Genomic DNA, 111,902 nt, shown 5'->3' with positions numbered 1-111,902 from the left:
GTCCGCGGCCATGAACCGGCCTTCGCGGCGGCGTTCGGCCCCGGTGAAGGCCCCTTTCTCGTGGCCGAAAAGCTCCGATTCGAGCAGGGTTTCGCTGAGCGCCGCGCAGTTGACGGCAACCAGCGGCCCGGACGATCGGGCGCTGCCGGAGTGGATGGCCCGGGCGACGAGCTCCTTGCCTGTGCCGGATTCGCCGGTGATGAGCACCGTGGCCTCGGTGGGGGCGACCATGCCGATGAGCGTGAAAAGCTCGCGCATGGCCCGGCTCGTGCCGATGATTTCCGGTCCGGGCGGCGCGTCGGCCAGCTTGCGCCGCAGCGTCTCGTTTTCGGCGGCAAGGCGCATGTGGTCGAGCGCCCGCTCCAGGGTCAGGCGCAGCACGTCGAGGTCGAGCGGCTTGGTCAGGTAGTCGTAGGCCCCGGTCTTGAGCGCCGCCACGGCCGTTTCCACCGAGGAATACGCCGTCATGATGATGACCGGCATGGCCGGGTTGAAGGCGCTCATGCGCGAAAGCGCCTCCATGCCGCCCATGCCGGCCATGCGCACGTCAAGCAGCACCGCGTCGTAGGCCTTGGCGCGCACCATCTCCACGGCGCTTTCGCCGTCGGTCGCGCCCTCCGGGGCATAGCCCCAGCCGGACAGCACGGTGCGCAGCATGGACAGGTGTCCGGCATCGTCGTCAACCACGAGTATTTTCGCCAGCATCCTCGTCTCCGTTTGCCGTGTCCCCGCCCGCGACGGGAAGCAGTATCGTGGCCAGGGTGCCGCCCTCGGGCCGCGCCGCCAGCACGATCTCCCCGCCGTGGGCCACGACGATCTTGTGGGCGATGGGCAGCCCGAGCCCGGTGCCGTGGGCCTTGGTGGTGTAATAGGGATCGAAGATCCGGTCCCGGTCGGCCGCGGCGATGCCGCCGCCTTCGTCGGCCACGGACACGTAGGCCCGGCCGTCCGGGGCCGTGCCCGTGGCCAGCCGCATGACGCCGCCCGTGCCCATGGCTTGGATGGCATTGAGGCACAAATTGAGCAAGGCCTGGGAAAGCCTGTCCGGGTCGGCCACGATTTCGGGGCCGTCGCCGACGCCGCCCAGGTCCACGGACACGCCGCGCGCCACGGCGTCGGGGCGCGTCAGGCGCGCGGCGTGGGCGGCGAGGTCGGACAGGCGCACGGGACGGCGCACGATGTCCGAAGGCCGCGCGAATTCGATCAGTTCCGAAATGACGCGGTTTAAGCGGTCCACCTCGCGCACCATGACCTCGGCGGCCTGCCTGTCCTCGCTGCCCGGAGCGAACTTGCCCCCGAAGTACGCCGCATAGCCACGGATGGAGCTCAGGGGATTGCGGATCTCGTGGGCCACGCCAGCGGCGAGGTGGCCCACGGCGGCGAGCTTTTCGCGCCGCCGCACCTCGGCTTCCAGACGCCTGACCTCGCGCAGGTCGCGCAGCACCACGAGCGCGCCGATGGTCGTGCCCTCTTCCGTGGCGACCGAGGAAACCGAGACGCCAAGGGGCGCGGTCGCGCCCTCGCCCAGGCGCATGTCCATCTCGCGTTCGCCGCCGTCGATGGCGGCGAGCACCCCGGGCGGCAACACGTCGTGGACGGGACGGCCGGTAAGCTCCCCGGGCGAGACGCCGGCCAGGGCCTCGGCCGCGCCGTTGGCCATGGCCACCTTGCCGTCCGGCGACACGAGCAGGAGCCCCGCCGGCATGGCCGCCACCACTTCCGAGGCCAGCGCCGTGGTGTGTCGCAACGCCCTGCGTTGTGCCCGGTAGCTCTGCGCCCAGAAAAGTGCCAGCACGCCGCCAAGCCCAAGCGCCAGCAGCACCGCCGCCGTGATGAGCGTATTCTGCAGGTCCGCCCGTCGTGCGGCCTCGATGGGGGCCACGTCGAGGCCGACGAAGATGTCGAGGGGCACGCCGCGCAGGTCGCGCCGGCCGCCCGGTTCATCGCAATCATCGGTGCAGAAAAAGGCTTTGCCGCGCTGCTGCCCGTGGGGAAACATCATGCCCATGCCGTGGGGACCGCGGCCGCCGGGCGAAGGCACGAAACGGCGGTAGACCAGGAAAGATTGCCGCTTGTCGTCCTCCTCCCGGGCCAGACGCCATTTTTCCGTGCTCCCGGGAGCAAGCTGCGCCATGACTTTGGGCGGGAAGAGCTCCTGCCCGATGCGCGCGGCGTCGTTGTGGGCCACGATCTTGCCATCGGCGTCGGTCACGGCGATGTAGAAGATGCCCGGCTGGTCGGCCATTTCCTCGAGCAGGTGCTGCAGGCGCACCTCCGCGCCGAAGCCGCCGCGCATGCCGGTGCGCGCGCCGGCCTCGAAGGACTTGATCAGCGCCGCGCCTTTTTCCAGCAAAAGCTGGGTCATGTACTGCTTTTCCCGGCCCAGGTCGATGACGGCCATGGCCACAACCACCGCCGCCAGGATCGCGGCCGCGCCGATGACCACGAGCGGCGACGACGCCCCGCCAAAGGGATTTTTCTTGCGAAAGGCCCACATGTCGTTTTCCGTTGGGATGCGACAGCCTGTATTTTTTCCATACAGTCCGTCTTATTTTCATACGGCCAAAGCACCGCACTGTCCAGAAACGCGACGCCCGCCGTGCCTGCGCCCTGTCCGGCAGGCGGTCGCAAGCGCCTTTGCATGGCCCATTCCATCCGTCTTCCGCCCAGCCGCGCAACGCGATCGCGGCAGGACGCCAAAGCGTCCCTTGACGTTGGCATGTGGGTTGCTATCTCCCTGCGACAAATTCATACTTTTAAAGTCACAATTAGTCGCCGCAGCCGCACGGTCCCCGAACTGACGGAAAGCAACCTTCAAACCGTAAAGGAATCCGCACCATGCCCCGATCTTCCAAACGTCCCTGGTCCGGCGTCGCCGCCCTGGCCCTTTTCCTCGCCCTGGCCGCGGTGTGCGGCCTGCCCGCCCCGGCATCCGCCCTGTTCGGGATGTTTTCCGACACCAAAACCCTTTCGCCCCAGGGCGACGCCGTGGCCATTCCCCTGGCCGACGTGTCCGACGGCAAGGCGCATTTCTACGTGGTCAGCGCCGGCGGCAAGGAGATCAAGTTCTTCGCGGTCAAAAGCCCCGACGGCAAGGTGCGCACGGCTTTCGACGCCTGCGACGTCTGCTTCCCCGAGAAAAAGGGCTACCGCCAGGACGGTGAATTCATGGTCTGCGTCAACTGCGGCCGCCGCTTCCACGTAAGCAAGATCGGCGAGGTCCACGGCGGCTGCAACCCGGCTCCGCTGGCGGCGGAGGCCACGGGCGACACGATTCGCGTGCCCATGGCGGCCCTGAACGCCGGCGCGCGCTTTTTCTAGGCCACTGCCCTCCGCAACCGCCCGAGCAAGGAGCCCTGCTTGAACATCCTGACCATTCCCCTGCGCAACCTGCGGCGCAAACTCCTGCGCACGCTGCTGATGGTCGCGGTCTTCTCCATCGGCGTGGCCTCGGTGACCGCCCTGCTCGAACTCTCCAAGGCCGTGGGCGAAAGCCTGGAGGAAAAGCTCGCCGCCTACGGGGCCAACATCCTGGTCGCGCCCCGCGCCGAAACCCTGTCCGTGAGCTACGGCGGCATGGCGCTCGGCGACGTGTCCGTGGACATCCGCTCCCTGGCCGAGGACACGACGCTTGCGGCCATAACCGGCATCCACCACCAGGACCGCTTAAGCGCCGTGGCCCCGAAATTCGCCCTGCTGACCAAGGTGCGCGACACCCCGGTCGGCGTGATCGGCGTGGATTTCGACCAGGAACTGCGCATCAAAAGCTACTGGCATGCCGCGAGCGGCGAGCTGACGCCGGGCGACGGGCAGGTGCTCGCCGGCGCGGAAGCGGCCGCGCGCCTGCGCCTTGTTCCCGGCGCGCAGGTGGACGTCTCGGGTACGCCTTTCACCGTGGCCGGCGTGCTCGGCCCCACGGGCTCGGGCGACGACGCCATGCTCTTTGCCGACCTGCACGCCCTGCAACGCGCGGCCGGCCAGGAAAACCGGGTGCATTTCGTGGAAGTGGCCGCGCTGTGCTCGGGCTGCCCCATCGATGAGATCACGGCACAGCTTGCCGCCGCCCTGCCCGGCACCGACGTCAAGGCCATGGGGCAGGTGGTCAAAAGCCGCATGATGACCGTGGATTTCGTCAAACGCCTGGCCCTGGCCGTCTCCGGCGTCATCCTGCTCACGGCCTGCGTCATGATCGGGCTGTCGGTCTTTTCCTCGGTCAACGAACGCAAAAACGAGATCGGCCTGCTGCGTGCCCTGGGCTACTCCAAGTCCGCCATCTTCACGCTCATGAGCCTCGAAGGTATCAGCCTCGGCCTGCTGGCGGCGGTGTTCGGCCAGGTCATAGGTTATTTCGGGAGCTTCAAACTCATGGCTCTGCTCGACCTCGGCGCGGCCGCGCCCGTGTTCCTCCCGGCCCAGTTCGCGGCCGTGTTCGCGGCCGTGGCCCTGCTCTCGGCCCTGGCCTCGCTGCCGCCGGCGCTTTCCGCCGCGCGCATCGAACCCTCCCAGGCCCTGGTCATGTTGTAGTGGGACGAGAGGTGGAGAGGTGGAGGGGTGGAGAGAGGGAGTGGGAGGGGGATGAAGAAATGCCTCCGGCGGCCAGAAGGGGCCGGGGGCCCCTCCTGGACCACCCCTTCTAGGGAGGAAAGGGTGTCTTTTTCCAATTGGACTGAACAAAACAAAATAGAGAGAGGAAGGATATTGTGATGCTGACCGCTGACGACGTCGTCAAAAGCTACGCCGCCAAGGATGCGGCCGCGCCCGTGCTGCGCGGCGTATCGCTGGCCATCGAACCCGGGCAGTTCGTGTGCGTCGTGGGCCGTTCGGGCTCGGGCAAGTCCACCCTGCTCAACATCCTCTCCAGCCTGCTCTCCCCGGACGCCGGCAGCGTGCGCTACCAGGGCCGCGACCTGGCCGCCATGAGCGAGGCCGAGCGCAACCGGCTGCGTGCCACGGATTTCTCCATGGTCTTTCAGATGCACCACCTGCTGCCCTACCTGACGGCCCGGGAAAACGTGCTGACGCCCTTCCTTTCCGGCCTGCGCCCGGTCTCCGCCGCACGGCGCAAACGCGCCATGGAATGCCTGGACAGGATGGGGCTTGCGGACATGGCCCAGCGCCTGCCCGGCGCACTCTCCGGCGGCGAGCGCCAGCGCGTGGCCATCGCCCGGGCGCTCGTCACCGAACCGCGCATCGTCTTCGCCGACGAACCCACGGGCAGCCTGGACGGCGACACCGGCAGGCAGATCATGGACATTCTCACGGGGCTCAACGCCGAGGGGCTAACCGTGGTCATGGTCACCCACGAACCCGCCTATGCGGCCATGGCTTCCCGGGTCATCACCATGCGCGACGGGCACATCCTGGCCGCCGCTTGACGGAAAACGCCGTTTTGGCGGAGAGGTCGCGGCATTGCCGCGGCAAATTGACAAAAGCCCTTGCGCCCCTTTAGAAACCCTCGATAACGGTATGGAAAACGTCTGGTGCATGACTTGAGGGGAGTGAGACATGGGCAATTTGAAGTTGGGAGTGAAACTGGTCGGCGGATTTCTCATCTGCGCCGCCATCACCCTGGCCGTCGGCCTCGTCGGCCTCATGGGGATATCGGGGCTCACGAAAAGCCTGAACACGGTTACAGACGTCAACCTGCCGTCCGTACGTGACCTGCAACTGATCAAGATCGCCGGTGAATCCGTTCGCGTGGCGCAACGGACCCTCAACGTGCCCGGCCTTTCCGCCAAGGATCGGCAACGGCAGTACGACAACATCGCCAACCTGCGCGACAGCTATCGCAAGGCCTGGGAAGAATACGAGGGCCTGCCCAAGTCCCAGGAAGCCGAACGCATCTGGCGGGACTTCGTGCCGGCCTGGCAGGAATGGGTCAAGGTCAACAATGGCACGTTCGACCTAGCCAGGGAATGGGACAAGTCCGACATCGACGATCCCGACGCCCTGGAAAAGATATTCGAAAAATTTCGCGGCGACCACTACAAGCTCCTGGCCGACGCCCAGGCCCTGGCCTTTTCCGGCACGCCCCTGACGGGTGGGGACGACGCGACCCAATGCAACTTCGGCAAATGGCTCGACAGCGAGGGGCGCGACAGCGCCAACCCGGTCTTCAAGAAGACGTTGGCGGAACTCCACGGCATCCACGACAAACTGCACCGCGCCGTGGGCAAGCTCAAGGAACTGGCTGCGAAAAACGCCCCACGCGAGGAACTGGCCGCCGTCGTGCGTACGGACATCACGCCGGCCGTGGAAACGACCATCGCCCACTTCAACACCCTGTTGCAGGAGATCGCCCGCGTTTCCGCCATCTGCGACAAGATGCGCAATGAGACCATGGTCAACGTGCGCCCCAAGCAGATCCGCTGCTTCGAACTGCTCGACCGGCTGATGGCCGATTCCCTGGCCTCTGCGCAGCAGGGCAAGACCGACGCCGACGCCGAGGCGCGGCGCGCTTCGGTCATGTCCATGTCAGGCATCGGCATCGGCGTGGTGCTGGCAGTGCTCCTTGGCATTTTCATCTCGCGCATGATCACGAGGCCCGTGCTTGTCGGCGTGCAGGCCGCGGAAGGACTGGCCGAGGGCGACCTCAACCAGCGCATCGACCTGGAGCAGGAAGACGAAATCGGCGCATTGGCCGCCGCGCTGCGCCATATGATCGCCAAGCTGCGCGAGGTGGTCGGGCAGGTCCAATCCGGCGCGGAAAACGTGGCCTCAGGCTCCGAGGAACTTTCGGCCACGACGCAAAGCCTGTCCCAGGGCGCGACCGAACAGGCGGCCAACGTCGAGGAAATTTCCTCCTCCATGGAAGAAATGGCCGCCAACATCCGCCAGAATGCGGACAACGCCAAGCAGACCGAGCAGATCGCCCTGGCCACAGCCAAGGACGCCCAAAGCGGCGGCGAGGCCGTGGCCAAGACCGTTTCGGCCATGAAACAGATCGCGGAAAAAATCGGCATCATCGAGGAAATCGCCCGCCAAACCAACCTGCTGGCCTTAAATGCCGCCATCGAGGCCGCCCGGGCCGGCGAGCACGGCAAGGGCTTCGCCGTGGTGGCCGCCGAGGTCAGAAAGCTCGCCGAACGCAGCGGCAACGCCGCCGGCGAGATCAGCGAGCTGTCCTCGACGAGCGTCGAGATCGCCGAAAAGGCCGGTGGCCTGCTGGCCAAGATCGTGCCCGACATCCAGCGCACGGCCGAATTGATCCAGAAAATCGCGGCCTCGAGCGTGGAGCAAAACGCCGGCGCCGAACAGGTCAACCGGGCCATCCAGCAGCTCGACCAGGTGGTGCAGCAAAACGCTTCGGCTTCCGAAGAGATGGCTTCCACGGCCGAGGAACTCTCGAGCCAGGCGTTGCAACTCCAGGAAACCGTGTCCTACTTCCGTCTGGACGCCATGACCATGCGCCACCGCGCCGCGCCGCAAAAAGCCCTGGCCGCAGCCAGGCCCGCGCGCAAGCCGGCAGCACAGAAGGCGGCAGCCCCCCGCAAGCCGGCCAAGGGCATTTCCCTGGATCTTGGCGCGGAAGCCTCGGACGACGATTTCGAACGATTCTAGGAACGCCGCTTCAGGACGCGGGCCCGGCCACGGGCCAGACCAGGAAATCGCGACCGGCCTTGAAGCCCACGCCCACCGCCCCCTTGTGGAGATAGAGGGCGTGGGCCCAGGCCGGATCGAAAGCGCTGGTGGTCGCGGACCAGTAGACCTCCCCCACCGCCGTAAAGGGATGCCCGGCAGGCAGCGCCGGCGCGGCCCGGCAGGCAGCGACCAGGGATTCCAGTTCATTGATGTTCGGCAGCCGCCAGCCGCCGCCCTGGTAGCGGGCGGCCACGGCGAGCGCCTCCTCCCAGGTCGCCGCGCCCGGACCTGTGTCGGCGCGGCCGGCCCAGACGAGCCCCGTCACCCGGTCAAGGACGCCCTCCCGGCCCTTTGGGGCCGGCACGAAACGCGGCGTCGGCCAGGGCGTTCCCGAACGAAGCTCCCCGTCCTGTCCCGTCCCGGCGCAGGGGGTTTCACGGCCCGCCGCATCGCGGCACCACGTCTGGCCGGTGCGCGGCAACAGGCAAGCCCCGGCCACGGGCCAACACAGGCAGTCCTGGTCCTTTTTCCCGTAGAACATCCTGCCGCCTTCGAAATGCACGTACCAGGCGTAGCCAGGGGCGGGCGCGGCCGTGGTGGACGTCCAATGCCAGCCGGCAAAGACGTTTTCAAAGGGGTGGCCGGCAGGCAGGGAGGGGCGGGACTGGCCGTAGGAGACAAGGCTGCGCAGTTCGCGCCGGTTGGGCAGCCGCCAGTCCGTGCGGCCGAGGACGGCGTCGGCGGCCATGCGCGCGGCGGCGGCAAGGGCGCTTTCCCAGGGCATGGGGAAGCCGGCGATGCCTGCGTCGACGGGCCAGACGAGGCCCGTGGCCGTATCCTGGACAAGGCCCGTGCCGACGGCCGCAAACCGGGGCGCATGCCGTCCCGCGGCGTGGGGAAAGGCGGCGTCCTGGCCGCTGCCCGGGCAGGGCGTCTCCCGGCCGGACCCGTCATGGCAGCGCGTCTGGTCGGTCGGCGACACCGGCGAAACGAAAGCGCGTGCAGCGTCCATGCGCCCGACATACGCCCGTTGCGGCCGCAAGACCAGACGCGCGACGTTCAGCCCGCGACGAAGCCCCGGCTTTCGATAATGTCCCAGGCGAGGCAGGCGGCGTCGCGCACCAGGGGCACGCAGACCGTGTGAAAGCGGCGCTCGCGGTTGGCCAACTCCAGCCCTTCCGGCGTCGAGGGGTCGAGGCCGATGAGGTCGCGGCAAATAATCGAGCCGTGACGTTCGAAAAAGCGGTCGTAAATGACCTTGGTCCGGGCATAGGTGGCCGTCTTGGCCGCCCTGCCGTCCGGGCCGCCGCCACCGCCGAAAAGCCCCAGCGCCATGACCGCGCCGGACACCGCGCCACACACGCCCCCCCGGGCCATGCCCACGCCGAATCCCGTGGCCAGCCGCACGGCCAGGGCCGCGTCGAGGCCGGCCGGCCCGCACAAGGACAGCAGCACGGACTGGCAACAGTTGTAGCCCCCGGCGAAATGGCCGACGGCCACGCTCCCCGCATCGGACATGACAGCCTCCTCTCCCAACCGGAAAACCTGTTTCCATCGGAATTACCCGACCTCCCGCACAGGGGCAAGAGGGCTGACGACAACAAAAAAGCCCCGGCTCCCTTTGCGGGGGCCGGGGCCATGTCTTGCGAAAGCCTTACAGCGGCGTGACGGCGATGTGGTCGGCTTCGTTGTTGCGAAGCGTCAAGGTAAAGTCGCGCAGGCGCAGGGCCACGGGGTCCTTAAGCGGCGCGCGCCCGATCACGGACACTTCGGTGCCCGGCACAAGGCCCATGTCGCGCAAGCGCCTGCCGAGCTCGCCCTGCGCCTCCACCCGGCAAATGCGGGCCCGCTGCCCGACCTGCATCTGCCGCAGGCCAATGCACGCGGCCGAAATTTCCTGGTCCATGCCGACTCCTTGAGGAAGAAAAAAAAGGAACTGCTCCCGCAGGCCGCGCCTGCGCGTCAGATCGCCCGGGCCGTGCGCTCAGGCCACCTGGGAAACGGGCTCCGCAACGGGCTGGGCGAGGCGTCCGAGCACCTTTTCCGCCAGGCCGTGCCCGATGGACATGCAGGCGCCCCGGGCGCGCAGACAGACCGGGCCGCCGCAGCCGGCCGTGATCTCGACCACGGTGCCGGGCGTGATGCCCATGGCGCAAAGCCGGCCCCGGGCCTTGGGACAATCACACAGGGATTCGACGCGTACGCGGCTGCCGGGGGGGAAGTGGGTGAGGCTTTCGAGGGGGGCCATGGGTCGCGCTCCTTGCATGGCCTTTGTTCTAGGCATGTTGAGAATGATTGTCAAGCTCCCTCTCGACGAGAAGCCCTACCCGTTCCCCGTGCGCTTGAGCGCGAACACGAGCACCAGGGACACCGCGGCCAGGAGCGCGGACAGGATGCCCGCGCGCAGGAAATCACCCGTAAAGACGGAGTTGTAGATCTCGAGCGACACCGTATTCGTGCGCCCGATGATATCGCCGCCCAGGAGCAGGCTGACGCCCACTTCGCCAAGCGCCCTTCCCGTGGCCAGGAACATGCCCGCGGCGATGCTCTTCTTGCAGTGGGGCAGCACCACGCGCACGAAGGTGGTCAGGGGCGACTTGCCGAGCACGGCCGAGAGTTCGACCAGGCGCATCAATTCGCCCCGCACCGCCGCCTGCACCGGCCGCACCATAAGCGGGATGCCGGCCACCACGGAGGCCAGGGCCAGTCCGGCGAAACCGAAAACGATGTCCAGGCCGAAGAGCCGCCGGGCCAGGATGCCGAAGGGGCCGTGTCGCCCGAGCAGCAACAGCAGGAAAAACCCCACGGCCATGGGCGGCAGGACCAGCGGCAGGGAAATCAGGAAATCCAGCACGGCGAGAAACCGGCCCCGCCCCCGTCCGAGCAGGTAGCCGAGCGGCGCGCCGAGCAGGAAAAAGACAGGCACCGCCACGGCCATGACTCGAAGCGTCAGCTTGATGGAAAAGACGACGCCCGGGTCCGTGGCCGCGGCGAGAATCGATGCTCCCGGCAAAGGCTACATCCCGTGCTTGGCGGCGATGTCCTTGGCCGGCTTGGTGTCGAGGAACGCGGCGAACTTCTTGGCCGTGGCGGCATTGGGAGCGCCGGCCAGGTTCTCGGCCACGATCTCGATGGGCGCGTACAGGGACGGGTCCACTTCCAGGTAGCCGCCGATCTTGTCGCCAAGGCCCATCACGTCGGTGCGGTTGACGAAACCGGCGTCGACCTCGCCGCTGACGATGTAGGTGGTGACCTGCGGCACGGTGGCGACGACCAGGAGCTTGTCCGCCACCTGCTTGGCCAGACCGGATTTCTCCAGGAACTGGCTGGCGGCCTTGCCGTAAATGGCTTTCTGCGGATCGGGCATGGCCAGGCGTTTGACCTCGGGCTTGGCCACGTCGGTTGCGGCGGCGAGCTTTTTGCCTTTGGGCCAGGCCACGACCAGGATGCCCTTGCCGATGGGGGAGACGCCGCTGCAGGACAGGCCCGCGCCTTCGAGGAAGCCCTTTTCGCCGACGATCACGTCGATGACCCCGCCGGCCTTGGCCTGGGTCGTCACTTGGCCCATGTTGCCGAAGGAGAGTTCGGGCTTGATGCCGCTTTCTTTTTCAAAGGCCGTCGCCAGGTCGGTGACGAGCTTTTTGTAGCCCGCGCCGGCGGCCACGACCAGGTTTTCGGCCAGGGCGCTACCGGTCAGGCACAGCACGAGAGTGAGCGTCAGGATGATGCGTCGCATGGGCGTTCCTCCTTGAGGGCGGGTTTCGGGGAGTGGAGCACCGGGCGACGGCCGTCGTCCGTCGCCGCGGCCAGGACGGCCGGCGGCGCATCATCGAAACGGGCGAGCAGGGCCGCGCGCTCCTCGCGATAGAGCGCAAGCTGGCGGCCGAACCAATCCCGGTCGATCCTCCCCCGGTTGATGGTCACGACCGCGTCGCCAAGAAGCGCTGCCTCGGCCAGGTCGTGGGTCACGTGCACGATGGGAATGGCGAAGCGCTCGCGCACGGCGAGGAGCTCGCCGCGAAGGGAGGCGCGCGTGGCGGCGTCCAGGGCGGAAAAGGGCTCGTCGAGCAAAAGCGCCTTGGGCCTTCGCGCCAGGGCCTGGCACAAGGCCCCGCGCTGCCTCTCGCCGCCGGACATGGCCCCGGGCCGGCTGCCGGCCAGGTGGGCGATGCCGAAGAGTTCGAGGAGATGCGCGCCAAAGGCCGCATCCGCCGTGGCGTAGGCCACGTTTTGCGCAAGGGTCATGTGCGGGAAAAGCGAATATTCCTGGAAGACGAGCCCTACCCCGCGCCGCCTGGCGCATACGCGCGCGCCGGACGCGGTGTCGCGCCAGACCTCGTCGCCCAGGGCGATGCGGCCGGTGTCGGGGTCGTCCAGGCCCGCCAGCATGCGCAGCACCGTGGTCTTGCCCGAGCCCGACGGCCCGGTCACGGCCAGGAGCTTGCCGGCCGGACAGGAAAACTCCACGTCCAGGGTGAAATGAGGGAGTTTTTTTTTCAGGCGAACCGCAAGGGTCATGCTGCGCCCGACCCGTTTTCGGCAATGGCGGCGAGCAACCGCGCCGCATCCACCGGGACGGTGATCTGCGGGCAGTGGCCGCTTTTGAGATCGTGCATCGCAAACCCGAGCCCCTTGGCGCGTTCGGCCATGGCCACGAGCATGGGGTTGGGGTTTTCCAGGCAGCGCACGTAGTGCTTCTTCGCCGGAAAAACCAGTTCGCCTTCCGGCACGGGATCGGTGAAGGCGGCCATGGGGAAGGGGGTCAGGCGCGACATGAACCAGTCCTCGTCGGGCGCGCCGGCCACGCCGAACATGGCGGCCTGCCAGGGGGAGACCAGCCCGCCGTCCAGGCGGCGCGACTCGAGCATGGCTTTAAACGGCTCGCCGCCAAGCCCGGCGAAGGACAGGCCGGGCCGCGGGATGATGCCCTCGAGGTAGACCGTGGCCGCCACGCGGGGCGCAAGTCGCGGCATGGCCGCCGCGCACACGATGCCCGAATAGCTGTGGGCCACGAGGATGACATCCCACAGGTCGAACAGGTCCAGATAGGCGGCCAGTTCGTCCACATACACGGAAAGTCCGAGTTCCTTGACGCGCACCGTGCAGTGGTGTCCGCAGCCCGAGAACGTGGGCGCATGGACCGTGTGCCCCAGGGTGGCAAGGGCTCCCGCCATGTTCCTGAACACCCAGCCGCCCTGGAATGCGCCGTGTACGCAAACGAATGTGGCCATACACCGTCCTCCCCGGCACGCGTCTCCCCCGGCAGGCCGAAGGGGCGCGTTGCGCTGCAAACCTTGCCGCGCCGGCATGAGAAACCCGGCGCAAGACAGACTTTTCGACGCTACTCACAATCACGCATATTCATATTTGCGTGACATTCAATATACCGCTCAAGACATACCGTAATTACGTCATGAAAGACAACAGTGTCACGCCAGAGATACTATTCGTGATATCCCATTTATATTCTTTACAACACAACAGCATTTCGCTACTGACTCGTATCATGAGTGCTTCCGAAGACAATCTCCTGGACAGGATAGCCCGTCTCGACGCTCCTTCGCTGGAGCGCCTGCTCGAACATGCCGAAGCGCTGCTGTCCCAGAAAGGCGACAGGCCGTTGCGGCGGCACCATCCGGGCATGGGCCCGTGCCAGGCGGCGATGTTCAAGGTACCCCACGAAATCCGCCACCTGGACACGGAACAGATCGAACGCCTCACCGCCGCTTTCGACGGCTGGCGCGATGCGGCGCGCACCTCGCCCATCCGGCGGGCCAGGGAGCGCATGCGCCTGGTCTACCTGATGTTGCGCCACAGCGGCGGCAAGCTCGGGGAGGTGCTCTCGCTCAACGAAAACACCGACATCGACATGGGGCAGTCCATGGTGACCCTCGGCGGAGGCAAGCCGGAAGAGACGGCCCGCAAGGTCATCGTGCCCAAGCCCTTTCTGGAGGAAGTGCGCCGATTCGCGGCCAGCCCCGCCAACAGGCACATGCGCGGCGAGCTGTTCCGGCTCGATCCCGGCTTCGTGCGCCGCAAGCTCTACGAACAGGCCGTCAAGGCCGGCCTGCCGCCCGGTCGCGTCAGCCCGACGTCGCTGCGCCACTCCCGGGCCGTGGAACTGCTGCGCGGCGGCGTGCCCCTGCCCGTGGTGCAGGTCATGCTCGGCCACTCGAGCCTGGTGCTCACTTCCATCTATTGCTCCTTTTCCGAGCAGGATTGCCAGCGCATCCTCAACCACTGCGTCATCAAGGAGAGTCGTGTGAAAACCAGCGCCCGCAACACCTTCTTCGGCACCGTCAGCAGCGTGCGCAAAAGTCCCCTGCTCACGGAAATTTCCCTTGCGGTCCAAAACGGCTTCGAGGTCGTGGCCGTCATCACCAACGAGAGCTTCGAGCGCCTGGGGCTCACCGAAGGCGGCCAGGTCACGGCCCTGGTCAAGGCGCCCTGGGTGCTGCTCGGCAAGGACGAGCACAAGGCCCGCACCAGCGCCCGCAACTGCTTTCCCGGCAGGGTCACGGGCATCCGCGGCGACGGCGTGGCCGTCGAGATCATGGGCATGCTCGACGGCGGCACGCCCATGTGCGCGCTGATCACCGCCGAATCCGTGGAATCGCTCGACATCAAGGAAGGCGACATCGTCTGGTTTTTCTTCAAGGCCTTCAGCGTGATCATCAGCACCGACTAACGGCCCACTTCGCGAGGCCCGCGCGGTCGGTGCGGGCCCCCTCCCCTGCGACTGCCATGTCCGCTCGCCTGGGCGGCAAAACGCCGCGGGCCCGGCCAGGAATTCCTGGCCGGGCCCGCGGTTTTTACGATGCCTGCTTTGCGACGATCCCTCGCAAGGCTCTGCCGTCCCCCCTTTCGGGAGGTCCGGGAGGGGCAGTTGCCCCTCCTGGCCGCCGGAGGCATCTTCTCATTCTTCATTCAACATTCGGGCAATCCTTGAGGGCCTCGGTGATGCTGGCTTCGGGGTAGGCGAAGTCCGTGAGCTTGCCCTGGAAGAAGGCATCGTAGGAGGCGAGGTCGAGCAGGCCGTGGCCGGAATACAAAAAGACCACGTTCTCGCCGGGCTTGGCCTGCTTGGCCGTTTCGATGGCCCCCTTGATGGCGTGGGAGGTTTCCGGCGCGGGCAGGAAGCCCTCGGTACGCAGGAACAGCCGCGCCGCGTCGAAGCACTCGGTCTGGAAGTAGGCCGTGGCGTCGATGATGCCCTCGTTGGCCAAGTTGCACACGATGGGCGCGCCGCCGTGGTAGCGCAGGCCGCCGGCGTGGATGGGCGCGGGCATGAAGGCGTGACCCAGGGTGTGCATCTTGAGCAGCGGCGTGAGCTTGGCCACGTCGCCGTAGTCGTAGCGAAACTGGCCGCGCGTGAGCGTGGGGCAGGCCTTGGGCTCCACGGCGATGAAGCGGATGTTTTCCCCGGCGAGCTTTCGCGGCAGAAACGGCAGCACGAGCCCGGCGAAGTTGCTGCCCCCGCCGACGCAGCCGACGAGGTAGTCGGGCTTTTCGCCTATCATGGCCAGCTGCTTTTCCACTTCGAGGCCGATGATGGTCTGGTGGTGCAACACGTGGTTGAGCACGCTGCCGAGCGCGTACTTGGTGTCGTCGTGGGTGGCGGCGTCCTCCACGGCCTCGGAGATGGCGAGCCCCAGGGAGCCGGCGCAGTCGGGATCGGAAGCGAGCATGGCCCGGCCGGTCTGCGTGTTCTCCGAGGGCGAGGGGAAGATCTCGCCGCCGTAGGCGTTGATGAGGATGCGGCGGTAGGGCTTCTGGTTGTAGCTCACCTTGACCATGTAGACGGTGCAGTCGAGGCCGAGCTGGGAGCAGGCGAAGGACAGGGCCGTGCCCCACTGCCCCGCGCCGGTTTCGGTCGCGATGCGGCGCACGCCTTCCTGCTTGTTGTAGTAGGCCTGCGGGATGGCGGTGTTGGGCTTGTGCGAGCCTGCCGGGGAGACGGACTCGTTTTTATAGAAGATCTTGCACTTGACGCCGAGTGCCTGCTCGAGCTTGCGCGCCCGCACCAGGGGCGTGGGGCGAAAGAGCCGATAGATGTCGAGGACGGGCTCGGGGATGTCGAGCCAGCGCACGGGCGAGAGTTCCTGCTCGATGACGGCCTTGGGAAAAATGACCTCGAGCTGCTCCGGGGAGACGGGCTTCTGGGTCTGGGGATCGAGCGGCGGGGCCAGGGGGGTCGGCAGGTCGGGCAGGGCGTTGTACCACTGCCGGGGCATCTCCGATTCGGGCAGGTTGATGCGGCACTCCATGCGGTTCTCCGAAAGCGTTGTATTTTTTCCGGGACACGAGACAGCCCGGGAAAGTGGACCATCCTCGCGCCGACAGCGGACGATGCGCTGGCCTTACATCCCCGGGCGCTTTTTCACAACCCGGACCGCGCCGACCGGGATGGCAACCTTTGCTTTTATGCGCCGTTGCGGCTATTTTCAGCACAACCTTGCTCAAGGAACCGCTTATGAAACGCTTGGCCGCCGCCTTCCTGCTCTCCCTCGCCCTGTCCGTGCCGGCCCTGGCCGGCGAAATCGCTGTTTTCGCCGCGGCGAGCCTCACCAACGCCGTGGAGGCCATGCGCGCCGCGTTCGAACGCAGCCACCCGGGCATGCTCCTCGTGCCCTCGTTCGCCGCCTCGGGGACGCTCCTGCAGCGCATGCAAAACGGCCAGCCCTGCGACGTGTTCATAAGCGCCGACGCCGTTACCATGGACGCGGCCGTGGACCGGCGGCGCGTCGATCCGGCCACGCGGCGCGTCGTCGCCGGCAACGCCCTGGTCCTGGCGGTTCCGGCCGGCAATCCGGCCAACGTCACCGGGCTCGAGTCCCTCTCGCGCGGCGGCGTCCGGCACATCGGCGTCGGCAACCCCGAATCCGTGCCGGCCGGGCGCTACGCCAAACGCGCGTTGCAGAAACGGGCCATGTGGTTCGCCCTGACCTCCAAACTCGTCTACTATCCGTCCGTGCGCCACGTGCTGGCGGCGCTGGCGGCCGGAGAATGCGACGCCGGCTTCGTCTACGCCACGGACGCGGCCATCGCCGGGGACGCCGTGGCGAGCGCCGCCGTGGTGCCCACCTCCCCGCCCGTGACCTACAGCGCGGCCGTGGCGGCAGGCGCGCCCGATCCCAAGGGCGCGGCCGCCTTTCTCGACTACCTCGCCACCCCCGAGGCGCGCGCGGTGTTCGCCCGTTTCGGCTTCACCGCGCCGTAAGCGGCCTACAGCTCCGGGGCGAAATCGGGTACCAGGCAGATGAGCAGGAGCGGTTCGCCGCCCGTGTTCTCGATGCTGTGCTCGGCGTCGGGCGGAATGTAGGCGACACTTCCGGGGCCGACGTCCACCCAGTCGCCGTCGCGAAGCAATCGGCCCTGGCCGCTGTGAAAAAACTGCTGGTGCTCCCACGGGTGCTTGTGGCGCGGGATGACGCCGCCGGGGGCGACCTCGATCATGCGCATGCAGAAATGGTCCGCGCCGTCGGCCTTGCCGATGAGCACGCGGCCGGTGACGCCGTGCATGGTGGCTGCGGTCAGTTCCCGGGGCAAAACGTCCTTGTAGTCGATGATCTTCATGGCGTGTGCTCCTTTTGCGTTCGCGCCGCGCGCTACGGACACGGCGCGGGCTTCCGGTTGATGCGGCGCACAGGCGCTTGCTTTGCCGGCCGGTTCCGCCGCTTGCGGGCGGCCAGGCGCGCAACGCGGCATCTGCCCGTGATTGTTCACCGGTTTTCATACGGCCCCCGCCTTCCATCGTCCAGAAACCTTTCCGATTCGGCGCAACCCTTCCCTTTCAAGCAGGCTTTGGCTAGCATGGGACAACGCCTGTTTCGCGTCCGGAGTTCTTCATGCCCTTCATGCGCTTTTGCACCGTCCCGGCCCTGTGTCTCGCCGTCGCTCTCGCCGCCTGCGCTCCCGCGACCAAATCCGCCCCCCCCGCGACCGGAAGAACCGCCGCCGGCAAGGCCGCGACGGACACACCCCCTTCGGGGCAGCAACAAGGTTTCCGCGTGGTCATGGGCAAGCCGCTGCCCGGGACGACCGGCCAGGGAACACCCATCAACCGGACGCCTGCCGCGCCGCCCCAGGCGCAGCAGGTTCCCGCCCAGACCGCGCCGCCGCCCCAGGCGATGGCCGCACCCGCGCAATCCCAGGCCGCGCCGATCCCGATGCCGCCCCTGCCGGCCCAGGGGCAGGCCATACCGCCGGCCGCACCAGCGCCGTCCGATGCCGCCGCCACGGCTTCCGGCCGTCCCACCGGCTTCGGCGGGCTGAACTTCGGCGATGCGCCCCATGCCCAGCCCGGGCTTGCCGTCTACGACGCGGAAGCCGGGGACGTGATCACCTATGTCTGGACCAAAGGCCCCACAGACATCTTCGGTGCGCCCATCCGCGAGGCGTTCTACGAATTCTACCAGAACCGCTTCTACCACGTCTGGATCAATTTCGACGGCATGGCCGCCTACAAGAAGGCCTTGGCCGGGCTCACCGGCGCCTTCGGTCCGCCGACCCAGGAAGTGCCGGAAAAGTACTACCACGCCTGGATGCTCGGCGACGTCAACATCTACTGCGCCTTCCATCCCTCGGAAAACGGCGGCGACGTCAGCTTCTTCTACCAGCCCATCTACGAGCCCATGATGGCCGCCGCGCACGCCAAGGCGGCCAAGGCGGGCAAGGCCGCGCCCAAGAGCAAAAAGCCGTGAACGAAAGCCAAGCCTACGCCAGCCTCGTCGCCCACGGACGGGAAAGCGCCGATCTCGCCTCGGCCCTGAGCCTGCTTTCCTGGGACCAGCAGGTGATGCTCCCCGCGGCCGCCCATCCGGGCCGGGCGGCGCAACTCGGCGCGCTGACCGCCGTGCTCCACCGCCGCGCCACGGACCCGCGTATCGGGGAATGGCTCGCCGCCTGCGAAGGCTCGCCGCTGACCCGCGACGCGGCCACGTCCGAGGCGGCCAACCTCCGAGAATGGCGGCGCGACTACGACCTGTCCGTCAAGATTCCCGAGGAACTGGCCGTGGCCCTGGCCCGGGCCGCAAGCGCCGGGCAGCGGGCCTGGGAAATCGCACGGAAAGAAAACGATTTCAAAGCGTTCGCGCCACACCTTCAAGAACTGCTTGAGCTTTCGCGGCGCAAGGCCGAAGCCCTCGGCTATACCACGGAAGCCTACGACGCCCTGCTCGACGGCTTCGAGCCCGGCGAGACCGTCGCCGCCGTCGCCCCGATCCTGGCCGAACTGCGCGGCGCCAGCCGCGAGCTCATCGCAAAGGCCAAGGACGCCCCGCAGCCCCGCGACCTGCCGCAAGGCCCCTACCCCCTCGCGGCGCAGCAGGCCTTTCTCGGCGAAGTCACGCGGATGCTCGGCCTGCCGCCCGAGGCTTCGCGCCTGGACGTCTCGGCCCATCCCTTTTCCACCCTGATCGGCCCGCGGGATGCGCGCATCACCGTGCGCTACGACGCGACGGACTTCACCAAGGCCCTGTTCGGGGCCGTGCATGAGACCGGGCACAGCCTCTACAGCCTGGGCCACGACATCGGCGACGCCCGCCACGGCACGCCCATGGCCGAATACGTCTCCCTGGCCGTGCACGAATCCCAGTCGCGGCTGTGGGAAAACCAGGTCGCCCGCTCCCTGCCTTTCTGGGAGCACGTGCTGCCCCTGGCCGTGCAGCATTTCCCGGAACTGGCCGGATGCGCGCCCCGGGACGTCTTTGCCGCCGTGGGCGCGATCCGGCCGGGTCTCATCCGCGTGGACGCCGACGAGACGACCTACAACCCGCACATCGTGCTGCGCTTCGAGCTGGAGCTGGCCCTCGTGCGCGGCGACCTGGCCGTGGCCGACCTGCCCGGGGCCTGGAACGAAAAATCCCGGGACATCCTCGGCATCGTCCCGCCAAGCGACGCCGCCGGCTGCCTCCAGGACGTGCACTGGGCCACGGGCGCGTTCGGCTATTTCCCCACCTACAGCCTGGGCAACGTCTACGCCGCCTGCCTGTTCGAGGCGGCGCGCGCCGCCCTTCCCGGGCTCGACGCGGCCATGGCCCGGGGCGATTTCGCGCCGCTTCTCGCCTGGCTGCGGACCAACATCCACGAAAAAGGCCGGTTGCTGCGCCCCCGCGACCTCGTCGCCGCAGCCACGGGTCAGGCACCCACGGCGGGGCCGCTCATCCGCCACCTCAAAGCCAAGGCGCAAGCCGTTTACGGCTTGTGATCCTCTCCCGCCGGGGCGCGCGCCATGCGGCATCGCGCTCCGGACCGTCTGCCCCGCGTCCCGACATTTCCTTAAAAAGCGGCAATCCTGGCGGAAACATCCTTGCTCCCGAGCCTGTTTACGTTTATCAAACGCCTCGTTTCACTCTGTGAAACAGGTCGGGAACGCTGGGGGAGCGCTTCCGGACCTGGTTTCCCACACGGGGAAACGTCTTCGCAATTTCCAGTGCAATGCCGGGATATTGCCTGCCCATGCCGGGAGTTATCCCGGCTTGTGGCATGGATCATGCTGCCCGAGGCGCGCGTTGGGGGACGCTTTTTTCGCCGCGGGTTTCGTATCACTTTTTCAAACGGGGAGAACGCATGCGACGCGTATTGTTTCTGGCCATCGTCCTGTGTCTGATCGGGCCCAAAACGGCCCTGCCGGCCAAGAATTCCGGGAAACTGGCCGTCAAGGCGGCCATGGTCACCGAATACGGCTCCGGCCGCGTGCTCTATACGCAGGACGAGGACAAACGCATCGCTCCGGCTTCGGTGACCAAGGTCATGACCATGTACCTGGTCTTCGACCTCGTCTCCTCCGGCCAGGCCAGCTTTTCCGACAAGGTCAAGGTGAGCCGCCGCGCCGACGCCACGGGCGGGTCCACCATGAACCTGCGCGCCGGCGAGGTCGTGACCCTCGACGAACTCATGCGCGGCATGGCCGTGGCTTCGGGCAACGACGCCGCCGTGGCCGTGGCCGAACATTTCGGGGGCGTGCCCCAATGGGTCGACCGCATGAACCGCAAGGCCCGCGAACTGGGCATGACCAGCACCACCTTCAAGACCCCCAACGGCCTGCCCGCCCCGGGGCAGCTGACCACCGCCCGCGACCTCACGAAACTGGCCACCAGCTACCTGCGCCACTATCCGCAGGCCCTGCGCTACCACTCCACCACGGAGATCAACCACTGCGGCGCGGTCCATGGCAACACCAACCGCCTGCTCGGCGTGTGCGAGGGCGTGGACGGCATCAAAACCGGCTACGTAGGTTCAAGCGGCTACAACATCATCGCCACGGCCAAGCGCGGCGGCACCCGCATCATCGCCGTGATCCTCGGCGGGCGCACCAAGCAGGTGCGCAACCGCGAAACCGAGCGCATCCTGAACGCCTCCTTCTCCGGCGCAGTCAGCACCATGCTCGCCGCCACCGACCGCCCGGCCCAAGACGACGACACCCCCGTCCCGGCGAAGATCAGACACGGCAAATCCGGCCGGCACCACGCCAAGGCCCTGCGCGTGGCCGACGCCGACCACCGCGCCAAGATCCACGCCAAACGCGGCGCTTCCGCCCGCTTCGACGCCCATGACGCCAAAGTGAAGACCTCCCGCCACGCCAAGGGGAAAACCAAGGCCACGGCGGAAAAATCCGGCAAGTCCTCTTCCCGGTCCAAGTCCAAGCACCACAAAAAGGCCGGCGCGTCCAACCGCTAGCGCCGCACGAACATCGCCCGCCCCCTTCCCGGGGCTCCGCCCGGGCACAACAGGCAACCCGCATCGCGTGCCCCCCGCCTTTTCGCCGCTCCCCGGGAAAGCCCGGGAAGCGGCCGCATCCTTCGCCCCTGTCGCCTCTTGCGTGCCCGCCCCGCACACCAGGACAACGCGGAATGCGCTTTTCGGGACGCCCTTCCCCTGTCGCAACGGCGCAATGCCGCCCTCCAAAGCGGGGCGGCATTGTTGCGTCCGTCCATACTCACATGCGACCATACAATCGCGTGACAGCACAACAAAAATTCTGACAGCATTGACCCGAACGAATCCTGGCGGGTACTGTTGCGTATTCCTCCAACCTCCAACCAGGAGACGCCCATGAAAGTCAGCGCGAGAAACCTCATCCCCGGCAAGATCAAATCCATCACCAACGGCATGGTCAGCAGCGAAGTGGTCATCGAGATCGCGCCCGGCGTGGCCATCACGTCGGTCATCACCAAGCACTCCGTCGAAGACATGGGCCTCAAGGAAGGCGAGGCGGTCAAGGCCATGGTCAAGGCCTCGAGCGTGATGCTCGTCACGGACTAGCTTCCCCGCCGTACGACACGGTTCGCCATACGCCAGCGCCGGCCAGGCCCAGCTGCCTCGGGGTCTGGCCGGCGTTTTCTTTTTGCCGCGTCCCTGAGCCCTTGCCAGCCGTCCGGCGCGAATGGCACTGTCGTCCCGCCGCATCCGGCAAAAGGATGACGCCATGCGCTACGCCGCCCTTATCGCCCTTTGCCTTGCCGCAAGCCTTACGCCGAGCGTGGGGTTATGTGGTTCGCCTGCCGTGTTCGACGCCGTCGCCGACACCGCGACCCGGCGCGTCGATCCGGCGGAAAAGAAATCCGGCCGCGTGACCGCCCCGGACCGCTCGCCGCCCGAAACCGTCACGGCCCCGGAACTGCCCCCCCTGCCGCCGGCCCTGGCCGGCTCCATCCGGCGCGTGGACACGCACGGGGAAAAGCTCGTCGCCCTGACCTTCGACTTGTGCGAGCTGGCCGACCAGGTTTCCGGCTACGACGGGGCGGTGGTCGAAGCCTTGCGCGCGGCCGGGGCCAAGGCCACCTTTTTCGCGGGTGGCAAATGGATGCGCTCCCATCCCAAACGTGCCATGGAGCTCATGGCCGATCCGCTCTTCGAGGTCGGCAGCCACGCCTGGACCCACGGCAACTTCGGCCGCCTGGACGATGCGGCCATGCGCCGGGAAATCGTCTGGGCGCAGGCCGAGTACGCCCTGCTGCGGGAAAAGCTCGTGCGTCTGGCCCAGGAAAAAGGCGTCTCGCAGGCGGCACTCGCCGCCATCCCGGCCGTGCCCGCGCTCTTCCGCTTTCCCTACGGCCGCTGCCGCCCCGAGGCCCTGTCGCTCCTTGCCGCCATGGGCATAAAAGCCGTGCAGTGGAGCCTGACCACGGGCGACCCCGACCCGGCGTCCACGCCCGCGCGCATCGTGGACACGGTGCTTGCGCGCATCCGCCCCGGCGACATCGTCATCGGCCACGCCAACGGCAACGGCCACGGCACGGGCGAGGCCCTGCCGCGGCTGCTGACGGAACTTTCCAGGAAGGGCTACCGGTTCGTGACGGTCAGCGAACTGCTCGCCGCCGGCCGACCCGTGACCGCCTCGGACTGCTACGATTCCCATCCCGGCGACACGGCCCGCTACGACGCCGTCTTCGGCGACGGCACCCTGCACCCGCGCAAGCGGGCCGCGGGAAAAGGGACGGGGACAGGGACGGGGATGGGGATGGGGACAGGGGGAACGCCTCCGGCGGCCAAAGGGCTGTCGCCCTCTGGACTCCCTTAAAAATTGCAGCGCTGCTTCACGCTGCACTGATAGAGCGCGTTCCCCACATGCCCCTATCGGGGTGGTCCAGGAGGGGCCCTCGGCCCCTCCTGGCCGCCGGAGGCATCTTCCTTCCTTTCTTTTCTACTTGCCCGTTTCGGGCGCAGCGTCCCGGCGATAATGGGTGATGGAAGCGACCTTGGAATCCTTGCCCGCTTCGAGGTATTTGACGATCAAGGTGTTCTTGCCGGTCACCTGGCCGATGTACGTGCCGTCGTCATCGACCATATAGATCTTGTGGCCGTCGAGCACGCCGAGCACGGTTTCCTTGGCCTTGGCCGAGGCTTTGGTGCCGGAAAAACTCGGGCCGTCCTGCTTGTCGATGGTCAGCGTCCAGTCCGCGTGCAGGAATTTCGGCGCGTCGGTCGCATCGGCATGGCCGAGCTTGCCCATAGCCACGGTGTCCGAGGCGCCTTTCCAGACGCCGGTGACGTCGGGGACGTCCTTTTCCTTCTTTTCCTTGTGCTCCTTGGCCAGCGCCGGTACGGCAACCAGGATGCAGCAGGCGAGGCAGGCGACAAGCGCAGCGCGAAAGCGGACCATAAGAACCCTCCGTTGCTCGGGTTGGGGACCGGCCCCGGAAACGGATGCGCCGTTTGCGCCCCACCGGGATTCGGACCTGCGTGATGTGGCAACTTCAGAGAAGTCTTAGAAAAAAGGATGCGCCATGACAACAACCGCCCAACCGATCCTCGTCGCCCGGGGCGATACGGACTGCCTGTTACTGCCGGCCATGGCCAACCGCCACGGGCTGGTCGCCGGGGCCACGGGCACGGGCAAGACCGTCACGTTGCGCGTGCTGGCCGAGGCGTTTTCCGCCATGGGTGTTCCGGTTTTCCTGGCCGACGTCAAAGGCGACCTGTCGGGCATGGCCGCGCCGGGGGGCGACAATCCCAAGATCGCGGCCCGGGCGAAGGAACTCGGCCTTGCGCTTGCCCCGAGCGCCTGCCCCGTGGCCTTCTGGGACGTGTTCGGCCGGGAAGGGCATCCGCTGCGGGCCACGGTTTCGGAGCTCGGGCCGTTGCTTCTTGCGCGCCTGCTCGGGCTCAACGACACCCAGGCCGGGGTGCTCGAAATCGTCTTCCGCGTGGCCGACGACGCGGGCATGCTGCTGCTCGACCTCAAGGACCTGCGCGCCATGGCCGCGTATGTCGGCGAGAACGCGGCAATGTACCGCACGCGCTACGGCAATGTCTCCGCGGCCTCGGTCGGGGCCATCCAGCGGGCGCTTCTCTCCCTGGAAAGCCAGGGTGGCGAGGCCTTTTTCGGCGAGCCGGCGCTTGATCCCGACGACCTGCTCCAGACCGACGCCTTGGGCCGGGGAGTGGTCAACATCCTCTGCGCGCGCACGCTGTTCGCCTCGCCCAAGGTCTACGCCGTCATGCTCCTGTGGCTCCTGGCCGAGCTCTTCGAGCGCCTGCCCGAGGTGGGCGACCTCGAGAAACCCAAGCTCGTCTTTTTCTTCGACGAGGCGCATCTGCTCTTCGACGACGCCCCGGCGGCGCTGCTGGAAAAAATCGAGCTGACCGTGCGGCTCATCCGCTCCAAGGGCGTCGGTGTCTATTTCGTCACCCAGTCGCCCCTGGACCTGCCCGACGCGGTGCTCGGCCAGCTCGGCAACCGCGTGCAGCATGCGCTGCGCGCCTTTTCCCCCCGCGACCAGAAGACCGTGGCCGCCGCGGCCGACACCTTCCGGCAGAATCCGAAGTTCGACGCCAAGGCGGCGCTGACGGTGCTCGGCGTCGGTGAAGCGCTGGTCTCCTGCCTTGATGCACGCGGGCAGCCGAGCGTGGTGCAGCGCGCCCTGGTCGTGCCGCCAGTTAGCCGCATGCAGCCCCTAAGCGACGCCGAGCGCGAGGCCGTGGTGCGCGCCTCCCCCCTTTTCGGGCACTACGAACAGGCCATCGACCGGGAATCGGCCTTCGAAATGCTCAGATCCCGCGCCGTGGCCCAGGAAGCGCAACCCGCGTCCCAAAAAGAAAAACCGTCCCAGGCCGAAAAGCTTGTCCTGGGCATGGCCCAAAGCGCCCTGCGCTCCATCGGCACGCAGATCGGCCGCCAGATCGCCCGCGGCGTCCTGGGTGCGCTGTTTGGGGGGGCGAGGCGTTGAGGGAATGTGAGAAGAGTGAGGAAAGGGAAATGGGGAAAATGGCTCCGGCGGCCAGGAGGGGCCGAGGGCCCCTCCTGGACCACCCCGAAGGGGGGAAGCAGGGGTTTAGTCCAGGGTCTGGCGGTAGCGCTTGACGCCAAGGCCGAGGGAGACGAGCAGGAACAGGCCAATGGGCCACATGTGCGGCAGGATGTCGAAAAAGCCGTTGCCCTTGAGCACGATGCCCCGCACCACGCGCAGATAGTGCGTCAGCGGCAGCACCGAGCCGATCCATTGCGCCCACTCGGGCATGCCCTGGAAAGGAAACATGAACCCGGAAAGCAGGATGCTCGGCAGAAAGAAAAAAAACGACATCTGCACGGCCTGCAACTGGTTCTGGGCGATGGTGGAAAAGGTGATGCCGACGCCGAGGTTGGCGGCGATAAACGGAAACGAGACCAGAAACAACAGCGGCAGGCTGCCGATTACCGGCACATGGAACAGCAGGCGCGCCGCCAGCACGATCAGGCCCATCTGCAAATACCCCACAATGATATAGGGCAGAATCTTGCCGAGCAGCACTTCCGTCGGCCGCACCGGCGTGATGAGCAGGTTTTCCATGGTGCCGCGCTCGCGTTCGCGCGTGATGGCGAGCGATGTGATGATGACGAGCGTCATGGTCAGCACCACCCCCATGAGCCCGGGCACGATGTTGTATTGCGTGATGGCCTCTGGGTTGTAGCGGGCGTGCAGGCGCAGGTCCACGGGGCCTTCCCCGGCGCGCAACGACAACAGCGGCCCGGTCAGGTCGCGGTTGAAGGCGTCGGTTGCGGCCTGGCGGATGGCGGCCACGGCGTTGGACGTGGCCGAAGGGTCGGTGGCGTCGGCTTCCAGCAAAACCACCGGGCGCTTGCCGCGGATGAGGTCGCGGCCGAAATTCTGCGGTATGGTCAGCACGAACTGGATGCGGCCCAGGCGCAGCAGTTCGTCGGCCTCGGCCTCCGTTCGCAGGTCCTGGGTGAACTGGAAATAGAGGCTGTTTTTCATGGCCGTGGCCATGTCGCGGGAAAAGACCGAGCGGTCGTTGTCCAGTATCGCCGTGGGCAGATGTTTGGGATCGGAATTGATGGCGTAGCCGAAGAGAATAAGTTGGAGCAGCGGAATGCCGACCATCATGCCGAAAGTCACGCGGTCGCGACGCATCTGGGTGAATTCCTTGGACACCATGGCCGCGAACCGCTTGGGCGAAAAAGTGAAAAGCTGTCGCATCATGTCGTCGCCTTGCGCATGAGGCTGATGAAGACCTCTTCGAGGTTGGAGGGAATCCGGCGCACGGCAAGGGGCTCGGCCGCATACGGCGCGAGGCTTTGCGTCAGGGCCGCTTCGTCGCGGCCGCTCACGTGCAGGGTCACGCCGAAGGCCACCACCTGCTCGACACCCGGCAGGCCGCGCAGCCTGTCGATGAGGTCGTAGAGTTTCGGCCCGGCGATCTCGAACGTGGCCAGCCCCTCGGCGGCCACGATCTCCGCCACCGTGCCCGTGGCCAGCAAGTGGCCGTAGGCGATGTAGGCCAGGCGGTGGCAGCGCTCGGCCTCGTCCATGTAGTGCGTGGAAATGAGCGCCGTGATGCCCTCGCCGGCGAGCTTGTGCACTTCGTCCCAGAAATCGCGCCGCGCCATGGGATCGACGCCGGCCGTGGGCTCGTCGAGCAGCAGCAGCTTCGGTTCGTGGATCATGCAGGCGGAAAGCGCCAGGCGCTGCTTCCAGCCGCCGGAAAGCGTGCCGGCCAGCTGGTCGCGGAAGCGCCCCAGGTTCATGCGCTTGATGGTGCGGGCGATGGCCGTTGCGCGGTCCGCGACGCCGTACATGCGCGCGATGAAATCAAGGTTTTCCCGCACGGTCATATCTTCATAGAGCGAGAACTTCTGGGACATGTAGCCCACATGGGGCTTGATCAGTTCCGCCTGCTCGCGCACGTCGAAGCCCAGGCACGTGCCCGTGCCGTCGTCGGGGCGCAACAGCCCGCAGAGCATGCGGATGAACGTGGTCTTGCCCGAGCCGTTGGGCCCGAGAAAGCCGTAGATTTCCCCGCGTCCGACACGCATGTCGATGTGGTCCACCACGGTCTTTTTGCCGAAGATCTTGGTGAGCCCCGCGACGTCGATGACCGGGGCCGCCGCGTCCGCGCTCATGACGCGCCACCGCCCGCTTCCGGCGTCACGTCCACGGGTTGCCCGGGATGCATCCGCGCCGCCACGTCCGGGGCAAACCGCCCCTCGACCATGATGACGAGCTTTTCGCGAAAGCCCTGGCTGTAGATGACCGGCGGCGTGTATTCCACCGAGGGCGCGATGTAGGAGACGGTGGCCGCGACGGGCGCGCCGCCGTCGAAAGCCACGCGCAGGCGCTGCCCCAGGGCGAGGGAGCCGGCCACGGCCTCGGGCACGAAAAAGCGCACCTTGACGTTCGCCGGCGGCAAGAGCGTCACCACAGGGCTTCCCGCCGCCACCCATTCGCCCGCGTAGTGCAGCACGTCGTAGACCAGACCGGAGACGCCGGCGGCCTGCGTCATCTGGCCGAGGTTCCAGCGCGCCTGGTCCAGGGCGGCCCTGGCGGCCTCCACGGCGGCCTTGGCGGCGAGGATCTGGTCCACGCGGCTCGGCAGCTTGCCCGTGGCCAGCTTGGCTTCCAGTTCCCGCACCTGCTGCTTGTCCCGGGCATGGGTCGTGCGCGAGGTGTCGAGTTCCTCCTTGGCGATGACGGCATCGCCGTACAGTTTGATACGGCGGTCGTATTCCAGGGAGGAAAGCGTGTGCGAGGCCTCGGCCCGGCGCAGGTCGGCTTCGATCTGCGCGATCTCCTCCGGCCGCAGCCCCTTTTGCCTGTCGTGCAGCGTGTCCTCGGCCTGGCGCAGATCGGCCTCGGCCAGGGCGACGCCCGCGGTCTCGTAGGCGTGCTCCAACACATAAAGCGTTTGCCCGGCCTCCGCCACGTCGCCCCGAGCCACGTCGAGCGCGTCCAGCCGCCCGGCGATCTTGCCGGCCACGTACACGAATTCGCCCTCGATATACCCCTGGTAGGCCGACGAGCCCTTGGACTCGCACCCGGCAAGCAGAAGCAGCACAAGGAGAAGCGCGGGAAAAACGAAACGGTCAGTCGTTTTCATGGCCTGTCTCCTGGGACGCGTCCGGTTGGGCCGGGGCGGCCAGCCCCTTGCCGAGCAGCCCTCCGACGAAGGCCGCGGCATCGGCCAGGGGCGAATCGAGCCGCAGCCCAAGTCCCTGCGACGCGGCAGCGAACCGCGCCCGCAGCGGCTCGGACAGGCTGTAGACGACCATGGTCCCGACGAGCGTCAGGTGCACGAGAACGGGCTCGGCCGGGACGAGCGCCCCTTGCGCCGCACCCTTTTCCAGGATGCCGCGCGTGACGCCGAAGATGCGGCGAAATTCCGCCATGGCCGCCGCCGGCATGTTGGCCCCGCCCGAGGCCATCTCCAGGGCCATGATGCGCGGCAGCATGGGCAGCTTGGTGAAAAGCCCGGCCAGGGCCGTGGCCAGGGCGGTGAAGGCCTCGCCCGGCGTGCCGCACGAACCCGGCGCGCCGGCCGCCTGCTCCAGCGCGCCGGCCACCTGGCCGAACAGGTGGAGCATGACGGTTTCGTAGAGCTTTTCCTTGTTGCCCACGTGGTAGTAGAGGCCGGCTTTGTTGACCCCGGCGCGCCTGGCGATGGCGTCCACCTTGGCCCCGGAAAAACCTGCCCGGCCGAATTCCTCGGCCGCCGCTTCGAGGATGCGTTCCCGGACCGAATCCGGGGCATTGGCTATGACCATATGTTTCAACCTTTTCGTTTAACCAAACGGTTAAAACATCCGGTTGTCCCCGTCAAGGATGCCGAACGCGCCGGGAACGCTTTTCATTTGCGTGAAAGCGGTGTAATCCGAAGTGCGGCCGGCCCACGCAAGGGGCGCATGAAGCCGACATACCATGACCGACGCCATCACACTTCTTCTTTCCCCGGCAGCTTATGTCGGCAGGACGGCACTGACCGTCATCGCCGAGCTCGGAGGCTTCTGCATCTTCCTGGTCCAGGGGCTCTGGCGCATCGTCGTGCCCGCGCCACCTTTGCGCAAGATCGTGCAGCAGGTCTACTTCATCGGGGTCAAGTCCATCTTCGTCATCGTGCTCATAGGGCTTTTCACGGGCATGGTGCTCGGGCTGCAAGGCTATTACACCCTGGTCAAGTTCGGTTCGGAGGGGCTTCTTGGCGCGGCCGTGGCCCTGTCCATCATCCGGGAGCTCGGGCCGGTACTGACGGCCATCATGATCACGGGCCGCGCGGGCTCGTCCATGGCCGCGGAAATCGGCATCATGCGCATCTCGGAGCAGATCGACGCCCTGTGGACCATGGGCATCAACCCCATGCGCTTTCTCATTGCGCCAAGGCTTGCCGCCTCGCTGCTTTGCTTTCCGCTTTTGACCGCCATTTTCGACGTGGTGGGCATCTGCGGCGGCTACCTCACGGGCGTGGTGCTTTTGGGCATCAACCCCGGCGTCTATTTCGACCGCATCGACGCGGCCGTGGAGATGGGCGACGTGACCGGCGGCTTCGTCAAGTCGCTGCTCTTCGCCGTGCTCGTGGCGGCCATCAGCTGCTACGAGGGCTATTTCACCCATGCCCGACGGGACGGGTTCGGGGCCAAGGGCGTCAGCCTCGCCACCACGGCGGCGGTGGTCTTCTCCTGCGTCGCCATCCTGGTGGCGGACTACGTCCTGACCTCGTTTCTCCTGTGAGGGCGCAAGGCGGGCCGTGTTGCAACTTCGGCGGGATATCCGTAAAAGGCCAGTGGCATGAAAAAATACTCCATGGAAACCACGGTCGGGATCTTTGTCCTGGCGGGGCTTATGTGCGTGGCCTACCTGACCGTCAAGCTCGGCAAGCTCGAGGTGCTCGGCGGCGACCGGTATCCGGTGACGGCCCGGTTCAAGGACGTGACGGGGCTCAAAAACGGCGCGTACGTGGAAATGGCCGGCGTGCGCATCGGCCGGGTGGCGGGGATCAACCTCGACACCAAGGACAACATGGCGCTCGTCACCCTCGACATCGACAAGGGCGTGCGCCTCACCGACGATTCCATCGCCTCCATCAAGACCAGCGGCCTGATCGGCGACAAGTTCGTCAAGATTTCCCCCGGCGGCTCGGACGACGTTCTCGGCCCGGGCGGGCTGATCGTCGAGACGGAGCCTTCCGTGGACCTTGGCGACCTCATCGGCAAGTATGTTTTCGGCGGCGTGAAATAACACACGCCCCAGCAACCCCGTCACTTGAACGCGTGGAAATCCTTATGCATCGTTTCGCAAGCCGCATGTTTTTAGCCCTCGCGATCGTCGCCGTCCTGGCCGCGCCTGCGCTGGCCGGAGCGCCCACCGAAGCCTTGAGCGCCTCCATCGACAAAGTCATCGCCCTGCTCGCCGATCCAGCCTACAAGAATCCCGACACCCGCCCGACCATGCGGACCAAGCTCATCACGGCCATCGACGCCGTCTTCGACATGAAGGAGCTTTCCCGCCGGGCGCTTGGCGCGCAGTGGAACAAGTTCACCCCCGAGCAGCAGCAGCGTTTCGTGACCGCGTTCGGGCAGCTTCTCCAGAATACGTACCTTGACAAAATCGAAAGCTACACCGATGAAAAGGTGCAGTATCTCAAGGAACAGGACCTGGGACCCGGCAAGGCCGAAGTGGACACCAAGGTCGTCGGCAAAGGCAAGGAGATCCCCATCTCCTACCGCTTGTCCGATCACAACGGCTGGAAGGTCTACGACGTGGTCATCGAAGGCGTAAGCCTCGTGCAGAATTACCGCACCCAGTTCGGCCAGATCCTGGTAAACGAAACGCCGGATGCGCTGATCGCGAAGATCACCGCAAAAAGGTCCTGACCGGCCAGGGCCGCGCGGCTCCCAACGACACCGCGACGCCTTGGCCCGAAGAACCGGAAACGCTACGGACCGCCTTGCCGGGGAATACCTTATGCCAACCTCCTTGCCGCGCAACACCCTCCTTGTCCTGCTCGCCGCCCTGCTCCTGGCCGCTCCCATCTGCCAGGCGGCCGGAACGCCGATCAACCAGGAAAGCCCCAAACCGGCCGTCGCCGCCCCTGCCGCGTCCACGGCAGCGACCACTCCGGCACAGGCCGACGAAGACTACGCCGAAACCGCGCCCGCGCCCATCGCCGATCCGTTCTACCATTGGAACAAATTCTGGTTCGGCTTCAACCACCTGTTCTACAGCGGGCTCATGCGCCCCTTCGCCAAGGGGTACGCCTTCATCGTCCCGTCCATGGTCCGCAAGGGGCTCAGCAACGCCTACCAGAATTTCATCTTCCCCATCCGCTTCGTAAACGCCCTGCTCCAGCTCAATTTCACCAAGGCTTCCAAGGAGTTCGGGCGGTTCATGATCAACACCACCCTCGGTGTCGGCGGGCTCATGGACGTGGCCAAGTCCGATCCGAACCTCCAGCCCGGCAACGAGGACTTCGGCCAGACGCTGGGGTTCTGGGGCATCGGCGACGGCTTCTACATCGTCTGGCCGTTCCTCGGCCCCTCCTCCGCGCGCGACTCCGTGGGCTTGGCCGGCGACGCCGTGGCCAACCCGCTGTTCTGGATCTTCGGCCCCTGGTCCATCCAGGGCGAGGACAACCCCTGGTATCTGTCCTACGTCGTCAAGGCCGGCGACGTGTTCAACAACCTGCCCGAGACCCTCGAGACCTACGACAGCGTGACCAAGCCGGCGGTCGATCCCTACAGCGCCATAAAGGACGCCTACATCCAGTTCCGCCGCAACGCCGTTTCCCAATAGCACGTTGCGCCTGCCGCCGCCGCGCCCCGGGCGCGGCGGCGGTCGCGTATGCAAAACCCGCCCTCCGCATTCTCCGCATCTCCGACAAGCGACAACCTTATCGCCAAGGCCCTGCCCTTCCTGGGACCGGGCGCGCTGGCCGTGCGGGCCAGCTATCGCCGCCAACGCTTTTCCCGCCACGCCCACGACGGCTACGCCCTGGGCGTCATCGAATCCGGCGCCCTGGCCTTCCGCTACCGGGGGAGCAACCTCGTGGCCCCGGCCGGCAGCGTCAACCTCGTCCAGCCGGGCGTGCCCCACGACGGCGAACCGGCCCTGCCCGAGGGCTGGCGCTACCGCATGCTCTATCTGCCGCCCGAGGCCCTGGCCCGGGTCCTGCCCGAAGGCGCGGCCCTGCCCTCTTTCCGCCAGGGCGTCATCGAGGACCCGGGGCTTGCGGCCATGGTCGCCGCCGCCCACCGCCGCATCCTTTCGCCTTTGGCGAGCGATCTGGCCCGCGAAACCTGCGTGCTTGCACTCCTGGCGACCTGGATCGCGCGCTATGCCGCGCAGCCCGCGCCCGCGCGCGACCCCGGCCCCGAGCCCCGGGCCGTGCGCATGGCCCTGGACATCCTGGCCGCGCGCTTTCGCGAGAACGTCACGCTCGGCGAGCTCGCCGCCGCCGCGAGCCTTTCCCCCTGGCACTTCGCCCGTGCCGTCACCCGCCACACCGGCCTGCCGCCCCACGCCCACCTGCTGGCCAACCGCCTGCGCGCCGCCCGCGCTGCCCTGTCCGGCCCCGAACGCCTGGCCGACATCGCCTCCGACACGGGGTTCGCCGATCAGAGCCACCTGACCCGCGCCTTCGTGCGCCGTTTCGGCCTCACGCCCGGGGCCTACCGCAAGATCGTTCAAAACGTCGACGCGTAAAACACGTACGCCTGCGCCAACGTCTTTTTTCGGAGGAGACATGGCGACACGCGTCAAAGCCGTGGCCGCGCTCATCGCGGCCATGATCCTGGTAGGCTCCTCGCTGGCCACGGGCCGTGTCCTGGTCGCGACCCTGCCCATCCATTTCGCTTCGTTGCTGCGCTTTGCCCTGGCGAGCCTCGTGCTCGCGCCCCTTGTCCTCGTGCGCGAAGGCCGGCTGCCGCACCTGTCCCGACGAAGCCTCGCCATCGTGTTCGCCCAGGCCCTGTGCGGTTCCTTCCTCTTTACGGTCTGCCTGCTGTCCGGGCTGCGCCTGACCGGCGCGGCCGAAGCCGGCGTGACCGCAGCCGCGACGCCCGCCGCCGTGGCGCTCATGGGCTGGCTGCTGTTCCGGGAACGGCCCTCCGGCCGGGCCGTCGGCGGCATCCTCGCGACCATGGCCGGCATCGCCGTCCTTACCGCCGGCGCGGGCGCGGCACAGGGCCCCGCCCCCTTGCAGGGCAATGCCCTGGTCCTTTGCGCCGTAGTCTTCGAGGCGGCCTTCCTGCTGCTGCGCCGCGCCGTGCCCGAGCCGCTCTCCCCGCTTGGCGCGGCGCTATGGGTCTCGCTTTGCGGCACGGCCCTCTTCCTTGGGCCAGGGCTCTGGCAGGCCGGCGACATCACCGCCGCGGACCTGACGCCGACGGCCGTGGCGGCCGTGCTCCACTACGCCCTCGGCGTCACGGTCGCAGCCTATGTGTGCTGGTTCTACGGCGTGGTGCGGGTGGATGCGGCCACGGCCGGCGTGGCCACGGGAATCATGCCCGTGGCGGCCCTGGCCTTTGCGGCGCTGGTGTGCGGGGAACGGATCGGCTGGCGGGAGATGGCCGGCTGCGCGGCCGTGCTGGCCGGCATCGTCTGTCTGGCCACGGCAGGAACGGCACGCCCGGCCCGGACCGCCGTCGCAGGGGCGGTCCGGGTCGAACGTCACGACTCATGAGCCGGTTTTCTTCGGCGGCGGCACGTAGCCGTCCGGCAGGGGCGGCGCAGGCTCGACAATGGGCGGTGCGATGGGGGCCGAGACCTTGGGCGCGGCCGCCGGCTGGGCTTTCGGCGCGGGCGCGGCAGCAGGCGCGCTCGCCGCGGCCGGAGCCTTGGTGCCGGCAGGCCGCTCCGAGACCAGGCGCGGCTCGGTCACGCCCGCGCCGAGCAGTTCGGCCTCAAGCATCGCGCGCGAGCCCGCCTTGCCGGCAGAAACCGTGTAGAAGGGCTTGTTGTTGCGCTTGCCCTGGTCCATGCGGGTGGAAAAGCCCTTCGCCTCCAGGATCGCCATGAGCTGCTTGCCCGATGCGGCATGGGCGAATTCCCCGACCTGGAATGTGAGGTAGGACTGGTCGCCGGGCACAGCCGCGTGCTGCGGCGCGGGAGCGGCAGTGGAGACGGCCTGCGGCGCAGGCTCGGGAGCCGGCTGCTGCGCCTGTTGTTCGAACAGCGCGGCCCCCGGTTTTTCCACCGCCGGCTGCGCGGCCGGGGCGGGCGTGAACGGCTTTGGCGTATAGTCCGCTCCCGCTGGCGGCCGCGACGCCGGAGACGTCGACGGCACGGAGCCCGATGCGGGAGCCGGCACGGTTGCCGGCACAGGAGCTGGCGCGGCGGCGGACGGCGCAGGCGCGGGGGCATATGCCGGAGCGGCCGGCGGCGTCTGGCGCGGCGGCGGTGGCGGCGGTGGCGGCGTCCGCGACCAACCGGTGTCCGTGGACGATTCCGGAGCGGGATGGCCCAGGATCTCCTTTTCAAAACTCTTGTCCGCAGCGCAGCCGGAAAGGCAAAGCGCCGCCAGGACGCACAGGGTCGTCGCAAGCCGCATGGCGACTCCTTTGGTCGGGGTTTCGTCCCGGGTCAGAACGCCATGCCCACGAGGCGGGCGAGCAGGTCCCGGGCCGCATGAAAGGTGCGCAGGGCTTCCTCCAGGGCGGCGGCGTCCCCGGCGGTGGCCGCGCGTTCCACGGCCTCGGCGGTGCGGCGCAGCCCTTCTGCCCCGATGGCGGCGGCGGAGGATTTCACGGTATGGGCATGCAAGGCCACCGCCTTCCAATCCCCGGCCCGCCATGCCTCGTCGAGCCGTGAACGCCGCTCCCGGACCTCATTCCAGATGTAGTCGAAAAATCGTGCGAATTCCTTCCTGCCCACGCCCATGCGTTCGCGGGCCGCATCAGGGTCGAAGGCCTGTCTGTCCTCGGGCGCCATGGCTGCCCCGCATGGATACACTCCCTTCATGCACCCTCCGCAGCTGCGGCGCCTCCCGAGCGCCGTACCCCGAACCGCTCGAACCGGGGTTATTGCAGAAAGACCACTTCCGTGCCCACATCGATCAACCTGGCCAGATCCTTGCCCTCATCGTTGCGCATGCGGATGCAGCCGCTGGTGACCGGCCGGCCGATAGAGCCGGGGTTGTTGTTGCCGTGGATGCGAAAGCCGTACCCGTGGGACAGGATGATCTTGAACGGTCCCATCGGGTTTTCCTTGACGCCGGGCTTCACCACCTCCGGGAGCGTCTTGCCTTTCTTGCGGGCGCGCTCCTTCATGGCCGGGGTCGGCCGCCACCAGGGCTCGAAACTGATGCCCGTAACCACGCCCCAGCCCTGGGGCGCTTCCATGTCCCGCCCCGGCACGGCCACGGTATAGGCGCGGGCCAGGTGTCGCGAGCCGTCGGGCAGGTTCTCGTAGAGGTAAAGCCTGCGCTGGGACAGGCGCACCTCGATGGAATACCGGTTCTTGCTCGCATTAAATTCCGCGACCCGTTCGTCGAGACTCCCCTGGCCGCCGGAACGCGTCAGGGACGCCAGATACGCATCCAGGCCGCCGCCGTCGGCCACGGGCGCATACGAAGCGACCGCATGGCGCGGCACGGCTTCCCGCGCGCCGCCCGCCGGCTCGCGCACGAGCGTCAGGCCCTGCAACGAAGCCGTCTCGGTCTTTTGGGCCAGCCCCACCCCCGGCGCGGCCAACACCAGGCACGCCGCCAAAACGAAAAGTCCCCGCCCCCGCATCGCAGCATCCTCCCGGGCGCACCGCCTCTCGTCCCCACGAGGGCCATGCGCCGCGCGCAGCATCCGACCGCCGGTGTCCCCTCAAGCGGTCTTGTATCGTACGACCGGACGGCGACGCGCCGTCTGGCGTAAAAAATTCGCATCCGGCCAACCCAGGGCGACCACGGCATGGGCGGCCTCCTCGGGCGGCAGGCCCGCCGCGGCCTTGACGCGCCTGTCATGGCGCATGGCCTCCACGGCGTAGCCGATCAGGCACGTCCCGAGCCCCATGGCATGCGCCGTCAGCAGCATGTTCTGCGCGGCCAGCAGCGCATCCTCGGCCGGGCAGCTCGCCCCGGGCCGCGAGCCGATGATCACGGCGGCGACGGCACCGTGAAAAAGCCGGTCCGTGCGGTCGCGGTCCCAGGCGGCCAAGGCGTCCGCGACCGAAGCGTAATACTCCCGGTAATAGTTCTCAAGCTCCGGGCGGCCGATCAGGGCGTAGGCCTTGCGCGCAAGGCCCATGGCCGCGATGCGGTTGAGCCGCCGGAAAAATCCGGCCACGACCTCGCCGAACCCCGCCACCGCCGCCCGAGACGTGAGCACGGTGAAGGTCCAGGCCTGGGAATTGGTGCCCGACGGCGCGGTCACGGCCGCGCGGATGAGGTCCTCGAGCATGGGGCCGGGCACGGCCTTTTCCGTAAACGCGCGGCAGGAACGCCGGGAGCGCAGCAAATCGACGAGAAGTTCGGGCGAAAATTCCCCCGGCGCGACAACCTTGCCGGACGGGGTGAAGGTGGCGAAGGTGTCGGCGTAATTTTCCTCGTCGCCCAAAGTCACCGCTGCGGCCGGGCACACCGCCCGGCAATGGCCGCAGCCGATGCAGTCCGTCCCCTTGACCGCGGCGCGCTGCCCGTCGAAGGCGATGGTCCCCGACGGGCACAGCCGGGCGCACGCGCCGCAGCCGACGCAGGCTTCGGGGTCGATTATCGGAAGCGGACTTGCCATGCCGGATATCTCTCCATGCGCGTGCGAGGCAAAACGCGGCGTCAGGGCCGGCCCCTGTCGGCCAGAGCCGGCTCGACCTTGGCCAGCCGCCGGGCCCCGACGAGCCACCGTTCGTAATCGGTTCCGGCCAGCCGGTCCACTCCCACGCCGCCCCGCCTCGGGCTCGAATGGAGCATGCGCCCGCCGCCGAGGTAGATGCCCACATGGCTGATGCCTGCGGCGCGGTCCGTGGCGAAAAAGAGCAGATCCCCGGCCTCGAGTTCCGTCGGCGCGACCGGCTGGCCCAGGCCCGCCTGGAGCCGGCTTTGGCGCGGCAGGTCGCAACCCAGGCGGGCGAATACGGCCCTGGTCAGGCCCGAACAATCGATACCGGCCGCGCCGTCGCCACCCAGGCGGTAGGGCGCGCCCATGTACGGCGCGGCCAGGCCCAGGATGCGCTCGCCGCGTTCGGAAAGCGGCCCCATGTCCACGGGGAGCACGGCGGCCTGGGGCCTGGGTGGCGGCGGGCCGCCCAGGGCGGCCTGGGCGCGCAGGGCGTGCATCAGGGCCTCATGGTCGGCCTTGCCTTCAAAAAGCGGCTTGTAGTTCGCGTTGACCTTGACCGGACTCGTATGCAGCATGCCGAGGCTGTCCTCGTAGCCATAGATGGTCCGGCAGGCCCCGGGCGCGGGCGCAATGAGCACCGCGCCGCAGCAAAGCCCGAAGGCGGCCAGCATGCGCGCGCCCGGCCTCATACCGCGCCTCCGTAGGTGATGCGCCGGACGTCGCCGATGCGCGTGGTCTTGACGCATTCGCGGCGGAAGGAGCACAGCTCCTGGCCGCAACGGTCATGGACGCCCCAGGCGAAACAGGGGGCAAAGCCCTCGCCCTTCTGGATGGCGCGCACGGCGTCGATGGTGGTGAGCCCCGAGACGTCGAGGCCGAGCTCGCGGGCCTTGTTCTTGAGTTCGCGCACATCGAGGCCCATGGGGCCGTAGAACGCCTCGCGGCCAAGGCCCGACTCCGGAGTGTCGAACAGGCGCAGGAGTACCGTCGCCCCGCCGCTTTCGGTTGTTTGCAGCGTGATCTCGCCGTTGTGCTCGAGTACGGCCTTGCGCGCCAACGTCAGGCCCACGCCCGCCCCACGCGCCTTGGTGGTGAAAAAGGGATCGAAAAGAAACGGGACAAGATCCTGGCGCACGCCGGGCCCGTCGTCGGCAACGGTGATCGCCACGCCGTCGTCGCGGCGACTCAGGGCCACGGCAACATGGGCGACGTCTTTTCCGGAAAATTCCACGGCGTTTTGCAACACTTCCTGGAGCGCCTGGCCGAGCAGGCCCGCATCGGCCACGATCTCGACCTCTTCCAGGGAAAGCGAACATTCCAGGCGCTTGTGCAGGCTCTCGGCCTCCCGTTCGGCCCTGTCCGCCGCTTCCCGGACCAGATCGGCGAGATTGACCGCCGTCAGGCGCGGGTGCGGCAACGACGCAAGCCGCACCACCGCCGCCACGAGCTCCTCCAGCCGGCGCGCCTCCTGGAAAATGATGTCCGGGGACTCGGTTTCCAGATGCCGCTCCTTGTGCTCGCGCAGGAGCTTGAGCGCGAAACCGCCGATGGCCGCCGCCGGATTGCGGATCTGATGGGCCACGGAAAGGGCCAGGTTATTGAGGCTCTCGATCATGTCGTATTGCAGGCGGTTTTTTTCGCGCAACACGATGGTTTCGCGTTCCCGGCTGCGATAGAGCGCGGTGACGTCGTCGATGAGCAGCGTCACGCCGGCCCGCCTGCCGTCGAGCTCCGGGCAGGAGGCGGTCATGGAGAAGCGGCGTTGTTCCCCGTCGGGGCGCAGGTATTCGGTCAGGCAATGCCGGAAGGATCGGCCCCTTTCCACGGCCTCGACGAGGTTGCGGTTGAACTGCTCGTTGAACGGTTCCGGCCGCAACAAGGCGCGCCACCCCTTCCCTTCCAGGGAATCCGACGGCAGTCCCAGCAACGTCCCCGCCGAGGGGCTGGCCACCAACACGTTCCCCTTGGGATCGATGACGACAAGGCCCACCGGCAGGGTTTTGATGACGTTTTGGACAAGTATCTGTCTGACGCTCGGCATGGTGCGCCTCTGGCCGGGGGGGAGACCCCCCGGCCTGCGCTACAAATAGGCCTGCGGCGGCCCGATGGCAAGCGCCGAACCGCAGGTCGGCGCGTCAGGGTTTCTTGGCTTTGGCCGCGGCGGCCTGGGGGTCCTTGGCCACGGCCACGAACTCCTCCAGCACCTCGAGGGGCACGGCGCCGCGCACCGCCGCGCCGTTGACCAGGAAGATCGGCGTGCCGTTGAAGCCGAAATCCCGGGCCTCCTTGACGTCGGCCGCGATGCGATCGGCGAGGTCCTTGCGCTGCAGGTCCTTGGCCAGGCGGTTCATGTCCACGCCGAGCTCCTTGGCCATGGCGGAAAGCGCCTCGTCGCCCTTTTCCGCGACGTCCTTCTGGTTCGCGAAGGCCTTGTCCATGAACGCCCAGGCCTTTTTGGGGTCCTGGAGGTTGATGGCTTCGAAGTAGAGCGCCGCCCGGACGTCGTTTTTGCCCGAAGCGAAATGCTTGAACACCAGGCGCACGTCCTTGGGATGGTCCTGGGTGAGCTTCTTGACGGTGCCTGCGGCCTGAGCGCAGAAATGGCACAGGAAATCCGAATATTCGACGATGGTCACCGGCGCGTCCTGGGGACCGATCGAAGCGCGGCCGGCATCCAGGGCGGGTTTGAGGGGCTTGGCCAGTTCCGCGGCGAAACGGGCCCGTTCCATTTCCTTCTGGCGGTTCCTGGCCGCGACCTCGACGACCTCGAGCACCGCCGGACCTTGCTGACGCAGGGCTTCTATAACGATTTCGGGATGTTCGCGCAACACGGTGCGCACCCGTTCCAGATCGTCGTCGGCATGGGCCGGACCGGCCAAAGCCGCGACCAGCACAGGGGCGATCGCCCATTTCCACTCGCGCATGGGTCCTCCAGGAGATGTCATTGCGGCATGAGCCTCGCGCCGCTTATAGGACCTTTGCCTGCGCCTGTCATCCGCCGCCCATCGACTCCCGGCCCCGAATAGGGTAGGCGGAAAGGATGGAACTCCTGCTGCTCCTGGCGGGGCTTGCCGCCGTTTTCCTGGTCTTTTGCCTGACGGGACCCAAAGCCGGTCCCGGGGGCACCTGACTGCCCGAGTCCTGCCGCCGGGGACGGCACAGCGAGGATACCGATTCCGGGAATAACGCCGCAACGGGCCGCAAGGCCGGGGAGTGACGCCATGCCGCACCAACGCCTTTCCTGGCTGCCGCTTGTGGCCCTGCTGCTCCTTGGCCTTTGCGCGTGTTCGCGCCCGCCGGCGGACGACGCCGCGCGCAAGGCCCGGGTTTATGAACTCTACGCCGGCTACAAGAAGGACTTCCCCCAGGCCCCGGAAATCTCTGCCGCGCAAGCCGTGGCCCTGGCGCAACAAGGCGAACTGCTGCCCATCGACGTGCGCGAACCGGTCGAACGCGCCGTCTCCACCCTGCCCGGGGCCGTGACCGCCAAACAATACCTGGCCGATCCCGGGCGTTTCGCCGGCAAAAAGGCCGTGGCCTATTGCACCATCGGCTACCGCAGCGGCGTCTGGGCCGCGCAGGAGGCGAAAGAGGGCCTGCCTGTGGCCAATCTGGCCGGGGGGCTCCTCGGCTGGCTCCATGCCGGCGGCACGCTCGTCGACGCCAAGGGCGAACCCACGAAGACCGTCCACGTCTACGGCCGGACCTGGGACCTCGCGCCCAAGGCCTTCACCGCCGTATGGTAGGCTCCCGGCCGTAATAGCGCAGGAAATAGCGCCGCCCCGTGGCGTCGGCCAGCCCCAGCCGCCGCGCGGCCAGATAGGCCGTGAAAAGCCGCAGCACGGCAAGCATGCGCGCAAAAAAGCCCTCGCCGCTCCAGCGCCGCGGCGAAACGACGATGCCGCCGCCAAGGAGCACGGTCTCGCCGGCTTCGCGCAGCCTTAGCGACAGCTCCACGTCCTCCATGAGTGCCATGTCCGGGAAACCGCCGCCAGCCGCCAGGGCCTCGCGGCGGAAGAATTGTCCCTGATCGCCGAAGCTGATTCCGAAAAACCGCGCGCGAAAGGTGTTGAGGCCGGAAACGAGCGAAAGCCTGGTCCCGCCGCCGGCAAAGCGCATGCCGACCGCGCCTCCGGCCACTTGCGGCGTGCGCGAAAGCGCCCCGAGCACCCGGCGCGGCACGTGGGCGTCCATGCGGCAATCGGCATGGAGCACCAGCACCGCCTCGCTCGCGCAAGCGGCGACCCCCGCCGCGATCTGCCCGCCCCGGCCGCCGGCCGCGACCATCACCCGCGCCCCGTGCGCGCGGGCAACGTCCACGGTCGCATCGCGCGAGCCGCCGTCGGCCACGACCACTTCCGCAATCTCCCCGGCGGCCAGGGGCGCGGCCAGGGAGCCAAGGCATGCGCCCAGGCGCGCGGCCTCGTCCCGGGCCGGCACCACCACGGCCAGGCGCGGCGCTGGAGCGAACGCCCTGCCCCGCACGAGCATCAGCGGGCGCACGGCTCCGGCCAGGACCAGGCCGAGCCAGGGCAGCCAGACGGCGGCGAGCGCCGCGCCCTCGCCGCCGAGCCCTGCCGGGCGCAGCCAGCCGGGCGTGGTCACCAGTCCCTGGGCGGCAAAGAGCCACCACAGCGCCCACGTCGGGCGCAGCGCCCAAAGCGGGACCAGGGGTAGCAAATACCAGGGATAGACCGTGGGCAGGCAGGCCAGGGCGACGCAGCAGGCCGCGGCCGGGCCGCGCCGGACGTCCTGGACGGCGAGCCACAAGAGCGCCAGCGCGGCCGCGCCGATGCTCATGGCGGCAACCGGCGCGGCCGGGCCGAAAAGCGGCCAGAGCAGGGCCGCAAGCGGCCCGCCATGGGCATTGAAGCGGGCAAAGGCGGCCAGGGAGGCGAAAAGCCCTGTCCCCGCGCCGGCGAAAAAGACAAATGCGCCAAGCGGCGCGGCGGCCCAGAGGGCTTTTTTCGCATTGCCGCCGCGCATGAAAAAGGGCGCGAGCGCAAGTGCCGGGTATTTGACCATGCCCGCCGCGCCGAGCAAGGCGAATCCGAAACCGTCGCGCCGGGAGCCGAAGGCCCAAAGCGCCAGGGAAACGAGCGGGATCATGAGCGCATCGAGGTGGCCTTCCCCCGCGCCCATGACCAGGGACAACGGGTTGGCCACGGCAAGAAGCAGCAGCGCCGCCGGCGCGGCGCGCCGGGAAAGGACCATGGCAAGGGCCGCGCAGCCGAGCAGGTCGGCCAGGGCCGCCGCCGCCCTAAATCCCAGGGGCGTGGGCGAAACAGACGCCACGAGGCGGCAATAGAGCTCGGCCAGGGGCGGATACGCGGCCGCAAGCTCCTTGTGGTTGACCCCGGGCAGGGCCTGCCGCGCCGGTTCGGACAAAAGCGCCGCCGTGCGCGCATCACCCGGGGCGAGCAGGTAGGGGTTGCCGCCGCGCCGTTGCAGCGCCCCTTCGACGATGTAGCGGTTGACGTCGGAATCGGCCGGCCACGCGCACAGAAACAGCAGGCGTAGCGCAAGCCCCAGGCCGAGGAGCATGACGGTCGTCCTGCCCCGCCCGCCGTCCGGGAACCGCCGCACGGCAAACGCCAGGGCGGCGAAGGACGCGGCGAAGCAGGCCGCGTACACGCCGCGCCCGGCCGCAAACGCCCCGCACAGGGCCAGGGCGAGCAGACAGGCGGCAAGCGCGAGCAGCGGATGCGGGAATTTCAAAACGGCGCGCCATGGCGCGCGGCGGCTTCCCCCGCCAGCGTCGGACGCGGCGCGCGCGGCTTCGCAACGGGACGACGGCATGGCGTCACCGCCCGTTGAGCGACCAGTCGTAGGGCGTATAGGCCAGCTCGTGCCGTCCGGCCGCGTCCATGGCCGCGGCCAGGGGCGGAGCGGCGTAGCGCCGGATGAAGCGCCACACGCCCTCGGGGCCGCCGAAGTCCTCGCCGTACCAGTCGAAAATGCGGCTGACGTGGAGCGTGCCGTCCTTAAAAAAGGTGTTGGCCGGGTTGTTGATGCAAGCGCGTGCGGCCGCGTCCAGGGCGGCGTCCAGGGTCGCGCCCGCATAGGGCGCGCCGGCCAGCGGCGGGCAGCTCTTGGAGGCGCAGTTGACCGCGAAATGCACGCGGGGGTCGTGGAACTGCGGCCGCAGGATGCCATGCTCCACGTCGTCGAGGCTGACCGTGCCCGCACGCAGGCGCACGAACGCGCGCTGCCAGGGCGAGCGGAAAAGGTTCCCCGCGTCCTTGATGGAGCGGATGCCGGGGTAATGTTCGAGGATGAGCTTGAGCGTCCAGGCGTTGTAGACGTTGATATAGTAGGCGAAGCGCTCCGGGCCGGACAGGGCGGCCGGGTCCACGGCGGCCAGGGCGGCAAGGTAGTTGTCGAGTGTAGCTTCGTCTTTTTTAAGTCCCGCGTAATCCACCACGCCGTCCGCGACATGGGCGGCGAGCAGCGCGGCGTAGGGGGCGTCGCGGTCGGCGGCGCGGCTTGCGGCCGCCGTGAAAAAAAACGCCAGCGCGCACAGCGCGGCGACGATCCTCCCGGCCATGGGCCGTTTCCCTTCCGCCCCGGGCGGCGTCAATTGAGCTCCTCGCACAGCGCCCGGCCGAGGCCCCCGCGGCGCATGGGCCGCCAGGGTAGTCCCGAGGCCGGCGCATCGCGGTCCAGGGCCTTGCCGCTGACGCCGATCCAGACCCCGGCGCGCCGCGCGATCCGCTTGTTCTCGCAATCGAGGGTCACCTGCTCCACGGCATAGGCCACGGGTTCCGGCGCATTGTGGTCCTCGGCCAGTTCCCGGCCTTCCTGTTCGGAAAAAACGCGCTTGATCCGGACCTGGACGAAATCCCCCCGCACCCGCACGGAATGGGGGTCGTAATACAGGCTCACCGACTTGTCCGCATGGGCGGCCAGAAACTTCCAGTCCGTGGCCAGGGCCGAAGCCGCCATGGCCAACAACGCCGACAGGCATAACACCACTACCCGCATGCCCGGTCCTCCTCTCCCATGCGCGCCCCAATTTCCCCAGGATGGACACTAGCATCGGCTACGCCCGGACACAAGCGCAGGCGGCCATCCCCTTGCCGCCCTTTGACGAAGCGGGCGAAGGGCCTTATGGGGATTGCGGGGAGTCGGACAGGTCGTCGCCGCGGGCCGCAAGGCCCGGGGAGGAAAGTCCGGGCTCCATAGGGCGGGACGCTGGGTAACCCCCAGCGGGAGCGATCCCGGGAGAGCGCCACAGAAAGCAAACCGCCCGCGCGAACCCCGCGCGGGTAAGGGTGAAACGGTGGGGTAAGAGCCCACCAGTTGTCGCGGCGACGCGGCAAGCTCGGCAAGCCCCGTTCGGAGCAAAACCAAATAGGAGGGCGTCAAGGCTGGCCCGGCCGTGCCCTCGGGTAGGTTGCTTGAGGCCGCGAGTAATCGCGGTCCTAGAGGAATGACGACCGCCCCGGATCTTCCGGGGAACAAAACCCGGCTTATCGGCCGGCTCCCCCTTTTTTCACCGCCAACCCAAAGGAATTCCCGTGTCCGTGTGGACCGTGCTCCTGGCCGCCGGGTCCGGCACCCGGCTGGCCTCTGCCGCAGGCGGCGTCAAAAAACAGTTTCTGCGCCTGGACGGCCGCCCGCTCTACTGGCGCTCGCTACGCGCCTTCGCGCGCTGCCCCGAGGTCGCGGGCGTGGTCGTGGTCTTTCCCCCGGCCGACCTTGCGGCCGCGCAGGCGGAGCTCGACGCGCTTCGCGCCAGGGAGGACCCGGGCGTTGCCGTCGTGACCGCCCCGGGCGGCGTGCGGCGGCAGGACTCCGTGGCGAGCGGGCTGGCCGCCCTGCCGCGCGCGTGCCGCTTCGTGCTCGTGCACGACGCCGCGCGCCCCTTCGCCGATCCGCCGCTGATCGGCCGGGTCATCGACGCCCTGCTTGCGGGAAAAAAGGCCGTCATCCCGGTCCTGCCCGTCACGGACACGATCAAGGAAATGTCGGGCGGCGTGGTCGCGCGCACGTTCGACCGCAACGCCCTGGCCGCGGTACAGACCCCCCAAGGATTCGAACTGTCCCTGTTGCGCCAGGCCTTCGCCCATGCCGGCGAGGATTTCGACGTCACCGACGACGCGAGCCTCGTCGAACACTTCGGCCAGGACGTGACGACCGTGGCCGGCGCGTCCGAAAACCGCAAAATCACCAACCCGGAGGACCTCGCCTTGCTCGCCGCAAGCCCCGCCGTCGCCGTGCCCGTGGTCGGCTACGGCTACGACGTCCACCGCTACGCCGATCCCGCCCGCCCCGGCAAACAGCCGGCCCGGCCCATGAAGCTCGGTGGCTACCCCATCCTCGGCGCGCCCGAGGTGCTGGCCCACTCCGACGGCGACGTGCTGCTGCACGCCCTGGTCGACGCCATCCTCGGCTGCGTTGCCGGTGGGGACATCGGCGCGCTTTTCCCGGACAGCAACCCGGACTTCGACAACATGGCCTCGGGCGTGTTCGTGAGCGAAGCGCTGCTTTTGGCGAAAAGCCGGGGACTTGCCATCAGCCACGTGGACCTGACGGTCATCTGCCAGATTCCGCGCATCGGCCCCCATGCCCAGGCCATCCGCTTAAACGTCGCGGCGCTGCTCGGGCTCGACAGATCCCAGGTCAACGTCAAGGCCACCACCGAAGAGGGGCTGGGGTTTACCGGCGAGAAAAAAGGCATCAAGGCCGTGGCCCTGGTCACGGGCTGGCGGCAGGCCGGGCAGGACGCCTCCGCGGCCCCGGGGTCTTGACGCCGCGCGCCCGGGTCGGGTTATACTCCGGTCATGGCCTTAAACGACGCCGTCGCGCCGCTTCCGCCGGTCAAGCTCAACAGCGCCCGCCAGCGCACCTGGCAGGCCCTTTTCGTCACCCCTCCCCGGGCGGACATCGCCTGGGACGACGTCACGGCGCTCATTCGCGCCCTGGGCGGCCGGGAAATCCACCATCACCAGAAAACAACCGGCTCGCGGGTGCGGTTCCTGCTCGGCGGGGTCAAGGGCTTCTTCCACCGCCCGCATCCGGAAAACGTGCTGGGAAAAGGCTGCGCCGCCGATGTCCGGGATTTCCTCGTCCGGGCCGGCGCGACGGCCTGAGGTCGAAACACATGGCAAACGACGCCTGCTACGCGACCTACAAGGGCTACTGCCTGGAATGTCAGGTCGAGGACGGCGGCCTGCACGGCCGCATCGCCGGCATCCGCGACGTGGTGACCTTTCACGGCGAAACGCCGCAAGACCTGCAACACGCCTTCGAGGAAGCCGTGGACGACTACCTGTCCGTGTGCGGCGATGCCTGCCTTTCGCCCGACGCACCGTCGGCCTGAAGCCCTTTCGCGCGCCCCCGCGCGGCCCTGCCATTGCGCCCCATGCCCCTTTCCCGCTGCGCGTGACGCCACGCCCTTCCAGTTGACAATGATTTTCATTTCCAATACCAGAAGGCGTCCCGGATCGTCCGCGCCGGAGGTCATGCCCGACGCGCCGCAAGGCCCGGAAGTCCGCGCCGGGCCCCAAGGCGCGCTCCTGCACCGGCTGCCGCGACGGTTCGGGACAATACCGTTTCGGAGGCGACTTTCCCGTGATTCCTTCCCATGTCGGCCGCGCCCTGCAAACCTGCATCGCCGCGCGCCAGCCCGTGTTCCTCTGGGGACCGCCGGGTGTCGGCAAAAGCCAGGTGGCGGCGCAAACGGCCGCTGTCCTGCACCTTCCCCTGCTCGACATCCGCGCCGTGCTGCTCGATCCCGTGGACCTGCGCGGCCTGCCGCACATCGGTGAGGATCGCCGCACCCACTGGCGCGCCCCGGCCTTTTTGCCGACCGACGGCGCGGGCGTGCTCTTTCTCGACGAACTCAACGCCGCGCCGCCCCTGGTCCAGGCCGCCTGCTACCAGCTCATCCTCGACAGGGCGCTCGGCGAGTACCAGTTGCCAGACGGCTGGGCCGTCCTCGCCGCCGGCAACCGCGACCAGGACCGCGCCGTCACCCACCGCATGCCCACGGCCCTGGCCAACCGCTTCGTGCACCTCGATTTTGAACCGCACCTGCCGGACTGGCTGGCCTGGGCGGAACGCGCGGGTATCCGGCCGGAAGTGACCGCGTTCCTGCGCTTCCGCCCGGCGCTGCTGCACGATTTCGATCCCACCCGCGCCGACCGCGCCTTTCCCTCGCCGCGCTCCTGGGCGTTCGTGTCCGCCCTGCTCGCCGCCCGGCCCGATGCCGCCATCGAAGCATCGCTCGTCGCCGGGGCCGTGGGCGAGGGCGCGGCCGTGGAATTCGACGCGTTTTTGCGCCTGTGGCGGGAGCTGCCCGACACCGACGCCGTGCTGGCCGATCCCGACGCCGCCCCGGCCCCGCGCGACCCGGCCGTGGCCACGGCCATCTGCGAAGCCCTGGGCAGGCATGCCCGACCCGAAACCATGCCGGCACTCGCCCGCTACGCCGCGCGGCTGCCGGCGGAATTCGGCGTGCTGCTCATGCGCGAAGCCGTGCGCAACGATCAAACCACCGCCGCGACCGACGCCTTCGCCGCCTGGGCGCGCGACAACGCCGAGGTGTTCGCGTGAACGGCCCCGATCCCGTGGCGCGCAAACTGGCCAGGGCGCGCATGGAGCTGGTGCTCGGCCACCCGTTTTTCGGAGCCATGGCCCTGCGCCTTTTCCTGCGCGAGGACGCGGCCTGCGCGGACCTCTGGACCGACGGCGTGACGCTCGGCTACAACCCGAACGTCCTCGTCTGTCGCGACGAGGAGGACATTGCGGCCATGCTCGCCCACGTCATCCTGCACGTGAGCTTCGAACACCACCTGCGCCGCCGCGACCGCGACCCGGCCCTGTGGAACAAGGCCTGCGACCTGGCCGTAAACGGCCTGCTCGCCGAAGCCGGGTTCACCCTGCCCAAGGGCTACCCCTTCGACGCCGCCCACGCCGGCCGCCCGGCCGAGGCCATTTACGCCGCGCTTTCCGGGGAACTCGAAGAACGCCCGGGCGCGGGCGGCGGCAAGCCTTCCCGGCGCAAGGACGCCAGCGCCCCGGACGCAATGGGCGGCGGCGAAGGCAAGGCGCCTTTTGCCGGCAAGGCGCGCCAGGCCGAGGCGGCGGCCGGGAAGTTCGACGCCAAGGGCGCGAAGAAAACGCGCCAGTCCGCATCCGGAGATCGCGACGCGCCGGACAAACCCCGCGATGGCGCATCCGCCCCGGCCCGGGGCGAGGTGCGCGACCACCCGGACCTCGCCGGCGACCCGGGCGAGGCCACGCGCCGCGAACTGACGACGCGGCTGCGCCAGGACGTCAGCCAGTCGCTGCGCAGCGCCTCGGACATGGGCAACCTGCCCGCTGGGCTCGCCCGCCAGCTCGGGGAACTGGCGCAGCCGCGCCTGCCCTGGGGCGTGCTGCTGCGCCGGTTCATCCTTTCGCGCGCGGTAAACGACTATTCCTGGTCGCCGCCCAATCGCCGCCACGTGCACCAGGGGCTGTACCTGCCATCGCCGCGCAGCCAACAGCTCGGCGACGTGGTGCTCGCCATCGACACGTCCGGGTCGGTGGGCGACGCGCTGCTGCGGGCCTTTTGCGCCGAGCTGACGGCCATTCTCGACACCTGCGACACGCGCCTGCTCGTCTCTTTCTGCGACGCCGCAGCAAGCGACCCCGTGGTCCTCACCCGCAACGACCCGCCGCTCGCGCTCTTTCCCGCCGGCGGCGGCGGCACAGACTATCGGCCCGTTTTCGCCGTGGTGGAGGCCATCGGCCTGCGCCCGGCGTGCCTGATCTACTGCACGGACCTGGAATGCGACCGCTACCCGGACGAACCGACCTATCCGGTGCTGTGGGTCGCTCCCGAATCGGCCCGCAACCGGCCGCCCTTCGGCGATGTCCTCGAACTGCCGGCGGCGTAAGGAGGCTTTTGCATGCTCATCACTTGGCGCATCGAGAAACAACGTGGCAACCTGCGGCCGGAACTGACCTATTCCGTCATCCTGGAAGGCCACGAAAAAGGCCTCGCCCTGCCCTACGTGCGCGTGGAATCGACCATTCCCGAGCCGCCGGCTTCGTGGCAGGCCCATTGCCACCCGCACGAGCACGAGCGCGCCGGCGCGCCGCCGGCGGGCCATTACAGCCTGTCCACGCCGAGCCACGCCATGCGCGGCACCGGGCAGACCTTGCGCCTGCCGTGGCGGGAGGACAACGCCTATCCCGAAGTGGAGGAATCGTTTCGGCTGTTGCGCGCGGCCTTCGAGCAGGAGCTGGCCGCGGCCCATGCCAGCGAGCCCATGGACGTGACGGGCAAACTCGTGGTTTCCGGGGAACTCAAGCGGGACATGGCCGCCGCCATCGTGGCGGACAGGCTGCTGCGGCTGGCGAAACAGCCTGCGCTCAGCTGATGTCCGTAATCTTCGAGAGTTTGCCGTCGCAAAAGACAAATTCGGATCGACCGGAGAGCGTTATGCAATCGCCCTCATGCAATCCATTGGGAAGATCGACCGCCAAAACACCGTGAAAATCCAATGAGATGTTCGCCATGTCGCCGGCTGCTTCAAATCCTGTCACGGCCAGCTTCCGGGACGCGAATAATTTTTTTGATTGCTCCGCCAACGCACGAAACGCCTCAGCGCCCGAGGTCCTCGCGTTGACTTCGCCATTGGCGATGTTGCTGAATTCAACATCAGGATGCACCGTTTCCATCATGCCCTCGACATCAAGCGCATTATAGGCGGCAAGATATCGCTCGATCAGGGCTCGTTTTGCCTCGTCGCGCATGGATGCCTCTGTCCCAAAAGCCGCTGCGCTTCATAGTGCTTGCACGCTCCACAGCAGAGGAACGGCAGCATCCCGCAATGGCGCATTTTCGCTGGCAACGTGCGGAAAACGCTTCCAGACCGCGGCGTGCCGACGACAGTTGCGGCGTAATCCGTATGCCCGGCCCTCCTCCCCTGACGGGAGAAGCGATATCATTATCCGCGCAACATCTTGTAGTAATTGATCAGCCCGTTGGTCGAGCAATCGTGCGAGGCCACGGGCTTTGCGTCTTCCAGTTCCTTTAGGATCGCGCCCGCCAGCACCTTGCCGAGCTCCACGCCCATCTGGTCGTAGGAATTGATGTCCCAGATCGTGCCCTGGGTGAAAATCTTGTGCTCGTAGAGCGCGATGAGCGTGCCGAGCGTCTTCGGGTCCAGGGAGTCGTAAAGGAACGAATTGGTCGGCCGGTTGCCCTCGAAGGACTTGGCCCGGGCCAGCAGTTCCAGGCGCTCGGGCGCATAGCCCTTGCCGGCAAGCTCCTCGCGCGCCTGCTCCACGGTCTTGCCCCGCATGAGGGCCTCGGTCTGGGCGAAGAAGTTCGACAGCAGCATGTCCTGGTGCCGGCCCAGGGGATTGAGGCTCTTGGCCGCGGCCAGAAAATCGCAGGGGATGAGCTTTCTGCCCTGGTGGATCAGCTGGTAGAAGGCGTGCTGGCCGTTGGTGCCGGGCTCGCCCCAGATGATGGGGCCGGTGGTGTAGTCCACGAACCGGCCGTCGTTCGAGACGGACTTGCCGTTGCTCTCCATGTCGCCCTGCTGAAAATAGGCGGCGAAGCGCGTGAGGTACTGGTCGTAGGGCAGGATGGCCTGCGTCTGCGCGCCGAAAAAATTGTTGTACCAGATGCCGAGCAGCCCCATGACGATGGGGATATTTTTATCCAGCGGTGCGGTGCGGAAGTGTTCGTCGGCGGCAAACGCCCCTTCGAGCATGGCCGCGTACTTGTCGAAGCCCACGGCCAGGGCGATGGAAAGCCCGATGGCCGACCACAGCGAATAGCGCCCACCGACCCAGTCCCAGAAGGCGAACATGTTCTCCGTGTCGATGCCGAAGGCGGCCACGGCGGCGGCGTTGGTGGAAAGGGCCACGAAATGCCGGGCCACGGCGGCCTCGTCCCTGGCATGGGCGAGGAACCAGTCGCGCGCCGTGTGCGCGTTGGCCATGGTTTCGAGCGTGGTGAAGGTTTTCGACGCGATGATCCAAAGCGTCGTCTCGGGATCGACGCGCTTAAACGTCTCGGCCAGATGCGTGCCGTCCACGTTGGAGACGAAGTGCGCGGTCATGCCGGGCACGGCGTAATGGGCCAGGGCGAGCGAGGCCATCTGCGGCCCCAGGTCCGAGCCTCCGATGCCGATATTGACCACGTCGGTGATCTTCTTGCCAGTGTATCCCTTCCAGGCCCCGGAGTGGATGCGCGCGCAGAAATCACGCATCTGCGCGAGCACCCGGTTGACATCGGGCATGACGTCCGCGCCGTCGACCAGAATGGGGCGGTTGGCGCGATTGCGAAGCGCCACGTGCAGCACGGCCCGGTCCTCGGTGCGGTTGATTTTTTCGCCGGAGAACATCGCGTCGCGCCGGGCCTCGACGCCCGCCTGCCGGGCCAGTTCAAACAGCAGGGACATGGTCTCTTCCGTCACCCGGTTTTTCGAATAATCGAAGAGGATGTCGCCCAGGCGCAGGGAGAACTTGTCGAACCGGCCGGCGTCGGCGGCGAACAGGTCGCGCATGCGCAGGTCCCTGGCGATCTCGAAATGCTCGGCCAGGGCGGCGTAAGCGGGCAGTTCCGTGAAAAGCGGCATGGGGTGCTCCTTGAGAGGGAACGGATGGGGTTAGGGCTTTGCCGCACGCACTGCGGCGGGATGCAGCGGACGGTTGACACGGCCGAGGATATGCCGGTGCTGCGCCGGAGGTTCCATGGCCAAGTGTCCGTATACCACGAGCTTGGCCCAGTCTTCAATAAAAAGCCAGATGATGCAGTAGCCCCAGATGAGCCCGACGTATTCCCAGGGCACGGCGGCCACGAACCAGCCCAGGCCCACGCAGGCCGTGGCCAGGGCCTTGGTGGCCAGGGCCGACCAGATCATGGCCGGCGCGGGATGGGGCGGCGCCCAGAAGGGCTTGCGCGAGCGGGCGACGAAAAGCGTCAGATGCCCGGCGACGGCCAGCTTGAGGAAGATGAAGGACTGGATCTGCGCCAGGTCGAGCTTCAAATAGGTCTTGGCCAGGATGAGCAGGCCGAAGGTCTCGATGACGCCGATGACGCCAAGAACCGTGGAGAGCGTGAGCACGCGGCGCATGTCCCAGCGCACGGGGTTGGGGTCGAGGTAGGTGTTGTCGTAGGCGATGGTCATGATGGGCACGTCGTTTAAAAGCGCGAGCAGGATGATCATGACCGCGGTGATCGGATAGAAGTTGTAGACGAGGATGGCGAGCACCACGAAGAGCATGATGCGGATGGTCTCGGTGATGCGGTAGATGGCGTAGGAGTTCATGCGCTCGAAGATGCGCCGGGCGTATTCCACGGCCTCGACGATGACGGACAGGCCCGGCGCGGTGAGCACGAGGTCGGCAGCGGCGCGGGCCGCGTCCGTGGCCCCGGACACGGCGATGCCGACATCGGCCTGTTTGAGCGCCGGGGCGTCGTTGACGCCGTCGCCGGTCATGCCGACCAAGTGCCCCCTGTTCTGGAGCGCCTTGACGATGCCGTACTTGTGCTCGGGAAAGACCTGGGCGAAGCCGTCCGCGGCTTCGATGCGCTCCTCCACGTCCACGCCCAGGCGCGAAACATCCGCGCCCTCGGCGAAAAAGCCCCCGGCCGGAACGATGCTCTGGCCAAGACCGAGCTCCCTGGAGATTTCCCGGGCAATGGCCGTGTTGTCGCCGGTGACCATCTTGACGGCGATACCGTGCTCGCCGGCCTTGGCGATGGTCGCGGCGGAATCCTCACGCGGCGGATCGGACAGCGGCAGGATACCGCAAAACACCCAGGCCCCCTCCCCGTCCTTGCGCGCGACGCCGAGCGTACGCGAGCCCTTGGACGCGAGTTCCTCCACGGCGGCGTCGGCCCTTTGTGCATCGGCGGCGGAAAGGGAACACAGCCCCATGATCACCTGCGGCGCGCCCTTGGTCACGCGAAACGCCGCGCCCGCGGCGTCGGTCACGGCCGCCTCGGTGCGCTTGCCCACGGGGTCGAAGGGCGTAAACGCCGTCTGTTTGTAGCCCGCCAGCGCCTTTTGGTCCGGCAGGCTCTCCAGGATCGCCAGATCGATGGCGTCGCGGTCCTCGGCCTTGGAGGCCAGGCCGCCGAGGAGCAGGAGTTCGGCCGCGTCCCTGGCCGCGAAAACGATGGGTTCGCCCAGGGTGAGCCTGTTTTGCGTGAGCGTGCCGGTCTTGTCGGAACAGAGGATGTCCATGCCGGCCATTTCCTCGATGGCTTCCAGTCGCGAAACGATGGCCTTGAGTTTGGACAGCGCAAGCGCTCCCACGGCCATGGTCACGGACAGCACCGCGGGCATGGCCACAGGGATGGCGGCCACGGTGAGGATGAGCGCGAACTGGGCCAGTTCGAGGATCTTTTCGCCCCGGTCGAGGCCGACGAGGATGAGCACGGCGACCATGGCGAGGGTGAGGTAGATGAGGTAGTTGCCGATGGTCATCACGGCTTTCTGGAAATGGGACGTCGCGCCCGCCGTGGAAACCAGGCGCGCGGTCTTGCCGAAAAACGTGCCGGAGCCGGTGGCCGTGACCACGGCCACCATCTCGCCCTGTTTGGCCACGGCCCCGGAATAGACCGTGTCGCCGACTTTTTTCGCCACGGGCAGGGATTCGCCGGTGAGCGCCGCCTGATCGACGCTCAGGTAGTCGCCCTCGAGGCAGACCGCGTCGGCCGGGATGACGTCGCCCAGGCGCAGACGGATGACGTCGCCGACGACCAGGGTCGCGGCGTCCACCCCGCCCCAGGCCCCGTCGCGCAGCGCCCTGGCCCGAAGCGCCAGCTGGTTTTTGAGCGCGGCCAGGGCGTTTTCCGCCTTGTGCTCCTCGAAAAAGCCGATGGCCGCGTTGAAGACGAGCAGCACCAAAATGATGGTGAGGTCGGCCCAGTGCCCGACCACGGCCGAGAGGATCGCCGCCGCCTCGATCATCCAGGGAATGGGGCCCCAGAAGTAGCCGCACAGCTTGAGGAGCGGGTTGACCTTCTTCTCGGGCAGGGCGTTGGGGCCATTTGCGGCAAGACGTTTGGCCGCCTCGGCCCCGGTCAGTCCTTCCGGGGTGGCCCCGGCGTCCTTGAGGACCGCGGCGAGGGGCTTTTTCGCCGCGTCATGCGCTTGATCGGCCATGGGCGTCTCCTTTGGCGGGAATGGGCGAGGCGGGAGAATAAAGGATCATGCCCGTCCATTACCACAGCGCACGGCGATATGCACGGCCCACCGCCGTAATGCCACCCGATGAAACCGTACCGTCACGCGGAAGGCAACGGCGCGCCAAGCGACAGCACGGCCGCGGCGTATCCCGCGCGCAGCGCCTCCATGTAGGCCGCGTCCACGGGGCCCTTCCAGGTCTCGATTTCCGCGAAGCGTTTGGGAATGCGCGTGGCAAGCGGATCGTATCCCGTGGCGATCTTCAGTCTCCAACGCGCCCGGCGGGCGTTTTCCGCTGCCGTATCGATGCCGGCCGCGAGCTCCCCATGCCCGAGGCAGGACAGGGCCGCGGCGACGACCTCGGGCTTGTAGACCTCGCGGGCGAACAGGCAGGCCACGAGGCAGGTCAAAAGCACGCGCTCGCGCTCGTCGTCCACGAGGAATTTGACCACCGCGTCCACGTCCTTCTCCTTGTGTTTCTGGTCGTAGGAATAGGCCCCGGTGTCCAGGTGGGAATGGCGGAAGGACACGGTCTGGGAGGCGAAATAGGTCTCGCCCGTGGCGTAGCCGGCCATCTCCTGGCCGAGCACGCAGGCGAAGTCCTCGCCGCCGTACTGTCTGGCCGCGACAAGCGCCCCCTGTCCCAGGGCGGCGTAGAAGTCGTTGACCTTGTGGCCAAGCAGCCACATCGCCCGCTTGAAAGCGGCCGCGTCGCCGAAGGCAAGCTTCACCTCGGTCTCTTTTTCGGAAACGAGTCCCTTTTGCGTGGCTTCCACGGCCCAGGCCAGGGCCACGCCGGCGGAGATGATGTCCAGGCCCTGGCGGTCGGCCACGTCGTTTATCGCCAGCACCTCGCTCGGGTCGGTGACGCCGAGCATGGGGCCGGCGGCGAAGTTGGGCTCGTGGTCGTAGGCCACCTGGTGGATGGCGAAGCGGTGGGAAGCGGAGAACATCTCGCGCACCATGCCGACGTGGATGCAGCCCACGGGACAGCCGGCGCAGGCGGCGTTGTGCATGAGCAGCTTTTCCGCGAACGCCTCGCCGGAGATCTTGTCCGCCTCCGGGTCGGTGGTCGCGGCCAGATTGCGCCAGGGCAGGGATTTGAGGGCGTTTAGGGGCAGCACGTTGGCCGGCGTGCCGAGGTTGTGGTATTTCTCCATCATCCCCGACGCGGTAACCTTGTCGTGGATTTCCTTAAACAACTTCGGATAGGCCTTGTCCTCGGGGAGCGCCAGGTCGCCGTCGCCCATGACGACGAGCGCCTTGCAGTTTTTCGCGCCCATGACGGCGCCCGCGCCGAGGCGGCCGAAGTGGCGGTAGGTGTCCACGTTGATGCAGGCGTAGGCACTGCCGTTTTCCCCTGCCGGGCCGATGCGCATGATGCTGCGGTGGCCCGAGGCGCCGGCGGCGATCTTGCGCAGGAGCTTGCCCGTGGTGAAGACGTCCGCGCCGCGCAGGTAGTGGACGTCGAGGAGCTCGATGCGCCGCGCCCCCACGACGAGCGTGGACAGGCGCGCGGCCTTGCCCGTGACGACCAGCGCGTCGAAGCCGGCGAAGCGCAGGGCCAGGGCCGAGCGGCCGCCGGCGTGGGATTCGGCGTAGTTGCCGTTGTAGGGCGACTTGAAGCCGCACACGGTCTTGCTCATGAGCGGAAAGTAGCCCGTGGCCGGGCCGATGGCGAAGATGAGCGGCTGGCCGGGATCGAACGGCGGGGCCGTGGGCAGGCCGTATTTCTCGAAAAGCAGCGCCGCCAGCCCCGAACCGCCGATGTATTGCCCGCGCCCGGGCACAAGGACGATGTCGCCGCGCCTGGCGGAAAGATCATAGACGAGGACGCGGAACAGGTCGGGGTCGTTATTTTTCGGCGACATTGCAGCTCTCCAGGCAGGGCGCGGCCGGGGCGGCGGCTTCCACCAGCTCCAGGCAGTCGTGGGGGCAAAAGGGGATGCACTGGCCGCAGTGGATGCACACGCTGGGGTTTCCGGCGGCGTCGAGGTTGATCGCCTCCACCGGGCAGGCGGCCGCGCATTTGCCGCACTGCACGCACAGGGATTTTTTGAGCAGCACCCCGCCGCCGGATTTGCGCGGGCTCATGGCGCCCGTGGGGCAGGCGGCGGCGCATGGGGCTGGGTCGCAGGCCAGGCAGAGCACGGCCTGGAACCCGCTGGAGACGCCGCCCGTGGAGCGGATGCGGATGCCTGCGGTGTTCCAGGAAAAATTTTTATACACAAGCCTGGCGCAGGCCAGGGAACAGGAGTGGCAGCCGATGCAGCGCTCCATCCGCAGGGCGCGATGGACTTTCATGAACAGGGCTCCTTCGGCCTTGCGGCCAAAAAAGACATAATGGTTCCGGGGAATTCCGATCCTCACTGTGGCAGACACGGAGCATCGGGTCAACCGTGACCGGACCACTTGCCGTGCAAAGGTTTTTTGCGCGGGCGGGCCAGGGATTCCTTGACCCGTCCCCGGAATCCGCCTATACCCCTTCTTCCTAACGGGGGCGTAGCTCATCTGGGAGAGCGATGCGTTCGCAACGCATAGGTAGTGGGTTCAAGTCCCATCGCCTCCACCAAGAAAATCAGGGCCTTGCGGCTATTTGCCGCAAGGCCCATTTTCTTTTTGCCGCTCTAATCGCTCAAGATGCGGCTGGCGTTTTTCTATAAAACACGCTGTAGCCCTCGTTACCGAACGCCTCCTCCCAATCCGGCAGGCAGCGCATGTTCTCCCAGGCCTTCTCCGATTTTTTGAGCACCACGATGTCCGCGCCGTATTTGTCGAGGAATGCGCCGGTATCGCTTTTGCCGTTTACGAAAGCGAAATAGGCGTCGGTATAGGCGTCGTCGTAGACCGTCTCGTAGCGGCCATCCATGCCGATTTTAAACGACGGCGGCAGCTCCCACAGCAAATACTCGCCCCAGGCGAACTGCGGCATGATCCGGCCCGCGCACTTCGTAGCCAGGATGTGGCGCAGGCCGTCCACAGGATAATACATGAATCCGGCTCCCGGGTCGTGGGCGGCAATGTCCGTAACCACGATGCGCGCAATGCCCCGCCGCCAAAGCGCAGCCCCCTGCCACACGCCATAGCCCAGGGCCGCCAGGGCCAGACACGACAAAACCGCACGGCGAAACGGCGCAAGCCGCACGGCCAGCCGCGCCGCATACGCATCCAGATAGGCCGGCACATACAAGACGATGGCCAGGCACAGATAGGTCAGCATGCGCACGGACTTGGCCGCGGCGAAAAGGAACCCGAACAGCATGAGCAGCGAAACCGCCTCGCGCCTGCCCTTGCCCAGCATCGCGGCGGCCACGACGATAAGCGTCAGCGTCGCGAAAAAGACGCCGAAGCCCGGATTGCCCCGGACGAAATGAAAAATGCTTTGCCACTCCAGGATGTCCGGCCGGGAATGGCCCCAGGCGTAGAGGAAGAATTTCCACACCGCCGGCCCGTAGGGCGTGACGCACGAGGCGGCGAAACAGCCGAGCGTCACGGCGGCATAGCGCGCGGCAAGGCCCCGTTCGCCGTTTAAAAACGAACCCACGCCGTACGCGCCAAGCGCGAGAAACCCCACCGCCACCTCGCCGTGCAGATTGGCCCAGAAGGCGAACAAAGGAAGCAGCCACAACCCGTACGTGAACCGTTTGCGTCGGCACAACTCCAGCACCAGTACCGTGACGGCGAAGAACAGGTGGGAAAAGACCTTGGCCCGCACGGGACTCGCATTCATGGTGAAGACGGGCATGACGTAGAGGATGGCGCAGTACGCCGTGGCCTGCCGCCCGCCCCGGCGCACGGCCACGCGCACAAGGGGCGCAAGCGTCGCCAGGAGCGCGGCGTACTTGAGCCATTGCAGGAATTCGAGACCGAAATACGCCACGGCCTTGTAATAAAGCACCCCGAGCAGCCACTCGTGGTAGACCCAGGCGTCCTTGACGGGCGTGAAGGCAAAGACGTCCTTGTAGGGAAAGCCGCCCTCCCAGAAAAGCCGGCCAAAGGCGAGATAGCCCCAGAGGTCCGGGTCGGCGTTCATCCTGGCCGTGCGGGAAAGGAGGTACACGCCAAGCGCCGCCCACAGGACACACCAGAACGCCTTGCCCGTCCATCCGCCGCCGCCCCGCGCAGTCGTCGCCGCCATCGCCATCCCCTTTCGCGACCCGCTCCCGGACGCGCCTGCGTTCAATCCCGTCCGCTTCCCGGCAATCCGCCACACCGGGGCCGTTCAAACGCCTTGCCTTTTTCCGCGGCGCGGGACAAGCGCCCCTGCCCCCAACCGGCCGTCGGAGCGGGAATTCCCGGCCAGCCATTGCCCCTTATGCCGCTTTGGTGCATAGATACGAAAAAACGTACGCAACGAGGTCGCCTTGCCCCCATCCGCCCGCGCACTGCTCGCCCGTCTGGCCCCGGATTTTCCCGCCCGGCACGTGGGGGAAATCCATACCGACACCACGGAATTCATGCGCATCGGCCACGGCGACGTCATCGCCCTGGGCGAGCGCCATTTCCTGGTGCTGCGCGACGAAGCCGAGCGCCGTTTCGGCATGGAAGACCCGAAATTCTGGGTCAAACGCTGCCGCGACCTGGAAACAGGGGAACGCCGCCTCGTCAAGCTCGTGTTCCACGAATCCTTTCCCATGACCATCGGATCCATGGTCGTCACCTGCACGCGCAGCCCGCGCAAGGAATCGCGCATCCTCGACCTCGTGCGCGGCGACGACCGTTTCATGCAGGGCGAAACCATCCCCGATACGGCGGGCAACCCCGTGCGCATCCTCGACGTGGTGCCGGGCAAGCGGCTGGACGAAAAAATCGAGGCCCTGGAAATGCCCCACCGGGACTATTTCTTCGAACTCTTCCCGGAGGTGCTCACGCACTTCATCGAGGCCTGCCAGGCCATCGCCTGGCTGCACGCGCACAACGAAAAGCACGGCGACGTCCGCCGCGACCATCTCTACGTGCGCTACGACTCCGGGACCTATACCTGGATCGATTTCGACTACACCTTCGATTTCCAGGACAGCCCGTTCGGCCTGGACCTCTTTGGCCTGGGCAACATCATCCAATTCCTCGTCGGCATGGGGCAGCACACCACGCAGTCCGTCTCGCCGGAAGTCCGCGCGCGCATCACGACGGAAGACTGCTCCATCATGTTTCCCAACCGCATCGTCAACCTGCGCAAGCTCTTCCCCTACGTGCCGGAAGCGCTCAACAACGTGCTGCTGCGCTTTTCCATGGCGGCCAACGTCTTTTACGACGCCACGCCCGACCTCATCCGCGACCTGGAACGGGCGCTCGACGCCGTGCGCGGCCAGCGCTGACCCCTCGCCAAACGGAGCGGCCATGAACACCGAAAAAATCCTGATCGCCTTCGACGGCTCGGAAAACTCCCGGCGCGCCGTGGCCTACACCGCGGCCATGACCGGCGTGGGGCCGCAACGCCATGTGACCGTGGCGGCCATCGAGCGGCCGCCGGACCGCGACCTGTTTCCCGACGACGCGTCCTGGAAGGAGGAATGCGCGCACCGCGTGACGCTCACCCACAAGGCCCTGGCCGACGCCCGCGACATGCTGCTCGCCGCGGGCCTCCCGCCCGCCTGGGTGGAGACGCGGTTCGTGGAAAGCTGCCGTTCGCCGCTACGCGAATCGCGCGAGTGCAGCATCGGCACGAGCATCGCCCTGGAAATCCTGCGCCTGGCCGACGAAGGCGACTACGGCACGGTGGTCGTCGGCCGCCGCGGCGTGTCCAAGCAGGAGGAATTCCTCTTCGGCAGCGTCTCGACCAAGATCATCCAGGCGGCCAAGGGCTTGGCCGTATGGGTCGTGGCCTGACGTATTTTTGAGGTGGCGCGGCCTAGGCCGCGCCACCCGTCATCTGTCGCGCCAGGCGCAACGCCGCCCGCAGGCTGCCGGTATCCGCCTGTCCCGTGCCGACGAGCGCGAAGGCCGTGCCGTGGCCGACGGAGGTGCGCACGAAGGGCAGGCCCAGGGTGACGTTCACCGTTTCGCGAAAGTGCAGCATCTTGAGCGGCGGCAGTCCCTGGTCGTGGTACATGGCCAGGATGGCGGAAAATTCGCCCCCCACCGCCCGGTGAAAGACCGTATCCGCCGGCAGCGGCCCCATGGCGCGTATCCCCTTGGCCACGGCGGCCGCCACGGCCGGGCGCACCACGGCCTCGTCCTCGCTCCCGAGCAACCCGCCCTCCCCGGCATGGGGATTGAGCCCGCACACGGCGATGGGCTTGTCCGTCAGGCCCAGGCGCTTCACGTAGTCCCAGGTGAGCGCCAGGCACAGCGCCACGCGGTCGTAGGTGACGAGCGACGGCACCCGGGCCAGGGGCGGATGCGTGGTGACGAGGCTGACCCGCAGCACCGGTCCGCACAGGTGCATGCACACCCCGGACGGCCCCACGCCCGAGCGTTCGGCCAAAAACTCCGTATGCCCCGGAAAGGCGAAACCGGCTGCGTTGAGCGCCGCCTTGGAGAGCGGCCCCGTGACGAGGCCCCAGTCGGGATGACGGGCGAGGATCGCCGTGGCGTATTCCAGGGATTCGCCGGCGGCGAGCCCTCCGGCCGGGGTTTCCTTGCCGGGCGTGACCGGCAGCCCGTCCAGGCGCGGCGGCGTCAGCAGATAGACGCCGGGCGGCGAGGCCGCCAGGGCGTCGGGGTTGTCGGCGGGAAGCGGCGTCCAGAACCTGGGCAGGGAAAGGCGCTCGCAGTGGGCGACAAGGGCCGCTTCGGGGCCGATGAGCCCAAGGCGCAACGACGCGCGGCATTGGGGTTCCTCCGAAAGAAGGCGGCAGACCAGTTCCGGGCCGATGCCGTTGGCGTCGCCGAGGGTCAGGAGCAAAGGGGGAGCGGGAGGAGCGGCGATTGGAGTCATGGAATACTGCTTTTGTTGCGCTAATGCTGGTTAATACGAAAAAGAAAGCCTGTCCTTTGAGCGGTGGTCAGTCGGCCCGGGCGGGCTTTGGGCGCGGCGGGAGGCGTATTCTTCAAATATGCGCCTCCCAGCGCTTCCCTATTCCGGCGTAAACGCGACGGCGGCGAGCGGGGGCAGGGTCAGGGACAGGTAATGGGGCCAGCCGCCGACGGTGGCGGGTTTGGCCATGACGCCTCCGCCGTTGCCGCTGTCCGTGCCGCCGAAGAACGCCGAATCGGAATTGAAGATTTCCTTCCAGAATCCGGGGACGCGGCAGCCCACGGTATAGTCTTCGCGGATGATGGGCGTGAAGTTGAAGGCCCAGAGAATTTGCGAGCCATCCGGGGCCTTGCGCAGGAAGGTGATGACGGAGGAAGCGTAATCCGAGAGATCGACCCACTCGAAGCCGGTCCAGTCGTTGTCGCGGACGTGCATGGCCGGGAAGGCCTTGTGCAGGGCGTTGAGCGAGCGCACGAGGGACATGGCGCCCTGGTGGGGCGGAAATTCCGTCAGCACCCAGTCGAGGGGCTCATGGGAATTCCACTCCTTCCACTGGCCGAACTCGCAGCCCATGAAGACGAGTTTTTTGCCGGGGTGCGCCCACATGTAGGAGAGGAAAAGGCGCAGGTTGGCCATCTGCTGCCACTGGTCGCCCGGCATCTTGGAGATGAGCGCGCCCTTGCCGTGGGTGACCTCGTCGTGTGAAAGCGGCAGGACGAAGTTCTCATGGAAGGCGTAGAGCATGGAAAAGGTGAGCTGATTCTGGTGGTAGGAACGAAACACCGGATCCTTGGTGAAATAGTCCAGGGTGTCGTTCATCCAGCCCATGTTCCACTTGAAGGTGAACCCGAGGCCCCCGGTGTAGACCGGGCGGGAGACGCCGGCCCAGGAGGTGGATTCCTCGGCGATCATGGCCGCGCCGGGGAAATGCTCGTGCACCACGACGTTGAGGTCGCGCAGGAAGTCGATGGCGTCGATGTTTTCCTTGCCGCCGTACTTGTTGGGAATCCACTCCCCTTCATTGCGCGAGTAGTCGAGGTAGAGCATGCTGGCCACGGCGTCGATGCGGATGCCGTCGATGTGGAATTCCTTGAACCAGTAGAGGGCGTTGGCGAGGAGGAAGTTGCGCACCTCGTGGCGGCCGTAGTTGAAAACGTAGGTGCCCCAGTCGGGGTGTTCGCCCTGGCGCGGGTCTTCGTGCTCGAAGAGCCCGGTGCCGTCGAAGCGGCCCAGGCACCAGGAGTCCTTGGGGAAATGCCCGGGCACCCAATCGAGGATGACGCCGATGCCGGCCTGGTGGCAGGCGTCGATCAGGAAGCGCAGGTCCTCGGGCGTGCCGAAGCGCGAGGTCGGGGCGAAATAATGCCCGGTCTGGTAGCCCCAGGACTCGTCCAGGGGATGCTCGGCCAGGGGCATGAATTCGATGTGGGTGAAACCCAGGTCCCTGACGTAGGGCACGAGCTGCTCGGCCATGTCGCGGTAGGTATAAAACGAGCCGTAATCCTTGGTCTTCCAGCGCCAGGAACCGGCATGGACCTCGTAGACGGAAACGGCGTCGTCAAGCGGAAGATCGTGCGCCCGGCGCGCGTCCATCCAGGCTGCGTCGTTCCACTGGTAGGCGTCGAGGCTCCAGGCGCAGGCAGCCACGCCCGGCCGCATCTCGGCGAAAAAGGCGAACGGGTCGGTCTTTTCCACCGTATTGCCGTCTTTTTGCACCACGGAGAACTTGTAGAGCGCGCCCTGGGCGATGCCCGGAACGTATCCGGCCCAGATGCCCGACGCGGCCACGGGATAGAGCTTGTGCAGCTCCGGCGTCCAGCCGTTGAAGTCGCCGACCACGGAAACGCCTTTGGCGTTGGGGGCCCAGACCGCGAAGCGGTAGCCCGGGCCTTCGGGGCCGTCATGGGGATGCGCGCCGAGCACGCGGTAGAGGTCCCAGTGCTGGCCCTGGCCGAAGAGGTAGATGTCAAGTTCGCCGATGTCCACGGGCAGGCATGGCGTTTGGGGCTTTTTGAGGGCGGTCGCTGACATGACGGACTCCTTTGTGGTCGCCTCGATCACTGCCGGTAAGGCAAGGCGGCGACGATTCCGGGCCGGTTGTGCGACAAGAGCGCCGCAAGCGGCCGCAGGTCGCCAACACGGGCCATGCGGGTCGGCGTGCGGCGGTCCGGGAGCCTCATGTCGCGTCCTCGAAGAAGGCTTCCGCTTTTTCGAGGACAAAAGTTTCGAACACTTCTTCTTCGCTAAGAAAGACTACCCTATTTTTTAAGGGACACAACACTAGATGTCCGCGCCAAGCTCCCGGTAGAGGCTGATGTAGTTCTTGGCCGCCTTTTCCCAGGAATAATCCGCGCGCATGGCGCGCCGGACCATGCCGCGCCAGGCTTCCGGTTGCCGCCACATCTCCAGGGCGTCAAGGATGGCCCGGAAGAACAGCTCGGGATCGGGCTCGCGGAAGGTGAATCCCGTGGCCTCGGGGTCGGGCCAGGAGACGATGGTGTCGCGCAGCCCGCCAACGGCCGTGGCCACGGGCGGCGTGCCGAAACGCAGGGCGTACATCTGCGTGAGCCCGCAGGGCTCGTAGCGCGAGGGCATGAGGAAGATGTCCGACCCGGCCTGGATGCGGTGGGCAAGGTCCTCGGTGTAGCCGATGCGCACCACGAGGCGGCCGGGGTAGTTTTCCATCATGTCGAGGAGCACGGCCTCGTAGTCCAGGCTGCCTTCGCCGAGGACCACCACGGCCACGTCCTGTTCCATGAGCCTCGGCATGATGTCGATGAGCAGATCGACGCCCTTCTGGTCGCGGATGCGGCCGATGAAGCCGAGGATGGGCCGCTTGAAGAAACGGCGGTCGAGGCCGAGTTCGGCCACGAGGTTGCGCCGGCAGAGGTCCTTGCCGGACAGGTCGTCGGCGCTGTAGGCGCTCGGCAGGTAGCGGTCGTTGATGGGGTCCCAAACGGTGTAGTCCGCGCCGTTTAAAATGCCGCGCAGCTGCGCCGAGCGCTTGGACAGAATGCCCTCCAGGCCGCAGCCGAACTGGGGATAGAGGATCTCCAAGGCGTAGGTGGGGCTCACCGTGGTGACGATGTCGGAATAGGCGATGCCGGCCTTGAGCAGGTTGAAATCGCCCCAGAATTCGGCCCCGTCCATGTTCCAGGCCTCGCGCGGCAGCCCGGAATCCCAGAAGAGCCGCGAAGCGAACCGGCCCTGGAACGCCAGGTTGTGGATGGTCATGACGGTCTTGGTGTTGCGCCAAAACGGCGCTTCCGGGCGCAAAAAGCGCAGATAGGCCGGCACCAGCGCCGCCTGCCAGTCATGGGCGTGGACGATGGCCGGCGCGCCGTCCAGGCGGCTGGCCCAGGCCATGGTCGCCCGGCAGAAGAAGATGAAGCGCTCGCAGTTGTCGAAATAATCGCCGTCGTGGGTATTGTAATAGAAACGGCGGTCGAAGTATTCGCCGCGCTGCACGAAATACACCGGCACGTCGTCGCAGGTGGCGGTGTAGATGTCCGCCGTGATGGGGGCCCAGGGATAGCCGACGCGGCATTTGGAATAGATCAGCCGCAACTGGTGGTCGCTCGTGTTGAGCCGGCCGTAATACGGTGCGATCAAGGCGACATTGACGCCCTGCCGCTTGAGTTCTTTGGGCAACGCGCCCATGACGTCGCCAAGACCGCCGGTCTTGGAAAAAGGGTACATCTCCGAAGCGACAAAGAGGACCTTGTGATGGAACTTCATCGCGCTCCTCGGCCTGGCCGGTTGCGTTCTCGAGCCCGAAGCCGCCCGTTTCCCGTGACGGCGTGCGGCGTTGCCGCGCATGCGCGGACAAAGCGCCGCTTGCCCTCCGCCGCCCGAAACAGTAAGCACACCATGGCGGCAAACGGATCAGATTTTATACTTTCCAATTAACATCGCATAATCGTTGACAATGCGTTCGTGATCGAAGCAGAGGGGGCTGGGCCATTGGCCTATGGGGAAGACGTCGACTTCCTTGGCGTCGTCGCCGGCGGCCAGTTCGTCCGGGTCGAGGGCCTGGGCGATGTAGACCACGCTCATGGTGTGCTGCCGGGGATCGCGGGCGGGATCGGAATACACGCCCAAGAGTCCGGTCAACTCCACGGTGAGGCCCGTTTCCTCCTTGGCCTCCCGGATGGCGGCCTTCTCGGCGGGTTCGCCGTAATCCACGAAGCCCCCGGGCAAGGCCCAGCCGAAGGGTTCGTTGAGGCGTTTGACGAAGACCACGCCGCGCCCCGGAATATGGATGAGCGCGTCCACCGTGGGCACGGGATTGCGGTAGTGGACCACGGGCTGGCCGCAATGGGGGCAGGGTTTGGTAAGGGCCATGTGTCGTCGGCTCCCGGACGGGCCCAAGGCGTCGTCCCATCTTGCGGCCCGCCGGTCGGGCGCGCTGGGAAAGAGGCCTCAAGCGTTTATAAAAATACGTCTTTTCTTATCCGTGAGACTACGCGAAATGCAGCCCCCTGACAAGATCGTTTTGGAACATGCCGGAGCCCTTGGAGATTTTCTTCTGGCCTGGCCTTTTTTTCTTTCCGTTTCGCGCCATTTCCCGGCAGTCCCCGCCTGCTGGGCCGCGCCGCCGTCCCATGGCCGCTGGCTCGCCCCCCTGGCCGCGCCCTGTCCGCCGGAACTCCGCCGCGCCCTGGACGCGCGTTTCGCGGGCGACGCCTGGCCCAAGGAACTCGAAAACGCATGGGTTTTCCGGCCGGGGCTGGCCGCGCGGCCGGCGCTGCCTCCCTGGGAGGGGTTCCGCTTCGTCCCCGGCGTCGTGCCGGGGCGCGACGTTTCGCCCCTGGCCCTGTACCGCGAAGCCCTTGGCGGCTGGGGCATCCCCTTTGCGGAGGATTACCGGGAGGCGTTCCAGGGGTATTTCGGCGGGCATGCCCCGACGGGCGATGCGGCGCTCCTCTTTCCCGGGGCCGGGCACATGGACAAGGCCTGGCCGCTGGCCCTTTGGCAGCATCTGGCGCGGTTGTTACGGGAATATGGCGTGCGCCCCGTTTTCGTCATCGGCCCGGTCGAACGGGACCGGGGCCTCGTGCCGCAGGCAGGGGAAATCCTCGAACCGGAGGACCTCGAAGCGTTGTCAAAAGCCCTGCGCGGTTGCCGCTTCGTGGTCGGGCCGGACTGCGGCCCCATGCACCTCGCCGGCCTGCACGGCGTGCCGGGGGTGTCGCTTTTCGGCCCGACGTCGCCGCGACAGTGGGGACCGGCCGGCCTGGAGATCCTCCGCGCCAGCCTGCCCTGCGCGCCCTGCACGGCGGTGACGTCCGGAGAATTCGCCCCGGGCTGCGCCAGGCCCCTGCCCTGCATGGTGCGCATCGCGCCCGAGGACGTGCTCGCCCGCCTACGGCGCGCAGGGCTCGTACCCGGCCGCCCGTAACGCCGCAAGGGGCGTTGCGCCCTCGCGAAAAATCGCAAGCCGCCGCCCGCCGGCAAGCCCCGCCACGGTGGACGCCTGGCCGCCGCCGGGCGCCGGCCCCGCGGCGACCACGCCGTCCGCCGCCGCAACCACCGCGGGGTCGAGCGTTTCCAGCGTCGCCGCCGGCGGGAACCCGCTCACATTGGCGCTCGTGGCGACCACCGCTCCGCCCGCCAGACGGCACAAGGCCGCCGCCGCCGGATGCGGCGTAAAACGCAGCGAAACATAGCCCCGCGCGTCCTTGACCAGAACGGGCAAATCCTCCCGGCACGGCACGACGAGCGAAAGCGGTCCGGGCCAGAAGCGCGCGGCCAGCGCCTCGAAATCCGCGCCCAGCGGGCCGTCCAGGAACCCTTCGCGCAACACGCCCGCAAGCTGCCCCATCTCCCCCACGAGCAGCGGCAAGGGCTTGGTCGCCGGCCGGGCCTTGATCGCCACGACGCGCGCAAGCGCCGCCGCCTCGGTCGCCAGCGCGCCCAGGGCGAAAAACGTCTCGGTCGGGTAGACCACGCAGCCCCCGGCGCGAAGTGCCCGGGCCGCCGTGGAGAGGTCGATGTGGAGCATGGGTGAAAAATGCCTCCGGTGGCCAGGAGGGACGCTGTCCCTCCTGGACCTCCCGCATGGGGGAAATTCAACCACAAAGAGCGGCCGATGGACTTTTGGCCGGTGTTTCCGTAGTGCGGAAGGCAGCCTACCACCATCGCAACCAAGGGAAAAGGACCGCCATGCCGTCCGCGACCGGTTTCATGCCCCTGCCCGCCCTGCCCGTTCCCTCCCCGGAATTCTTGCCCGCCATCCTGGACGCCCTGCCCCTCTGGGCCCTGACGAGCGAGCAAAAGGAACTGCGCCTGTCCCTGTGCCGCATCCTCCTCGGCCAGGGCAACGCCGACTGCCTGGCCGCCGCACAGGGACTGCTTGCCCTGGCGTTTGCGGAAACCCCCTTCGACGCGGCAAACCTCGCCCTGCTCGAGGAGACACAGCGCAACCACCCCTTCCTGCCGTCCCGGGCCGCGGCCACGACACGTCTGGTCCGGGCGGCCATGCACCACGCGCCGACGGACATCCCCTTCGAACAGATCAGGGCCAGCGGCGACGCCGACCTCGTCGCGCGCTACCTGGAAGTGGCCGCCAAGGACAAAAGCCACGCCCTGGGCCGGCTCGCCCCGGCTTTCGGCAGCCTGTGCCGCCTGCCGGACGCAGGCCTCGCCGCGGCCCTTCTCGACGGCTTCGCCGGGAGCATCCCGCCCCCCCTTTTCGCCCGCCTCGCCGCCGAACTGGCCGTGCTGCGCCTGCCCCCGGAAACCGCCCTCGAAAAACTCGCCGCCCTCGACCCGGATGCCTGGGGCCTTTACGCCGCCATCGCCGCATCGCACTGCCTGGAACGCCTGGGGCGCAGGGGCGAAGCGCTCGCCGCCTGCCTCGGCGCGTGGCGCGCCCTGCCCCAGCACGGCAACCTGACGCTTCGCGCCTTCGCGCTGTCGCGCCCCCGGACCGCGCCGCCCGTCCCGCATCCCGGCGAAGCGGCCGTGTGCCTCTACTCCATGAACAAGGCTGAGCTGTTCCGGGAATGCCTCACCCACCTGGCCGCAACCGACCTCGGCGGCGCGCTCGTCGCGGCGCTCGACAACGGCTCCAGCGACCATACGGCCGACGTCCTGCGCGACGTGGCCCCGCTTTTCCCCGCAGGCCGCTTCCTGCACGTCGCCCTTCCCGTCAACATCGGCGCGCCCGGCGCGCGCAACTGGCTGCTCGCCCTGCCCGAAGTCGCCGCTTGCCGCAACGTCGCCTTCCTCGACGACGACGCCTTCCCCGAACCCGACTGGCTCGCCCGGCTCCTGCAAACCGGCCGCGACCACCCCGACGCCGGAGCCATCGGCTGCGCCATTGTGGACAAGGACGCGCCAAACGACCACCAGTCCGCCGACTTCAACCTCTTCCCGCCGCGGACAGGCGAACAAAGCCTGCCCGAAACCAACGAACGCCTCTTCGTCTGCGAACCCTGCCGGGGCGCGCCGGACCTCGGCCTCTACGCCTACTCCCGCCCCTGTCTGTCCGTTTCCGGCTGCTGCCACCTGCTGCCGCGCGCCTCCCTCGACGCCGTCGGCGGCTTCGACATCCGCTTCAACCCCACCCAGTTCGACGACCTCGACCGCGACATCCGCGCCTTCCTCGCCGACCGCCCCGCCGTCTATGACGGCACCGTCCGCGTCGCCCACAAACAGGGCTCGAGCCTCGCCATGGCGCAGAACATGGCGCAAGTCGCCCACATCATGGGCAACAAGATCAAACTCGAACACAAGGTTTCCGACGCCGACGCCGAGCGCCTCTGGCGCGGCAATTTGGAGTCGCTACGGGAGGATTTGAGGGGGAAGTACTCGGAAGTGCGGCGAATCAATGAGGGGATGGAGCAGGGAGAGAGTGCGAGAAGGAATGGAGGGATGAAGGGATGAAGATGCCTCCGGCAGCCAGGAGGGGGTGACCCCCTCCTGGACCTCCTCGATAGGGGATTGGGGAAGCGGGTGGAAGCGCGGTCGTGGGCGGGAGTGCGTCGGCTGAACGCCCTAGAAAAAAACTTAAGGAAAAATTTTAAAATGCGGCGCTTCGCCGCTGGCGCCCGTGGTCGCGGAAAGAGGGGCAACGTGCTGACCGGCGTTGCGGCCTTCGGGTTGCCCCTCTTTCCGCGACCACAGCCCCCGACGCACCGCCCACCGGCCGTCCTCCCACCCGCTTACCGTCTCCCCGCCCAGGGGGTCCTGGGGGGATGATCCCCCCAGGCCCGGAGGCATCTTCCTCCGATCCGACAGTCCTCCCGCACCGGCACCCGTTACAGAATCTGCTCCAGGAACTTCTGCGTGCGCGGGTGCTTGGGGCTGGTGAAAAACTCCGCGGGCGTGGCCACCTCGAGAATCTGCCCTTCGTCCATGAACACGATGCGGTCCGCCACTTCCCGGGCGAAGCCCATTTCGTGGGTGACGCAGACCATGGTCATGCCCTCGCGCGCCAGGCGCACCATGACGTCGAGGACCTCGCCGATCATCTCCGGGTCCAGCGCTGAGGTCGGCTCGTCGAAGAGCATGATTTTGGGGTTCATGGCCAGGGCCCGGGCGATGGCCACGCGTTGCTGCTGGCCGCCCGAGAGCTTGGCAGGAAAGACGTCGGCCTTTTCCAGGATGCCGACCTTGTCCAGGAGCTTGCGGGCCAGGGCGTCGGCCTCGTCCTTGGACATGCCCTTGAGCTTGATCGGCGCGAGGGTCACGTTTTGCAGCACGGTCTTGTGCGGGAAGAGGTTGAAGCTCTGGAAGACCATGCCCACTTCCATGCGCACTTTGTTGATGTCGATGGAGCGGTCGTCGAGATCGAAGCCGTCCACCACGATCTTGCCCCGGCTGATGTCCTCGAGCCGGTTGATCGTGCGCAGCAGCGTGGATTTGCCCGAGCCGCTCGGCCCGATGATGACGACCTTTTCGCCGGTGGCCACGTCGAGGCTGACATTGGTCAGCGCAGCCACCTCGTCGAAGAACTTGCTGACGTCCGTGATGCGGATGATGGGATTATCGTTTGACATGGTGGGACAGACGCTCCTCCATGATGCTGACGAGTTTGGACAGGATCAGGGTAATGATGAGGTAGATCACGGCGACCATGGTGAACGTCTCGAAGTACTCGAAGGATTCCGAGGCGTATTCCCGGCCGCGGCGCAGCAGGTCGGCCACGCCCAGGATGGACACCAGCGAGGTGTCCTTGAGCAGGGCGATGAATTCGTTGCCCACGGGAGGCAGGATGGTGCGCCAAGCCTGCGGCAGGATGACGTAATACATGGTCTGGGCGCGGTTGAACCCGAGCGAGCGCGCCGCCTCGGTCTGGCCCACGGGGATGGCGGTGATGCCGGCCCGGAAGACCTCGCCCATGTACGCGCCGTAGCACACGCTCATGGAGATGACCGCGGCGAGCAGGTCCGGCACGTGCACGACGCGGCCCAGGGCGTAGTAGATGTAGAAGAGCTGGACGAGCAGGGGCACGCCGCGCACGATCTCCACGTAGGTGGAGGCGACGAGGTTGATGTACTTGTTGCGGGAAATGCGGCCGAGTCCGGTGATGAGGCCGAACAGCAGGGCCAGGGCGATGGAGCAGACGGTGACCTGGAAGGTGACCAGGATGCCGTCGGGCACGAACTTGAAAATACGCAGGTAGGGGTCGGGCTTGAAATACAGCAGGCAGGCCAGGACGATCACGGCCCCGGCGAATGACAAGCGCCAAGCCGAAACGAGGCCCTTGTCGGAGGATTTGGGGATAGCCGCGCCGTCGCCGACGTCTATGACAATGTTGCCGTCATCGACAGGAGTCTTGCATTGCTTGGTCATGAGCCTGTTCCACGAAACGACGTCCGCCGGCCCGGGCCGGCGGACGTCATGAAGTCTTAGGGAGTGGCGCTATTTGCCGCCGCCGATCCACTTGGCAAGCAACTGCTTGTCGATGCCCTTTTCCTGCACGGCCTTGATGCCCTTGTTGATGAGCTCCAGGTCTTCCTTGTTCCCCTTCTGCAGCGCGATGCCGTAGTACTCGTCGCCGGCTTCGATGATGCACGCGATCTTGAGCGCGCCCTTGTACTTATCGTTTTGCAGGGCGTACTGCGCCGCGACCGGGTCGTCGCAGACCACGCCGTCGATGCGGCCGTTGTAGAGGTCTTCAAAGGCCAGGCCGACTTCGTCATACGACTTGTCCTTGACGCCCTCGGCCTTCTTGATGGCGAAGTGGCCGGTGGTGCTGATCTGCGCGCCAAGGGTCTTGCCCTTCATGTCGTCGATGCACTTGGCCGCGGACTTGACCGGAATGACCAGGGCCTGGCGCACCTTGAAATAGGGAGTGGAGAACTCCATGGTCTTTTTGCGTTCGTCCGTGATGGACACCGAGGAGCAGATGGCGTTGTACTTGCCGGCGGCCAGGCCCGCGAAGATGCCGTCCCAGGCCACGGCCTTGAACTCGGGGGTGAAGCCGGCTTCCTTGCCGGCGGCCTTCATGTAGTCGATGGCGTAGCCGGTGATCTGCTTGTCGGCGTTGACGAACTCCATGGGCGGCCAGGTGGCGTCCGTGGCGAAGATGATGGTTTTCGCCAGGGTGGGGGAGGCCGTCAAGGCGACGAGGGCCAGGGACAGGACGAGTTTTTTGACCACGGAAGACTCCTTTGTGGGTGTGCAAAAAAGTGTGGGGACAGCCCCCTTCGAGCCCGGGAAGCGTTCGCACTTTTGTGGCTGAAACGTCACAAAAATTCAAGGGCATCGGGGCGCAAATGCGCTTGCTCCGGCGAATTTCCTAAGCCCGCGCGGCATCCCAAAATTGGCAAAATTCGCCAAGCTTTTTCAGGTTTTCCGCAAAATCCGCCCGTCCGAAACCGATGCGGAACCGCTCCGGCCACTGCGCGCCGTAGAGCCTGCCCGGCAACAGCAGCAGCCCGGCCTCGTGAAGGGCGGCCCGGCAAAACGCGTCCGCGTCGCCGGAGACGAGGCCCGGAAAGGCGGTCAGGCCGCCGCGCGGCGGCACGAAATGGAACATGCCCGCGCGGGCGTGGAAAAAGTCCGCAAGCAGCGCGCGGTTGCGCCCGAGCAGCTCCCGCATGCGGCCAAGGATCGCCTCGCGCGCGCGAAGCGCGCATACGGCCAGGTACTCCGAGACCGCCGAGCCGCAGATGGAGAGGTAGTCCTTGATCGCGGCCATACGGGCGAGCTGCTCGCGGTCGCGGCAGGCCACCCAGCCGACGCGGAGCCCGGGCAGGCCGAAGGATTTGGACATGACGCCAAGGGAGACCGCGCGCTCGTCCAGGTCGCAGGCCGCAGGCAGCGGCGCGACCCCTTCGGCCTCGGAAAAACGGTAAACCTCGTCGGAAAACACCCTGGCCCCGTGTTCCCGGGCCATTTCGAGCATGGACGCGAACACCTCGGGCGCGGGCATGTATCCCGTGGGGTTGTGCGGGAAATTGAGCACCAGAGCCCTGCTTCGCCCCCCGAGCAGCGCCCCGAGTTCGGCCATGTCCGGGGCGAATCCCCAGGCCGGGTCGCACAGCCAGGCGGACGCATGCGCGCCAAGGCCCACGGCCACGTCGGTCAGGGACTGGTAGCAGGGCGTGGGCACGACGACGGCGTCACCCGGGGCGAGCGTGGCCGCCATGAAGGTGTAGATGGCTTCCTCGGCCCCGACATGAACCAGGACGTCGTCCGGGGAAATGGTTTCGTAGAGCCCGGCGATGGCCTCGCGCAGCTCGGGAGCGCCCCGGGAATCGGTGTAGCCCAGGCGCAGACGGGAAAGCCCGGCCTCGGCCCCGGGCACGAGCGCGAACAGGTCGGCCACGGACAAGGTCTCGCCGTCGGAGGCGCAAAGCAGCCGCGGCGCGGTGAATTCATGTTCGGCGAAAAAGCGTTCCAGGCGAAAAGGGGGGAGTTGCACGGCGATTGCCTTCCTTGTGCCTTGGGGATAGTGTTGCTCACGGGAAAAAGCGGGCATACCGATGAATTTTTCTCCCGGCAAGCTGCTTTTGTTCCGGGGGCTCGTATTGGCCTGCGCGGGCGCGCTCATGCTCCTGGCGGACCGCCCGGGGCTCTGGCGCGACCTGTGGCAACGCCTGCCGCCGGGACGTCTTCCCAGCGACGTGCGCATCGAACGCGAAGGATTTTCGGTTTGCATTCCCTGGGTCACATGCCTCGTCATCAGCATCGTCCTGTCCTTGCGGGCCTCCTGGTTCCGGAAATGACGCCCCGTATCCGTCACCGCGCCGACATTGTCGCCCCGCGCGAATTGTGCTAGCCCTGCCCTCCTATGCCATTCGACATCTCCCAGGCGCTTCGCACCAACAAGACCCTCGCCATCTGGGCCGCCTTTTTCGGCCTGGTCTGGCTCATCAATTATTACGGCCTGTTCGGACTGGTTTTCATCACCTACATCCTCTGCTTTCTCTTCAGCGGCCCCATCGAGGCCCTGGCGAGACGTACGAAGCTCCCCCGCACGCTGTGGGCCGTGGTGATCTACCTCGTCTTCGTGGCCCTGGTGCTGCTGCTCGTGTCCTCGGTGTTGCCCAAGCTCGGGGCCGAATCCTCCTCCTTCCTCAAGAAACTGCCCGACACCCTGGAAACCCTGCGCAAGCACCTCGACCAATGGGCCTGGCTCGCGCCGGACATGGCAGCGCCCATCTCCAAGGTGAAGGATTACCTCACCCTGGAAGCCCTGGTCGGCGTCAAGACCGAGACGCTTTTCACCCTGGCCGTCAACTCGCTCAACCAGATCTCCATCTACGTCTCCACGTTTCTCCTGGGCACGCTGTTCAGCTTCCTCATCATGCTCGACTTGCCCAACCTGCGCGCCAAGACCATCGCGCTTCGCGACTCGCGCCTGCGCGACATCTACGACGTCACCGCCCGCAGCGTGGTGCGCTTCGCCGTGGTCGTGGGCATGGGCTTTCGGGCGCAGATGATGATCGCCGGCGTCAATACCGTGTTCACGGCCGTGGGCATGTACCTCCTCGGCATCGAACCCGTCATCCTGCTGTCCACGGTGGTCTTTTTCTGCGGGCTCATCCCCGTGCTCGGCACCTTCATCTCCTCGGCGCCCATCGTGCTCGTCGCGGTCAACACCACCGGCCCCGGGCATGCGTTGTGGGCCATCGTCATGATCATCATCGTGCACACCATCGAAACCTACGTGCTCAATCCCCGCATCGTGGCCGCCATGTTCAAGATCAGCCCCCTGGTCACCCTCATGATCCTCTACGTCGGCCACAAACTCTTCGGCCTGTGGGGCATGGTCCTCGGCGTGCCGGTTTCCGTGTTCCTCTACCGCCATGTCATCCTCGGCAACGACTTCCACCTGTGCCGACCCGGCGAATCGATGACGGACTGCCTGCGGCGCGATCCGCAACCCACAGACGCAACAAAGGAATGAGGTTTTGGGACGCGCAGTGCATCTTGTCGCGGCCGTGCTGACGGCCACGTGCCTTCTCGTTGCGCCGCACGCGGCGCAGGCCGGCCTGGAGGAAGGGGTCAAAGCCTACCGCGAAGGCGATTACGCCAGGGCCCTGGAGGAATTCCTGCCCGTGGCCGCCGCCGGGGACGCCACCGTGCAAAACCAGGTGGCCGCCATGTACTATACCGGCCAGGGAACGCCCCAGGAATTCGCCAAGGCGGCGGAGTGGTTCAAGAAATCCGCTTCTCTCGGCAACGCCGACGGCCAGTACTGCCTGGGCAAGCTCTACTACTACGGCCAGGGCGTGCCCCAGAACTTCGGCGACGCCGCCAAACTGCTCACCGACGCCGGCCTCGCCGGCAAGGGCGGCGCGCAATACCTTCTCGCCACGCTCTACCTCTACGGCAAGGGCGTCTCCAAAAACACCGTCAAAGCCTACTTCTGGTCCATCCTGGCCGTCGCCGCGCCGGACCTGCCCGCCGAAGACAAAACCGCCGCCACCTCCCTGCGCGACCAGATCGAAGCCATGCTCGCCCCGCGCCAGGTCGAATCGATCCAGACCATGGCCAGGAACTGGTCGCCGCGCCGCAAGTGACGCGGAGCGGCACCGGGAGGCGGAAGTTCTTATTTTCCGTCCAGTTCACCCACGTGGCGCAGGGCCGCGTAGAGCACGACGGAGGCGGCGTTGGCGAGGTTGAGGCTGCGCACCTGCCCCCATATGGGGATGCGCACGAGGGCGTGGGCCGCCTCCAGCAGGTGTTCGGGCAGTCCCCTGCTCTCCGTGCCGAAGACAAGCGCGTCGTCGCGGCCGTACTCCAATTGGTGGTAGGACGCGGCCGCATGCCCCCGGTTGCCGGCGGTTGCGGCCACGACGCGGGAGCCTTGCCGTGCCGCCCTGAAGTCGGCGAAGGACTCCCACACCGTCAGGTTCACGTGGGGCCAGTAGTCGAGCCCGGCGCGCTTGAGGTAGCGGTCCTCCAGGGAAAAACCCAGGGGTTTGACGAGGTGCAGGGGCGTTTTGGTCGCGGCGCAAAGCCGGGCAACGCTGCCCGTGTTCTGGGGAATCTCGGGCTCGTAGAGCACGACTTCGATCACGCAGTCTCCCGGGTGTAGGGCATATCCTTGCGGTAGACCGTGCCCTGGAACGCGGCCACGGCTTCGCCGGCGTCGTTGGTGATGGTGATGGCGTAGGTCCCCATCTTGCCGCCGAGCGACACCTCGCGGGCCTCGGCGAAAAGCGTCTTGCCCTTGCCGGCCTTGACGTAGGAAATGGAGGCGGCCACGGCCAGGCTCAGCTTGCCGTGGGAGTTGGCGGCCACGGCGAAGGCCAGGTCGGCCAGGGTGAAGACGGCCCCGCCATGGGCGATGCCGGCGCCATTTTTGAGCTGGTCCGTCAGATCCATGGCCGTCTTGGCGTAGCCCGGCCCGGCTTCGAGGAGGCGGATGCCGAGCAGGCCGGCAAAGGCGTCGCGGTCGAGAAACCACTGCATGTCCATGGCGATTCCTTTTTTTGCACAGGGGGAGAAACCCGGGGAGAAAACTCCCGGCGGCAGGATTTGTCAAGCCGGCGGATTGTCGGTATGGCCAAGAGCATCCCAGCTCACGGGGAACGCCATGCGAAAACGCCTCTGCCTCGCTTTTCTGCTTTGCGGCGTGCTGCTGTCCCTTGCCGGCGGCACCGCTGCCCTGGCTGCGCCGCAGGGTCCAGCCGACCTCAACCGCTCCATCGAGACCGCGCGCAAGACCATTGCCGACTACGAACGCATCCTCGGTGCTTACGACGTGGAGATGCGGGCCACTGTGGCCAACGACCCGGCCTCGGCGCGCCGCCGCGAGGAGATCCGCATCCTCAAACAGCACTACGTGCGCGAGATCGAGACGCTCAAGGCGAAAATCGTAAACGACTACCGGCAGATCCAGGAGTACCGCGCGCGTGGTGTCCAGTGAGGGAAGCAGGAACCGCCAAATGAAAACGCCCCGCCTGAGCGGAGCGTTTTTTTTGGGGTCGGTGGTGGGCGATCGGGGATTTGAACCCCGGACTTCCACCGTGTGAAGATGGCACTCTAACCGCTGAGTTAATCGCCCGTCGAAGAATGTATGTGGACCGACCTGTTTTGGCAAGACTTTTTTGAGGCAAACGGGTAAAAAGATGTCCGTTGGCCCGAACGGCAAACGTAACCACCCAGACTAAAAGGAAAATATACTGATGCGACTGCTCGTGACCGGCGGATGCGGCTTCATCGGCTCCAACTTCATCCGCGACATGCTGGCCCGCCACGACGACCTGACCATCGTCAACCTCGACGCCCTGACCTACGCCGGCAACCGCCAGAGCCTGGCCGACGTCGAGGCCGCCTACACCGGCCGCTACGTCTTTGTCCGGGGCGACATCGGCAACGCCGAACTGGCGCATTACCTGTTCGCCGCCCACGGCATCGAGGCCGTGGTCAACTTCGCGGCCGAAACCCATGTGGACCGCTCCATCAGCGACGCCGCGCCGTTTATCGCCACCAACGTGGCCGGCACGCAGACCCTGCTCGACGCGGCCCGCTCAGGCGGCGTGCGCCGCTTCGTCCACGTCTCCACCGACGAGGTCTACGGCACGCTCGGGCCGGAAGGGAAATTTCGCGAGGACACGCCGCTGGCCCCCAACAGCCCCTACTCGGCCAGCAAGGCCGGGGCCGACATGCTCGTGCGCGCCGCCTACGAAACCTACGGCTACGACACGGTCATCACCCGCTGCTCCAACAACTACGGCCCCTACCAGTTCCCGGAAAAGCTCATCCCCCTCATGTTCTCCCGGGCCGCGGCCGACGAGCCCCTGCCCGTCTACGGCGACGGCCTGAACGTGCGCGACTGGATCTTCGTCACGGACCACTGCCGCGGCGTGGAGCTGGCCCTGCTCAAGGGCAAGGCCGGCGAAGTCTACAACTTCGGCGGTGACGCGGAAAAACCCAACATCGAGGTCGTGCGCACGCTTCTGGCCGCCCTCGGCAAGCCCGAAAGCCTCATCCGCTTCGTGACCGACCGCCCCGGCCACGACCGCCGCTACGCCATGGACTTCACCAAGGCCGCCCGCGAACTGGGCTTCGCCCCGTCCTACGACTTCGCGCGCGGGATCGCCGAAACCGTGCAGTGGTACCGCGACAACGGCGCATGGCTCGAGAGCGTCAAGTCCGGGGCCTACCGCCAGTTCATGGACAGCTGGTACGGAGCGCGGGCATGACCGCCGCCAGCGCCGAAAAAGGCCGCGCCATCGTCCTTGGCGGCAAGACCGGGCTGCTCGGCCGCCCACTGACCGCCGCCCTCCTCGCCTCGGGGTTCGCGGTCTCGCCCACCACGCGCGGCGAACTCGACCCCTTCGACGCCGCCGCCGTGGCGCGCGCCATCGAGGCTTTTGGCGCAACGCACCTGTTCAACACCGTGGCCTACACCGCCGTGGACGCGGCCGAGGACGACGCGGACGAAGCCTACCGCCTCAACCGCGACCTGCCGGGGCTGCTCGCCCGGGCCTGCGACGCGGCCAAGGTCATGTTCGTGCATTACAGCACGGATTTCGTCTTTGGCGGCGACGCGGACAAGCCGTATACGGAAGAAGACCCGACCGACCCGCGCTCGGTCTACGGCGCGAGCAAGCTGGCCGGGGAAAAGGCGATCCTGGAGGCCGGGGCGCTCAAGTACCAGATCCTGCGCACGGCCTGGCTGTTCGGACCGGGAAAGAAGAACTTCGTGGACACCATCCTGAACCTCGCCCGGACGCGGGAGGAACTCAAGGTGGTGTCCGATCAGGTCGGCTCGCCCACCTGCACCCTAGATCTGGCCGGCTGGTCGGCGGACCTCGCCGCGACCGGAAAGACCGGCGTCTTCCACGCCGTGGGCTCGGGCCGCGCCAACTGGTGCGAGCTGGCCGCCGAAGCCGTGATCGCGGCCGGCATCCACTGCCGGGTGCTGCCCATCCCCTCCGCGGCGTATCCGCAGAAAGCCTGGCGGCCGCGCTATTCGGTGCTGTCGAACGCCAAACTGGCCGAAGCCATCGGCCGCACGCCCAGACCTTGGGTGCAAAGTCTACGGGAATACGTCTATTCGCAGGCGCAGGCGCACACCAGCGACTGATCGGGGCTGGCGGGCAGGGCGAAGCAGAACGCGGCGCCCTGCCCGGGCTCGCTTTCCACCCAGATGCGCCCGCCGTGGGCCACGGCGATGCCTTCGGCGATGGCAAGCCCCAGGCCCAGGCTTTTCTCCCCGGCGGTGGGCCGGGCGGAGAGGCGCTCGAAGGGCTTGAAAAGGCGCACGCGCTCTTCGGGCAGGATGCCCGGCCCCTGGTCCCGCACCCGCACCACGGCTTCGTTGCCGAGCAGACGCAGGTCCACCCGGACCTGCGAGCGGGGCGGCGAAAACTTCACGGCGTTGGACAGCAGATTGTCGAGCAGTCTGGCGAGCAGGTCGGGGTCGAAGGGCAGGGGCGGAATCTGCTCCACCTCGGTCCCGATGGTGATGCCCTTGCCCGAGGCCGTGGCCTCGGCCAGGCGCACACGCTCCATGACGATGCCGTCCAGGCAGGCGATGGTCAGCGCCGGTTCCAGGCGGCCCGTCTCCAGGCGCGTGAGGTCCTGCATGTTGGAGGCCAGCGAGCACAGCCGCCGGCCGGCCTGGCTGATGACCGCCGCCATCTCGCGCACCTCGCCGCCGACCTGGCCGCAGATGCCGTCGAGGATCAGGTTGGCCGCGCCCACGATGCCGCCGGCCGGGCTCTTGAGGTCGTGGGCGAGCATGGACAGAAACATGCGGCGCAGCCTTTCCAGGCGCTTGATCTCGAGCATGCGCTCCACGGCCTCGACGCCGTGCAGCACGCGGCAATAGAGTTCCTCGCGCTCGAAGGGCTTGTGCAGGTAATCGTCGCCGCCGTTTTTGAGAAATTCCGCCGAAATGGACCGGGGCGCCTTGCCCGAGACGCCGATGAGGCAGACTTCGCGGTTGCGAAAGCCCCGCCGGATGGCCCGCGTCAACTCCACGCCGTTGGTGCCCGGCATGTCGTAGTCCATGATGACGGCGGCGATATCCGGGCGCTGCCCGAGGATGCGCAGGGCCATGTCCGCGCCGGCAGCGGTGTGGACGCGGAACTGGTAGCGCCGCAGCAGGCCGCGCAGATGCCGGCGCATGAAGGCGGAATCCTCCACGATCAGGATGCGGCAGTGGCGGTTCTTGAGCAGCCGGCAGGCGAACTGCGCCACGCGTTCCGGCTCCTCCGGATCGGCCACCACGAAGTCGATGGCGTCGAGGGCTTCGGCTTGTTCGCGCAGTTGCGGGGAGTAGAGACTGCCGGCCGCCAGCCAGGGGACCTTCGCGGCGGCGGCGGCGGCGGCAAGGCGTGACACCACCTCGCCCGGCAGGTCCATGTCCACCACGCACAGCGCGCCGGCGGTCCCGGAGGCTCCGGTCAGAAGCGCCATCACGGCTTCGGGGTCGCCGGAGCGGACGGCGCCGGGAAGGGGGGAGCCGCCGCACTGCCGGACGAGCGCGGCAGCCAGGGCGGCATTGTCCGAAGCAAGGATGATGCGCGGGTCAGACATGGTGATACGGCGTCTCCCCTCTGGGATGGCAATCAAGTAACAGAGCCGGCCAGCCGTGGCAATGCTCAAACCGTTCCACTGCCGCAACGGCGCGGACTTGCCGCAACCCGCGTCCCCCGTTAGAATACCGTCATGATTTCCGTGGTCATGCCGGTCCGAAACGCCGCCGCCACGCTCCCCGCCGCCCTGGAAAGCCTTTTCGCCCAGACCGCGTCCGACTTCGAGATCGTGGCTGTCGACGACGGCTCCGACGACAGCGGCGCGACCCGGGCCGTTCTCGAAGCATACGCCGCCCGGGATGCGCGGCTGCGTGTCCTCGCCAGGGACCGCGGCGGCATCGTGGCCGCCTTAAACACCGGCCTTGCCGCCGCGCGCGGGCGCTACATCGCCCGGATGGACGCCGACGACGTCTGCCGCCCCGAGCGTCTGGCGCGCCAGGCCGCCGCCCTCGACGCCCATCCCGAAATCGGACTGGTTTCCTGCCTGGCCGCCTTTGGCGGCGATCCCGGCAAGGCCCGGGGCTACCGCGCTCACCTCGACTGGGCCAACAGCCTGCGCGATCCCGAGGCGATACGCTTCGGCATCTTCCGGGAATCACCCCTGCCCCATCCCTCGGTGATGTTCCGGGCCGATCTGCCGGCCCGCCACGGCGGCTACCGCCAGGGCCCTTTTCCCGAGGACTACGAGCTGTGGCTGCGCTGGCTCGACGCTGGCGTGGCCATGACCAAGGTGCCCCAACCCCTGCTCGTCTGGAACGATCCACCGGGACGACTTTCGCGCACCGACGCGCGCTACGACACGGAGGCCTTTTTCCGGGTCAAGGCCGGCTACCTGGCCCGGCTGCTCGCCCGCATCAACCCCCACCACCCGAACGTCCTCGTGGCCGGGGCCGGCCGCATCACGCGCCGCCGCGCCGCGCACCTGCTCGACCACGGCGTCGCCATCTCCGCCTGGCTCGACATCGACCCGCGCAAGGTGCACTGCGTCGTCGGCGGCCGGCCGGTGCTGCCCCTGGCCGAGACGCCGCCGCCGAGCGACTGCTTCGTCCTGCCCTACGTGGCCAGCCGCGGCGCCGTGGAATCCCTTTCCGGCTTCCTGGAGCGCCGCGGATTCAGACTGGGCCGATCCTATTTGTCCGCTGCTTGAACAGGTCCTTTTCACGCAAGATGCGCTTGCCATAGCTACCACAACACTATATTTTATTTGATCTTAGACAAAGCCCAATTCTGTCCAGAAGATCGGAGAAACCATGAAATGGCCACGGCTGCAGAGTTTGCAGGTACGCATTACACTGCTTGTCCTTCTGGCATTGACTCCGGCCATCATTCTCCACGTCGTCTCCGCCATGGAAAAACGCGCCATGACTCTCACGACCGCGGCAAACAACCTGCGCATAGTGACGGAATTGGCCGCATCAAATATAGGTAAACTCTTACAGTCCTCCAGAGAAGCGCTCTCCGGCCTGGTCCTGCTTCCGGAAATACGGTCGATGCAGCCGGAAGCGGCGCAGGCGCTCCTCGCCAAGGCCACGAGCGTCTTCCCCAATTTCTCGAGCATCACGCTGCTCGACCTGCGGGGAAACGTCGTGGCCTCGACGCTGCCCGACACCAGCGCAGCCAACTACGCCGACCGTCCCTGGGTGCGCGCGGCGACGGGCGGCAGCCCTCTCGGCATCGGGGCCTTCGCCCGGGGACGACGCAGCGGATTGCCGGGCGTCGCCCTGGCCAGCCCGGTACGGGGGGATTCCGGGGACGTCATCGGCGTCTGCACCGTCGCCGTGCGGCTGTCCGAACTCGTCAGCGTCATGGCCAATGCGCGCCTGCCGCGGCAAAGCCAGGCCGATTTGTTCGACGACACGGGGCTCGTCCTGGCCAACTGGCCGGAAAATCCGCAAGAGGTCGGGCAATCCTTTCCGGACGCCATCCAAATCCTGGCCGACCAGGAAAGTGCGCCCCACGCGACCGTGACAGGCCCGGGACCGGACGGCTCGCCGTATTTTTTCTCCGTGGCCGCCGTGCGATTCGGCGGCTCCTCGCCGCTGCACCTGCGCGTGGGGGAACCCAAGGCCCTGGCGGAAGGCCCCATGGCCGCCTCCCTGTTCCAGGACATGGTGATTTTCGCCATAACCCTGGCCCTGGCCCTTTTCGCGGCCTACCTGTTCGGCCGGACGTTTCTGTTGCTGCCTGCCGGCAAGCTCGCCCGCATGGCCAAGGCCATGGCCGTGGGCGATCTCGACCGCCGCTGCGACATGGGCGGCGGGCACGGGGAACTCTCCGAACTCGGCGCGGCCCTGGATGCCATGGCCGACACCCTGCGCGAGCGCATCCGCTTTACCCAGGAGATCATCGACGCCATTCCCACGCCACTTTTCTACAAAGACCTCGACGGGCGCTTCGTCGGCGTCAACAAGACCTACGAAACGGACATCCGCCCTTTGGCCGCCGTCAAGGGAAAGACCTCCAGCGAGATCGATGCGCCGGAGATGGTCGCCCGCTGCGAGGCGACCGACAGGGAAATCCTCGCTACCCCGTCACGCTCCGTCCAGTTCGAAACCACGCTCCGGCTCAAGGACGGCCTTGCCCATGAGTTCCTTATCTTCAAATCGGCGTATTACAGCGCCGCGGGCGCTCCAGCCGGCATCGTCGGCGTGTGCCTGGACATCACCACCCGCAACCAATCCGAGAAAGCCCTGGCCGCCTCGGAAATGCGCTACAAATCGCTCCTCACCTCCATGCGAGACGGTTTTGTCGTGATCGACCGCAAGGACCGCATCGTCGAAACGAACCCGGCCTTTCGCGAGATGCTCGGCTACACCGATACGGAACTCGCCGGCATGACCTACAGGGACATCACGCCGCCCGAGTGGCACGAGAAAGAGGAGGCGATCCTGCGCGACGCCGTCGACGCCCACGGGTTCTCCCCGATTTTCGAAAAGGAATACCGGCGCAAGGACGGCACGCTGCTGTCCGTGGCCATACGCGTACACCGTTATCCGGGCACGCCGGAGGACGAACGGCGCTATTTCGCCGTGGCGCGCGACGTTACCGCAACCAAGGCCATCGAGGCCGACCTGCGCCTGGCCAAGGAGGAGGCGGAAAGAGCCAACCGGGCCAAAAGCGATTTCCTGGCCAAGATGAGCCACGACATCCGCACGCCGCTCAATGCCGTCATCGGCATGACCGACCTGACGCTCGGCAGCGAACTGTCCCCGACCCAGCGCGACGCCCTGGAAACCGCCCGGGAATCCGCCGGCATCCTCCTCGACCTTATAAACGACGTCCTCGACATCTCGAAAATCGAGGCGCGCAAGCTGGAACTGGCAAACGAGCCCTTCGACCTGCGCCGCACCCTGGCCGCAACCGTGCGCGCCATGCGGCCGCAGGCCGCGCGCAAGGGGCTTGCCCTGCGCCTGTCGGTCGCCCCGGACGTCCCCCGCTTCGTGCGCGGCGACCAGATCCGGCTACGCCAGATCCTCGTCAACCTCATCGGCAACGCCGTCAAATTCACGGAAACCGGCGGCGTGTCCGTCTCGCTCAAGCGCGTCGCCACAGCAACGATGGGCAACTCCGCGCTGCTTTCCTGCGCCGTGGCCGACACCGGCGTCGGCATCCTTCCCGAACGCCTCGGCCGCATTTTCGACATGTTCACCCAGGCCGACGCCACGGTTTCCAGGCGCTACGGCGGCACGGGCCTTGGACTGGCCATCTGCCGGGAACTGGCGCGCCTCATGGGCGGCAACATCGCGGCGGAAAGCGCTCCGGGACGCGGCAGCACCTTCCGCTTCGCCATTCCCCTGCCCGAAACGCCGCCAGAAGAGCGCGGCGCGGACCATCCGGTGGCAGCCGGCTTCATTCTCCCCGCAGACAGGCCCCTGCGCATCCTCCTGGCCGAAGACAACCCGGTCAACATCAAGGTGGCCGCCGCCTACCTCGGCCGTCGCGGGCACACCTTCGTCGTGGCCCAAAACGGCCAGGAAGCCCTGGACCTCCTCGCCTGCCACCCCTTCGACGTTATCCTCATGGACCTGGAAATGCCCGAATGCGACGGCTTCGAAGCCACCCGCCGGCTGCGCGCCGGCGAGGCCGGGCCGCTGAACCGTTCCCGCCCGGTCATCGCCATGACCGCCCATGCCTTAAGCGGCGTGCGCCAGCGCTGCCTGGAGGCCGGCATGACCGATTACCTGGCCAAACCGCTCGACTTCCAGGCCCTGGGCGTCCTGCTCGGCGGCATCACCGACGCGGAGGAGCCCAAACCGGCGACCGCGGCGCGGGACGACGCCAGGGCTCCGGACCTGGATACGGCGGCCGCGTTGCAGCGCCTGGGCGGCGACACGGAACTGCTGCGGGAACTGGAGTCGGATTTCCTGCGCCAGTATCCGCGAAAGCTGCGCCACATCACACTTTGCCGCAACAGCGAGAATTGGGACGAGGCGGCACTCGCCGCGCATTCCCTCAAGAACATCGTCGGCGCGATCGGGGCCGAGGCCGCACGACGCCTTGCCGGCGACCTGGAGGAAAGCCTGCGCCACAGCGACAGCGATGCCGCCGACCGGCTCTTCGGCGCCATCAAGGACAGCCTGCGCCACGTCGAAGAGGCCCTCGGCAACAGGGGGACGGCCCAACCATCAGGCGCGACGGGATCGTAGGCCGCCCCTGCGCGCTCGCGGGCGGTGCACTGTCAGGCCAGCAACGCGAAGAGAAAAAAGAGCCCCGCTCCCAGGAACATGGCCGCAGGCAGGGTGAAGACCCAGGCCATGGCGATGGAGCGCAGCGTGCGCATCTGCAATCCGCTTTTCCCGGCGGCCATGGCGCCGGCCACGCCCGAGGAAAGCACGTGCGTGGTGGAGACCGGCAGCCCCAGGCCGTCGGCCAGGCCGATGGTGGTCATGGCCACCACCTGTGCCGCGGCCCCCTGGGAATAGGACAGCTTGGTCTTGCCGATCTTTTCGCCGATGGTCACGACGATGCGCTTCCAGCCGACCATGGTGCCGACGCCAAGGGCCATGGAGACGGCCAGGAGCACCCAGTCCGGCGCGTATTCCGTGGGCCGGCGCAGCACCTCCCGCCAGCGCCCGATCATTTCCCGGTCCGCTTCGGGCGCGATGTCCTGCATTTGCCGGGAAGCGTCGTCCAGGCACAGGATGTCCGTGCGGATGGCAAAGCGCTCGTGTTCGGGCAACGCGGCGATGGTGTCGGCCTGGGCCAGGCGCACCTGGATCGCTTCCGCCGCCGGCACCGCCCCGCGCACGTCGCAGTGGGGAGCCGGGCCGGCCTTCGGGGTCTCGATGAGCGCACCGCTCGCGTAGGCCTTTTCGATCTCCAGCCTGTGCGCGTCGAAATAGTCCGTGAACCGGGCCGCCACCTCCCGCACGGCCAGCACGTCCGCCTTGGGCGTATCCACGTCCAGGGCGTAAACCCCGGGCAGGATGCCGATCAAAATGAGCATGATGAGCCCCACGCCCTTCTGGCCGTCGTTGGAGCCGTGCGCCAGGGACACGCCGAGCCCGGAGACGATCAGCGCCGCGCGCATGGCCGCGGGCGGCGGCGCGTCGCCGACGGGCGGGGAATGCAGGGCCGCATTTTTGAGCAGGCGCTGCAACAGCAGCAACAGCCCGCCGGCAAGGACAAAGCCCATGACCGGGGAAATGAGAAGCGACAGCCCCACTTCCAAGGCCTTGTGCCAGTTGATGCCGGAGCCGGCGGGCAGGCCCTCGCGCACGGCGTTGGCCAGTCCCACGCCGAGGATCGCGCCGATGAGCGTATGGGAGCTCGAGGCGGGCAGGCCCAGGTACCAGGTGCCGAAGTTCCAGAGGATGGCCGAGACGAGCAGCGAAAAGACCATGGCCAGGCCCAGGTTGGTGTTGACCGAGACGAGCAGGTCCACGGGCAGCAGGTGCACGATGGAATAGGCCACGGCGATGCCGCCCAGATGCACGCCGAGAAAGTTGCAAACCCCGGACAGCACGACCGCTGTGCGGGCGCGCAGGGACTTGGTGTAGATGACCGTGGCCACGGCGTTGGCCGTATCGTGAAAGCCGTTGACGAATTCGAAAGAGAGAGCGATGCCGAGCGAGGCCAGTAGGAGAAAAAGGGTATGGCCGTCGAGGCCGGAAAGGAAATCCATGCCGTACTCCGTGGGAAAGGGCGTCCGAGCGACGGCGCGCGCAGCGACGCCGCAGGGGCTGGTCCGGGCCGTCCGGTCCCGGGCGGCCGCCGTGTCGGAAGGGCGTGGCTCCGGGGCGCTTCGCGCCGCGGACCGATGCGCCTTACGTGCCTTCGACGAGGTGGACGAGGGCCTGCCTCGCCTTGAGCTCCTCAGCCGTGAAGTGGAAGCCGAGGCTTGCGGCGTACTCGATGAGCTCCGGCAGCGGCATGCCGCCGACCATGAGCAGCCTGTCCTTGTTTTCCCGCAGGTATTCGAGGAAACGGTCGATCTCTTCCTGACCCATACGTCCATCCTCCGTCGGCGACATGCAGGCGTTTTCCCGGGTTATCCTCCCCGGGTATGGAGGAAGCGTCAACAAACGATGGCAATTCGGTGTTGCGGCCGCTTGTGCGGCGGGCCGTGCGCACGGACGAAACATGCGCCGCGTCCAATTTGCGTCCCGGCCTTCACCGTATCTTCATAATCGGGTGCTAGTGACCCCTTCGCGTCCGTGAAGCGGCCCCTTCCGCGTCCGGAACCCAAGGAGGCAATGTGACGAACAAGCTGTTCAAATACGACGGCCTGCAGGAACGCGACGCCATCGCCGCCTACCTCGAGGCCGTGCGTGACGGTTTCGCGCACGGCACCGTGACCCTGCGCCAGGGCGAACAGGTGCTGGAGCTCCTGCCCAAAGGGCTCATCGCCGTCACCATCGAAGGCAAGCAGAAGGGCGAGGACCGCAAGCTCAAGCTGACCTTCCGCTGGAAGGAGCGGGAATGCGAGTTGATCGACGCGCCCCTGCTCATCGCGCCAGGGGATGCGGGCGATGCATGAGATCGTAACAAACTTCCAGTTCCTGCTCGTCGAAATCGAACGGCAGGTCGAGGCGGCCATGGCCGTCATCGAAAAGCACGACGAACGGGCCATCGCCAAGATCGAGGCCCGCGACGACTATATCGACAACCTCAAGAGCGTCATCGAAAACGGCTGCTTCGCCACACTGCTCGGGGCCGAGCGGCTCACCGCCCAGGAAACGGCCCGGGTGCGCGCGCTCAACATCATCGGCAACAACCTCGAACGCGTGGGCGACCATGTGGTCAACGTGGTGCGCCAGACCCGCCACTACGACGAACCCGAGTGCATCCAGCGCTACGCGTACAAGCCGTTTTTCGCGGAGGTCAAAAAGGCCCTCGAATGGACGCCCAAGGCCGTGCTCGAACGCGACATGTCGGCGGCGCTCAAGATCTGCCGCTGCGAACTGCACCTGGACCGGCTTTACAAGGAGCAGTTCGACCGCATCCGCGACGAGCTGCGCTCGGGCTTCCAGACCGGCGACCTGCTGACCACGCTTTTCATCTTCCGCTACCTGGAACGCATGGGCGATGCGCTGCTCAACGTCGGCGAGGCGGCCATCTTCGCCATCACCGGCGACAAGTTCAAAATCCACCAGTTTACGGCGCTCAAGGACATCCTGACCGAGAGTGGCCACGAACTGCCCCTGACCGAGATCGACTTCGAGTCCATCTGGGGCACCCGCTCGGGCTGCCGCATCGGCCGGGTGGCCGACCGGGATGAAAACGGCGAGTCCGGCCGCGAGGTCATCTTCAAGGACGGGGACACGGCCAAGCTGCGCAAGGAAGCGGCCAACATCGAGCACTGGGAATGCCTCATGCCGGGGCTCGCCCCGCGCGTCGAGGCCTTCCGGGAAGGCCGCAAATCGAGTTCCATGCTGATCGAACTGCTCCCCGGCCAGACCATCCAGGACATCGCCCTGGGCGGCGACCTGACGCTGTTGCGCCGCGCCCTTTCCGCCCAGTGCCGCGTGGCCGGCGAGATCTGGGAAAAGACCCTCGAGCGCGCTGTCGTCCCGGCCGGGACCATGGCCCAGTTGCGCTCCCGGCTCGACGAGGTACTCACGGTCCACCCGGGCTTTCAAAGCGTGCCGCGCGCCATCGGGGACTACGCCCTGCCGAACCTTAACGACGCCCTGCGCGGGGCCGAGGCCGTGGAAGCGGGCCTTGCGGCCCCCTTCACGGTGCTGTTGCACGGCGACTACAACAGCAACAACATCCTCTACGACGGCGTCAAGGACCGGATCCACTACATCGACCTGCACCGCTCCGCCCCGGGCGACCTGGCCCAGGACACGTCGGTCTTTATGGTGTCCAACTTCCGCCTGCCCGTCTTCGACGCGTCCCGACGGCGCATCCTGAACGCCATCATCGCGGAGTTCTTCGAATTCGCGCGTGGCTTCGCCGCCCGAAACGGTGACGACACCTTCGAGCTGCGCGTGGCCCTGGGGCTGGCCCGCTCGTACATCACCTCGACGCGGTTCGAACTGAGCGAGCGGTTTTCCAGGCTGATGTTTTCACGCGGCATGTATCTGCTTGGCCGCGTGGCCGGACATGCCGGCCCCCCGGCCGCCTTCCGGTTGCCCCTGGCCGCGGCCTGTTACTGACGTTGCTTGACCCCGCCGCGCGCCCCGGCGCGCGGCCCATTACGGAGGCGTCGCCGGAAGGCAGCGCAAACGACCCTCTTGCCGGAGACGGCCCGCGCACAGGGCTGTCCGGGCCGGGCGCGACGCCGCCCCGGACGAGAGCCATGACGGCGAGAAGACCATGGGAGGAATCATGAAGAAGATCGGCGTGGTGGGCATCCCAAAGGGATGGTCCACCCTGCGGCTCCTGGACGCCCTGGAAGCGAAGACGGGCTTTCGCCTGTGCATCGACATGGCCGAGGTCCGCCTCGACCTGGACACGGGCAAGGTGTTTTGCCAGGGGACCGACCTCACCGGCCTCGACGCGATCATCGTGAAAAAGATCGCCCCGTCCTATACCCCCGACGCCCTGGACCGCATGGAGATCCTGCGCTTCCTCCACCAGAAGGGCGTGCCCGTCTTCTCCAGCCCGGACAGCATGCTGCGCCTGATCGACCGCTTAAGCGGCACCACGGTGCTGCGCCTGGGCGGCATCCCCATGCCGCCCACGGTCGTGACCGAGGACATCGAGGAAGCCGCGGCCACGGTGGCGCTCTACGGCAAGGCCGTGTTCAAGCCGCTTTTTTCCTCCAAGGCCCGGGGCATGACCGTCATCGAGGACACCCCCGACGCCCGGGAGGAGATCGCCGACTACAAGGCGGCCGGCAACCAGGTCATGTACATCCAGAAGATGGTTTCCCACGCCGGCGGCCACCTCGACCTTGGCGTGTCGTTTCTCGGCGGCAAATACCTGGCCACCTATGCCCGCCAGGGCAGCGGCGCGTCCTGGGACACCACCACGCGCACCGGCGGCCGCTACGTGCCCCACGAGCCTTCGCAGGAAATCATCGCCCTGGCGCACAGGGCGCAGGCGCTGTTCCCGGACATGGCCTTCACCTGCGTCGACGTGGTGGAAACCCCGGAAGGCGCGGCCATCTACGAAGTCTCGGCCTTCGGCGGCTTCCGCGGCCTGCTCGACGCCTGCGGCATCGACGCCGCGAGCGCCTACGCCGACTACGTGCTGGAGAACATCTGATGCAAAACGCCCCCACCATCGCCGGGCTCATGGCCCCCATCCTCGCCGATGCGCCCATCACCCACCGCCTGGACGTCACCTTCGGCGACGTGACCGTGGTCGTTTCCTCCAACTCCAAGGGGCTCATCGAAAAGCTCGCCAACTATTACCGCGACTTCATTGGCGGCGGCGGCGCGACCCTCATCCCGGTCACGGCCATCGAGGCCGGCCCGCCGGATCTCGAATTGCCCTTCGCCGTCAAGCAGCGCGAACCCGGCAAGACCAAGCTCAAGGAATCCTACTGCGACCTGCCCGACGGCCGCGTGGTCAAAAAGCTGCTCACGGGGCTGGTCTTCCTCTTCGGCCACGGCGACAACTACGCCGTGGGCCCGTGCATCGACAACGACAACCAGGTCGTCAACTTCATCAACAACCGCTTCATCGAGCACTGCCTCAAACGCGGCGCCCTGCTCTTCCACGCCGCGGGCGTGGCCGAAGGCGGCGCGGGGCTGGTCATCTCCGGCTTTTCCGGGGCCGGCAAGTCCACCCTCGCCCTGGAGATCATGCGCCACGGCACGGATTTCGTGAGCAACGACCGCGTGATGGTCTCCCGGGAGAGCGCGGGCCTCGTCATGACGGGCGTGGCCAAGATGCCGCGCGTCAACCCCGGCACCGTGCTCAACAACCCGAATCTGGCCCCGGTCATGGACGCCGAGGACCGCAAGCGCTTCGCCGCCCTGCCCCAGGCCGAACTGTGGGACCTGGAACACAAGTACGACGCCTTCATCGACGAATGCTTCGGCAAGGGCCGCTTCAAGCTGTCCTGCCCCATGGCGGGCCTGGTCGTCCTGCGCTGGAAGCGCGACGCTTCGCCCATGACGGCAAGTCGCGTGCGCCTGCGCGATCGCCGCGACCTCATGGCCGCCTTCATGAAGGACGTGGGCCTGTTCTACGAATTCGAGGACGCCTCCGAACCCTCCATCGCCAGCCAGAACGCCTACCTCGACCTGCTCGGCGACCTGCCGGTCCTGGAAATCGACGGCGGCGTGGATTTCCACAAAGCGGCCGCGGCCTGCCTGGAGTTCCTGCGCCAGGCGCGCACGGAGACGCAGCCTTCCTGACAGTGCTGCAACACACGACATCGTCACCGGATATCCATGTACTTGAAAACGGTACCGTGTTTTCAAGGAATGCCGACGCCACGCGGCCGGGGCGGCATCGCCCCCCGGCCGCGACGCGCCGGGTAGAAGCGGCGGGAACGTCTCCCGCCAGCGCAATCCCCATGCACGATCCGGAGCGCCCATGACCGACCCCAAGTCCCCCATGCAGGCCACCTCGCAGGAAGCGGACGCCAATGCCGCAAGCGAGGTATTGCGCCTTGCGCCTGAAGACGAATTTCTCAAAAACCTCGAACACTTCGTCCAGAAAGCCAACGCCTTCGACGCCCTGGCCCACCAGCGCAAGATTTCCGCCTACGACGTCTACCGGCACCTGCAGGGCCTGTGGGAGCAGGTTGCCGTCTCCGGGCAATGGCTCAGCGAACCCGCGGCCGAGCAAAAACCCGCGTTTGCAGGCTTAAGCTCCCAGGAAGCCAAGGACCGGCTCAGGCAGTTCGGCCCCAACCAGGCCGTCACGGCCAAGCCCGTGACCTTCCTGGACCGGCTGTGGGATTCCGTGAAAAACCCGCTCGTGCTGCTCCTGTTCGTGCTCGGCGGCATCTCCTACGCCACGGACGACGTCCGCTCGGCCGTGGTCATCATCGGCATGGCCGTCATGGGCGTGGTGCTCAAGGTCATCCAGGAAGCCAAGGCCGACACCGCTGCGGCGGAGCTCAAGAAAATGGTCCACACCACGGCCACGGTGCTGCGCGACGGGCAGCAGCGCGAGATTCCCCTGGCCCAGGTCGTGCCGGGCGACATCGTGCTGCTCGCCGCCGGCGACATGGTGCCGGCCGACGTGCAGCTTCTGCGCGCCAAGGACCTGCACATCAACCAGGCCATGCTCACGGGCGAGGCCCTGCCCGTGGAAAAGACGGCCCGGCCGGCGGACGAGCCCCCGCGCGAGGGCGAATCCGGCCTCGGCGACCCGGCCATGTGCTTCATGGGCACCAACGTCGTGTCCGGCTCCGCCGCCGCCGTGGTCACGGCTACCGGGGCCAAGACCTATTTCGGCGGCATCGCGGCGAAACTCTCGGGCAAGCGCGTCGAGACCGATTTCGACAAGGGCATCAAGAGCTTCACCGGGCTCATGCTGCGCTTCATGCTCGTCATGGTGCCGTTCGTTTTCGTCATCAACGGCGCGACGACCCACGACTGGATGGGCGCGTTCATGTTCGCCCTGGCCGTGGCCGTGGGCCTCACCCCGGAAATGCTGCCCATGGTGGTCACGGTGTGCCTTTCCAAAGGGGCGCTGGCCATGTCCAAGCACAAGGTCATCGTCAAGCGCCTGGACGCCATCCAGAACTTCGGGGCCATCGACGTGCTGTGCACGGACAAGACCGGCACGCTGACCCAGGACAAGATCATCCTGGAAAAATACCTCGACATCAAAGGCGAGGAAGACCATGCGGTCCTCGAATACGCCTACCTCAACAGCAAGCTGCAAACGGGCCTGAAAAACGCCCTGGACGTGGCTGTCATCGCTTCCGGCGACGCCGTGGGTGAATCCATCAACCCCGCCGACTACGAGTTGCTCGACGAGATCCCCTTCGACTTCATGCGCCGACGATTGAGCGTCATCGTGCGCGACAAGCGCACGGACAAGGCGATCCTCATTTGCAAGGGCGCGGCCGAGGAAGTGTTCGCCCAAAGCCGCACCTACATCAAAAACGGGGTGGTCAAGCCGCTCGAAGGGCATCATCTGGCCACCCGGCAGCAGCTCGTCCACGACCTCAACGACGACGGCTTCCGCGTGGTGGCCCTGGCCTACAAGGAAGTGGACGGCGCGCGCAGCGACTTCGCCGTGGCCGACGAATGCGACCTCACGCTCATGGGCTACCTGGCCTTCCTCGACCCGCCCAAGGACACCGCGGCCGACGCCCTGGCGATCATGATCGCCCACGGCATCCAGCCCAAGATCGTCACCGGCGACAACGCCGTCATCACAGCGAAAATCTGCCGCGAAGTGCGCTTCGACGCCGGCGACCACATCATCACCGGCGACCAGGTGGCGGCCATGAGCGAAGCGGAGCTCCACGAGGCCGTCGGCGTCTGCCACGTCTTCGCCAAGCTCGACCCGATGCAGAAGGAGCAGATCGTCACGGCGCTGCGCCACCAGGGCCACGTGGTCGGCTTCATGGGCGACGGCATTAACGACGCCCCGGCCCTGCGCGCGGCGGACGTCGGCATCTCCGTGGACAGCGCCGTGGACGTGGCCAAGGAATCGGCGGACATCATCCTGCTCGAAAAGAGCCTGCACGTGCTCGAACACGGCGTGCTCGAAGGCCGCAAGATCTTCTTCAACATCACCAAGTACATCCGCATGGGGGCCAGCTCCAACTTCGGCAACATGTTCAGCGTGCTCGGGGCCAGCGCCTTCCTGCCCTTCCTGCCCATGCTGCCGATCCAGATCCTGGTCAACAACCTCATGTACGACTTTTCCCAGACCGCCATCCCCACCGACAACGTGGACGCGGACATCCTGGCCAGGCCCCGGCGCTGGCGCATCGACGACATCCGGCGCTACATCCTCTACCTCGGCCCGGTCAGCTCCATCTTCGACTACGTCACCTTTTTCATCATGATCCACTTTTTCGGAGCCTGGACCAACCCGGCGCTCTTCCAGACCGGCTGGTTCATCGAGTCGCTGCTCTCCCAGACCATCATCGTGCACGTGATCCGCACGGACAACATCCCCTTCCTGCAAAGCTGGTCCAGCCTGCCGCTCGGCGCGACCACCATCCTCATCTGCGCCTTCGGCGTCTGGCTGCCTTTCTCGCCCCTGGCCCACACCTTCGGCCTGGTCGTGCCGCCAACCGGCTACTGGGGGCTCATGGCGCTGGTCATCTTCTGCTACATGTGCCTGGCCCAAGTAGTGAAAACCTGGGTGGTGCGCCGCATTCAGGCCTCCTGCCCGGCATAGCCCCGTCTGCAATACGGCCGGCGTTCCCCCCGGGAAACGCCGGCCGTTTCCTTGCCGCGGACGACGCGTTATTTCAGACCGAAACAAATACAGAATAGTGCAACGCCTCCGCCGTTGTCGCACCACCGCCCGACTCCCCCAGAAGTCTGCCGCCGTAGTCGCCAATACATCGCATCCTCCCTTCGTTAGGGAAATAGTTGTTGGAATTGGCGCGGCTATTGGAGTATGCTCTCGGAAAGGAAAGCAACCGGCTCATCCGGGGGAGGGACATGCGCAGCCGACAGGACAAGGGACAACCCCACCCGAAGCCTCGCACCGACGGGGAAGACGGGCCTTCCGCCGGACCGTCCCCCTCTCCCGCTCCGAACGCCCCGCGTTTCGAGGACGTCTTTTCCGTGGAGGAGATCCAGCGCTTCCAGGACGCGTTCGCCGAGGCTGCGAACGTGGCCTCGCTCATCACCGACCCGTCGGGACGGCCGATCACACGGCCAAGCAACTTCACCACCCTGTGCCGCGACGTCATCCGCGCCACGCCCAGGGGACGCGCCAATTGCCGGCGCTCGGACGCCATCCTGGGCCGCGCCACCGAAACGGGGCCGACCATCGCCAATTGCGAAAGCGCCGGCCTCATCGACGGCGCGACCTGCATCTTCTTCGACGGCCGCCACATCGCCACCTGGCTCATCGGCCAAGTGGTCGACGCCTCCGTGGATCTCGAGGCGGTCATGGCCTACGCCAAGGAAATCGGGGCCGACGAGGAGGCCTTCCGCGAGGCCCTGGCGCGCGTGCCGCGCATGAGCCGGGAGCGATTCGGGAAAATCTGCCAGGCGCTTCACCGGTTCGCCAATCTCCTCTCGGATATGGCCCTGACCAACCACCGGCAATCCGAGCTCATCGTCGCCCTGCGCCAGGCCCAGGAAGTGGTCAAGGTCCGGGACAGGAACCTCGCGGACATCATCGACTTCCTGCCCGACCCCACGTTCGTGGTCGACGGCGACGGCGCGGTGGTCTTCTGGAACCGGGCCATGGAAAAACTCACCGGCGTCGCGGCCGAGGACATGCTCGGCAAGGCGGATTTCGCCTATGGCCTGCCGTTTTACGGCTACGCCACGCCGCTTTTGATCGATTACGCCCGGGGTGCGGTGAAGCGCCCCGACGACCGCTACGCCGTGGCCGAACTGACCGAGGACGCGGTCATCGCCGAGGTCACGGTCGCCGCCCTGCCCGGCGGGCCGCGCCATGTCTGGGCCAAGGCCGTGGCCCTGCGCGACGGCTCGGGGCGCATCGCCGGCGGCATCGAGGCCATCCGCGACGTCACGGACCGGCATCTGGCGGATATGGCGCTGCGGGAGAGCGAGGAGAAATTCCGGCGCATCGTGGAAACCGCGGGCGAGGGCGTGTGGGTTCTGGACGCGTCATGGCGCACGACCTTCGTCAACCGGCGTCTGGCGGACATGCTCGGCTACGCCCCGGGCGAGATGCTCGGCATCGCCTTTGACGACTTCGTGTCCCGGGAATCCACGCAGGCGGCGCGCCGGCAGATGGACGGGCTGCGCCGGGGCGCAAGCGAAGTGCAGGAGATCAGGCTGCGCCGCAAGGACCGGGAGGAAATCTGGACGCTTGTCTCCACAAGCCCCTTGTACGACGCCACGGGCGAGGCCCAGGGGGCCCTCGCCATGGTCACGGACATCACCGAGCGCAAGAAGACCGAAGAGGCGCTGGCCAACCACCGGCAGCGCCTGGAAGCCGAGGTGGAGGAGCGCACCAGTGACCTGCGCCTGCAAGCCCTGGAACTGGCCGAGGCGAACATCCGCTTGAGCGAACTGGACCGGATGAAGTCCGTGTTCCTGTCCACGGTGTCCCACGAACTGCGCACGCCCCTGACTTCGATCCTGGGCTTCGCCAAGCTCATCGGTCGGGATTTCACCGACCAGTTCCTGCCGCTGACCGTGGACAACCCGGCGCTTGCCGCCAAGGGCCGGCGCATCGCCGACAATCTTTCCGTGGTCTTCGGCGAAGCCGAACGCCTCACGCGCCTTATTAACGACGTGCTGGACTTAAGCCGCATAGAATCGGGCAACATGTCCTGGCGCAACGAACGGTTTTCCCCGGCCGCCGTTGTGTCCAAGGCGGCACGCAGCATCGAAGGGATTCTGGAACAGCGGCCCGAAGTCGCCTTCGACGTCCGGGTGGCCCCGGACATCCCGGACCTGTACATGGACCCGGACCAGCTCATACAGGTCGTCTCCAACCTGCTGCAAAACGCGGTGAAGTTCACCAGGGCCGGCACGGTGCGCCTGGAGGCCTGCGGTCATGGCGAAACCGTGCGCATCGCCGTGGCCGACACGGGCATCGGCATCCCCCTGGAGGAACTCGATTCCATTTTCGACAAGTTCCACCAGGTGGGCCGCAGCGACACCGTGCAGGAGGTCGCCAAGGGCACGGGCCTGGGGCTGGCCATCTGCCGCCAAATCGTGCGCCATTACGGCGGGCGCATCTGGGCCGAGTCGTTGCTCGGCGGCGGCAGCGTTTTCACCGTGGAGCTGCCCGCGGCCAAGGAAACGGACACTCAGTCCCCCTCCTGAGCCGCTTTACACCCCCCAGCCCCTCTCCCTTTCGAGGAGGTCCAGGAGGGGGTCACCCCCTCCTGGCCGCCGGAGGCATCTCCCTCTCCTTCCCGTTCCCTCTCTAAAACTCCAAATGCCGCCACGTACGGGCGAAGGGCATGACGTCGCGGATGTTGCCGATACCCGTGACGAGCATGAGCACGCGCTCGAAGCCCAGGCCGAAGCCGGCGTGGGGCGCCGTGCCGAAACGCCGCGTCTCCAGGTACCACCAATATGCCGCAAGGGGCAGACGCAGTTCGCGGATGCGCGCTTCGAGCAGGTCCAGGCGTTCCTCGCGTGCGCTGCCGCCCACCACTTCGCCGATGCCCGGCACGAGCACGTCCATGGCTCCGACCGTTTCGCCGTCGTCGTTTTGGCGCATGTAGAACGCCTTGATCGCGCGCGGGTAGTCGTAGACGATGACCGGGCGGCGGAAATGCTCCTCGGCGAGGTAGCGTTCGTGTTCGCTTTGCAGGTCGAGCCCCGGGCCGACCGGGTAGGCGAAATCCTTTTTCGCGGCGCAAAGGATGTTCACGGCCTCCTTGTAGGGCAGGCGCACGAAGGGCTCGGCGACAAACGCCGCCAGGGTCTCGGGCAGGGTCGGGTCCACGTATTTGGCGAACAGGCCGAAATCCTCGGCGCAGTCGTTCATAGCCGTGCGCACGAGGGATTTGAGCAGCGATTCGGCCAAATCCATGTTGTCCTCGAGGTCGGCGAAGGCCATCTCCGGCTCGACCATCCAGAATTCGGCGGCGTGGCGCGAGGTATCGGAGTGCTCGGCCCGAAAGGTGGGGCCGAAGGTGTAGACCTTGCCGAGCGCCAGGGCCAGCGGTTCGGCCGTCAGCTGGCCGGAGACGGTGAGGTAGGCGTCCTTGCCGAAGAAGTCCTTTTCCGCGCGCTCCTTGGGCGGCAGCGCGGCCTCGGCGTCGGTCAGGCCCGTCACGCGGAACATCTCGCCCGCGCCTTCGCAGTCCGAGCCCGTGATGATGGGCGTGTGCACCCAGGCGAAGCCACGCGCGGCGAAGTAGGCGTGCACCGCCTGGCCCAGGGCCGCGCGCATGCGCAGCATGGCCCCGTACTTGTTGGTGCGCGGCCGCAGGTGGGCGATGGAGCGCAGGAATTCGTCGGAATGGCGTTTCTTCTGGAGCGGGTAGCTCTCGGGATCGGCCGGGCCGAGCAGTTCCAGTTTCTTTGCGTGGACCTCGAAGCGCTGCCCTTTGCCCGGCGAGGACACGAGTTCGCCGGAAACGGCCACGGACGCGCCCGTGCCGAGTTCCGGCAGCAGATCGTGCCCCTCTACGCCCTCGTCCACCACGACTTGCAGGTTCGTCAGGCAGGAGCCGTCGTTGATCTCCAGAAAGGAAAAGCCCTTGGCATCGCGGCGGGTGCGGACCCAGCCCATGACGCGGATCGCGCCCGGGCCTTCGCCGCCCGCGAGCGCCGCTTTGACGGTGGTGCGCCGTATGCTCATGCGTCGTCGTTCCAGGTAAAGGTGAAAGGACAGGAGACGGCCCCGGAAGCTATGGTTCCGGGGCGGTCAAGCCGCAACTTGTCGCTGTAGCCGGCGACGAACGCGCCGTCGCGCAGGCAGGAAATACGCATGGCCAGTTCCTCGGGCAGACCCATTTCCCGGTAGGTCTCGGCGTAGCGGCAGCGCGTCACTTCGAAGGAAAAGACGTTGCCCCGGCGCGCGGCGTTTTCGATGACCAGCGCGCCGCCGGCCTGCCACAATTCGGCCACGGCCGCGAAATGCTCGAGACTCGGCCCCTGCGGCGCCTTCGCGGCAAAAGCCTTGCCCGCTGCGAAAGCGGCCTCGCGCACGATGTCCTCGATGACGGCCAGGGCTTCGTCCCGGCCCAGGCGCGCCACGAGCACGGCATACGTCTGCGCCAGCATGGCCGCTTCGATACCGCGCCTCTCCAGAAGCGTCATGGATATACTCCCCTTGTTTGCGAAAATGCCGCGTCCCGCGCGGCCCCCTCTTGTGCCACAAGGAGCCGGGCGACCACAACACGGCAGATGCGGCAACCGCCGCCCCCGGCGGCCGGGCGCGGCGGTTGCGCCGCGCCGCCTTGCCGGCTATTGTGTTTCGTCGCGCCGCTCGGCGCGCCTGCCTTCAACTTCCTTTCCGAACACGAGGACCGACGCCCCATGGGTTTTTTTTCCAAGCTCAAGAAATTCTGGAAAGCCGAAGACGCTCCCGTCGAAACCGCCGCCGCTCCCGCCGAGGAGCCGCAAACCCAGGTGCAGGCCGCAGCGCAGGAGCCCTCCCCTGCTCCCGCAGCGCAGGAAACGCCGGCCGCCGCGCCCGAGCCCGTGCGGGAAGAGGCCGCCGCCGCGCCGCAACACGAGCCCGCGCCCGAAACGACGCAAGAGTCCGCCGCCCCTGCGGCAGCGCCTGTCGCCGCAGCGGCACCGACGCCCCCGGCCGCGCCCGAACCGGTCGCCGCAGCACCCGAACCCGCCCCCGTCGCTTCCGTCCCAGACGCGGATGCCGCAGGACAGGCCCCCTGGCGCAACGCGCTCATCCTCGAACTGCGCCAGGCGGAACCCAGGCTCTCGGCCTGGCTCGATATCCTGCTCGCGGACGTGACCGTCGCCGGCCCGGACCTCTGGGACCGGCTGCGCTTTCTCTTCACCAGCCTCGAGGCCCCGGCAGGAGAGGCCGACGCCTTTGTCGCCAAGTTCGCGGACTGGATCGCGGTCATGGAATACGACGAGGTGGAGCTGTTCCGCTCGGAACTGCAATACCGCCTCGCCCTGGCGCTGGACCTGGAAGACGAGGAGGACGAGCGCAACCGGCTTTTCCTCAAGCTCTCCGAGGGGCTGGCCAAGACCAAGGAACAGATCGTCAAACACATCGACGGGCTGCTCGGGAGTCACAAGGTCATCGACGAGGCCTTCTGGGAGGAGCTCGAGGAAATCCTCATCATGGCCGACGTGGGCTTCGAGCCCGCGGCCAAGCTCATGGACGGGCTGCGCGCGCGCGTGCGCAAGCGCGGCGTGACCGATCCGGCGATCTTCAAGGAGATCCTGCGCGAGGAACTGGCCGAGATCTTCAAGACCGGCAGGACCATCAAGGCGATCAACCCGCCGGAAGTGGTCATGATGATCGGCGTCAACGGCGTGGGCAAAACCACGACCATCGCCAAGCTCGCCCACCGCGACATCATGCGCGGCAAGAAGGTGCTCATCGCCGCCGGCGACACCTTCCGCGCGGCGGCCATCGAGCAGCTGCAAATCTGGGCCAAGCGCGTGGGCGCGGACTTCTACAGCAAGGGCGAAGGGGCCGACCCGGCGGCCGTGGCCTTCGAGGCCATGGACAAGGTGCTCGCCGGCGGCTACGACGTGCTCTATCTGGACACCGCCGGCCGGCTGCACACCAAGACCAACCTGATGGAAGAGCTGAAGAAAATCCGCCGTGTCGTGGGCAAGAAGCACCCGGGCGCGCCGCACCGCTCGGTGCTCGTGCTCGACGCCACCACCGGCCAGAACGCGCTGTCCCAGACCAAGCTTTTCGACGAGGCGGCAGGCGTGGATGAGATCATCCTGACCAAGCTCGACGGCACGGCCAAGGGCGGCGTGGTGGTCGGCATCGCGCTCTCGTTCGGCGTGCCGATCACCTATGTGGGGCTCGGCGAGAAAATGGAAGACCTGCGCCCGTTCGTCGGCCAGGACTTCGCCCAGGCGCTGCTTGGGGTAGCATAGTCGGGAAGAGGGAAGACGCCTCCGGCGTCCAGGAGGGGCGACGGCCCCTCCCGGACCTCCCGAAAGGGGTGAACGGGGCCATTGCGCAGGCAGTGGCCCCGGACGCGACAGAGGAAATCAGGCGATCCAGGCGGCGATGTCTTTTTTGGGCGGCACGCTGCCGGCGGCTTTGATCACGCCGTCCACGAGCAGGGCCGGCGTGGTGAACACGCCCAGCTTGACGATGGCCTGCAGGTCCGTGACCTTTTCCACCGTGGCCGCGATGCCCTTCTCGGCCACCACTTCCTTCACCAGTTTTTCCAGTTCGTTGCACTTGGCACAGCCCGTGCCGCAGATTTGAAGCAGCATCCTTCTCCCTCCCGTTTATTTCTTGCAGGCGCAATCGACTTTGCCGGCGATGATGTCAGCCACGTCGCCAAGCACGTCGTGCGTCCAGCAGTCGTCGGCCCCGGCCGCCTCGCGCATGACCAGAGCCAGGATGTAGGCCAGCTCCTGCAGGCTTGCCCCGGCATCGAGCGCGCCCTTGAAGTGCTTGAGCACGCAGGGTTTGGAACGTGCCTTGATGGATACTGCAAAGCAGATGAACTGGTACGTCTTTTCGTCGATGAGCCGCTTCTCGGCATAGAGCGCATCCATCGCATCAAGTTGGGTGGCGAACTCCGGGAACAATTGGGCAAGAAAACGCATGACAGCCTCCGTTACAGCAAAATGTTGAACACATACCCCACAAGCAGGATGCCGCAACCGACTATGCCGGCGAACGCCAGCAACAAAGGCACCTTGAGCACCTTGCGCAAGATCACCATCTCCGGCAGCGACAAGGCGATGACCGACATCATGAAGGCGAGCACCGTGCCGAGGGCCGCGCCCTTGGCCAGAAGTGCCTCGACCACGGGTACGATGCCGGCGGCGTTGGAATACATGGGGATGCCGATGACCACGGCCAAGGGCACGGACCACCAGCTGCCCGAGCCCATGATAGAGGCCATGAAGCCCTCGGGCACGTAGCCGTGGATGCCCGCGCCCACGGCAATGCCGAGCAGCACCCATTTCCAGGTGCGCCCGAGGATTTCGCGCACGGCGTTCATGCCGTAAACGACGCGGTCGCGCGCGGTCATGGGGGCGTCGCCCTGCGCCCCCTGCCCGTCCCGCACGGCCAGCACCCAGTCCTCGACGTAGCGCTCCAGACGCATCTTCCCGAGCGTCCAGCCGGCGACCACGGCCACAGCCAGCCCCATGGCCATGTACAGCGCCGCCACCTTCCAGCCGACGAGGCCGTAGAGAAGCACCACCGCGATTTCGTTGACCATGGGCGCGGAAATGAGAAACGAGAAGGTGACGCCGAGCGGCACCCCGGCCGCGACGAAGCCTATGAAAAGCGGCACGGCCGAACACGAGCAGAAAGGCGTGACGATCCCCAGAAGCGCGGCCAGGACGTTGCCGGCGCTTTCGCGCCGCCCGGCCGCCAGCATGCGCCGGGTGCGCTCGGGCGTGAAAAACGAGCGGAGGATGCCCACGCCGAAGACCACGAGCGTGAGCAGCATGAGCACCTTGGGCGCATCGTAGAGGAAGAATTCCACGGCGTCGCCGAACCGCGAGCCGTGCTCCAGCCCGAACACGCCGTAGGTCAGGAATTGCGAAAACGGCAGCAACTGCCGGTAAATAACGAACCAGGCGGCCAGGACCGCGACCAGGAGCACGATACGCCCGGGCCCCAGTCCCGCACCGGCAGTTTCCGGCTTGCGGCAGGCGCAGCCCGCATCCTTGGCATCCGTGATATGTTCCATGGCATCCTCCGGCGATGGCAAACGGCTATTTGTTATTTGGTCAAAAAGCCAAATACGACATCCCTTGCCGGCCCGCAAGTACTTTTGCATTTCCCACAAGGGATGGATGCACACCTTCCGGCAAACAAAAAGCCGGGAGACGCAGTCACTTGCGTCTCCCGGCCAGCGGACGGAGTTGGTTGGGAGGGGCCTAAATCTTGATCCACTCCTTGCGCAGGGCGGTGTCCAGAATGACGCCGACGACGAAAGCCACGCCCATGTGCCACATGGCGAAGCCGGCGACGACGACCATGACGTAGAATTCGGACTTCTTCGTGCCGATGTCGCGCACGGTCACGGCGAGTTCCGCGCCGGCCAGGAAGAGGATGACACCGAGCACCGCAGGCGGAAACATCTTAAAGATCACGGCCACGGACTGGCTGAAAAAAAGCGCGATGACGACGACGATGGTGCCGAGGATGACGAGCGAGCCGCCCGTGCGCGCGCCGAAGCGCACGTGCCCGGCCATACCGCCCGCGCCGTGGCACATGGGCACGCCGCCGAACATCGGCGAAACGAGGTTCATGATGCCTTGGCTGATGCACATGGTTTTTTCCGTGACGGGCCGATCAGGAAAAAGGTCGTTATTTTCCGCGGTGATGGCCACCACGGCGTTGCCGAGCGTCAAAGGGATCTGCGGCAAGGTGAAAAGGAGCGTGCCCGTGACGATGTCGTCCCACTTGATCTGGTGCAGGCCGAACTGGGGCAGGCGGAAACCGATGCTGACCTGGGTCAGTTCGCCCCAGAGGGCCGGATTGCCGATCAGCGCGGCCACGACGCCGATCAGCAGCAACACGAACATGGCCGGGATCTTCGGATTGGTGAGCAGCACGAAGGTCGTGGCCAGGCAGATGGCGGCGAGCGTCGGCGAGGCCACCATGCGGTGGATGCCCTCGACCACGAAGGACATGCCAAGCCCGAGCATGATGCCGCGCACCACGGGCTTGGTCGCGAGCTTCGCGACCACCTTGATCGTGCCGGTCATGCCGATGAGCAGCCAGAAAAGCCCGGTGGTCAGGCCCGAGGCGAACAGTGCGGCGGGCGAGATGCCGCCGGCCACGGCCGCCGCGCCGATGGCCTTCATGGGCTGGATGGGGATAGGTGTCTTGTAGTAGAGGCCGGCCGCGATCTTGGAGACGCCGAACATGAAGAGCAGCCCCAGCGGATCGACGCCCAGGATCGTGATGTAGGCCACGACAAACGGAATGAGCGTGCCGATGTCGCCGAACGCGCCGGCCCACTCCATGGCGTCGTAACGGTTCTTCGTCTTCACGGGAGGATCGGATCGGGTTTCGGAAGCCAGGGTCGTCGCCCCTTGCGTTGCGTTCTGCATGGGCCACCTGCCTTGTATTCCGGTTACCCCTCGCCGCGCGGACACGATCGTCCGGGACACGGGGTTTCGGCTGTTTTGTTCACACGGAATTTAAAAAATCCGTGTGAGCAAGGCAAGGGTAAAAAATCGCCTAGGACCTGACCTGCTTGCGTAAGTCCTCAAGAAACAGGAATTGTTCTTCAAGCTGCTGGTCGAAAAACCGGCGCACACAGGACAGGAAACCCGTGACGCACTGCATGCGCAGGGAATAGTAGATGTTCGTGCCACGCCGGTCGTCCTGGACGATGCCGGCTTCCTTGAGCACGCTCAAATGCTTTGAAATAGTGGAGATATCCGAGCCGACGAGCTCGCGCAGTTCGCACACGCATTTCTCGCCGCTCCCGAGCGCCTCGACCATGAGCAACCGGCTGGGATGCCCGAGCGCCTTGAACACCTTGGCCCGGCGGGCAAGATCGATGGGGTTGGGTTGCATGAAACTCCTTGTCGCTGTCCGCGCATCGGTTTTGCGAAGAACGAATCCCCTCTCCGCGAGAGGATAAATCATGCCATCACAACGGGCACCTGTAAACGCCGGGCTGTTGACGCGCGCATCGGCTCGCCCCGAGGCCACGAGAGCGGGGTTTGCGCGAAGCGAACGCCTGCCCTGCCCCGGACGCTGCAAGAGGGCCCTGCTGCAACGCGGGAAGAAGGCTTGACCAATGGAATTCGAGGCCGTCGGCCTGGAAGGATGGAATGGCTACAGCATCGTCTGGAGCAGCCCCATGGGCGTCCCGGAGGGCAGGGGCAGGCGTTTGTCGGGAAGCAGGCGCACGGCAAGCAGCGTCAGCCACTGGCGGGAAAACGCCGCGTCCTCGAAGGTGAGATAGCCGCGTCCGGAACCGTCGGTGGCCAAACCGTAGCCGAAGACCGTGGCGCGGATGGGCTCTTTTTCGCCCACGGGCAGCACTTCGACGCTGATGCTGCGCGCGGCGGAATCGAGGACGAGGTCGAGCACCTCGCCGTATTCGCGCAGATACTGCCGGGCCGTGGACAACAGCAGCTTGGAAAGCGACTTGTCCTTGGCCCCGGCAAAATCGATGTTGAGATGGAGTCCCATGGGATGCCCGCTACCAGGAAAGGGCCAGCGTCGCGTCGTCCAGGCAGTTCTTCAGGCCCTCGCCGCAGGGCGGGATGATGTACTCGCCGTCGAAGCAGGCCAGGCAGTACGGCGGTTCCTCCCCGTTGCAGTGCACGGAGTCGAGCAGCCCCTCGATGGACAGGTAGTGCAGGCTGTCGAGGCCGATGAACTTGGCGATTTCGTCCACGCTCTGGTGCGCGGCGATGAGCTCGCCCTTGGACGAGAAGTCGATGCCGTAAAAACAGGGGAAGCGGATGGGCGGGCAAGATACGCGCATGTGGATCTCGCGCGCGCCGAGTTCGCGCAGGCGCTTGACCCGGGTGCGGATGGTGGTGCCGCGTACGATGGAGTCCTCGACGATGAGGATGCGCTTGCCCTTGATCATGCTTTTCACGGGATTGAGCTTCACCCGGACGCTGAAGTCGCGCATGTCCTGGGAAGGCTGGATGAAGGTGCGGCCCACGTAGTGGTTGCGCACCATGCTCATCTCGAACGGCAGCCCCGAGGCCTGGGAATAGCCGATGGCCGCGTAGAAGCCGGAATCGGGAAACGGCATGACGTAATCGGCGTCGACTGGCGCCTCCGCGGCGAGCGTGGCGCCCATCTGCTTGCGGCGCTCGTAGACCACCTCGCCGAAGACTTCGGAATCGGGCCGGGCGAAATAGATGAGTTCGAACACACACTGGCGCACGGGCTGCGGGTCGCAGATGCGGTAGGACTGCAAGCGGCGGTCCTGGATGACGAGCATCTCGCCCGGGGCCACGGAGCGGATGGCTTCGGCCTCCATGAGGTCGAAGGCGCAGGTCTCCGAGGCCAGCACATAGGCGTCGCCCATGCGTCCGAGCATGAGCGGCCGCACGCCGTGCGGGTCGCGCACGGCGATGATCTTGTCGTTGGCCAGAAGCAGGATGGAGTACGCGCCCTTGATCTTGTTGCAGGCCTTGATGACGGCCTCTTCCAGGGAATGGCCGTTTAGGAACTTGGCGATGAGGTGGACGAACACCTCGGAATCGATGGTGGTCTGGAAGATGGAGCCCGAGGCTTCCAGTTCCGCGCGCAGTTCCATGGTGTTGACCAGGTTACCGTTGTGGGCGATGGCCAGGTGGTAGTCGCCGAAACGGACCAGGAAGGGCTGGCAGTTGCGCAAAAGCGACGCGCCGGTCGTGGAGTAGCGGATGTGGCCCACGGCCACGGACCCCTTGAGCTCCTTACCGAGGTGGCGCTCGGAGAAGACGTCGGCCACAAGTCCCATGCCCCGCTGCTCGCGGATGCGCGTGCCGTCCCAGGTGACGATGCCGGCCGACTCCTGCCCCCGGTGCTGGAGGGCGTAGAGGCCGAAGTAGGCCATCCGCGCGGCCTCGGGATGGCCGTAGATGCCGAACAGTCCGCAGTATTCCTTTTTCATGACGCGCCGCCCGGGCTAGTTCGCCCCGTAATACTCTTGCAGGCTCTTGACGGTGAGCCCCTGCCCCGTCATCTCGCGGATGGCCTGCGCCATGGCTTTGGCCCCCGCGGCCGTGGTCGTGTAGGGGATGCCGTAGAGCAGCGCCGTCTGGCGGATGACCATGGAGTCGCGCACCGTGCGCTTGTCCGAAACGAGGTTGATGACGAGGTCGATCTCGCGGTTCTTCATGTGGTCGACCACATGGGGCCGGCCCTCGAAGACCTTCATGACCTGCGTCACGGCAATGCCCTTGCCTTCGAGGTAGGTGGCCGTGCCCTTGGTGGCCAGGATACGGAACCCGACTTCGCTCAGGATTTGCGCCGCCGGCAGCACGTCGTCCTTGGCGCCGTCGGCCACGGAGATGAAGACGGTTCCTTTGAGCGGCAGGTTCTGGCCCGCGCCGAGCTGGCTTTTCATGAACGCCAGGCCCACGGAGGCGTCGATGCCCATGACCTCGCCCGTGGAGCGCATTTCCGGTCCGAGCAGCACGTCCACGCCCGGGAAGCGGTTGAAGGGGAAGACCGATTCCTTGACCGAATAGTAGCCGGACTTGCGCAGGGACCAGGGATTGAGGTCCGCGAGCTTCTGACCCATGATGACCTTGGTCGCGAGCTTGGCCAGAGGCACGCCCGTGGCCTTGGACACGAAGGGCGAGGTACGCGAGGCGCGGGGGTTGACCTCGAGGATGTAGATGTCGCCGTCTTTCACCGCGAACTGGATGTTCATGAGGCCAATGACGCCGAGTTCCGCGGCAAGGGCCTTGGTCTGGCGCTCGATTTCGGCCACGAGCTCCGGCGAAAGGCTGTGCGGCGGCAGCACGCAGGCCGAGTCGCCCGAGTGGATGCCCGCCTCCTCGATGTGCTCCATGACCCCGGCCACGTAGGTGTCCGTGCCGTCGGACACGGCGTCCACGTCCACCTCGGTGGCGTTGACCAGGAATTTGTCGACAAGAATCGGGTGCTTGCCCGAGGCAACCACGGCAACCTTAAAGTAGTTCTCGAGGTCTTTGCGGTCGTAGACGATCTCCATGGCCCGGCCGCCGAGCACGTAGGACGGCCGCACCACCACGGGATAGCCGATACGTTCCGCGATTTCGGCCGCCTCTTCCACGGCGAAGGCCGTGCCGTTGGCGGGCTGGCGCAGGCCGAGCTTGTGCAGCATCGCCTGAAAGCGTTCGCGGTCCTCGGCGCGGTCGATGCTGTCGGGCGAGGTGCCGAGGATGCGCACCCCGGCGTCGAGCAGCGGCACGGCGAGGTTGAGCGGCGTCTGGCCGCCGAACTGCACGATGACGCCCTCGGGCTTCTCGTGCTCGATGATGGAGAGCACGTCCTCGAAGGTCAGCGGTTCGAAATAGAGGCGGTCGGAGGTGTCGTAGTCCGTGGACACGGTCTCGGGGTTGGAGTTGACCATGATGGACTCGACGCCCATTTCGCGCAGCGCGTAGGAGGCGTGGCAGCAGCAGTAGTCGAACTCGATGCCCTGGCCGATGCGGTTGGGGCCGCCACCCAAAATCACGACCTTGCGCGCCGGGCGCACGGCCACTTCCCGGCCGGTCTCGTAGGTCGAGTAGTAGTACGGCGTGTAGGCCTCGAATTCGGCGGCGCAGGTGTCGACCAGGTAATAGGTCGGGTTCGCGCCCATGGCCTGGCGCAGCTTGCGCGCGTCGAGGGCCGTGGGCAGGCGCAGGAGCGCGGCGATCTGCGGATCGGAAAAGCCGTTCTTCTTGGCGGCAAGGAGCAACTCCTTGCACTGGGCGTCGCCGGGCGTGACCTTTTCCTTGGGAAACGCCGCCAGGGCCGACTCCATGTCCACGATTTCCTTGATCTGGCGCAAGAACCAGGGATCGACCCAGGTGGCGTCGAAAATCTCCTCCAGGCTCACGCCGCAGCGCATGGCCTGGCGGATCTGGAACAGGCGCTTGGAATTGGGCTTGCGCATGTCGGCCAGCAGCTGCTCACGGTCGGGATCGCAGGCGTCGCTGTCGGGCCCGAGGCCCGTGGCCCCGATCTCCAGGGAGCGCAGGCCTTTTTGCAGCGCTTCCTTGAAGTTGCGGCCGATGCTCATGGCCTCGCCCACGCTCTTCATGGCCGTGGTCAGGTAGTCCTCGGAGCCGGGAAACTTCTCGAAGGTGAAACGCGGGATCTTGACCACGCAGTAGTCGATGGTGGGCTCGAAGGAGGCCATGGTTTCGCGCGTGATGTCGTTGGGGATCTCGTCGAGGGTGTAGCCCACGGCCAGCTTGGCCGCGATCTTGGCGATGGGGAAACCCGTGGCCTTGCTCGCCAGGGCGGAGGACCGCGACACGCGCGGGTTCATCTCGATGACCACCATTTCGCCGTTTTCGGGATTGACCGCGAACTGGACGTTGGAGCCGCCGGTCTCGACGCCGATCTCGCGCATGATGGCGAGCGAGGCGTTGCGCATCTTCTGGTATTCATCGTCGGTGAGCGTCTGGATCGGCGCGACCGTGGCCGAATCGCCGGTGTGCACGCCCATGGGATCGATATTTTCGATGGAGCAGATGATGACGCAGTTGTCGGCGCGGTCGCGCATGACCTCAAGCTCGAATTCCTTCCAGCCGAGCACCGAGCGCTCGAGCATGATTTCGCTTTTCATGCTGGCGGCCAGGCCCACGGCGGAAATCTTCTCCAGGTCTTCCATGTTGTAGGCCACGCCGCCGCCCGTGCCGCCGAGCGTGTAGGCCGGGCGCACGATGATGGGGAACGGGATGCGCTTGCCCCACTCCCGCACGTCGTCCATGGTGTGGCAGATGCCGCTTTGGGGGATGATGAGGCCGATGTTTTCCATGGCCTCGCGGAAAAGTTCGCGGGATTCCGCCTTTTTGATGACGTTGAGCGACGCGCCGATGAGTTCCACGCCGTGCTCGGCCAGAACGCCGGATTCGGCCAGGGCCACGGCGGTGTTGAGGCCGGTCTGGCCGCCGAGGGTCGGCAGGAGGGCGTCGGGCTTTTCCCGGGCGATGACGCGGGCCACGGTGCCGGGCTCGATGGGTTCGATGTAGGTGCGGTCGGCCAGCTCCGGGTCGGTCATGATGGTGGCCGGGTTGGAGTTGACCAGGACCACCTCATAGCCTTCTTCCTTGAGGGCCTTGGCGGCCTGGGAGCCGGAATAGTCGAACTCGCAGGCCTGACCGATAACGATGGGCCCCGAGCCGATGATCATGATTTTCTTGATGTCCGTCCGTTTGGGCATGGCGTGCGTCTGGTGGTAAGAGGTGGCGTGGAAAGGTCTCGAACCCGGAAGAAATAAGCCGTTTCGTCCCTGCCCGCAAGCGCTTTGCGCGCGGGCTGCCGCGGCGCGCTACACGCGCCCGAGATTGCGGGACAAGAACCGTCAGCGGCTTTTGACGCGCTGCACGGCGACCAGGGATTCGAGATTGAACTTCTTGACCCGGTAGCCCATCTGGCGGGGGGTGATGCCCAGTTCCCTGGCGGCCTTGTGCTGAATGCCGCCGCTGCGGCGCAGGGCGTCGATGATGACGGACTTTTCCAGGCTTTTGAGCGACGGCGCGCCTTCCCCCTCCCCGTCCTCGCCGTGGGCGGCGTCATCCCGGGCCGGGATGGTCAGATAGGGGCGGATGAGGTCGGCGTCGATACGCTCGTTTTCGGCAAGGATCACCAGCCGTTCGACCAGGTTCTCCATCTCGCGGACGTTACCCGGCCAGTCGTACTCCTTGAGCACGGCCAGGGCCTCGGTGGAGAAGGTGAGCTTGCGCGCGTATTCCTTGGAAACCTTGTTGAGGAAATGGATGATCAGCGAGGGGATGTCTTCCTTGCGCTCGCGCAGCGGCGGGGCGTTGAGCGGAAAGACGTTGAGCCGGTAGTAGAGGTCGGGGCGGAAGGAACCCTCCTCGGCCAGGGCTGCCAGGTCCTTGTTGGTGGCGGCGATGATGCGCACGTCGGCCTGGCGCGTCTTGTTGCTGCCCAGGCGCTCGAACTCCTTGTCCTGGAGCACGCGCAGGAGCTTGGCCTGCAACCCCAGCGGCAGCTCGCCGATCTCGTCGAGAAACAGCGTCCCCTTGTTGGCTTCCTCGAACCTGCCGGGCTTGGTCTGGTCCGCGCCGGTGAACGCGCCCTTTTCGTAGCCGAACAGTTCCGATTCCAGGAGGTTTTCCGGGATGGAGGCGCAGTTGACCTTGATGAAGGGAAAATCCTTGCGCTCGGACAGGTCGTGGATGATGCGGCCGATCAGCGTCTTGCCCGTGCCGGATTCGCCAAGCAGCAGCACCGTGGCGCGCGTGGGCGCGACCTTCTCGATCTGGCGCTGCACGTCGGCCATGGCCAGACTCTTGCCGACGATGTAAAGCCCCTGCGTCTCCTGGGAGAGCTTGTACTTGAGCGACACGTTTTCGCGCCGCAGCGTCTCGACCTTGGCCTCGAACTTCTGGTTGAGGCTCATGAACTGCGCGATCAGCGTGGCCACGACGGTCAAAAAGGCCACGTCCTCCTCGTAATCCACCTCGTCGCCGAAAAGCCGGTCCACGTTGAGCACGCCGATGGCCTGCCCGTGCAGGATGATGGGTACGCCGACGAAGGAGATGCGGTCGCGCTCGATCTTGCGCGACTGCGTCTTGTCCAGGAAAAGCGGCTCCTTGCGGATGTCCGGCACGACGTAGGGCTGGGCGGTCTGAAAAATGAGCCCGGTGACGCCCTCGTCCAGTCCGTAGACGCCCCTGCTTTTCTCCTCGGCGGAAAGGCCCTGGGAAACGCTGATGACGAGCTTGCCCGTGGAACGGTCCACCAGGGTGATGGTGGCCCGCTTCATGGAGAGCTTTTCGGCCAGGATACGCAGGATGTTCTGGAGCGACTGCTCCAGGTCCAGCGCCTTGTCGATGACGCCGCTGATGGCCGAAAGGCAGGCAAGCTGGAGGTTTAGCGTTTTTGAAGCCATTTCAAGAGTTCCGCCATCTGGGTGGTCACGGATTCCGGACCCGTGCCGCCGGGTCCATTGCGGCGGGCCACCGCGGTTTCATACCGCAGGGCCTCGAAAACATCCTGGTCCATCGCCGGGAAAAATACACGCAATTCCTCCAGCGTCAATTGCTCAAGGGGTTTGCCCGCCGCTTCGGCGTAGGCGACCGCCCGGCCGGTGATGTGGTGCGCCTCGCGGAAGGGCACGCCCCTGGCCGCGAGATAGTCGGCCAGCTCCGTGGCGTTGAGGAAGCCCTGGGCCAGGGCCTCGCGCATGCGCTCGGGGCGAAACGCCAGCTCGCCGAGCATGCCGGCCATGACGCGAAGGCTCGCGCGCACGGTGTCGTCGGCGTCGAAAAAAGGCTCCTTGTCTTCCTGGAGGTCGCGGTTGTAGGTCAGCGGCAAGCCCTTGACCACCGTGAGCAGGCTGACGAGGTCGCCGTAGACCCGCCCCACCCGGCCGCGCATGAGCTCGGCGGCGTCGGGGTTTTTCTTCTGCGGCATGATGCTCGAGCCCGTGGCGTAGGCGTCGGGCAGGGCAACATACCCGAAGCGGGGGTTGGCCCAGAGGATGATCTCCTCGCAAAAGCGGCTCAGGTGCGCCATGACGACCGACGCGCAAAAAAGCGCCTCCAGCACGAAATCCCGGTCGGACACGGCGTCCATACTGTTGGCGAAGGCATGGGAAAAACCGACGCTGCGCGCCACCATGCCCGGATCGAGCGGATAAGTGGTGCCGGCCAGGGCCGCCGCGCCAAGGGGCGAGACCTTGACGCGCCGGAGCGCGTCGTCCATGCGCTCGCAGTCACGCTTCAGCATCCAGGCGTAGGCGAGCAGATGCTGGGCGAGGCTTACGGGCTGAGCCGGTTGCAAATGCGTGCAGCCGGGCAAAAGCGTCGCCTTGTGCTCCTCGGCCCGCTTGACGAATACGCCGATGAGGTCGCAGGCGAGCCGCGCCCAGGTCTCCAGGCTTTCGGCGACGTAGAGCCGGAAATCGAGCGCCACCTGGTCGTTGCGGCTGCGGCCGGTGTGGAGCTTGCCGCCCAAGGGCCCGATCAGTTCGGTCAGGCGCTGCTCCACGTTCATGTGGACGTCCTCGAACTCCACGCGCCAGGGGAACGCCCCGACCTCGATCTCGTCGAGCA

General features: G+C 66.8%; 104 protein-coding genes, 2 tRNA genes and 1 other RNA gene (2 of these 107 cut by a window edge). 46 read left to right on the top strand and 61 right to left on the bottom strand.

The window, feature by feature from the left end:
* Positions 1 to 705, bottom strand: partial view of a sigma-54-dependent transcriptional regulator gene (locus Q368_RS0108115; RefSeq protein ID WP_029458447.1) — the 5' portion only. 663 nt of this gene lie to the left of the window's left edge; 705 of the gene's 1,368 nt are visible here — the first part of the coding sequence; the start codon lies at positions 703 to 705; the stop codon falls past the left edge of the window.
* Positions 680 to 2,497 (bottom strand): ATP-binding protein, encoded by a 1,818-nt coding sequence (locus Q368_RS0108110; protein WP_029458449.1) that lies wholly within the window; start codon positions 2,495 to 2,497, stop codon positions 680 to 682. The genes Q368_RS0108115 and Q368_RS0108110 overlap by 26 nt, the downstream gene beginning before the upstream one ends.
* Before the next feature lie 341 nt (positions 2,498 to 2,838).
* Between Q368_RS0108110 and Q368_RS0108105 the strand changes: the two genes are divergently transcribed.
* From Q368_RS0108105 to Q368_RS0108090, 4 genes are all read left to right on the top strand, one after another.
* Complete coding sequence (locus Q368_RS0108105; protein WP_029458451.1) at positions 2,839 to 3,321, top strand: DUF2318 domain-containing protein; 483 nt, start codon at positions 2,839 to 2,841, stop codon at positions 3,319 to 3,321.
* 39 nt (positions 3,322 to 3,360) lie between these two features.
* On the top strand, positions 3,361 to 4,524 hold the full coding sequence (locus Q368_RS0108100; RefSeq protein WP_029458453.1) for an ABC transporter permease: 1,164 nt from the start codon (positions 3,361 to 3,363) through the stop codon (positions 4,522 to 4,524).
* A gap of 179 nt (positions 4,525 to 4,703) precedes the next feature.
* On the top strand, positions 4,704 to 5,375 hold the full coding sequence (locus tag Q368_RS0108095) for an ABC transporter ATP-binding protein (RefSeq protein ID WP_029458455.1): 672 nt from the start codon (positions 4,704 to 4,706) through the stop codon (positions 5,373 to 5,375).
* A 130-nt stretch (positions 5,376 to 5,505) separates the two neighbouring features.
* Positions 5,506 to 7,560: a methyl-accepting chemotaxis protein gene (locus Q368_RS0108090; RefSeq protein WP_029458456.1), complete on the top strand. Its 2,055-nt coding sequence runs from the start codon at positions 5,506 to 5,508 to the stop codon at positions 7,558 to 7,560.
* Positions 7,561 to 7,570: 10 nt separating this feature from the next.
* Here Q368_RS0108090 and Q368_RS0108085 read toward each other — a convergent pair whose 3' ends face one another.
* The 8 genes from Q368_RS0108085 to Q368_RS0108050 form a co-directional block, all read right to left on the bottom strand.
* Positions 7,571 to 8,593, bottom strand: coding sequence for an Lcl C-terminal domain-containing protein (locus Q368_RS0108085; RefSeq protein ID WP_052360069.1), 1,023 nt, complete (start codon positions 8,591 to 8,593; stop codon positions 7,571 to 7,573).
* Positions 8,594 to 8,640: 47 nt separating this feature from the next.
* Positions 8,641 to 9,099 (bottom strand): C-GCAxxG-C-C family protein, encoded by a 459-nt coding sequence (locus Q368_RS0108080; RefSeq protein ID WP_029458459.1) that lies wholly within the window; start codon positions 9,097 to 9,099, stop codon positions 8,641 to 8,643.
* 136 nt (positions 9,100 to 9,235) lie between these two features.
* Positions 9,236 to 9,487, bottom strand: a complete 252-nt coding sequence (locus Q368_RS0108075) for a FeoA family protein (protein WP_029458461.1) — start codon at positions 9,485 to 9,487, stop codon at positions 9,236 to 9,238.
* Between the two features lie 78 nt (positions 9,488 to 9,565).
* On the bottom strand, positions 9,566 to 9,829 hold the full coding sequence (locus tag Q368_RS0108070; RefSeq protein WP_029458463.1) for a FeoA family protein: 264 nt from the start codon (positions 9,827 to 9,829) through the stop codon (positions 9,566 to 9,568).
* A 75-nt stretch (positions 9,830 to 9,904) separates the two neighbouring features.
* Entirely contained in the window at positions 9,905 to 10,579 is a 675-nt protein-coding gene (locus Q368_RS0108065; protein WP_029458465.1) for a molybdate ABC transporter permease subunit, read from the bottom strand.
* 18 nt (positions 10,580 to 10,597) lie between these two features.
* Complete coding sequence (gene modA, locus Q368_RS0108060; protein WP_029458467.1) at positions 10,598 to 11,317, bottom strand: molybdate ABC transporter substrate-binding protein; 720 nt, start codon at positions 11,315 to 11,317, stop codon at positions 10,598 to 10,600.
* A complete protein-coding gene (locus tag Q368_RS0108055) occupies positions 11,299 to 12,099 on the bottom strand; it encodes an ATP-binding cassette domain-containing protein (RefSeq protein WP_084158707.1) in 801 nt (266 codons plus the stop codon). The genes modA (Q368_RS0108060) and Q368_RS0108055 overlap by 19 nt, the downstream gene beginning before the upstream one ends.
* Positions 12,096 to 12,812 carry an alpha/beta fold hydrolase gene (locus tag Q368_RS0108050; RefSeq protein ID WP_029458471.1) on the bottom strand — a complete coding sequence of 239 codons (717 nt, stop codon included), beginning with the start codon at positions 12,810 to 12,812 and terminating at the stop codon, positions 12,096 to 12,098. Before Q368_RS0108050 ends, Q368_RS0108055 begins: the two co-directional genes overlap by 4 nt.
* Positions 12,813 to 13,087: 275 nt before the next feature.
* Between Q368_RS0108050 and Q368_RS0108045 the strand changes: the two genes are divergently transcribed.
* The gene (locus Q368_RS0108045) at positions 13,088 to 14,269 is read left to right on the top strand and encodes a TOBE domain-containing protein (protein WP_029458478.1); all 1,182 of its coding nucleotides are present in this window, start codon (positions 13,088 to 13,090) and stop codon (positions 14,267 to 14,269) included.
* Positions 14,270 to 14,504: 235 nt separating this feature from the next.
* Here Q368_RS0108045 and Q368_RS0108040 read toward each other — a convergent pair whose 3' ends face one another.
* Positions 14,505 to 15,848: a TrpB-like pyridoxal phosphate-dependent enzyme gene (locus Q368_RS0108040; protein ID WP_029458479.1), complete on the bottom strand. Its 1,344-nt coding sequence runs from the start codon at positions 15,846 to 15,848 to the stop codon at positions 14,505 to 14,507.
* A gap of 206 nt (positions 15,849 to 16,054) precedes the next feature.
* Here Q368_RS0108040 and modA (Q368_RS0108035) point away from each other — a divergent pair, with 206 nt between their 5' ends.
* On the top strand, positions 16,055 to 16,801 hold the full coding sequence (gene modA, locus Q368_RS0108035; RefSeq protein WP_029458480.1) for a molybdate ABC transporter substrate-binding protein: 747 nt from the start codon (positions 16,055 to 16,057) through the stop codon (positions 16,799 to 16,801).
* 5 nt (positions 16,802 to 16,806) lie between these two features.
* On the opposite strand, the gene Q368_RS0108030 is transcribed toward modA (Q368_RS0108035), so the two are convergent.
* Complete coding sequence (locus Q368_RS0108030) at positions 16,807 to 17,157, bottom strand: cupin domain-containing protein (protein ID WP_029458481.1); 351 nt, start codon at positions 17,155 to 17,157, stop codon at positions 16,807 to 16,809.
* A gap of 272 nt (positions 17,158 to 17,429) precedes the next feature.
* Between Q368_RS0108030 and Q368_RS0108025 the strand changes: the two genes are divergently transcribed.
* From Q368_RS0108025 to Q368_RS0108005, 5 genes are all read left to right on the top strand, one after another.
* Positions 17,430 to 18,284, top strand: coding sequence for a hypothetical protein (locus tag Q368_RS0108025; protein WP_029458483.1), 855 nt, complete (start codon positions 17,430 to 17,432; stop codon positions 18,282 to 18,284).
* Complete coding sequence (locus Q368_RS0108020) at positions 18,281 to 19,789, top strand: carboxypeptidase M32 (RefSeq protein ID WP_029458485.1); 1,509 nt, start codon at positions 18,281 to 18,283, stop codon at positions 19,787 to 19,789. The genes Q368_RS0108025 and Q368_RS0108020 overlap by 4 nt, the downstream gene beginning before the upstream one ends.
* Positions 19,790 to 20,151: 362 nt before the next feature.
* The gene (locus Q368_RS0108015) at positions 20,152 to 21,261 is read left to right on the top strand and encodes a D-alanyl-D-alanine carboxypeptidase family protein (RefSeq protein WP_029458487.1); all 1,110 of its coding nucleotides are present in this window, start codon (positions 20,152 to 20,154) and stop codon (positions 21,259 to 21,261) included.
* A 375-nt stretch (positions 21,262 to 21,636) separates the two neighbouring features.
* Entirely contained in the window at positions 21,637 to 21,846 is a 210-nt protein-coding gene (locus tag Q368_RS0108010) for a TOBE domain-containing protein (protein WP_029458488.1), read from the top strand.
* Positions 21,847 to 22,009: 163 nt separating this feature from the next.
* Positions 22,010 to 23,104, top strand: coding sequence for a polysaccharide deacetylase family protein (locus Q368_RS0108005; RefSeq protein WP_084158708.1), 1,095 nt, complete (start codon positions 22,010 to 22,012; stop codon positions 23,102 to 23,104).
* 123 nt (positions 23,105 to 23,227) lie between these two features.
* Here the strand turns inward: Q368_RS0108005 and Q368_RS0108000 are convergent, their stop codons facing one another.
* Positions 23,228 to 23,686: a hypothetical protein gene (locus Q368_RS0108000; RefSeq protein WP_029458491.1), complete on the bottom strand. Its 459-nt coding sequence runs from the start codon at positions 23,684 to 23,686 to the stop codon at positions 23,228 to 23,230.
* 124 nt (positions 23,687 to 23,810) lie between these two features.
* Between Q368_RS0108000 and Q368_RS0107995 the strand changes: the two genes are divergently transcribed.
* A complete protein-coding gene (locus Q368_RS0107995; RefSeq protein WP_029458492.1) occupies positions 23,811 to 25,253 on the top strand; it encodes a helicase HerA-like domain-containing protein in 1,443 nt (480 codons plus the stop codon).
* 105 nt (positions 25,254 to 25,358) lie between these two features.
* On the opposite strand, the gene Q368_RS0107990 is transcribed toward Q368_RS0107995, so the two are convergent.
* Genes Q368_RS0107990 through Q368_RS0107975 form a run of 4 tightly spaced genes read right to left on the bottom strand, consistent with a single transcriptional unit; the run spans position 25,359 to position 29,062 of the window.
* Entirely contained in the window at positions 25,359 to 26,501 is a 1,143-nt protein-coding gene (locus Q368_RS0107990; RefSeq protein WP_029458493.1) for an ABC transporter permease, read from the bottom strand.
* On the bottom strand, positions 26,501 to 27,424 hold the full coding sequence (locus Q368_RS0107985) for an ABC transporter ATP-binding protein (protein WP_029458494.1): 924 nt from the start codon (positions 27,422 to 27,424) through the stop codon (positions 26,501 to 26,503). The genes Q368_RS0107990 and Q368_RS0107985 overlap by 1 nt, the downstream gene beginning before the upstream one ends.
* The gene (locus Q368_RS0107980) at positions 27,421 to 28,398 is read right to left on the bottom strand and encodes an HlyD family secretion protein (RefSeq protein ID WP_029458495.1); all 978 of its coding nucleotides are present in this window, start codon (positions 28,396 to 28,398) and stop codon (positions 27,421 to 27,423) included. The genes Q368_RS0107985 and Q368_RS0107980 overlap by 4 nt, the downstream gene beginning before the upstream one ends.
* Complete coding sequence (locus Q368_RS0107975; RefSeq protein WP_029458496.1) at positions 28,385 to 29,062, bottom strand: TetR/AcrR family transcriptional regulator; 678 nt, start codon at positions 29,060 to 29,062, stop codon at positions 28,385 to 28,387. The genes Q368_RS0107980 and Q368_RS0107975 overlap by 14 nt, the downstream gene beginning before the upstream one ends.
* Before the next feature lie 154 nt (positions 29,063 to 29,216).
* Here Q368_RS0107975 and Q368_RS0107965 point away from each other — a divergent pair, with 154 nt between their 5' ends.
* From Q368_RS0107965 to Q368_RS0107940, 6 genes are all read left to right on the top strand, one after another.
* Entirely contained in the window at positions 29,217 to 30,023 is an 807-nt protein-coding gene (locus tag Q368_RS0107965; protein ID WP_029458497.1) for an MlaE family ABC transporter permease, read from the top strand.
* Between the two features lie 57 nt (positions 30,024 to 30,080).
* On the top strand, positions 30,081 to 30,530 hold the full coding sequence (mlaD, locus tag Q368_RS0107960) for an outer membrane lipid asymmetry maintenance protein MlaD (RefSeq protein WP_029458498.1): 450 nt from the start codon (positions 30,081 to 30,083) through the stop codon (positions 30,528 to 30,530).
* Positions 30,531 to 30,574: 44 nt separating this feature from the next.
* Positions 30,575 to 31,165 carry a Tgt2/MlaC family protein gene (locus tag Q368_RS0107955; protein ID WP_029458499.1) on the top strand — a complete coding sequence of 197 codons (591 nt, stop codon included), beginning with the start codon at positions 30,575 to 30,577 and terminating at the stop codon, positions 31,163 to 31,165.
* A gap of 91 nt (positions 31,166 to 31,256) precedes the next feature.
* The gene (locus Q368_RS0107950; RefSeq protein WP_029458500.1) at positions 31,257 to 32,084 is read left to right on the top strand and encodes an MlaA family lipoprotein; all 828 of its coding nucleotides are present in this window, start codon (positions 31,257 to 31,259) and stop codon (positions 32,082 to 32,084) included.
* Between the two features lie 48 nt (positions 32,085 to 32,132).
* Complete coding sequence (locus tag Q368_RS0107945) at positions 32,133 to 32,993, top strand: AraC family transcriptional regulator (RefSeq protein WP_084158709.1); 861 nt, start codon at positions 32,133 to 32,135, stop codon at positions 32,991 to 32,993.
* A 40-nt stretch (positions 32,994 to 33,033) separates the two neighbouring features.
* Positions 33,034 to 33,972: a DMT family transporter gene (locus Q368_RS0107940; RefSeq protein WP_029458502.1), complete on the top strand. Its 939-nt coding sequence runs from the start codon at positions 33,034 to 33,036 to the stop codon at positions 33,970 to 33,972.
* On the opposite strand, the gene Q368_RS0107935 is transcribed toward Q368_RS0107940, so the two are convergent.
* From Q368_RS0107935 to Q368_RS0107905, 7 genes are all read right to left on the bottom strand, one after another.
* Positions 33,967 to 34,839 carry an SPOR domain-containing protein gene (locus Q368_RS0107935; RefSeq protein ID WP_029458503.1) on the bottom strand — a complete coding sequence of 291 codons (873 nt, stop codon included), beginning with the start codon at positions 34,837 to 34,839 and terminating at the stop codon, positions 33,967 to 33,969. The genes Q368_RS0107940 and Q368_RS0107935 overlap by 6 nt on opposite strands.
* A gap of 32 nt (positions 34,840 to 34,871) precedes the next feature.
* On the bottom strand, positions 34,872 to 35,249 hold the full coding sequence (locus Q368_RS0107930; protein WP_029458505.1) for an Hpt domain-containing protein: 378 nt from the start codon (positions 35,247 to 35,249) through the stop codon (positions 34,872 to 34,874).
* Positions 35,250 to 35,308: 59 nt separating this feature from the next.
* Positions 35,309 to 36,022 (bottom strand): L,D-transpeptidase, encoded by a 714-nt coding sequence (locus Q368_RS0107925; RefSeq protein ID WP_029458506.1) that lies wholly within the window; start codon positions 36,020 to 36,022, stop codon positions 35,309 to 35,311.
* A gap of 81 nt (positions 36,023 to 36,103) precedes the next feature.
* Entirely contained in the window at positions 36,104 to 37,009 is a 906-nt protein-coding gene (locus Q368_RS0107920; protein WP_029458508.1) for a nitroreductase family protein, read from the bottom strand.
* 41 nt (positions 37,010 to 37,050) lie between these two features.
* Positions 37,051 to 37,743: a C40 family peptidase gene (locus Q368_RS23040; protein WP_084158710.1), complete on the bottom strand. Its 693-nt coding sequence runs from the start codon at positions 37,741 to 37,743 to the stop codon at positions 37,051 to 37,053.
* Positions 37,740 to 39,095 (bottom strand): sensor histidine kinase, encoded by a 1,356-nt coding sequence (locus tag Q368_RS0107910; RefSeq protein WP_029458510.1) that lies wholly within the window; start codon positions 39,093 to 39,095, stop codon positions 37,740 to 37,742. Before Q368_RS0107910 ends, Q368_RS23040 begins: the two co-directional genes overlap by 4 nt.
* Before the next feature lie 94 nt (positions 39,096 to 39,189).
* The gene (locus tag Q368_RS0107905; RefSeq protein WP_029458512.1) at positions 39,190 to 39,978 is read right to left on the bottom strand and encodes a DsbA family protein; all 789 of its coding nucleotides are present in this window, start codon (positions 39,976 to 39,978) and stop codon (positions 39,190 to 39,192) included.
* Between the two features lie 297 nt (positions 39,979 to 40,275).
* On the opposite strand from Q368_RS0107905, the gene Q368_RS0107895 reads away from it, so the two are divergent.
* On the top strand, positions 40,276 to 40,800 hold the full coding sequence (locus tag Q368_RS0107895; RefSeq protein WP_029458513.1) for a rhodanese-like domain-containing protein: 525 nt from the start codon (positions 40,276 to 40,278) through the stop codon (positions 40,798 to 40,800).
* On the opposite strand, the gene Q368_RS23825 is transcribed toward Q368_RS0107895, so the two are convergent.
* The 3 genes from Q368_RS23825 to Q368_RS0107880 form a co-directional block, all read right to left on the bottom strand.
* A complete protein-coding gene (locus tag Q368_RS23825) occupies positions 40,784 to 42,772 on the bottom strand; it encodes an MptA/MptB family glycosyltransferase (protein ID WP_245611300.1) in 1,989 nt (662 codons plus the stop codon). The two genes, Q368_RS0107895 and Q368_RS23825, sit on opposite strands and share 17 nt — an antisense overlap.
* Before the next feature lie 85 nt (positions 42,773 to 42,857).
* Positions 42,858 to 43,601: a DUF547 domain-containing protein gene (locus Q368_RS0107885; RefSeq protein WP_029458516.1), complete on the bottom strand. Its 744-nt coding sequence runs from the start codon at positions 43,599 to 43,601 to the stop codon at positions 42,858 to 42,860.
* A gap of 29 nt (positions 43,602 to 43,630) precedes the next feature.
* Positions 43,631 to 44,038, bottom strand: a complete 408-nt coding sequence (locus Q368_RS0107880) for a surface-adhesin E family protein (protein ID WP_029458519.1) — start codon at positions 44,036 to 44,038, stop codon at positions 43,631 to 43,633.
* 139 nt (positions 44,039 to 44,177) lie between these two features.
* Between Q368_RS0107880 and rnpB the strand changes: the two genes are divergently transcribed.
* From rnpB to Q368_RS0107850, 7 genes are all read left to right on the top strand, one after another.
* Positions 44,178 to 44,545, top strand: an RNA gene (gene rnpB / locus Q368_RS23840) — RNase P RNA component class A.
* Between the two features lie 29 nt (positions 44,546 to 44,574).
* Positions 44,575 to 45,807 carry a 2-C-methyl-D-erythritol 4-phosphate cytidylyltransferase gene (ispD, locus tag Q368_RS0107875; RefSeq protein WP_029458520.1) on the top strand — a complete coding sequence of 411 codons (1,233 nt, stop codon included), beginning with the start codon at positions 44,575 to 44,577 and terminating at the stop codon, positions 45,805 to 45,807.
* 33 nt (positions 45,808 to 45,840) lie between these two features.
* A complete protein-coding gene (locus tag Q368_RS0107870) occupies positions 45,841 to 46,149 on the top strand; it encodes a type II toxin-antitoxin system HicA family toxin (protein ID WP_029458521.1) in 309 nt (102 codons plus the stop codon).
* 11 nt (positions 46,150 to 46,160) lie between these two features.
* Complete coding sequence (locus Q368_RS0107865; protein ID WP_029458522.1) at positions 46,161 to 46,379, top strand: hypothetical protein; 219 nt, start codon at positions 46,161 to 46,163, stop codon at positions 46,377 to 46,379.
* Positions 46,380 to 46,630: 251 nt separating this feature from the next.
* Positions 46,631 to 47,614, top strand: a complete 984-nt coding sequence (locus tag Q368_RS0107860; protein WP_029458523.1) for an AAA family ATPase — start codon at positions 46,631 to 46,633, stop codon at positions 47,612 to 47,614.
* Positions 47,611 to 48,942, top strand: coding sequence for a vWA domain-containing protein (locus Q368_RS0107855; protein ID WP_029458524.1), 1,332 nt, complete (start codon positions 47,611 to 47,613; stop codon positions 48,940 to 48,942). The genes Q368_RS0107860 and Q368_RS0107855 overlap by 4 nt, the downstream gene beginning before the upstream one ends.
* A 12-nt stretch (positions 48,943 to 48,954) precedes the next feature.
* On the top strand, positions 48,955 to 49,428 hold the full coding sequence (locus Q368_RS0107850; protein WP_029458525.1) for a hypothetical protein: 474 nt from the start codon (positions 48,955 to 48,957) through the stop codon (positions 49,426 to 49,428).
* On the opposite strand, the gene Q368_RS0107845 is transcribed toward Q368_RS0107850, so the two are convergent.
* The 5 genes from Q368_RS0107845 to Q368_RS0107825 form a co-directional block, all read right to left on the bottom strand.
* The gene (locus tag Q368_RS0107845; RefSeq protein ID WP_029458526.1) at positions 49,421 to 49,804 is read right to left on the bottom strand and encodes a nuclear transport factor 2 family protein; all 384 of its coding nucleotides are present in this window, start codon (positions 49,802 to 49,804) and stop codon (positions 49,421 to 49,423) included. The two genes, Q368_RS0107850 and Q368_RS0107845, sit on opposite strands and share 8 nt — an antisense overlap.
* A 194-nt stretch (positions 49,805 to 49,998) precedes the next feature.
* The gene (gene pgi / locus Q368_RS0107840) at positions 49,999 to 51,642 is read right to left on the bottom strand and encodes a glucose-6-phosphate isomerase (RefSeq protein ID WP_029458527.1); all 1,644 of its coding nucleotides are present in this window, start codon (positions 51,640 to 51,642) and stop codon (positions 49,999 to 50,001) included.
* A gap of 30 nt (positions 51,643 to 51,672) precedes the next feature.
* Positions 51,673 to 54,180, bottom strand: coding sequence for a plasma-membrane proton-efflux P-type ATPase (locus Q368_RS0107835; RefSeq protein ID WP_029458528.1), 2,508 nt, complete (start codon positions 54,178 to 54,180; stop codon positions 51,673 to 51,675).
* Positions 54,181 to 54,302: 122 nt separating this feature from the next.
* Positions 54,303 to 56,072, bottom strand: coding sequence for an aldehyde ferredoxin oxidoreductase N-terminal domain-containing protein (locus Q368_RS0107830; RefSeq protein ID WP_029458529.1), 1,770 nt, complete (start codon positions 56,070 to 56,072; stop codon positions 54,303 to 54,305).
* Entirely contained in the window at positions 56,056 to 56,505 is a 450-nt protein-coding gene (locus tag Q368_RS0107825) for a 4Fe-4S binding protein (protein ID WP_029458530.1), read from the bottom strand. Before Q368_RS0107825 ends, Q368_RS0107830 begins: the two co-directional genes overlap by 17 nt.
* Positions 56,506 to 56,697: 192 nt before the next feature.
* Between Q368_RS0107825 and Q368_RS0107820 the strand changes: the two genes are divergently transcribed.
* Positions 56,698 to 56,773: transfer RNA gene (locus Q368_RS0107820), tRNA-Ala, on the top strand.
* Between the two features lie 63 nt (positions 56,774 to 56,836).
* On the opposite strand, the gene Q368_RS0107815 is transcribed toward Q368_RS0107820, so the two are convergent.
* Positions 56,837 to 58,339, bottom strand: a complete 1,503-nt coding sequence (locus Q368_RS0107815) for a hypothetical protein (RefSeq protein WP_029458531.1) — start codon at positions 58,337 to 58,339, stop codon at positions 56,837 to 56,839.
* Positions 58,340 to 58,565: 226 nt separating this feature from the next.
* On the opposite strand from Q368_RS0107815, the gene Q368_RS0107810 reads away from it, so the two are divergent.
* Positions 58,566 to 59,519, top strand: a complete 954-nt coding sequence (locus Q368_RS0107810; RefSeq protein WP_029458532.1) for a serine/threonine protein kinase — start codon at positions 58,566 to 58,568, stop codon at positions 59,517 to 59,519.
* A 22-nt stretch (positions 59,520 to 59,541) separates the two neighbouring features.
* Positions 59,542 to 60,030 (top strand): universal stress protein, encoded by a 489-nt coding sequence (locus tag Q368_RS0107805; RefSeq protein ID WP_029458533.1) that lies wholly within the window; start codon positions 59,542 to 59,544, stop codon positions 60,028 to 60,030.
* 22 nt (positions 60,031 to 60,052) lie between these two features.
* Here Q368_RS0107805 and pdxA read toward each other — a convergent pair whose 3' ends face one another.
* The 5 genes from pdxA to Q368_RS0107785 all read right to left on the bottom strand — a co-directional run bounded on the left by pdxA (position 60,053) and on the right by Q368_RS0107785 (position 65,464).
* Positions 60,053 to 61,081 (bottom strand): 4-hydroxythreonine-4-phosphate dehydrogenase PdxA, encoded by a 1,029-nt coding sequence (pdxA, locus tag Q368_RS0107800; protein ID WP_029458534.1) that lies wholly within the window; start codon positions 61,079 to 61,081, stop codon positions 60,053 to 60,055.
* 138 nt (positions 61,082 to 61,219) lie between these two features.
* Positions 61,220 to 63,151 (bottom strand): 1,4-alpha-glucan branching protein GlgB, encoded by a 1,932-nt coding sequence (gene glgB / locus Q368_RS0107795; protein ID WP_029458535.1) that lies wholly within the window; start codon positions 63,149 to 63,151, stop codon positions 61,220 to 61,222.
* A 26-nt stretch (positions 63,152 to 63,177) separates the two neighbouring features.
* Positions 63,178 to 63,300 (bottom strand): hypothetical protein, encoded by a 123-nt coding sequence (locus tag Q368_RS27270; RefSeq protein WP_281174618.1) that lies wholly within the window; start codon positions 63,298 to 63,300, stop codon positions 63,178 to 63,180.
* Between the two features lie 100 nt (positions 63,301 to 63,400).
* Complete coding sequence (gene glgA, locus Q368_RS0107790) at positions 63,401 to 64,858, bottom strand: glycogen synthase GlgA (protein WP_029458536.1); 1,458 nt, start codon at positions 64,856 to 64,858, stop codon at positions 63,401 to 63,403.
* 147 nt (positions 64,859 to 65,005) lie between these two features.
* A complete protein-coding gene (locus tag Q368_RS0107785; protein ID WP_029458537.1) occupies positions 65,006 to 65,464 on the bottom strand; it encodes an NUDIX domain-containing protein in 459 nt (152 codons plus the stop codon).
* A gap of 127 nt (positions 65,465 to 65,591) precedes the next feature.
* On the opposite strand from Q368_RS0107785, the gene Q368_RS0107780 reads away from it, so the two are divergent.
* Positions 65,592 to 66,521 (top strand): glycosyltransferase family 9 protein, encoded by a 930-nt coding sequence (locus Q368_RS0107780; protein WP_029458538.1) that lies wholly within the window; start codon positions 65,592 to 65,594, stop codon positions 66,519 to 66,521.
* On the opposite strand, the gene Q368_RS0107775 is transcribed toward Q368_RS0107780, so the two are convergent.
* Positions 66,486 to 67,124, bottom strand: a complete 639-nt coding sequence (locus Q368_RS0107775; RefSeq protein WP_029458539.1) for an L-threonylcarbamoyladenylate synthase — start codon at positions 67,122 to 67,124, stop codon at positions 66,486 to 66,488. The two genes, Q368_RS0107780 and Q368_RS0107775, sit on opposite strands and share 36 nt — an antisense overlap.
* Before the next feature lie 161 nt (positions 67,125 to 67,285).
* On the opposite strand from Q368_RS0107775, the gene Q368_RS0107770 reads away from it, so the two are divergent.
* The gene (locus tag Q368_RS0107770; protein WP_052360070.1) at positions 67,286 to 69,010 is read left to right on the top strand and encodes a glycosyltransferase family 2 protein; all 1,725 of its coding nucleotides are present in this window, start codon (positions 67,286 to 67,288) and stop codon (positions 69,008 to 69,010) included.
* Positions 69,011 to 69,384: 374 nt separating this feature from the next.
* Here Q368_RS0107770 and Q368_RS0107765 read toward each other — a convergent pair whose 3' ends face one another.
* The 4 genes from Q368_RS0107765 to Q368_RS0107750 form a co-directional block, all read right to left on the bottom strand.
* Entirely contained in the window at positions 69,385 to 70,125 is a 741-nt protein-coding gene (locus tag Q368_RS0107765) for an amino acid ABC transporter ATP-binding protein (protein WP_029458541.1), read from the bottom strand.
* Positions 70,112 to 70,921, bottom strand: a complete 810-nt coding sequence (locus Q368_RS0107760) for an amino acid ABC transporter permease (protein WP_029458543.1) — start codon at positions 70,919 to 70,921, stop codon at positions 70,112 to 70,114. The genes Q368_RS0107765 and Q368_RS0107760 overlap by 14 nt, the downstream gene beginning before the upstream one ends.
* 69 nt (positions 70,922 to 70,990) lie before the next feature.
* Entirely contained in the window at positions 70,991 to 71,731 is a 741-nt protein-coding gene (locus Q368_RS0107755) for a basic amino acid ABC transporter substrate-binding protein (protein ID WP_029458544.1), read from the bottom strand.
* 139 nt (positions 71,732 to 71,870) lie between these two features.
* Positions 71,871 to 72,998 (bottom strand): pyridoxal phosphate-dependent aminotransferase, encoded by a 1,128-nt coding sequence (locus tag Q368_RS0107750; protein ID WP_029458545.1) that lies wholly within the window; start codon positions 72,996 to 72,998, stop codon positions 71,871 to 71,873.
* 61 nt (positions 72,999 to 73,059) lie between these two features.
* Here Q368_RS0107750 and Q368_RS0107745 point away from each other — a divergent pair, with 61 nt between their 5' ends.
* The 3 genes from Q368_RS0107745 (at position 73,060) to Q368_RS0107735 (ending at position 75,102) form a co-directional block, all read left to right on the top strand.
* Complete coding sequence (locus Q368_RS0107745) at positions 73,060 to 73,302, top strand: DUF2905 family protein (RefSeq protein WP_029458546.1); 243 nt, start codon at positions 73,060 to 73,062, stop codon at positions 73,300 to 73,302.
* A gap of 65 nt (positions 73,303 to 73,367) precedes the next feature.
* A complete protein-coding gene (locus Q368_RS0107740) occupies positions 73,368 to 74,486 on the top strand; it encodes an AI-2E family transporter (RefSeq protein ID WP_052360071.1) in 1,119 nt (372 codons plus the stop codon).
* A 4-nt stretch (positions 74,487 to 74,490) separates the two neighbouring features.
* On the top strand, positions 74,491 to 75,102 hold the full coding sequence (locus Q368_RS0107735; protein ID WP_052360072.1) for a tetratricopeptide repeat protein: 612 nt from the start codon (positions 74,491 to 74,493) through the stop codon (positions 75,100 to 75,102).
* Positions 75,103 to 75,131: 29 nt separating this feature from the next.
* On the opposite strand, the gene Q368_RS0107730 is transcribed toward Q368_RS0107735, so the two are convergent.
* Positions 75,132 to 75,602, bottom strand: a complete 471-nt coding sequence (locus Q368_RS0107730; protein WP_029458552.1) for a tRNA (cytidine(34)-2'-O)-methyltransferase — start codon at positions 75,600 to 75,602, stop codon at positions 75,132 to 75,134.
* Positions 75,599 to 76,003, bottom strand: a complete 405-nt coding sequence (locus tag Q368_RS0107725; RefSeq protein ID WP_029458553.1) for a PaaI family thioesterase — start codon at positions 76,001 to 76,003, stop codon at positions 75,599 to 75,601. The genes Q368_RS0107730 and Q368_RS0107725 overlap by 4 nt, the downstream gene beginning before the upstream one ends.
* A 118-nt stretch (positions 76,004 to 76,121) precedes the next feature.
* Here Q368_RS0107725 and Q368_RS0107720 point away from each other — a divergent pair, with 118 nt between their 5' ends.
* Positions 76,122 to 76,454: a hypothetical protein gene (locus Q368_RS0107720; RefSeq protein ID WP_029458555.1), complete on the top strand. Its 333-nt coding sequence runs from the start codon at positions 76,122 to 76,124 to the stop codon at positions 76,452 to 76,454.
* 62 nt (positions 76,455 to 76,516) lie between these two features.
* Here Q368_RS0107720 and Q368_RS0107715 read toward each other — a convergent pair.
* Positions 76,517 to 76,592: transfer RNA gene (locus Q368_RS0107715), tRNA-Val, on the bottom strand.
* 121 nt (positions 76,593 to 76,713) lie between these two features.
* On the opposite strand from Q368_RS0107715, the gene rfbB reads away from it, so the two are divergent.
* Both rfbB and rfbD read left to right on the top strand, forming a co-directional pair.
* Complete coding sequence (gene rfbB, locus Q368_RS0107710) at positions 76,714 to 77,733, top strand: dTDP-glucose 4,6-dehydratase (protein ID WP_029458557.1); 1,020 nt, start codon at positions 76,714 to 76,716, stop codon at positions 77,731 to 77,733.
* Positions 77,730 to 78,620 carry a dTDP-4-dehydrorhamnose reductase gene (gene rfbD / locus Q368_RS0107705; RefSeq protein WP_029458559.1) on the top strand — a complete coding sequence of 297 codons (891 nt, stop codon included), beginning with the start codon at positions 77,730 to 77,732 and terminating at the stop codon, positions 78,618 to 78,620. Before rfbB ends, rfbD begins: the two co-directional genes overlap by 4 nt.
* Here the strand turns inward: rfbD and Q368_RS0107700 are convergent.
* Positions 78,587 to 80,077, bottom strand: coding sequence for a hybrid sensor histidine kinase/response regulator (locus tag Q368_RS0107700; RefSeq protein ID WP_029458561.1), 1,491 nt, complete (start codon positions 80,075 to 80,077; stop codon positions 78,587 to 78,589). The two genes, rfbD and Q368_RS0107700, sit on opposite strands and share 34 nt — an antisense overlap.
* Before the next feature lie 132 nt (positions 80,078 to 80,209).
* On the opposite strand from Q368_RS0107700, the gene Q368_RS0107695 reads away from it, so the two are divergent.
* Entirely contained in the window at positions 80,210 to 81,223 is a 1,014-nt protein-coding gene (locus Q368_RS0107695) for a glycosyltransferase family 2 protein (protein WP_029458562.1), read from the top strand.
* Between the two features lie 103 nt (positions 81,224 to 81,326).
* Positions 81,327 to 84,722, top strand: coding sequence for a PAS domain S-box protein (locus tag Q368_RS23820; protein WP_084158713.1), 3,396 nt, complete (start codon positions 81,327 to 81,329; stop codon positions 84,720 to 84,722).
* Positions 84,723 to 84,754: 32 nt separating this feature from the next.
* Here the strand turns inward: Q368_RS23820 and Q368_RS0107685 are convergent, their stop codons facing one another.
* A complete protein-coding gene (locus Q368_RS0107685) occupies positions 84,755 to 86,200 on the bottom strand; it encodes an inorganic phosphate transporter (RefSeq protein ID WP_029458564.1) in 1,446 nt (481 codons plus the stop codon).
* Positions 86,201 to 86,342: 142 nt separating this feature from the next.
* Positions 86,343 to 86,525 carry a Nif11-like leader peptide family natural product precursor gene (locus tag Q368_RS0107680; protein ID WP_029458565.1) on the bottom strand — a complete coding sequence of 61 codons (183 nt, stop codon included), beginning with the start codon at positions 86,523 to 86,525 and terminating at the stop codon, positions 86,343 to 86,345.
* Between the two features lie 248 nt (positions 86,526 to 86,773).
* On the opposite strand from Q368_RS0107680, the gene Q368_RS0107675 reads away from it, so the two are divergent.
* The 6 genes from Q368_RS0107675 (at position 86,774) to Q368_RS0107650 (ending at position 96,377) form a co-directional block, all read left to right on the top strand.
* Entirely contained in the window at positions 86,774 to 87,055 is a 282-nt protein-coding gene (locus Q368_RS0107675) for an amphi-Trp domain-containing protein (protein ID WP_029458566.1), read from the top strand.
* Complete coding sequence (locus tag Q368_RS0107670) at positions 87,048 to 88,679, top strand: PhoU domain-containing protein (protein WP_029458568.1); 1,632 nt, start codon at positions 87,048 to 87,050, stop codon at positions 88,677 to 88,679. Before Q368_RS0107675 ends, Q368_RS0107670 begins: the two co-directional genes overlap by 8 nt.
* 172 nt (positions 88,680 to 88,851) lie before the next feature.
* Positions 88,852 to 89,733, top strand: coding sequence for a GAK system ATP-grasp enzyme (locus tag Q368_RS0107665; RefSeq protein WP_029458570.1), 882 nt, complete (start codon positions 88,852 to 88,854; stop codon positions 89,731 to 89,733).
* A complete protein-coding gene (locus tag Q368_RS0107660) occupies positions 89,733 to 90,833 on the top strand; it encodes an HprK-related kinase B (RefSeq protein ID WP_029458571.1) in 1,101 nt (366 codons plus the stop codon). The genes Q368_RS0107665 and Q368_RS0107660 overlap by 1 nt, the downstream gene beginning before the upstream one ends.
* A gap of 181 nt (positions 90,834 to 91,014) precedes the next feature.
* A complete protein-coding gene (gene mgtA, locus Q368_RS0107655; RefSeq protein WP_029458572.1) occupies positions 91,015 to 93,792 on the top strand; it encodes a magnesium-translocating P-type ATPase in 2,778 nt (925 codons plus the stop codon).
* A gap of 269 nt (positions 93,793 to 94,061) precedes the next feature.
* The gene (locus Q368_RS0107650) at positions 94,062 to 96,377 is read left to right on the top strand and encodes a PocR ligand-binding domain-containing protein (RefSeq protein WP_052360074.1); all 2,316 of its coding nucleotides are present in this window, start codon (positions 94,062 to 94,064) and stop codon (positions 96,375 to 96,377) included.
* A 103-nt stretch (positions 96,378 to 96,480) separates the two neighbouring features.
* On the opposite strand, the gene asnS is transcribed toward Q368_RS0107650, so the two are convergent.
* Together asnS and Q368_RS0107640 are read right to left on the bottom strand one after the other, a co-directional pair.
* Entirely contained in the window at positions 96,481 to 97,863 is a 1,383-nt protein-coding gene (gene asnS, locus Q368_RS0107645) for an asparagine--tRNA ligase (RefSeq protein ID WP_425423677.1), read from the bottom strand.
* A gap of 2 nt (positions 97,864 to 97,865) precedes the next feature.
* Complete coding sequence (locus Q368_RS0107640; RefSeq protein WP_029458576.1) at positions 97,866 to 98,330, bottom strand: L-2-amino-thiazoline-4-carboxylic acid hydrolase; 465 nt, start codon at positions 98,328 to 98,330, stop codon at positions 97,866 to 97,868.
* A 219-nt stretch (positions 98,331 to 98,549) separates the two neighbouring features.
* Between Q368_RS0107640 and ftsY the strand changes: the two genes are divergently transcribed.
* Positions 98,550 to 100,106, top strand: coding sequence for a signal recognition particle-docking protein FtsY (gene ftsY, locus Q368_RS0107635; RefSeq protein ID WP_029458577.1), 1,557 nt, complete (start codon positions 98,550 to 98,552; stop codon positions 100,104 to 100,106).
* Positions 100,107 to 100,223: 117 nt separating this feature from the next.
* Here the strand turns inward: ftsY and Q368_RS0107630 are convergent, their stop codons facing one another.
* The 10 genes from Q368_RS0107630 to argH all read right to left on the bottom strand — a co-directional run.
* Positions 100,224 to 100,454 (bottom strand): thioredoxin family protein, encoded by a 231-nt coding sequence (locus Q368_RS0107630; RefSeq protein ID WP_029458578.1) that lies wholly within the window; start codon positions 100,452 to 100,454, stop codon positions 100,224 to 100,226.
* A 15-nt stretch (positions 100,455 to 100,469) separates the two neighbouring features.
* Entirely contained in the window at positions 100,470 to 100,793 is a 324-nt protein-coding gene (locus Q368_RS0107625; RefSeq protein WP_029458579.1) for a carboxymuconolactone decarboxylase family protein, read from the bottom strand.
* An 11-nt stretch (positions 100,794 to 100,804) separates the two neighbouring features.
* On the bottom strand, positions 100,805 to 101,893 hold the full coding sequence (locus Q368_RS0107620; RefSeq protein ID WP_084158714.1) for a permease: 1,089 nt from the start codon (positions 101,891 to 101,893) through the stop codon (positions 100,805 to 100,807).
* Between the two features lie 190 nt (positions 101,894 to 102,083).
* Positions 102,084 to 103,265 (bottom strand): putative sulfate/molybdate transporter, encoded by a 1,182-nt coding sequence (locus tag Q368_RS0107615; RefSeq protein ID WP_029458582.1) that lies wholly within the window; start codon positions 103,263 to 103,265, stop codon positions 102,084 to 102,086.
* Between the two features lie 130 nt (positions 103,266 to 103,395).
* Positions 103,396 to 103,737, bottom strand: coding sequence for an ArsR/SmtB family transcription factor (locus Q368_RS0107610; RefSeq protein ID WP_029458583.1), 342 nt, complete (start codon positions 103,735 to 103,737; stop codon positions 103,396 to 103,398).
* A gap of 264 nt (positions 103,738 to 104,001) precedes the next feature.
* Positions 104,002 to 104,361: a hypothetical protein gene (locus Q368_RS0107605; RefSeq protein ID WP_029458585.1), complete on the bottom strand. Its 360-nt coding sequence runs from the start codon at positions 104,359 to 104,361 to the stop codon at positions 104,002 to 104,004.
* 10 nt (positions 104,362 to 104,371) lie between these two features.
* Positions 104,372 to 105,787 carry an amidophosphoribosyltransferase gene (purF, locus tag Q368_RS0107600; protein WP_029458587.1) on the bottom strand — a complete coding sequence of 472 codons (1,416 nt, stop codon included), beginning with the start codon at positions 105,785 to 105,787 and terminating at the stop codon, positions 104,372 to 104,374.
* A 15-nt stretch (positions 105,788 to 105,802) separates the two neighbouring features.
* Entirely contained in the window at positions 105,803 to 109,039 is a 3,237-nt protein-coding gene (carB, locus tag Q368_RS0107595; RefSeq protein WP_029458589.1) for a carbamoyl-phosphate synthase large subunit, read from the bottom strand.
* Positions 109,040 to 109,180: 141 nt separating this feature from the next.
* A complete protein-coding gene (locus tag Q368_RS0107590; protein WP_029458590.1) occupies positions 109,181 to 110,737 on the bottom strand; it encodes a sigma-54-dependent Fis family transcriptional regulator in 1,557 nt (518 codons plus the stop codon).
* Positions 110,719 to 111,902: the 3' portion of an argininosuccinate lyase gene (gene argH / locus Q368_RS0107585; RefSeq protein ID WP_029458592.1), read on the bottom strand. 199 nt of this gene lie beyond the right edge of the window; 1,184 of the gene's 1,383 nt are visible here — the last part of the coding sequence; the start codon falls outside the window, past its right edge; it ends in the stop codon at positions 110,719 to 110,721. Before argH ends, Q368_RS0107590 begins: the two co-directional genes overlap by 19 nt.

The sequence above is a fragment of the Solidesulfovibrio alcoholivorans DSM 5433 genome, from assembly GCF_000702665.1.
In the GTDB taxonomy this organism is placed as follows: domain Bacteria; phylum Desulfobacterota; class Desulfovibrionia; order Desulfovibrionales; family Desulfovibrionaceae; genus Solidesulfovibrio; species Solidesulfovibrio alcoholivorans.
This window is presented reverse-complemented; position numbering and strand designations above follow the sequence as displayed.

What these genes read in the sequence shown, in the direction of transcription:
- Q368_RS0107965 (WP_029458497.1), top strand. Translation starts at nt 29,217, where the DNA reads ATGACCGACGCCATCACACTTCTTCTTTCCCCGGCAGCTTATGTCGGC.
- Q368_RS0108025 (WP_029458483.1), top strand. Translation starts at nt 17,430, where the DNA reads ATGCCCTTCATGCGCTTTTGCACCGTCCCGGCCCTGTGTCTCGCCGTC.
- Q368_RS0107650 (WP_052360074.1), top strand. Translation starts at nt 94,062, where the DNA reads ATGCGCAGCCGACAGGACAAGGGACAACCCCACCCGAAGCCTCGCACC.
- Q368_RS0107590 (WP_029458590.1), bottom strand. Translation starts at nt 110,737, where the DNA reads ATGGCTTCAAAAACGCTAAACCTCCAGCTTGCCTGCCTTTCGGCCATC.
- Q368_RS0107745 (WP_029458546.1), top strand. Translation starts at nt 73,060, where the DNA reads ATGAATTTTTCTCCCGGCAAGCTGCTTTTGTTCCGGGGGCTCGTATTG.
- Q368_RS0107925 (WP_029458506.1), bottom strand. Translation starts at nt 36,022, where the DNA reads ATGCGGGGGCGGGGACTTTTCGTTTTGGCGGCGTGCCTGGTGTTGGCC.
- Q368_RS0107695 (WP_029458562.1), top strand. Translation starts at nt 80,210, where the DNA reads ATGATTTCCGTGGTCATGCCGGTCCGAAACGCCGCCGCCACGCTCCCC.
- Q368_RS0107950 (WP_029458500.1), top strand. Translation starts at nt 31,257, where the DNA reads ATGCCAACCTCCTTGCCGCGCAACACCCTCCTTGTCCTGCTCGCCGCC.
- Q368_RS0107880 (WP_029458519.1), bottom strand. Translation starts at nt 44,038, where the DNA reads ATGCGGGTAGTGGTGTTATGCCTGTCGGCGTTGTTGGCCATGGCGGCT.
- Q368_RS0107640 (WP_029458576.1), bottom strand. Translation starts at nt 98,330, where the DNA reads ATGACGCTTCTGGAGAGGCGCGGTATCGAAGCGGCCATGCTGGCGCAG.
- mgtA (WP_029458572.1), top strand. Translation starts at nt 91,015, where the DNA reads ATGACCGACCCCAAGTCCCCCATGCAGGCCACCTCGCAGGAAGCGGAC.
- Q368_RS0107740 (WP_052360071.1), top strand. Translation starts at nt 73,368, where the DNA reads ATGCCATTCGACATCTCCCAGGCGCTTCGCACCAACAAGACCCTCGCC.
- carB (WP_029458589.1), bottom strand. Translation starts at nt 109,039, where the DNA reads ATGCCCAAACGGACGGACATCAAGAAAATCATGATCATCGGCTCGGGG.
- Q368_RS0108030 (WP_029458481.1), bottom strand. Translation starts at nt 17,157, where the DNA reads ATGAAGATCATCGACTACAAGGACGTTTTGCCCCGGGAACTGACCGCA.
- Q368_RS0107850 (WP_029458525.1), top strand. Translation starts at nt 48,955, where the DNA reads ATGCTCATCACTTGGCGCATCGAGAAACAACGTGGCAACCTGCGGCCG.
- Q368_RS23820 (WP_084158713.1), top strand. Translation starts at nt 81,327, where the DNA reads ATGAAATGGCCACGGCTGCAGAGTTTGCAGGTACGCATTACACTGCTT.
- glgB (WP_029458535.1), bottom strand. Translation starts at nt 63,151, where the DNA reads ATGTCAGCGACCGCCCTCAAAAAGCCCCAAACGCCATGCCTGCCCGTG.
- Q368_RS0108085 (WP_052360069.1), bottom strand. Translation starts at nt 8,593, where the DNA reads ATGGACGCTGCACGCGCTTTCGTTTCGCCGGTGTCGCCGACCGACCAG.
- Q368_RS0107885 (WP_029458516.1), bottom strand. Translation starts at nt 43,601, where the DNA reads ATGGCCGGGAGGATCGTCGCCGCGCTGTGCGCGCTGGCGTTTTTTTTC.
- Q368_RS0107920 (WP_029458508.1), bottom strand. Translation starts at nt 37,009, where the DNA reads ATGGCAAGTCCGCTTCCGATAATCGACCCCGAAGCCTGCGTCGGCTGC.
- Q368_RS0108010 (WP_029458488.1), top strand. Translation starts at nt 21,637, where the DNA reads ATGAAAGTCAGCGCGAGAAACCTCATCCCCGGCAAGATCAAATCCATC.
- modA (WP_029458480.1), top strand. Translation starts at nt 16,055, where the DNA reads ATGAAACGCTTGGCCGCCGCCTTCCTGCTCTCCCTCGCCCTGTCCGTG.
- Q368_RS0107620 (WP_084158714.1), bottom strand. Translation starts at nt 101,893, where the DNA reads ATGGAACATATCACGGATGCCAAGGATGCGGGCTGCGCCTGCCGCAAG.
- Q368_RS0108095 (WP_029458455.1), top strand. Translation starts at nt 4,704, where the DNA reads ATGCTGACCGCTGACGACGTCGTCAAAAGCTACGCCGCCAAGGATGCG.
- rfbD (WP_029458559.1), top strand. Translation starts at nt 77,730, where the DNA reads ATGACCGCCGCCAGCGCCGAAAAAGGCCGCGCCATCGTCCTTGGCGGC.
- Q368_RS0107625 (WP_029458579.1), bottom strand. Translation starts at nt 100,793, where the DNA reads ATGCGTTTTCTTGCCCAATTGTTCCCGGAGTTCGCCACCCAACTTGAT.
- Q368_RS0107835 (WP_029458528.1), bottom strand. Translation starts at nt 54,180, where the DNA reads ATGGCCGATCAAGCGCATGACGCGGCGAAAAAGCCCCTCGCCGCGGTC.
- rfbB (WP_029458557.1), top strand. Translation starts at nt 76,714, where the DNA reads ATGCGACTGCTCGTGACCGGCGGATGCGGCTTCATCGGCTCCAACTTC.
- Q368_RS0107785 (WP_029458537.1), bottom strand. Translation starts at nt 65,464, where the DNA reads ATGGCCCTTACCAAACCCTGCCCCCATTGCGGCCAGCCCGTGGTCCAC.
- Q368_RS0108105 (WP_029458451.1), top strand. Translation starts at nt 2,839, where the DNA reads ATGCCCCGATCTTCCAAACGTCCCTGGTCCGGCGTCGCCGCCCTGGCC.
- Q368_RS0107845 (WP_029458526.1), bottom strand. Translation starts at nt 49,804, where the DNA reads ATGCGCGACGAGGCAAAACGAGCCCTGATCGAGCGATATCTTGCCGCC.
- Q368_RS0108045 (WP_029458478.1), top strand. Translation starts at nt 13,088, where the DNA reads ATGAGTGCTTCCGAAGACAATCTCCTGGACAGGATAGCCCGTCTCGAC.
- Q368_RS0108070 (WP_029458463.1), bottom strand. Translation starts at nt 9,829, where the DNA reads ATGGCCCCCCTCGAAAGCCTCACCCACTTCCCCCCCGGCAGCCGCGTA.
- Q368_RS0108005 (WP_084158708.1), top strand. Translation starts at nt 22,010, where the DNA reads ATGCGCTACGCCGCCCTTATCGCCCTTTGCCTTGCCGCAAGCCTTACG.
- Q368_RS0107700 (WP_029458561.1), bottom strand. Translation starts at nt 80,077, where the DNA reads ATGTCTGACCCGCGCATCATCCTTGCTTCGGACAATGCCGCCCTGGCT.
- modA (WP_029458467.1), bottom strand. Translation starts at nt 11,317, where the DNA reads ATGCGACGCATCATCCTGACGCTCACTCTCGTGCTGTGCCTGACCGGT.
- Q368_RS0107865 (WP_029458522.1), top strand. Translation starts at nt 46,161, where the DNA reads ATGGCAAACGACGCCTGCTACGCGACCTACAAGGGCTACTGCCTGGAA.
- Q368_RS0107775 (WP_029458539.1), bottom strand. Translation starts at nt 67,124, where the DNA reads ATGCTCCACATCGACCTCTCCACGGCGGCCCGGGCACTTCGCGCCGGG.
- Q368_RS0107870 (WP_029458521.1), top strand. Translation starts at nt 45,841, where the DNA reads ATGGCCTTAAACGACGCCGTCGCGCCGCTTCCGCCGGTCAAGCTCAAC.
- Q368_RS0107910 (WP_029458510.1), bottom strand. Translation starts at nt 39,095, where the DNA reads ATGCCGAGCGTCAGACAGATACTTGTCCAAAACGTCATCAAAACCCTG.
- glgA (WP_029458536.1), bottom strand. Translation starts at nt 64,858, where the DNA reads ATGAAGTTCCATCACAAGGTCCTCTTTGTCGCTTCGGAGATGTACCCT.
- Q368_RS0107955 (WP_029458499.1), top strand. Translation starts at nt 30,575, where the DNA reads ATGCATCGTTTCGCAAGCCGCATGTTTTTAGCCCTCGCGATCGTCGCC.
- Q368_RS0108075 (WP_029458461.1), bottom strand. Translation starts at nt 9,487, where the DNA reads ATGGACCAGGAAATTTCGGCCGCGTGCATTGGCCTGCGGCAGATGCAG.
- Q368_RS0107610 (WP_029458583.1), bottom strand. Translation starts at nt 103,737, where the DNA reads ATGCAACCCAACCCCATCGATCTTGCCCGCCGGGCCAAGGTGTTCAAG.
- Q368_RS0107895 (WP_029458513.1), top strand. Translation starts at nt 40,276, where the DNA reads ATGCCGCACCAACGCCTTTCCTGGCTGCCGCTTGTGGCCCTGCTGCTC.
- Q368_RS0107825 (WP_029458530.1), bottom strand. Translation starts at nt 56,505, where the DNA reads ATGAAAGTCCATCGCGCCCTGCGGATGGAGCGCTGCATCGGCTGCCAC.
- Q368_RS0107945 (WP_084158709.1), top strand. Translation starts at nt 32,133, where the DNA reads ATGCAAAACCCGCCCTCCGCATTCTCCGCATCTCCGACAAGCGACAAC.
- pdxA (WP_029458534.1), bottom strand. Translation starts at nt 61,081, where the DNA reads ATGACTCCAATCGCCGCTCCTCCCGCTCCCCCTTTGCTCCTGACCCTC.
- Q368_RS0107930 (WP_029458505.1), bottom strand. Translation starts at nt 35,249, where the DNA reads ATGAAGGGAGTGTATCCATGCGGGGCAGCCATGGCGCCCGAGGACAGA.
- Q368_RS0107720 (WP_029458555.1), top strand. Translation starts at nt 76,122, where the DNA reads ATGCGAAAACGCCTCTGCCTCGCTTTTCTGCTTTGCGGCGTGCTGCTG.
- Q368_RS0107665 (WP_029458570.1), top strand. Translation starts at nt 88,852, where the DNA reads ATGAAGAAGATCGGCGTGGTGGGCATCCCAAAGGGATGGTCCACCCTG.
- Q368_RS0107660 (WP_029458571.1), top strand. Translation starts at nt 89,733, where the DNA reads ATGCAAAACGCCCCCACCATCGCCGGGCTCATGGCCCCCATCCTCGCC.
- Q368_RS0107980 (WP_029458495.1), bottom strand. Translation starts at nt 28,398, where the DNA reads ATGAAAACGACTGACCGTTTCGTTTTTCCCGCGCTTCTCCTTGTGCTG.
- pgi (WP_029458527.1), bottom strand. Translation starts at nt 51,642, where the DNA reads ATGCCGCTTTTCACGGAACTGCCCGCTTACGCCGCCCTGGCCGAGCAT.
- Q368_RS0107905 (WP_029458512.1), bottom strand. Translation starts at nt 39,978, where the DNA reads ATGCGCGAGTGGAAATGGGCGATCGCCCCTGTGCTGGTCGCGGCTTTG.
- Q368_RS0107685 (WP_029458564.1), bottom strand. Translation starts at nt 86,200, where the DNA reads ATGGATTTCCTTTCCGGCCTCGACGGCCATACCCTTTTTCTCCTACTG.
- Q368_RS0107935 (WP_029458503.1), bottom strand. Translation starts at nt 34,839, where the DNA reads ATGCGGCTTGCGACGACCCTGTGCGTCCTGGCGGCGCTTTGCCTTTCC.
- Q368_RS0107995 (WP_029458492.1), top strand. Translation starts at nt 23,811, where the DNA reads ATGACAACAACCGCCCAACCGATCCTCGTCGCCCGGGGCGATACGGAC.
- Q368_RS0107830 (WP_029458529.1), bottom strand. Translation starts at nt 56,072, where the DNA reads ATGTCGCCGAAAAATAACGACCCCGACCTGTTCCGCGTCCTCGTCTAT.
- Q368_RS0107760 (WP_029458543.1), bottom strand. Translation starts at nt 70,921, where the DNA reads ATGACCAAGCAATGCAAGACTCCTGTCGATGACGGCAACATTGTCATA.
- Q368_RS27270 (WP_281174618.1), bottom strand. Translation starts at nt 63,300, where the DNA reads ATGAGGCTCCCGGACCGCCGCACGCCGACCCGCATGGCCCGTGTTGGC.
- Q368_RS0107815 (WP_029458531.1), bottom strand. Translation starts at nt 58,339, where the DNA reads ATGGCGGCGACGACTGCGCGGGGCGGCGGCGGATGGACGGGCAAGGCG.
- Q368_RS0107670 (WP_029458568.1), top strand. Translation starts at nt 87,048, where the DNA reads ATGCATGAGATCGTAACAAACTTCCAGTTCCTGCTCGTCGAAATCGAA.
- Q368_RS0107990 (WP_029458493.1), bottom strand. Translation starts at nt 26,501, where the DNA reads ATGCGACAGCTTTTCACTTTTTCGCCCAAGCGGTTCGCGGCCATGGTG.
- Q368_RS0107975 (WP_029458496.1), bottom strand. Translation starts at nt 29,062, where the DNA reads ATGGTCATAGCCAATGCCCCGGATTCGGTCCGGGAACGCATCCTCGAA.
- Q368_RS0107615 (WP_029458582.1), bottom strand. Translation starts at nt 103,265, where the DNA reads ATGCAGAACGCAACGCAAGGGGCGACGACCCTGGCTTCCGAAACCCGA.
- Q368_RS0108055 (WP_084158707.1), bottom strand. Translation starts at nt 12,099, where the DNA reads ATGACCCTTGCGGTTCGCCTGAAAAAAAAACTCCCTCATTTCACCCTG.
- Q368_RS0107630 (WP_029458578.1), bottom strand. Translation starts at nt 100,454, where the DNA reads ATGCTGCTTCAAATCTGCGGCACGGGCTGTGCCAAGTGCAACGAACTG.
- Q368_RS0107725 (WP_029458553.1), bottom strand. Translation starts at nt 76,003, where the DNA reads ATGGACATGCAGTGGTTTCTCGACCGCGACGCCTTTGCCGGCCTGCTC.
- Q368_RS0108090 (WP_029458456.1), top strand. Translation starts at nt 5,506, where the DNA reads ATGGGCAATTTGAAGTTGGGAGTGAAACTGGTCGGCGGATTTCTCATC.
- Q368_RS23040 (WP_084158710.1), bottom strand. Translation starts at nt 37,743, where the DNA reads ATGAGGCCGGGCGCGCGCATGCTGGCCGCCTTCGGGCTTTGCTGCGGC.
- Q368_RS0108080 (WP_029458459.1), bottom strand. Translation starts at nt 9,099, where the DNA reads ATGTCCGATGCGGGGAGCGTGGCCGTCGGCCATTTCGCCGGGGGCTAC.
- purF (WP_029458587.1), bottom strand. Translation starts at nt 105,787, where the DNA reads ATGAAAAAGGAATACTGCGGACTGTTCGGCATCTACGGCCATCCCGAG.
- Q368_RS0107770 (WP_052360070.1), top strand. Translation starts at nt 67,286, where the DNA reads ATGCCGTCCGCGACCGGTTTCATGCCCCTGCCCGCCCTGCCCGTTCCC.
- Q368_RS0107985 (WP_029458494.1), bottom strand. Translation starts at nt 27,424, where the DNA reads ATGAGCGCGGACGCGGCGGCCCCGGTCATCGACGTCGCGGGGCTCACC.
- Q368_RS0108110 (WP_029458449.1), bottom strand. Translation starts at nt 2,497, where the DNA reads ATGTGGGCCTTTCGCAAGAAAAATCCCTTTGGCGGGGCGTCGTCGCCG.
- Q368_RS0107805 (WP_029458533.1), top strand. Translation starts at nt 59,542, where the DNA reads ATGAACACCGAAAAAATCCTGATCGCCTTCGACGGCTCGGAAAACTCC.
- ftsY (WP_029458577.1), top strand. Translation starts at nt 98,550, where the DNA reads ATGGGTTTTTTTTCCAAGCTCAAGAAATTCTGGAAAGCCGAAGACGCT.
- mlaD (WP_029458498.1), top strand. Translation starts at nt 30,081, where the DNA reads ATGAAAAAATACTCCATGGAAACCACGGTCGGGATCTTTGTCCTGGCG.
- Q368_RS0108015 (WP_029458487.1), top strand. Translation starts at nt 20,152, where the DNA reads ATGCGACGCGTATTGTTTCTGGCCATCGTCCTGTGTCTGATCGGGCCC.
- Q368_RS0107940 (WP_029458502.1), top strand. Translation starts at nt 33,034, where the DNA reads ATGGCGACACGCGTCAAAGCCGTGGCCGCGCTCATCGCGGCCATGATC.
- Q368_RS0107765 (WP_029458541.1), bottom strand. Translation starts at nt 70,125, where the DNA reads ATGTCAAACGATAATCCCATCATCCGCATCACGGACGTCAGCAAGTTC.
- Q368_RS0108000 (WP_029458491.1), bottom strand. Translation starts at nt 23,686, where the DNA reads ATGGTCCGCTTTCGCGCTGCGCTTGTCGCCTGCCTCGCCTGCTGCATC.
- Q368_RS0108040 (WP_029458479.1), bottom strand. Translation starts at nt 15,848, where the DNA reads ATGGAGTGCCGCATCAACCTGCCCGAATCGGAGATGCCCCGGCAGTGG.
- Q368_RS0107605 (WP_029458585.1), bottom strand. Translation starts at nt 104,361, where the DNA reads ATGGGACTCCATCTCAACATCGATTTTGCCGGGGCCAAGGACAAGTCG.
- Q368_RS0107680 (WP_029458565.1), bottom strand. Translation starts at nt 86,525, where the DNA reads ATGGGTCAGGAAGAGATCGACCGTTTCCTCGAATACCTGCGGGAAAAC.
- Q368_RS0107780 (WP_029458538.1), top strand. Translation starts at nt 65,592, where the DNA reads ATGCAGCCCCCTGACAAGATCGTTTTGGAACATGCCGGAGCCCTTGGA.
- Q368_RS0108050 (WP_029458471.1), bottom strand. Translation starts at nt 12,812, where the DNA reads ATGGCCACATTCGTTTGCGTACACGGCGCATTCCAGGGCGGCTGGGTG.